At 62.7% G+C, this 96,140-nt stretch carries 85 protein-coding genes; 58 read left to right on the top strand and 27 right to left on the bottom strand.

The genetic code is table 11. The annotated features are described in order from the left end of the window. Positions 1-260: hypothetical protein (locus tag AC54AF_RS16750; RefSeq protein WP_496637455.1), on the top strand; the 260-nt coding region annotated here is incomplete at its 5' end. Here the strand turns inward: AC54AF_RS16750 and AC54AF_RS16745 are convergent. Further along, positions 238-810, bottom strand: a complete 573-nt coding sequence (locus tag AC54AF_RS16745; protein WP_496637454.1) for an acyloxyacyl hydrolase — start codon at positions 808-810, stop codon at positions 238-240. The genes AC54AF_RS16750 and AC54AF_RS16745 overlap by 23 nt on opposite strands. 102 nt (positions 811-912) lie before the next feature. Between AC54AF_RS16745 and AC54AF_RS16740 the strand changes: the two genes are divergently transcribed. After that, positions 913-1,797 (top strand): NAD(P)-dependent oxidoreductase, encoded by an 885-nt coding sequence (locus AC54AF_RS16740; RefSeq protein WP_496637456.1) that lies wholly within the window; start codon positions 913-915, stop codon positions 1,795-1,797. Position 1,798: 1 nt separating this feature from the next. On the opposite strand, the gene AC54AF_RS16735 is transcribed toward AC54AF_RS16740, so the two are convergent. Beyond that, positions 1,799-2,992 carry a M20 aminoacylase family protein gene (locus AC54AF_RS16735; protein WP_496637453.1) on the bottom strand — a complete coding sequence of 398 codons (1,194 nt, stop codon included), beginning with the start codon at positions 2,990-2,992 and terminating at the stop codon, positions 1,799-1,801. A 206-nt stretch (positions 2,993-3,198) separates the two neighbouring features. On the opposite strand from AC54AF_RS16735, the gene AC54AF_RS16730 reads away from it, so the two are divergent. The 4 genes from AC54AF_RS16730 to AC54AF_RS16715 all read left to right on the top strand — a co-directional run bounded on the left by AC54AF_RS16730 (position 3,199) and on the right by AC54AF_RS16715 (position 10,034). After that, on the top strand, positions 3,199-5,274 hold the full coding sequence (locus AC54AF_RS16730) for a molybdopterin-containing oxidoreductase family protein (RefSeq protein WP_496637452.1): 2,076 nt from the start codon (positions 3,199-3,201) through the stop codon (positions 5,272-5,274). 2 nt (positions 5,275-5,276) lie between these two features. Then, a complete protein-coding gene (locus tag AC54AF_RS16725; protein ID WP_496637451.1) occupies positions 5,277-6,332 on the top strand; it encodes an aminopeptidase in 1,056 nt (351 codons plus the stop codon). A 276-nt stretch (positions 6,333-6,608) separates the two neighbouring features. Next, positions 6,609-8,291, top strand: a complete 1,683-nt coding sequence (locus AC54AF_RS16720; RefSeq protein ID WP_131690055.1) for a long-chain-fatty-acid--CoA ligase — start codon at positions 6,609-6,611, stop codon at positions 8,289-8,291. A gap of 60 nt (positions 8,292-8,351) precedes the next feature. Then, the gene (locus AC54AF_RS16715; RefSeq protein ID WP_131690054.1) at positions 8,352-10,034 is read left to right on the top strand and encodes a long-chain-fatty-acid--CoA ligase; all 1,683 of its coding nucleotides are present in this window, start codon (positions 8,352-8,354) and stop codon (positions 10,032-10,034) included. 3 nt (positions 10,035-10,037) lie between these two features. Here the strand turns inward: AC54AF_RS16715 and AC54AF_RS16710 are convergent, their stop codons facing one another. Together AC54AF_RS16710 and AC54AF_RS16705 are read right to left on the bottom strand one after the other, a co-directional pair. Continuing rightward, positions 10,038-11,627, bottom strand: a complete 1,590-nt coding sequence (locus AC54AF_RS16710; protein WP_496637450.1) for an alkaline phosphatase D family protein — start codon at positions 11,625-11,627, stop codon at positions 10,038-10,040. A 21-nt stretch (positions 11,628-11,648) separates the two neighbouring features. Continuing rightward, positions 11,649-12,014 (bottom strand): acyl-CoA thioesterase, encoded by a 366-nt coding sequence (locus tag AC54AF_RS16705; RefSeq protein WP_223278886.1) that lies wholly within the window; start codon positions 12,012-12,014, stop codon positions 11,649-11,651. A gap of 136 nt (positions 12,015-12,150) precedes the next feature. Between AC54AF_RS16705 and AC54AF_RS16700 the strand changes: the two genes are divergently transcribed. The 11 genes from AC54AF_RS16700 (at position 12,151) to AC54AF_RS16650 (ending at position 22,505) form a co-directional block, all read left to right on the top strand. Then, positions 12,151-14,001: an ABCB family ABC transporter ATP-binding protein/permease gene (locus tag AC54AF_RS16700; protein ID WP_496637449.1), complete on the top strand. Its 1,851-nt coding sequence runs from the start codon at positions 12,151-12,153 to the stop codon at positions 13,999-14,001. A gap of 195 nt (positions 14,002-14,196) precedes the next feature. Next, entirely contained in the window at positions 14,197-15,153 is a 957-nt protein-coding gene (locus tag AC54AF_RS16695) for an amino acid ABC transporter substrate-binding protein (RefSeq protein ID WP_496637448.1), read from the top strand. 94 nt (positions 15,154-15,247) lie between these two features. Continuing rightward, the gene (locus tag AC54AF_RS16690; RefSeq protein WP_496637447.1) at positions 15,248-15,997 is read left to right on the top strand and encodes an amino acid ABC transporter permease; all 750 of its coding nucleotides are present in this window, start codon (positions 15,248-15,250) and stop codon (positions 15,995-15,997) included. Position 15,998: 1 nt separating this feature from the next. Further along, the gene (locus AC54AF_RS16685) at positions 15,999-16,691 is read left to right on the top strand and encodes an amino acid ABC transporter permease (protein ID WP_496637446.1); all 693 of its coding nucleotides are present in this window, start codon (positions 15,999-16,001) and stop codon (positions 16,689-16,691) included. Between the two features lie 18 nt (positions 16,692-16,709). After that, the gene (locus tag AC54AF_RS16680; protein ID WP_496637445.1) at positions 16,710-17,435 is read left to right on the top strand and encodes an amino acid ABC transporter ATP-binding protein; all 726 of its coding nucleotides are present in this window, start codon (positions 16,710-16,712) and stop codon (positions 17,433-17,435) included. A gap of 199 nt (positions 17,436-17,634) precedes the next feature. Then, positions 17,635-18,699 (top strand): dihydroorotase, encoded by a 1,065-nt coding sequence (pyrC, locus tag AC54AF_RS16675; RefSeq protein ID WP_496637444.1) that lies wholly within the window; start codon positions 17,635-17,637, stop codon positions 18,697-18,699. A gap of 7 nt (positions 18,700-18,706) precedes the next feature. Then, complete coding sequence (locus AC54AF_RS16670) at positions 18,707-19,525, top strand: DUF3025 domain-containing protein (protein ID WP_496637443.1); 819 nt, start codon at positions 18,707-18,709, stop codon at positions 19,523-19,525. 1 nt (position 19,526) lies between these two features. Beyond that, positions 19,527-20,516, top strand: coding sequence for a Gfo/Idh/MocA family protein (locus AC54AF_RS16665; protein WP_496637442.1), 990 nt, complete (start codon positions 19,527-19,529; stop codon positions 20,514-20,516). A gap of 11 nt (positions 20,517-20,527) precedes the next feature. Further along, entirely contained in the window at positions 20,528-21,742 is a 1,215-nt protein-coding gene (locus tag AC54AF_RS16660; RefSeq protein WP_496637441.1) for an MFS transporter, read from the top strand. Continuing rightward, positions 21,742-21,867: a hypothetical protein gene (locus AC54AF_RS16655; protein ID WP_256608852.1), complete on the top strand. Its 126-nt coding sequence runs from the start codon at positions 21,742-21,744 to the stop codon at positions 21,865-21,867. The genes AC54AF_RS16660 and AC54AF_RS16655 overlap by 1 nt, the downstream gene beginning before the upstream one ends. A 146-nt stretch (positions 21,868-22,013) precedes the next feature. Beyond that, complete coding sequence (locus tag AC54AF_RS16650; protein WP_496637440.1) at positions 22,014-22,505, top strand: REP-associated tyrosine transposase; 492 nt, start codon at positions 22,014-22,016, stop codon at positions 22,503-22,505. 74 nt (positions 22,506-22,579) lie between these two features. Here AC54AF_RS16650 and recG read toward each other — a convergent pair whose 3' ends face one another. Beyond that, positions 22,580-24,682, bottom strand: a complete 2,103-nt coding sequence (gene recG / locus AC54AF_RS16645; RefSeq protein ID WP_496637439.1) for an ATP-dependent DNA helicase RecG — start codon at positions 24,680-24,682, stop codon at positions 22,580-22,582. Positions 24,683-24,860: 178 nt separating this feature from the next. On the opposite strand from recG, the gene queA reads away from it, so the two are divergent. The 8 genes from queA (at position 24,861) to AC54AF_RS16605 (ending at position 32,885) form a co-directional block, all read left to right on the top strand. Next, positions 24,861-25,916 (top strand): tRNA preQ1(34) S-adenosylmethionine ribosyltransferase-isomerase QueA, encoded by a 1,056-nt coding sequence (gene queA, locus AC54AF_RS16640; protein ID WP_496637438.1) that lies wholly within the window; start codon positions 24,861-24,863, stop codon positions 25,914-25,916. Between the two features lie 2 nt (positions 25,917-25,918). Continuing rightward, entirely contained in the window at positions 25,919-27,058 is a 1,140-nt protein-coding gene (tgt, locus tag AC54AF_RS16635; RefSeq protein ID WP_496637437.1) for a tRNA guanosine(34) transglycosylase Tgt, read from the top strand. A 196-nt stretch (positions 27,059-27,254) separates the two neighbouring features. Next, the gene (gene yajC / locus AC54AF_RS16630) at positions 27,255-27,587 is read left to right on the top strand and encodes a preprotein translocase subunit YajC (protein ID WP_496637436.1); all 333 of its coding nucleotides are present in this window, start codon (positions 27,255-27,257) and stop codon (positions 27,585-27,587) included. A gap of 97 nt (positions 27,588-27,684) precedes the next feature. Continuing rightward, on the top strand, positions 27,685-29,550 hold the full coding sequence (gene secD, locus AC54AF_RS16625) for a protein translocase subunit SecD (protein WP_496637435.1): 1,866 nt from the start codon (positions 27,685-27,687) through the stop codon (positions 29,548-29,550). Between the two features lie 90 nt (positions 29,551-29,640). Next, on the top strand, positions 29,641-30,663 hold the full coding sequence (secF, locus tag AC54AF_RS16620; protein WP_131688472.1) for a protein translocase subunit SecF: 1,023 nt from the start codon (positions 29,641-29,643) through the stop codon (positions 30,661-30,663). Positions 30,664-30,736: 73 nt separating this feature from the next. Next, complete coding sequence (locus AC54AF_RS16615) at positions 30,737-31,486, top strand: hypothetical protein (protein ID WP_496637434.1); 750 nt, start codon at positions 30,737-30,739, stop codon at positions 31,484-31,486. Continuing rightward, positions 31,483-32,184, top strand: a complete 702-nt coding sequence (locus AC54AF_RS16610; RefSeq protein WP_496637433.1) for a helix-turn-helix transcriptional regulator — start codon at positions 31,483-31,485, stop codon at positions 32,182-32,184. The genes AC54AF_RS16615 and AC54AF_RS16610 overlap by 4 nt, the downstream gene beginning before the upstream one ends. A gap of 74 nt (positions 32,185-32,258) precedes the next feature. Beyond that, on the top strand, positions 32,259-32,885 hold the full coding sequence (locus AC54AF_RS16605) for a glutathione S-transferase family protein (protein WP_496637432.1): 627 nt from the start codon (positions 32,259-32,261) through the stop codon (positions 32,883-32,885). Positions 32,886-33,063: 178 nt separating this feature from the next. On the opposite strand, the gene AC54AF_RS16600 is transcribed toward AC54AF_RS16605, so the two are convergent. The 3 genes from AC54AF_RS16600 to AC54AF_RS16590 all read right to left on the bottom strand — a co-directional run bounded on the left by AC54AF_RS16600 (position 33,064) and on the right by AC54AF_RS16590 (position 34,824). Continuing rightward, entirely contained in the window at positions 33,064-33,909 is an 846-nt protein-coding gene (locus AC54AF_RS16600) for an HDOD domain-containing protein (RefSeq protein ID WP_131688469.1), read from the bottom strand. 150 nt (positions 33,910-34,059) lie between these two features. Beyond that, a complete protein-coding gene (locus AC54AF_RS16595) occupies positions 34,060-34,344 on the bottom strand; it encodes a hypothetical protein (RefSeq protein WP_131688468.1) in 285 nt (94 codons plus the stop codon). Between the two features lie 45 nt (positions 34,345-34,389). Next, on the bottom strand, positions 34,390-34,824 hold the full coding sequence (locus tag AC54AF_RS16590) for a MarR family winged helix-turn-helix transcriptional regulator (RefSeq protein WP_496637431.1): 435 nt from the start codon (positions 34,822-34,824) through the stop codon (positions 34,390-34,392). Positions 34,825-34,955: 131 nt separating this feature from the next. Here AC54AF_RS16590 and AC54AF_RS16585 point away from each other — a divergent pair, with 131 nt between their 5' ends. The 9 genes from AC54AF_RS16585 (at position 34,956) to AC54AF_RS16545 (ending at position 48,859) form a co-directional block, all read left to right on the top strand. Continuing rightward, the gene (locus tag AC54AF_RS16585; protein ID WP_496637430.1) at positions 34,956-35,900 is read left to right on the top strand and encodes a GlxA family transcriptional regulator; all 945 of its coding nucleotides are present in this window, start codon (positions 34,956-34,958) and stop codon (positions 35,898-35,900) included. Between the two features lie 140 nt (positions 35,901-36,040). Beyond that, the gene (gene astC, locus AC54AF_RS16580) at positions 36,041-37,282 is read left to right on the top strand and encodes an acetylornithine/succinylornithine family transaminase (protein ID WP_496637429.1); all 1,242 of its coding nucleotides are present in this window, start codon (positions 36,041-36,043) and stop codon (positions 37,280-37,282) included. 107 nt (positions 37,283-37,389) lie between these two features. Continuing rightward, positions 37,390-38,421: an arginine N-succinyltransferase gene (locus AC54AF_RS16575; RefSeq protein WP_496637428.1), complete on the top strand. Its 1,032-nt coding sequence runs from the start codon at positions 37,390-37,392 to the stop codon at positions 38,419-38,421. A 13-nt stretch (positions 38,422-38,434) separates the two neighbouring features. Further along, positions 38,435-39,487: an arginine N-succinyltransferase gene (astA, locus tag AC54AF_RS16570; RefSeq protein ID WP_496637427.1), complete on the top strand. Its 1,053-nt coding sequence runs from the start codon at positions 38,435-38,437 to the stop codon at positions 39,485-39,487. After that, complete coding sequence (gene astD / locus AC54AF_RS16565) at positions 39,480-40,970, top strand: succinylglutamate-semialdehyde dehydrogenase (protein WP_496637426.1); 1,491 nt, start codon at positions 39,480-39,482, stop codon at positions 40,968-40,970. The genes astA and astD overlap by 8 nt, the downstream gene beginning before the upstream one ends. Positions 40,971-40,979: 9 nt before the next feature. Beyond that, complete coding sequence (gene astB, locus AC54AF_RS16560) at positions 40,980-42,320, top strand: N-succinylarginine dihydrolase (protein WP_496637425.1); 1,341 nt, start codon at positions 40,980-40,982, stop codon at positions 42,318-42,320. 154 nt (positions 42,321-42,474) lie between these two features. Beyond that, the gene (locus AC54AF_RS16555; RefSeq protein ID WP_496637424.1) at positions 42,475-47,202 is read left to right on the top strand and encodes an NAD-glutamate dehydrogenase domain-containing protein; all 4,728 of its coding nucleotides are present in this window, start codon (positions 42,475-42,477) and stop codon (positions 47,200-47,202) included. Next, positions 47,202-48,215: a succinylglutamate desuccinylase gene (locus AC54AF_RS16550; RefSeq protein ID WP_496637423.1), complete on the top strand. Its 1,014-nt coding sequence runs from the start codon at positions 47,202-47,204 to the stop codon at positions 48,213-48,215. The genes AC54AF_RS16555 and AC54AF_RS16550 overlap by 1 nt, the downstream gene beginning before the upstream one ends. 134 nt (positions 48,216-48,349) lie before the next feature. Further along, positions 48,350-48,859 carry a DUF1993 family protein gene (locus AC54AF_RS16545; protein WP_131688459.1) on the top strand — a complete coding sequence of 170 codons (510 nt, stop codon included), beginning with the start codon at positions 48,350-48,352 and terminating at the stop codon, positions 48,857-48,859. Positions 48,860-48,865: 6 nt separating this feature from the next. Here AC54AF_RS16545 and AC54AF_RS16540 read toward each other — a convergent pair whose 3' ends face one another. Next, positions 48,866-49,411, bottom strand: coding sequence for a glycine zipper 2TM domain-containing protein (locus tag AC54AF_RS16540; RefSeq protein WP_496637422.1), 546 nt, complete (start codon positions 49,409-49,411; stop codon positions 48,866-48,868). A 160-nt stretch (positions 49,412-49,571) separates the two neighbouring features. On the opposite strand from AC54AF_RS16540, the gene AC54AF_RS16535 reads away from it, so the two are divergent. The 6 genes from AC54AF_RS16535 to AC54AF_RS16510 all read left to right on the top strand — a co-directional run bounded on the left by AC54AF_RS16535 (position 49,572) and on the right by AC54AF_RS16510 (position 58,580). Continuing rightward, a complete protein-coding gene (locus AC54AF_RS16535) occupies positions 49,572-50,684 on the top strand; it encodes an NADH:flavin oxidoreductase/NADH oxidase (RefSeq protein ID WP_496637421.1) in 1,113 nt (370 codons plus the stop codon). A 152-nt stretch (positions 50,685-50,836) separates the two neighbouring features. Beyond that, positions 50,837-52,420: an ATP-binding cassette domain-containing protein gene (locus AC54AF_RS16530; RefSeq protein WP_496637420.1), complete on the top strand. Its 1,584-nt coding sequence runs from the start codon at positions 50,837-50,839 to the stop codon at positions 52,418-52,420. Positions 52,421-52,674: 254 nt separating this feature from the next. Beyond that, entirely contained in the window at positions 52,675-53,133 is a 459-nt protein-coding gene (locus tag AC54AF_RS16525; RefSeq protein WP_496637419.1) for a RidA family protein, read from the top strand. Between the two features lie 116 nt (positions 53,134-53,249). Then, on the top strand, positions 53,250-54,680 hold the full coding sequence (locus AC54AF_RS16520) for an amino acid permease (RefSeq protein WP_496637418.1): 1,431 nt from the start codon (positions 53,250-53,252) through the stop codon (positions 54,678-54,680). Between the two features lie 410 nt (positions 54,681-55,090). Beyond that, on the top strand, positions 55,091-56,563 hold the full coding sequence (locus AC54AF_RS16515) for an amino acid permease (RefSeq protein WP_131688453.1): 1,473 nt from the start codon (positions 55,091-55,093) through the stop codon (positions 56,561-56,563). A gap of 67 nt (positions 56,564-56,630) precedes the next feature. Continuing rightward, on the top strand, positions 56,631-58,580 hold the full coding sequence (locus tag AC54AF_RS16510; RefSeq protein WP_496637417.1) for a S9 family peptidase: 1,950 nt from the start codon (positions 56,631-56,633) through the stop codon (positions 58,578-58,580). A 128-nt stretch (positions 58,581-58,708) separates the two neighbouring features. On the opposite strand, the gene AC54AF_RS16505 is transcribed toward AC54AF_RS16510, so the two are convergent. Then, the gene (locus AC54AF_RS16505; protein ID WP_496637416.1) at positions 58,709-60,862 is read right to left on the bottom strand and encodes an FUSC family protein; all 2,154 of its coding nucleotides are present in this window, start codon (positions 60,860-60,862) and stop codon (positions 58,709-58,711) included. A 90-nt stretch (positions 60,863-60,952) separates the two neighbouring features. Next, entirely contained in the window at positions 60,953-62,641 is a 1,689-nt protein-coding gene (locus tag AC54AF_RS16500; protein WP_496637415.1) for a M14 family zinc carboxypeptidase, read from the bottom strand. Positions 62,642-62,791: 150 nt separating this feature from the next. Here AC54AF_RS16500 and AC54AF_RS16495 point away from each other — a divergent pair, with 150 nt between their 5' ends. Continuing rightward, positions 62,792-63,370, top strand: a complete 579-nt coding sequence (locus AC54AF_RS16495) for a hypothetical protein (RefSeq protein WP_496637414.1) — start codon at positions 62,792-62,794, stop codon at positions 63,368-63,370. A gap of 68 nt (positions 63,371-63,438) precedes the next feature. On the opposite strand, the gene AC54AF_RS16490 is transcribed toward AC54AF_RS16495, so the two are convergent. The 6 genes from AC54AF_RS16490 to purB all read right to left on the bottom strand — a co-directional run bounded on the left by AC54AF_RS16490 (position 63,439) and on the right by purB (position 69,624). After that, entirely contained in the window at positions 63,439-65,592 is a 2,154-nt protein-coding gene (locus tag AC54AF_RS16490) for a S46 family peptidase (protein WP_496637413.1), read from the bottom strand. Positions 65,593-65,898: 306 nt separating this feature from the next. Next, on the bottom strand, positions 65,899-66,168 hold the full coding sequence (locus tag AC54AF_RS16485) for a GlsB/YeaQ/YmgE family stress response membrane protein (protein ID WP_496637412.1): 270 nt from the start codon (positions 66,166-66,168) through the stop codon (positions 65,899-65,901). 165 nt (positions 66,169-66,333) lie between these two features. Next, on the bottom strand, positions 66,334-66,909 hold the full coding sequence (locus tag AC54AF_RS16480; protein ID WP_496637411.1) for a YceI family protein: 576 nt from the start codon (positions 66,907-66,909) through the stop codon (positions 66,334-66,336). A gap of 36 nt (positions 66,910-66,945) precedes the next feature. After that, positions 66,946-67,500 carry a YceI family protein gene (locus AC54AF_RS16475; protein WP_496637410.1) on the bottom strand — a complete coding sequence of 185 codons (555 nt, stop codon included), beginning with the start codon at positions 67,498-67,500 and terminating at the stop codon, positions 66,946-66,948. A 34-nt stretch (positions 67,501-67,534) separates the two neighbouring features. Beyond that, positions 67,535-68,059 carry a cytochrome b gene (locus AC54AF_RS16470; RefSeq protein WP_496637409.1) on the bottom strand — a complete coding sequence of 175 codons (525 nt, stop codon included), beginning with the start codon at positions 68,057-68,059 and terminating at the stop codon, positions 67,535-67,537. A 185-nt stretch (positions 68,060-68,244) separates the two neighbouring features. After that, the gene (purB, locus tag AC54AF_RS16465) at positions 68,245-69,624 is read right to left on the bottom strand and encodes an adenylosuccinate lyase (RefSeq protein ID WP_496637408.1); all 1,380 of its coding nucleotides are present in this window, start codon (positions 69,622-69,624) and stop codon (positions 68,245-68,247) included. 277 nt (positions 69,625-69,901) lie between these two features. Between purB and AC54AF_RS16460 the strand changes: the two genes are divergently transcribed. Both AC54AF_RS16460 and AC54AF_RS16455 read left to right on the top strand, forming a co-directional pair. Next, complete coding sequence (locus AC54AF_RS16460; protein WP_131386932.1) at positions 69,902-70,516, top strand: glutathione S-transferase N-terminal domain-containing protein; 615 nt, start codon at positions 69,902-69,904, stop codon at positions 70,514-70,516. 7 nt (positions 70,517-70,523) lie between these two features. Further along, entirely contained in the window at positions 70,524-71,552 is a 1,029-nt protein-coding gene (locus AC54AF_RS16455) for a LacI family DNA-binding transcriptional regulator (protein ID WP_496637407.1), read from the top strand. 40 nt (positions 71,553-71,592) lie between these two features. Here AC54AF_RS16455 and AC54AF_RS16450 read toward each other — a convergent pair whose 3' ends face one another. Beyond that, the gene (locus AC54AF_RS16450) at positions 71,593-71,715 is read right to left on the bottom strand and encodes a hypothetical protein (protein WP_496637406.1); all 123 of its coding nucleotides are present in this window, start codon (positions 71,713-71,715) and stop codon (positions 71,593-71,595) included. A gap of 149 nt (positions 71,716-71,864) precedes the next feature. On the opposite strand from AC54AF_RS16450, the gene AC54AF_RS16445 reads away from it, so the two are divergent. The 3 genes from AC54AF_RS16445 to AC54AF_RS16435 are packed head-to-tail and all read left to right on the top strand — an operon-like array spanning position 71,865 to position 77,362. Continuing rightward, a complete protein-coding gene (locus AC54AF_RS16445; protein WP_496637405.1) occupies positions 71,865-74,159 on the top strand; it encodes a TonB-dependent receptor in 2,295 nt (764 codons plus the stop codon). A 15-nt stretch (positions 74,160-74,174) separates the two neighbouring features. Continuing rightward, the gene (locus AC54AF_RS16440; protein WP_496637404.1) at positions 74,175-76,037 is read left to right on the top strand and encodes an alpha-amylase family glycosyl hydrolase; all 1,863 of its coding nucleotides are present in this window, start codon (positions 74,175-74,177) and stop codon (positions 76,035-76,037) included. Continuing rightward, a complete protein-coding gene (locus tag AC54AF_RS16435; RefSeq protein ID WP_496637403.1) occupies positions 76,034-77,362 on the top strand; it encodes an MFS transporter in 1,329 nt (442 codons plus the stop codon). Before AC54AF_RS16440 ends, AC54AF_RS16435 begins: the two co-directional genes overlap by 4 nt. Positions 77,363-77,417: 55 nt before the next feature. Here AC54AF_RS16435 and bfr read toward each other — a convergent pair whose 3' ends face one another. Then, entirely contained in the window at positions 77,418-77,894 is a 477-nt protein-coding gene (gene bfr / locus AC54AF_RS16430) for a bacterioferritin (protein WP_034745609.1), read from the bottom strand. 249 nt (positions 77,895-78,143) lie between these two features. Between bfr and AC54AF_RS16425 the strand changes: the two genes are divergently transcribed. Both AC54AF_RS16425 and AC54AF_RS16420 read left to right on the top strand, forming a co-directional pair. Then, entirely contained in the window at positions 78,144-78,311 is a 168-nt protein-coding gene (locus AC54AF_RS16425; protein WP_496637402.1) for a hypothetical protein, read from the top strand. A gap of 4 nt (positions 78,312-78,315) precedes the next feature. Further along, on the top strand, positions 78,316-78,996 hold the full coding sequence (locus AC54AF_RS16420; RefSeq protein WP_070281800.1) for a Fe2+-dependent dioxygenase: 681 nt from the start codon (positions 78,316-78,318) through the stop codon (positions 78,994-78,996). Positions 78,997-79,260: 264 nt separating this feature from the next. Here the strand turns inward: AC54AF_RS16420 and AC54AF_RS16415 are convergent, their stop codons facing one another. Continuing rightward, positions 79,261-79,962 (bottom strand): energy transducer TonB, encoded by a 702-nt coding sequence (locus tag AC54AF_RS16415; protein ID WP_496637401.1) that lies wholly within the window; start codon positions 79,960-79,962, stop codon positions 79,261-79,263. Between the two features lie 17 nt (positions 79,963-79,979). Beyond that, on the bottom strand, positions 79,980-80,195 hold the full coding sequence (locus AC54AF_RS16410; RefSeq protein WP_131387646.1) for a (2Fe-2S)-binding protein: 216 nt from the start codon (positions 80,193-80,195) through the stop codon (positions 79,980-79,982). Positions 80,196-80,607: 412 nt separating this feature from the next. On the opposite strand from AC54AF_RS16410, the gene AC54AF_RS16405 reads away from it, so the two are divergent. From AC54AF_RS16405 to AC54AF_RS16390, 4 genes are all read left to right on the top strand, one after another. Further along, the gene (locus AC54AF_RS16405; protein WP_496637400.1) at positions 80,608-80,892 is read left to right on the top strand and encodes a FeoA family protein; all 285 of its coding nucleotides are present in this window, start codon (positions 80,608-80,610) and stop codon (positions 80,890-80,892) included. A gap of 2 nt (positions 80,893-80,894) precedes the next feature. Continuing rightward, positions 80,895-82,796 (top strand): ferrous iron transporter B, encoded by a 1,902-nt coding sequence (gene feoB, locus AC54AF_RS16400; RefSeq protein WP_496637399.1) that lies wholly within the window; start codon positions 80,895-80,897, stop codon positions 82,794-82,796. A 9-nt stretch (positions 82,797-82,805) separates the two neighbouring features. Then, the gene (locus AC54AF_RS16395) at positions 82,806-83,081 is read left to right on the top strand and encodes a DUF6587 family protein (RefSeq protein WP_496637398.1); all 276 of its coding nucleotides are present in this window, start codon (positions 82,806-82,808) and stop codon (positions 83,079-83,081) included. A gap of 64 nt (positions 83,082-83,145) precedes the next feature. Continuing rightward, the gene (locus tag AC54AF_RS16390; protein ID WP_496637397.1) at positions 83,146-83,307 is read left to right on the top strand and encodes a hypothetical protein; all 162 of its coding nucleotides are present in this window, start codon (positions 83,146-83,148) and stop codon (positions 83,305-83,307) included. Positions 83,308-83,352: 45 nt separating this feature from the next. Here the strand turns inward: AC54AF_RS16390 and nagZ are convergent, their stop codons facing one another. From nagZ to AC54AF_RS16370, 4 genes are all read right to left on the bottom strand, one after another. Then, positions 83,353-84,894 carry a beta-N-acetylhexosaminidase gene (nagZ, locus tag AC54AF_RS16385; protein ID WP_496637396.1) on the bottom strand — a complete coding sequence of 514 codons (1,542 nt, stop codon included), beginning with the start codon at positions 84,892-84,894 and terminating at the stop codon, positions 83,353-83,355. A 180-nt stretch (positions 84,895-85,074) separates the two neighbouring features. Further along, the gene (locus tag AC54AF_RS16380) at positions 85,075-86,685 is read right to left on the bottom strand and encodes an FMN-binding glutamate synthase family protein (RefSeq protein WP_496637395.1); all 1,611 of its coding nucleotides are present in this window, start codon (positions 86,683-86,685) and stop codon (positions 85,075-85,077) included. A 103-nt stretch (positions 86,686-86,788) separates the two neighbouring features. After that, on the bottom strand, positions 86,789-87,799 hold the full coding sequence (locus AC54AF_RS16375; protein ID WP_496637394.1) for a M48 family metallopeptidase: 1,011 nt from the start codon (positions 87,797-87,799) through the stop codon (positions 86,789-86,791). Between the two features lie 2 nt (positions 87,800-87,801). Further along, positions 87,802-88,854, bottom strand: a complete 1,053-nt coding sequence (locus AC54AF_RS16370) for a YjgN family protein (RefSeq protein ID WP_496637393.1) — start codon at positions 88,852-88,854, stop codon at positions 87,802-87,804. A 164-nt stretch (positions 88,855-89,018) separates the two neighbouring features. On the opposite strand from AC54AF_RS16370, the gene AC54AF_RS16365 reads away from it, so the two are divergent. From AC54AF_RS16365 to AC54AF_RS16355, 3 genes are all read left to right on the top strand, one after another. Next, on the top strand, positions 89,019-89,690 hold the full coding sequence (locus AC54AF_RS16365; protein ID WP_496637392.1) for a glutathione S-transferase: 672 nt from the start codon (positions 89,019-89,021) through the stop codon (positions 89,688-89,690). 71 nt (positions 89,691-89,761) lie between these two features. After that, positions 89,762-90,535, top strand: coding sequence for a 5'-3' exonuclease H3TH domain-containing protein (locus AC54AF_RS16360; protein ID WP_131688431.1), 774 nt, complete (start codon positions 89,762-89,764; stop codon positions 90,533-90,535). Between the two features lie 38 nt (positions 90,536-90,573). Further along, a complete protein-coding gene (locus AC54AF_RS16355; RefSeq protein WP_152250886.1) occupies positions 90,574-90,981 on the top strand; it encodes a response regulator in 408 nt (135 codons plus the stop codon). Positions 90,982-91,079: 98 nt separating this feature from the next. Here the strand turns inward: AC54AF_RS16355 and mnmA are convergent, their stop codons facing one another. Both mnmA and AC54AF_RS16345 read right to left on the bottom strand, forming a co-directional pair. Then, the gene (gene mnmA, locus AC54AF_RS16350) at positions 91,080-92,195 is read right to left on the bottom strand and encodes a tRNA 2-thiouridine(34) synthase MnmA (RefSeq protein WP_496637391.1); all 1,116 of its coding nucleotides are present in this window, start codon (positions 92,193-92,195) and stop codon (positions 91,080-91,082) included. Between the two features lie 31 nt (positions 92,196-92,226). Continuing rightward, positions 92,227-92,706, bottom strand: a complete 480-nt coding sequence (locus tag AC54AF_RS16345) for an NUDIX hydrolase (protein ID WP_010401817.1) — start codon at positions 92,704-92,706, stop codon at positions 92,227-92,229. A gap of 412 nt (positions 92,707-93,118) precedes the next feature. Here AC54AF_RS16345 and AC54AF_RS16340 point away from each other — a divergent pair, with 412 nt between their 5' ends. Genes AC54AF_RS16340 through AC54AF_RS16330 form a run of 3 tightly spaced genes read left to right on the top strand, consistent with a single transcriptional unit; the run spans position 93,119 to position 96,033 of the window. After that, a complete protein-coding gene (locus AC54AF_RS16340; protein ID WP_496637390.1) occupies positions 93,119-94,231 on the top strand; it encodes a Re/Si-specific NAD(P)(+) transhydrogenase subunit alpha in 1,113 nt (370 codons plus the stop codon). A gap of 24 nt (positions 94,232-94,255) precedes the next feature. Continuing rightward, positions 94,256-94,570, top strand: coding sequence for an NAD(P) transhydrogenase subunit alpha part 2 (locus AC54AF_RS16335; protein WP_034778841.1), 315 nt, complete (start codon positions 94,256-94,258; stop codon positions 94,568-94,570). Between the two features lie 8 nt (positions 94,571-94,578). Continuing rightward, a complete protein-coding gene (locus AC54AF_RS16330) occupies positions 94,579-96,033 on the top strand; it encodes an NAD(P)(+) transhydrogenase (Re/Si-specific) subunit beta (protein ID WP_131688485.1) in 1,455 nt (484 codons plus the stop codon). Positions 96,034-96,140 lie beyond the last annotated feature (107 nt).

The following is a 96,140-nucleotide window of genomic DNA, read 5'->3' as shown; positions in this document are numbered from 1 at the left end:
TATTCGCAGTAAGAGAAAAACCCCGCCAGCAATGGTGGGGTTTTTTTTCGTCTGGATATTTGCCGGGGCCTGGGGTCAGTCACTTCGTGATCGGGATGTGCCCCACTGGGGCGCATCCCCCCGCCTCGGGCGTTGGCGCCGACTCTTGCGTGAGCGGCATCGACGGTCTGACCCCGCCTGTTCAGGAGGCGAAAAAAAGGCAGCGCTATGCGCTGCCTTTGTCATTTATCAAGCCCATTAAAAGTGATAAGCAACTTTGATGTTCATGTAATTGACGCCGCTATTCGGTTTCTTGTAGCCGCCGTTCGAGAAATGCTGGATCTTCGCCGCGACTTCCCACTTGTTATTGAAGATATAGCCGACGCCGATATGGTCGCCGAACTGGAAGTGGGTCGACAGGCGGTCATCGTCGTTGTTGTACAGTTTCGACAGCATGTGCACGCCGATGCCGGCTTCCGCATAAAAACCCAGCTTATTCGTATTTTCAAAACGGAACACGGGGGTAAAGCCCAGGTCCCACAGTTTTTGATGCTGGCCAGGGACATTCTGATAGCTCTTGGCATCCCAGCCGCCAATGCTGGCATCCCAGTAACCGCTCAGCTGCGTACCATTCGATACGAACCAGGCTTTATCCCAGTTCGAGGTCACGCCGGCGCGTACCATTTGTACCTTCACGCCCTTGGCATATTCACCGTAGACGGAGTCGATCAGTTTGTCGTCGGCGGCAAAGCCGGCGTTGGCCGCCATCAGCGCGGCAATGGCGGCGATGGATTTGAGGAGATTCTTCTTGAAGAACATAGAGACTTTCATCGTAAAATTGGCCGATAGGCTATTGTTGTACAGGCATCTTGCTTTGCATGCCGCTCTCGCCACTTGTTGATCTCAGGGGTTCAATTGACATTCTCTACAAAAATCGCATTTCTCGGTATCGGTCTGATGGGGGATCCGATGGTCCGGTGCCTGCTACGCGCTGGATATTCTGTCACAATTTGGAATCGCACGCATAGCAAGGCCCAAGTCCTGCGTGCAGCAGGGGCGCAGCCCGTCGTTTCCTTGGCTGAGGCGGTCAATGGTGCTGATGTGGTCATCTCGATGCTGGAAGCCGGCCCCATCGTGAAGCAGGTGCTGCAAGAGGCGCTGCCGGCCATGCCAGCTGGCGCGATGTGGATCGATATGAGCTCCACCAAGCAATCGGAAGCCCAGCAATTTCATGCGATCTTGCACGCTGCAGGCCATGCCTTCATCGATGCGCCCGTGTCGGGCGGCGTCGGCGGAGCGCAGGCGGGTACCTTGGCCATCATGGCCGGCGCCAGCGCCAGTGATTATGCGCGTGTTGAGGCGATTCTGTCGGCCATGGGCCGTCCGACCCTGGTGGGACCGGCCGGCAGTGGCCAGGTCGCCAAGTTGTGTAATCAACTGATCGTCGGCGCCACCCTGAATATCGTGGCCGAGGCGCTGTTGCTGGCCCAGGCGGCCGGCGCCGATGCGAGCGCCGTGCGGGCCGCGATCCGCGGTGGTTTTGCCGAGAGCAAGATTTTAGAGGTGCATGGCCAGCGCATGCTGGAGCGCAATTTTGTTGCTGGTGGCCAGGTGAAAAGCCAGATCAAGGATTTGCACAATATCCTCGCGGCGGCCCAGGCCGCCCATATCACCTTGCCGGTGACGCAACTGGTGACGCAGCGCTATGAAACCCTCGCCACTAGCCACCCGACGGCCGATCACGCCGCCGCCTTGCTGGCCCTGGAAGCGTTGAATCCGGGGCAGCGCCTGGGTACTGAAGCGGATAAATTGAGCTGATTCAAGCGATGGGCAGGCTCGCTTCGGCCAGCCTGACCCAGAAACTGGCGCCGATGGGCAGCAGCTTGTCGTTGAAGTCGTAGCTGCCATTGTGCAAGACGCACGGACCCAGGCCGTGGCCGCCATCGCGGTGCTCGCCATCGCCATTACCGATGAAAATATAGCAGCCGGCCTTTTCCTGCAGGAAGAAAGCAAAGTCTTCCGCGCCCATGGTCGGCTCGACATTCGCGTTGACCTTGTCGGCGCCCACCACGCTTTTCATGACTTCGACGGCAAACGCCGTTTCTTTCGCGTGGTTGACCAGCGGCGGATAGTTGCGCTTGAAGTGAAAGTCGACTTCGGCGCCAAAGGCGGCGGCCGTGTGCACGGCGATGTCGCGCATGCGCTCTTCGATCAGGTCCAGCACGGGCGTGGTGAAGGTGCGCACAGTGCCGACCAGGCTGGCGTCATCGGAAATCACATTGGTGGCGCTGCCCGCATGGATCTGCGTGATCGACAGCACGGCCGTGTCGAGCGGACTCTTGTTGCGCGTGATGACGGTTTGCCAGCTTTGCGCGATTTGCACGGCCACCATGACGGGGTCGATGCCCTTGTGGGGCTGGGCCGCATGCGCGCCCTTGCCCTTGACGGTGACGTGGAATTCATTGCTGGAGGCCATCATCGGGCCTTCCACCACGCTCAGGGTGCCTGCTTCGGCGCCTGGCCAGTTGTGCATGCCGTAGATGGCATCCATGGGAAAGCGCGTAAACAAGCCGTCTTCGATCATTTCGCGCGCGCCCGCGCCGCCTTCTTCCGCTGGCTGGAAGACCAGATATACGGTGCCGTCGAAATGGCGGTGCTGCGCCAGGTAATGGGCGGCGCCCAGCAGCATGGCCGTGTGGCCGTCGTGGCCGCAGGCGTGCATCTTGCCCGGGTGGCGCGAGGCATGCTCGAAGGTATTCATTTCCTGCATCGGCAAGGCATCCATGTCGGCGCGCAGGCCGATGGCGCGTGTCGAAGTGCCATTTTTGATGATGCCGACCACGCCAGTGTGGCCCAGGCCGCGTACCACGGGGATGCCCCATTGCGTCAGTTTGGCGGCGACCACGTCCGAGGTGCGCTGTTCTTCGTAGCACAGCTCGGGATGCGCGTGCAGGTCGCGGCGGATACCTTGCAGCTCGGATTGAAACGCCAAGATCGGATCAACTAGTTTCATGGGACTCTCCTGTGGATGCTGGCGCGCAGCAATGTATGGCGCGCCGGACCGCGCTTGTTTGATCAAAAACAGGCGCGGCTAATAGTGCATTGTAGCCCTTGTTTGCCGGGTAAATCCAGCGTACGGACGTGCTTGCCATGGCGCCAACAGCAAGCGCGCGGAATGGTTTACAGTATCGCCTTCCCCCAACGTTTTTGGATTGCCCCATGACTACCACCCAAGTGCGCGCCGCCTGCCCGCTCGATTGCCCCGATACCTGCGCCTTGCTGGTCACCGTGACCGATGGCGTGGCCACCGCCGTCAAGGGCGATCCCGACCACCCGACCACGGCTGGCGTGCTGTGCACGAAGGTGTCGCGCTTCACGGAACGCACCTACCATGCGGACCGGCTGCTGCATCCGCTGCGTCGCGTGGGCAAGAAGGGGGAAGGCAAGTTTGAACGCATCAGCTGGGAAGAAGCATTGCAGGCTATCGCCGCCCGCTTGAAACCGATCGCAGCGCGCGATCCGCAGGCAATCTTGCCGTACAGCTACTGCGGTACCATGGGCCTGGTGCAGGGCGAGTCGATGTCCTCGCGTTTCTTCAACCAGCTGGGCGCTTCCCTGCTGGACCGCACCATTTGCGCGTCGGCCGGCGCCACGGGCTACCGCTACACGGTGGGCGCCAGCATCGGCACGGACATGGAGCAGTTCCAGAACGCGAAATTGATCATTATCTGGGGCGGCAACCCGATCGCCTCGAACCTGCACTTCTGGATGCGGGCGCAAGAGGCCAAGCGCAACGGCGCCACCCTGATCGCCATCGACCCGTATCGTTCGCTGACGGCGGAAAAATGCCACCAGCATGTCGCCTTGCTGCCGGGTACCGATGCGGCCCTGGCGCTGGGCTTGATGCATGTCTTGATCACCGAAGACCTGGTCGACCAGGACTATATCGCGCGCTACACCGTCGGCTATGCTGAACTGAAACAGCGGGCCCTGGAATGGCCGCCAGAGCGCGTGGCCGAAGTGTGCGGCATCACGGCCACGGAAGTCGTGGAACTGGCGCGCCTGTACGGCCAGGCATGCCGCTGTGGCGAGGGCGCCGCCATCCGTGCCAACTATGGCGTGCAGCGCGTGCATGGCGGCGGCATGGCTGTGCGCAACATCGCCTGCCTGCCCGCGCTGACGGGGGCCTGGCGCCATCCGGCCGGCGGCATGCAGCTGTCGAGCTCGGGTTCCTTCCCCGTCAACCGCAAGGCTCTGCAGCGCCCCGATTTATTGAAAGGCACGCCGCGCACCATCAACATGAGCACCATTGGCGATGATCTATTGAAAGAAAGTTCCGCCGAGTTCGGCCCGCAAGTGGAAGCCGTGATCGTCTACAACTCGAATCCCCTGGCGGTGGCGCCCGATTCCTCGAAAGTGGCGCAGGGTTTTGCCCGCGAGGATTTGTTTACGGTCGTGCTCGAACACTTCCAGACCGATACCGTCGATTATGCCGACATCGTGCTGCCCGCCACGACGCAGCTGGAACACGTCGATGCGCATTCCACCTATGGCCACCTGTACATGATGGCGAACAACGCGGCCGTGGCGCCGCTGGGCGAAGCAAAGGCGAATACGGAAATCTTCCGCCTGCTGGCGCAGCACATGGGCTTTGATGATCCATGCTTTCAGGAAAGCGACGATGCGCTGGCGGCCAAGGCATTCGATGCGACGGATGCGCGCGCCGTGCATTTTGACTGGGAATCGCTGAAACGCACGGGCTGGCAAAAGCTCACTATGGCCGAGGCGCCATTTACCGAAGGCGGTTTCCCCACGCCATCGGGCAAGTGCGAGTTTTACTCCAGCGCCATGGCGCAGGCGGGGCTCGATCCCTTGCCGACGTATATCGCGCCGCACGAATCGCGCGCCAGCAATCCCGCGCTGGCGACCCGTTATCCGCTGGCCATGATCTCGCCGCCGGCGCGCAACTTCCTCAATTCCACCTTTGTGAACGTGAAAAGCTTGCGCGCGGCCGAAGGCGAGCCGCACCTCGATATCCATCCCGATGACTGCGCCGCGCGCGGCATCGCAGCCGGCGACATGGTGCGCATCTTCAACGACCGCGGCAGTTTTATGGCCAAGGCCAGGGTGACGGACAAGGCGAGACGGGGCCTGGTGGTGGGCTTGTCCGTGTGGTGGAAGAAACTCGCCAGCGACGGCAAGAACGCCAATGAAGTGACGAGCCAGCGCCTGACCGACATGGGCCGCGCGCCGACCTTCTACGATACGCTGGTCGAAGTGGAAAAGGCTGCCTGAATATGGCCCTGGCGCGCTGGCCCACCCGCTTGCTGGTCGGCACGGTGTGCCTGCTGCTGGGCGGCTGCACGCAGCTGCGCTACTACACGCAAGCGGCGCAGGGGCAATATGCCTTGTGGTCCGGCGCGCGGCCCATCGGTGACTGGCTCGATGACCCGGCCACGGAGCCGCGCCTGAAAGTACGCCTGGCCAAGGCGCAGCACATCCGCCGCTTTGCCGTCAGCGAGCTGGACTTGCCAGACAATGGCAGCTACAAGCGTTACGCCTCCCTGCGGCGTCCGTTTGTGCTGTGGAACGTGGTGGCCACGCCGGAATTGTCGCTGCAGCCGCTGCAATGGTGTTTCCCCATCGCCGGCTGCGTCAATTACCGCGGTTACTATGACAAGGCAGAGGCGCTCGCGTATGCCAACGAGTTGCGGGCCCAGCATTACGACGTGCAGGTGGGCGGCGTGCCCGCGTATTCCACCCTGGGCTGGTTCGACGACCCCCTGTTGTCGACTTTTATTCACTACAACGATGCGGAACTGGCGCGCCTGATCTTTCATGAACTGGCGCACCAGGTGGTGTACGTGCCCGGTGATTCGGCCTTCAACGAGTCATTTGCCAGTGCCGTGGAAGAGGCGGGCGTGCAGCGCTGGCTGGCGCGCGAGGGCAATGACGCGATGCGCGCCGCGTACGCGCAATATGCGGCGCGGCGCCAGGATTTCCTCGCCCTGCTGCTGAAATACCGGGGTGAACTGGAGGCCGTGTATGCAAGCGATGCCAGCGAGGCGGACAAGCGGTCGCGCAAGGCGCAGGTGTTTGCTGCATTGCAAGACGCGTATCGGGTATTGAAGACAAACTGGGGTGGTTTTGCCGGTTACGACCGCTGGTTCGAGCAGCCATTGAGCAATGCGCACCTCGCTTCCGTGTCTACCTACAATGAATTTTTGCCTGCCTTCAGAAAATTGCTGGAAGAAAAAAAGAACTTTCGTGCTTTTTATGCTGCAGTGCACACAATGGCCCAGATCAAGAAGCCTGAGCGCAGGCAGGCGCTGGAACAATTGTCCAGCCCGTGACCCGTAAAGATTGTCCCGTACGCCGAGCCAGACGATCCTGCAACAGTGTATTTGCCATGCTGCATTGCAGCATAAAATACCCCTAGAGTTGCCGCTCCAATACTGTTGAAAGCGCTTGCATGGAAGCCCGGCGCCCGATAGCATCGCATTAGTAGCATAGAGCAATTGCTCGTCAGAATGCTCAAACTGACTGCAGGACAACAGAATCCGCAGCAATGATCCGCGCCGGCAGGGTGCGCCGGCCCCCCCACGATTATTCGAGACAAGAGGCACAGGATGGACAAAATTTGGCTGAAGTCGTACCCTCCCGGCGTACCTGCCGACATTAATCCTGATCAATATCGTTCGCTGGTGCATTTGCTGGAAGAAGCGTTTCAAAAATATGCGGACCGCAATGCCTATGTCTGCATGGACAAATTTCTCACCTATGCCGAACTCGACACTTATTCGCGCCAGCTGGGTGCCTGGCTGCAAAGCCGTGGCCTGAAGAAGGGCGCCCGGGTTGCCCTGATGATGCCGAACGTGCTGCAGTATCCGGTGGCCATTGCCGCCGTGCTGCGCGCCGGCTACACGGTGGTCAACGTCAACCCCTTGTATACGCCGCGCGAACTCGAGCATCAGCTCAACGATTCGGGCAGCGAAGCCATCATCGTGCTGGAAAACTTTGCCCATACGCTCGAGCAAGTGCTGGGCAAGACGGCTGTCAAGCACATCGTCGTCGCCAGCATGGGCGAGATGTTGGGTGGCTTGAAGGGCATGATCGTCAATTTTGTCGTGCGTAACGTCAAGAAGATGGTGCCCGCGTATTCCTTGCCGAACGCCATGCGTTTCAAGCAGGCGCTGGCGCTGGGCAGCCGCATGAAGCTCACGCCTGTCGAGCTGGGCATCAACGACGCTGCCTTCCTGCAATACACGGGCGGCACGACGGGCGTGTCGAAAGGCGCGACCTTGAGCCACCGCAATGTGATCGCGAATGTGCTGCAGAGCGAAGCGTGGTCGGGCGCGGCGCTTGACCAGAACAGCCGCGAGCAGTTGATCATCGTCTGTGCCTTGCCGCTGTACCATATCTTCGCCCTGACGGCGTGCGCCATGTGGGGCACGCGCGTGGGCGCCCTGAATATCCTGATCCCGAATCCGCGCGATATCCCGGGCCTGATCAAGGAACTGGGCAAGTACAAGTTTAACTTGTTGCCAGCGGTCAATACGCTGTATAACGCGTTGGTCAATCACCCCGATTTCGCCAGGCTCGATTTCTCGGGCTTGAAGATCGCCAATGGCGGCGGCATGGCGGTGCAGCAAGCCGTCAACGACAAGTGGCTGCAGGCGACGGGCGTGTCCATCATCGAAGGTTATGGCCTGTCGGAAACGTCACCTGTCGCCACTTGCAACCGCGCCGACAGCACGGCGTTTTCGGGCACCATCGGCTTGCCGATTCCGTCGACCGAGATCGCCATTCTCGACGATGACGGCAAGGAAGTGCCGCTGGGGCAGACGGGCGAGATCGCCATCCGCGGCCCGCAAGTGATGACAGGCTACTGGAACCGTCCCGATGAGACGGCCAAGGTCATGACACAAGACGGCTACTTTAAATCCGGCGACGTGGGCATCATGGACGAGCGCGGCTACGTGAAGATCGTTGACCGCAAGAAAGACATGATTCTCGTCTCCGGCTTCAATGTGTATCCGAACGAAGTCGAAGCCGTCATCGCGGCCCATCCGGGCGTGCTCGAGTGCGCCTGCGTAGGCGTGCCGGACGAACACTCGGGCGAGGCCGTGAAAGTGTTTGTCGTGCGCAAGGATCCTAACCTGACCCAGGCAGTGCTGGCCGCGTATTGCAAGGAACAATTCACGGGCTACAAGCGGCCGAAATACATCGAGTTCCGCGATGAACTGCCGAAGACCAACGTCGGCAAGATTTTGCGTCGCGCCCTGCGTGACGAAACGAAGAAAGCAGCATAAACAGTGCAGGGGGCGCGTCAAGGCCGCGCCCCCTTTTATACAGATAAAGATGAGGCATAGATGGACAAGATTTGGTTGAAGTCGTACCCGGACAGCGTTCCCGCAGAGATTGATTGCACGCAATACCGTTCCGTGACGCATTTGCTGGAAGAGTCGTTCCAGAAATATGCGGACCGCAACGCTTTCGTGTGCATGGATAAATTTCTCACCTACCGCGAGCTCGACAAGCTGTCGCTGCAGATGGGGGCCTGGCTGCAAAGCCGTGGCCTGAAGAAGGGCGCGCGCGTGGCGATCATGCTGCCGAACGTGCTGCAGTATCCGGTGGCCATGGCGGCGATCCTGCGCGCCGGCTACACCGTGGTCAATGTCAACCCGCTGTACACGCCGCGTGAATTGCAGCACCAGCTGATCGATTCGGGCAGCGAAGCGATCATCGTGCTGGAAAATTTCGCCACCACGGTGGAGCAGGTGCTGCCGCATACCCAGGTCAAGCATGTGATCGTCGCCACTATGGGCGACTTGCTCGGTGGCTTGAAGGGGACGATTGTCAACTTCGTCGTGCGCAAGATCAAGAAAATGGTGCCCGCGTTTTCCTTGCCGGGCGCCATCAGCTTCAACAAGATGCTGGCCGAGGGTTCCCGTTTGACACTCACGCCGGTGCAGCAGGGGCATGACGATATCGTCTTCCTGCAATACACGGGCGGCACGACGGGCGTGTCGAAGGGCGCGATGCTGTTGCACCGTAATGTGATCGCCAACGTATTGCAAAACGAGGCGTGGATGTCGCCCGTGATGACGCCTGAAATGCGCGCTACCTCGATGGGATTCATGTGCGCTTTGCCCCTGTATCACATCTATTCGCTGACGGTCAGCGCCCTGATGGGCATGCGCCTGGGCGGCATGAGCGTGCTGATTCCCAACCCGCGCGACATCCCCGGCTTCGTCAAGGAATTGTCCAAGCACAAGATCGTCGTTTTCCCGGCCGTCAACACTTTATATAACGCGCTGCTGAACAATGCCGACTTCGCCAAGCTCGATTTCTCCAGCTACAAGGTGTGCAATGGCGGCGGCATGGCCTTGCAGCGCAACGTGGCCGAACGCTGGCTGAAACTGACGGGCTGTCCGCTGATCGAAGGCTATGGCATGTCGGAAACGTCGCCTGTGGTGACGGGCAACCGCGTCGATATCACGGAATTTACGGGCACCATCGGCTTGCCTTTCCCCTCGACGGAAGTGGCGATCCTGAACGACGATGGCGTGGAAGTGCCGCTGGGCGAGCCGGGCGAGATCGCCGTGCGCGGCCCGCAAGTGATGGCCGGCTACTGGCAGCGTCCGGACGAGACGGCCAAGTCGATGACTGCCGACGGCTACTTCAAGACCGGCGACGTGGGCGTGATGGATGAGCGTGGCTACGTAAAAATCGTCGACCGCAAGAAAGACATGATCATCGTTTCCGGCTTCAATGTGTATCCGAACGAGGTGGAAGACGTGGTCGCTTCGTGCCCGGGCGTATTGGAATGCGCGTGCATCGGCGTGCCGGATGCCAACGCGGGAGAAGCCGTGAAAGTGTTTGTCGTGCGCAAGGATCCAAACTTGACGGTGGAACAGATCCGCGAGCACTGCAAACATGAACTGACGGCCTACAAGAAACCGAAATACATCGAGTTCCGCGATGAATTGCCGAAGACCAATGTCGGCAAGATCTTGCGCCGTCAATTGCGCGACGAAAAGAAGGTTGCTTAAGCGTTAGCTCTGCAAGCCAGCCTTGCCGTCCCGGACGACAAAGCTGGCCAGTGTCGCGATGGCAGACGTGCTGTCGCGCACGTTCTCCAGGCCCTGGAACAGGGTCGTGGTTTTCTCCGGCGTGATCTCCATCAACATATAGCCGCGCTTGTCGCTGCGTCCGTAGCGGATGTGCGGGTTCATCGTCACGTATTGTTCCGTGCGCGCCTGCGGGCGGGAACTCGACGTGATCGACGTGCCGCAAAACTCGGTCGCTAGCACGGGGTTATCCTTGCCGGTGGGACGCATGGCGTTGCGGCTCAGTTCTGTGGCATAAAAAGTATGCACGTCGCCCGACAGCACCAGCGGGTTGCTGGCCTTGCTGCTGCGCAAGGCGTCGAGCAGGTGCTGGCGCGCCAGCGGATAGCCATCCCAGCCATCGGTCCAGATGCGTTCGTCGCCTGGCCGCAGGATGGGCACCTGGCTCGATTGCGCCATCAGGGTTTGCTGGGCCAGGATATTCCAGCGTGCGGGAGAATCATCGAGACCGGCTTGCAGCCAGCGCTGCTGTTCCTCGCCCAGCATCGTGCGCTGCGGTTTCAGCAGGTCGGGGCAGTTGCGCGTGGTGACGGAATTGGAGCCGCCGCGGCCCGGCCTGGCGCACGCGTGATAGGCGCGGTATTGCCGGTCGTCCAGCACGTGGAAGCGCGCCAGCCGGCCCCAGTCATAGCGCTGGTAGATGCGCATGTCGACAAAACCCCTTCTGCCCAGCGGTAGCAAACGCAGCGGCATGTGCTCATAGAACGCCTGGTAGGCGGCCGCACGGCGCTGCAGGAACGTCGGCGTGAGCAACTCGTCGCGGTCGTTGCCGTAATCGTTGGCCACTTCATGGTCATCCCAGGTGACGATCCACGGCGCGGCCAGGTGTGCGCCCTGCAAATCCTGGTCGCTCTTGTATTGCGCATAGCGGGCGCGGTACTCGTCCAGGCTAAAGCTTTCATGCGTGCGCACGGCCCGGCCCGGGTGCTGCAGCTGGTATGGTCCCCACTCATAAATGTAATCGCCGAGAAAGGCCACCAGGTCGGGCGCGGCCGTGGCGATGTGCCGGTGCGCCGCATACGCGCCGAATTCCCAGTGCTGGCACGAGGCGACGGCCAGTTTCAGCGAGGCAGGCATGGAGCCGGACTCGGGCGCCGTGCGCGTGCGGCCCACGGGGCTGACGGCGTCGCCAAAGATAAAACGGTACCAGTACCAGCGCCCGGGCGCCAGGCCCGCCACGTCCACATGCACGCTGTGCGCGAGGGCGGGCGTGGCCGTGGCTTGTCCCTTGGCGGCGATGCGGCGAAAAGCCTCGTCTTCGGCCACTTCCCAGCGCACGTTCAGGGCGATGGCGGGCGTGGCGGCGGCATGCAGCGGGTCGTGGCAGATGCGCGTCCACAGCACCACCGCATCTGGTAACGGTGAACCGGAAGCGACACCGAGCGCAAACGGATAGCCCGCGCCATTCAAGCGCGTGGCGGCGCGCGCGCCCGAGCCGGACAGCACGCTGCCGGCGGCGACCAGCGCCGTGATGCGCGCAGCGCTGTGCAGGAAGATGCGGCGCTGCTCATCCATGGTGTGGAATTATTGCGACAATCAAGACGACAATAAGGTCTCGATCGGCGGCACCTTGCGCGGCTTGCGGTCGGAGTCCGTCGCCACGTAGATCAGCGTGGCTTCCGTGACTTTCACGATGCACGCCTGCAGGCGGTTGCGCTCGGCATACACCTCGACATTGACGGTGATCGAGGTATTGCCGACCTTGACGATGTCGGCGTAGAAGGAGAGCAGATCGCCGACGAAGACGGGGTTTTTGAAGACGAAGGAGTTGACGGCGATGGTGGCGACACGGCCGTTGGCGCGCCGCGTGGCCGGCAGGGAACCGGCGATATCGACCTGCGCCATGATCCAGCCGCCGAACACGTCGCCGTACACATTGGCGTCGGACGGCGCGGGCATCATGCGCAATTCCGGCATTTTTCCGGCGGGCAGGCCGGAGGCGAGGCAGTTGTCGGGACGGTCGGGGGAGGTGCTCATCTTTTATTCTCATGAAAGGCTACAATTGCCCCGATTGAACCATAAAAAGCCGACCTTCGCCATGCGCCGTTCCCAGACTCCCCCTCCGCCCCGCTCGCCAGCCTCCGCCAGCCACAGCGATTTCGCCACCATCAAGACCTTGCTGCCGTATCTGTGGGTCTACAAATGGCGCGTGCTGCTGGCGCTGCTATGCCTGGTGGGTGCCAAGCTGGCCAACGTGGGCGTGCCCCTGATCCTGAAAAAACTCGTCGACGCCATGACGATCACGGCGGCGCACCCGCAAGCGCTGCTGGTGCTGCCGGTCGGCTTGCTGGTGGCCTACGGCCTGCTGCGCCTGTCGACCACCTTGTTCACGGAGTTGCGCGAGTTCCTGTTCGCCCGGGTCACGCAGCGGGCCGTGCGCACCATCGCGCTGCAAGTGTTCCGCCACCTGCATGCGCTGTCCCTGCGCTTTCATTTGAACCGCCAGACGGGCGGCATGACGCGCGACATCGAACGGGGCACGCGCAGCGTCGGTTCGCTCATTTCCTATACCTTGTTCAACATCTTGCCGACCCTGGTGGAAATCACCCTCGTGCTCGGCTATCTGGTCTTGCATTACGACATCTGGTTTACCGTCATCACGGCGGTGGCACTGGTGTCGTACATCGCGTTTACCGTGCTGGTGACGAACTGGCGCACGCATTTCCGCCGCACCATGAATGATCTCGACTCGAAGGCGAATACCAAGGCCATCGATTCGCTGATCAACTATGAAACCGTGAAATATTTCGGCAACGAGGATTACGAGGCGAAGCGCTACGACGAAGGCTTGCAGCGCTATGAATCGGCGGCCGTGAAATCGCAGACTTCGCTGTCCCTGCTCAATACGGGCCAGTCCTTGATCATCGCCACGGCCGTGACATTGATACTCTGGCGCGCCACGGTGGGCGTGATCGCCGGCAGCATGACCCTGGGCGACCTGGTGCTGGTGAACGCCTTCATGATCCAGCTGTACATTCCGCTCAATTTCCTGGGCGTCATCTACCGCGAAATCAAGCAAAGCCTGGCCGACATGGAACGCCTGTTTTCCTTGCTGAACGAAAACCGCGAAATCGCCGATACGCCGGCCGCCCAGCCGCTCGTCACGCGCGGCGCGGCCGTGCGTTTCCAGCATGTGGATTTCAGCTACGAAGCCAAGCGGCAAATCCTGTTCGACGTCGATTTCCAGATCCCCGCCGGCACCACGACGGCCGTGGTGGGCCACAGTGGCTCGGGCAAGTCGACCCTGTCGCGCTTGCTGTTCCGCTTTTACGAAGTCGATGGCGGCAGCATCACCATCGATGGTCAGGACTTGCGGGCCATCACGCAGGATTCGCTGCGCGCGGCCATCGGCATCGTGCCGCAGGACACGGTCTTGTTCAACGACAGCATCGAATACAACATCGCCTACGGCAAGCCGGGCGCCAGCAAGGACGCCATCGTGGCGGCGGCCAAGGCCGCATCGATCCATGATTTTATTGAAAGCTTGCCAGATGGCTACAACTCCATGGTGGGTGAGCGGGGCTTGAAACTGTCGGGCGGCGAAAAGCAGCGCGTGGCCATCGCCCGTACCTTGCTGAAAGACCCGGCCATCCTGATCTTCGATGAAGCGACGTCGGCGCTCGACTCGAAGGCCGAGCAGGCGATCCAGGCGCAGCTGAAAGAGATCGCCAAGAACCGCACCACCCTGGTCATTGCGCACCGCCTGTCGACGGTGGCCGACGCCCAGCAAATCCTGGTGCTCGACCATGGCCGCATCGTCGAGCGGGGCACGCATCCGCAACTACTGGCCGCGAATGGCCTGTACGCGCAGATGTGGCAACGCCAGCAGGCGAATATGGACGATGAGGCGCAAGAGGACGAGTTGGCGGGGCTGGCGCCGGCAAAATAAATCGGGAAGGGGAAATCAGTAGGAAAAATGCTACAGCCGCGCTGATTCAGGCGCGCGCATAGCGCCTATTTGAGGACAATCGCAGAAAACGGCTAGTCCAGCGCTGAAAATGAAATAAAATTAATTCCATTGGTGGCGTTTGCACCACAGTTGTTTCGTTCGGAGTCCATCCGGTTTGTCCGCCCAGGAGAATTTATGAAATTGACCAAAATCATCGCCACGCTGCTCAGCGTCGGTGTCATCAGCAGCATGTCGCCAGTCCAGGCTCAGGAATTGACCGGCACCTTGGCCAAGATCAAGAAAGCCGGTTCCGTCACCCTCGGTGTGCGCGACGGCTCCGTGCCCTTCTCCTATCTCGATGACAAACAGCAATACCAGGGTTATTCGATCGACCTGTGCATGAAAGTCGTCACGGCACTGCAAAAGCACCTGGGCTTGAGCGAACTGAAAGTGGTGATGAGCCCCGTGACGTCGGCCAACCGCATCCCGCTGATGGCCAACGGCACCATCGACCTCGAATGCGGCTCGACGACGAACAACCTGGAGCGCCAGCAGCAGGTGGCATTCGCCCCCACCATGTTCGTCATCGGCAACCGCATCCTGGCGAAAAAATCCTCGAACATCAAGACCCTGGAAGACTTGCGCGGCAAGACGCTGGTCGCCACGGCCGGCACGTCGACCATCAAGCAGATGACGATCCTGAACAAGGAAAAAAACCTGGGCATGAATATCGCCGTCGGCAAGGATCATCCTGAATCGTTCCTGATGCTGGAAACGGGCCGCGCAGTGGCCGAAGCCAACGACGATATCCTGCTGGCGTCGCAGGTGGCCAATTCGAAAAATCCGAACGACTACGAAATCACCAAGGATGCGCTGTCGGTCGAGCCGTACGGCATCATGCTGCGCAAGAACGATCCAGCTTTCAAGAAAGTGGTCGACGAAGCCCTGATCCGCCTGTACAAGAGCGATGACATCAACCGCATTTACGCGAAATGGTTTACCTCGCCAATTCCGCCGAAAAACATCAACCTGAAATTCCCGATGCCGCCGCAATTGAAGGCCGTGTTCATGAATCCGACCGACTCGGGTGACCCGGCTGCGTATGCGGCCGTGCCCGAAGCGCAGAAGACCTCGGACAAACGGAAAAAGTAAAGACTGCGTAACAAACCGGGGGGCGCAAGCCTCCCGTTTCAATTGCGGGACGGGCGCCTGGCCGCTGTCCCTGGGCTGCATGGGAAGGATGATCATGAATTACAACTGGAATTGGCGCATTTTCTGGGAGATTTCTCCCGATGGCGTGGGCACGTATATGGACACTTTGTGGTCCGGCCTGGTCTGGACCCTGGCCACGGCCGGTACGGCGTGGATCATGGCATTGATATTGGGTCTGGTGATCGGCACCGTCCGCACCCTGCCGAACAAATGGCTGGTGGGCGTGGCCAATGCCTACGTCGAATTGTTCCGCAACGTGCCGCTGCTGGTGCAGATGTTCCTCTGGTATTTCGTCATGCCGGAACTGCTGCCGCCGGACCTGGGCGCCTGGGTCAAGTCGCTGCCGAATGCGCCGTTCGTCACTGCCGTGCTGTGCCTGGGATTCTTTACTTCCTCGCGCGTGGCCGTGCAGGTAACGACAGGCATCGAGGCACTGCCGCGCGGGCAGAAACTGGCCGGCACGGCGCTGGGCCTGACCCTGCCGCAAACCTACCGCTTCATCTTGCTGCCGATGGCCGCGCGTGTCATCATGCCGCCGCTGACCAGCGAATTTTTGAACATCATCAAGAACAGTTCCGTGGCGCTGACCATCGGCCTGATCGAACTGACGGCCAGCGCGCGCGCCATCCAGGAATTCTCGTTCCAGGTATTCGAAGCGTTTTCAGCCGCCACCATCATCTATGTCGTCGTCAACCTGCTGGTGGTGGTGCTGATGCACCTGATCGAAAAAAAGGTCGCCATCCCGGGCTTCATCGTCGCCGGCGCCAAGACGGGAGGACATTGATATGTTCGGCAATTTCGACTTCGATGTCATCTCCCGCTCGTGGGTCTACCTGTTCCAGACCGGCATGGTGTTCACCCTGAAACTGACGGCGCTGTCCATGGTGGGCGGCATCGTGCTGGGCACCCTGCTGGCGCTGATGCGCCTGTCCGGCAATCGCCTCATTTCGGGCGTGGCGTCGAGCTACGTCAACCTGATACGCTCGATCCCGCTGGTGCTGGTGATCTTCTGGTTCTACTTCCTGGTGCCGTACATCGCTGCCTGGATCATCGGCGCGGAAGAACCCGTGAAAGTGGGCGCGTTTTCCTCCGCGCTGATCACCTTCATCATGTTCGAGGCGGCCTACTATTGCGAGATCATGCGCAGCGGCATACAGTCGATCCCGCGCGGCCAGGTGTGGGCAGGCCAGGCGCTGGGCATGAACTACCGGCAGACCATGGGCAGCATCGTGCTGCCTCAGGCCTTCCGCAACATGATTCCCGTGCTGCTGACGCAAACCATCGTGCTGTTCCAGGATGTCTCGCTCGTGTACGTGCTGTCGATCCCCGATTTCGTCGGCGCCGCCTCGAAGATCGCCCAGCGCGACGGCCGCCTGGTGGAGATGTACGTGTTTGTCGCCGTCGTGTATTTCGTGCTGTGCTATGCCTTGTCGTTCCTGGTAAAACGCCTGCAGAAACGCGTCGCCATCATTCGCTAACCGAAAAGAAAGAACAAGATGATTGAACTCAATAATGTCAGCAAATGGTATGGCCAGTTCCAGGTGCTGACCGACTGCACCACCAAGGTTGCCAAGGGTGACGTGATGGTCATTTGCGGCCCGTCCGGCTCCGGCAAGTCGACCCTGATCAAGACCGTCAACGGCCTCGAGCCGATACAGCAGGGGCAGATCATCGTCGACGGCATCAGCGTCAACGACCCGAAGACGAATTTGTCGAAACTGCGCGCGCGCATCGGCATGGTGTTCCAGAATTTCGAGCTGTTCCCGCACCTGTCGATCCGCGAAAACCTCACCATCGGCCAGATCAAGGTGCTGGGGCGCAGCGCCGACGAAGCCAATGCCAAGGGCTTGCAATACCTGGACCGCGTCGGCTTGCTGTCGCAGCAGGATAAATTTCCCGGCCAGCTGTCGGGCGGCCAGCAGCAGCGCGTGGCAATCGCCCGCGCGCTGTCGATGGACCCGATCGCCATGCTGTTCGACGAGCCGACATCGGCGCTCGACCCGGAGATGATCAACGAAGTGCTCGACGTGATGGTGGGCCTGGCGCAGGAAGGCATGACGATGATGGTCGTCACCCACGAAATGGGCTTTGCAAAAAGAGTCGCCAACCGCATCGTCTTCATGGACCAGGGCAAGATCATCGAAGATTGCAGCAAGGATGACTTCTTCAACACGACGCGCTCGGACCGCGCGCGCGATTTCCTCGCCAAGATCATCCATTAATTTTCAGCGCGCGCGCAGGAGCTGACGGCCAGGGTGGCTGCACCCTGATTCGCGTGCACTCCTGATATTGAAAACGGCCAGTGCATACTGGCCGTTTGATCGTTCCGGCAGCGAGCGTGCACGGGTGTCCTGGCCGGCGGGCCGGCCCTGCGGCTGGTAAAATGGCAGCATCCGCAATGACCGCCTGAGAGCAGCCGCCATGTCCACACTCGATCACACCCCGACCGCCGTCCCATCTTCCATCACCATCACCCGTCCTGACGACTGGCATTTGCATCTGCGCGATGGCGCCGTCATGGCCAGCGTGCTGCCGCACAGCGCGCGCCAGTTCGGCCGCGCCATCGTCATGCCGAACCTGAAGCCGCCTGTCACCACCACGGCCGATGCCAGCGCCTACCGCGAGCGCATCCTGGCTGCCGTGCCCGAAGGCGTGAACTTCGATCCGCTGATGGTGCTGTACCTGACGAACAACACCTCGCCCGACGAAATCCGCCGCGCGCAGGATAGCGGCATTGTGCAAGCCGTGAAACTGTATCCGGCCGGCGCCACGACGAACTCCGACCTGGGCGTGACGGATTTGAAGAACTGCTACAAGGTGCTCGAAGTGATGCAGGAAGTGGGCATGCCCTTCCTCGTGCACGGCGAAGTGACGGACCCGGAAATCGACATTTTCGACCGCGAAGCCGTCTTCATCGAGCGCGTGATGCGTCCGCTGCGCAGCGCCTTCCCGGCCCTGTCGGTGGTGTTCGAACACATCACCACCAAGGATGCGGCGCAGTACGTGGCTGAAGCGGAAGGCCCGATCGCCGCTACCATCACGGCGCATCATCTGCTGTACAACCGCAACGAAATCTTCAAGGGCGGCATCCGCCCCCATTACTACTGTCTGCCCATCCTCAAGCGCGAAGAGCACCGTCTGGCCCTGATGACGGCCGCCGCCAGCGGCGACGAGCGTTTCTTCCTCGGAACCGACTCGGCGCCGCACGCGCAGGGCGCCAAGGAAATGGCCTGCGGCTGCGCCGGCTGCTACACGGCCCTGCACGCGATGGAAATGTATGCGGAAGCGTTCGAGCGGGCCGGCGCGCTCGATAAACTGGAAGCGTTCGCCAGCTTCCACGGCCCGGCCTTCTACGGCGTGCCGCGCAACACGGACAGCATCACCCTGATGCGCGAAAGCTGGACCTTGCCAGCCTCGCTGCCGCTGGGCGACAGCCACGTGATTCCGCTCAACGCGGGCGAGCAGATCAACTGGAAAATGGTGTAATCACGCCATGCTGCCATCGATAGACTGGACCCGCCCCTGGTTTGCCACGGTGCTGCCGGCGCGACGGCAGCTGGACCTGCAGCGCGACACCGTGATCAATGCGCTGAACGGGCGGGCGCGGGCGCTGGACTTGCGCAATCCCTCCGGCTTGCCGCTGGCCTTCGTGCCGCAAGCGGATCTGCCCGAAGGTGTCGCCTACGAGGCGTTCATCGGCGCGACGGGCGGCGTGCCGACGCGCGACAATCTGCACGATTTTTTCAACGCGCTCGTGTGGCTCACCTTCCCCCGCATCAAGCGGCAATTGAACGCGCTGCAGGCGGCGCAGATCGCGCTGTCCGGCGTCGGCAAATCGCGTGGTCCCGCGCGCGATGGCGCGACGATTTTCGATGAGAATTCCGCCTTGCTGGTGCTGCGCGACAGCGATGCGGGGCGCGCGCTGGAGGCGGCCTTGCGCGGGCATGACTGGCGCAGCGCCTTCATTGCGCAGCGCGACAAGTTTGGCGCCGGCGGCGACGCCGAAATCTGGCTGTTCGGCCACGCGCTGATGGAAAAACTGGTGGCGCCGCGCAAGGCCATCACGGCGCACACGCGCGTGATCTTCGCGGGCGACGCCTATTTCACCCTGGACGATGCGGCACGGCGCGCCTGGCTCGACGAGCGGGTGGCGCAGGACCTGGCCCGGCAAGGCCTTTCCACGGCAGACTTCACGCCGCTGCCCGTGCTCGGTTTGCCCGGCTGGTGCGAAGGCCAGAACGACGATTTTTACAATGATGCGGCGGTGTTCCGCCCGAAGCGCAAGGAAGCTGGCGCAGAAAGAGATCAATAGCATGGAAAATACCGTCCGTTGGGGTATCCTCGGCACCGGCAAGATCGCCCGCGCGATGGCCCATGGTTTGCGCGATGCGCCCGGTGCGCAACTGGTGGCGGTTGCCTCGCGCAGCAGCGCCGGCGCGCAGGCGTTCGGCGCCGAATTCGGCATCGAACACTGCCACGGCTCTTACCAGGCGCTGGCCATGGACCCCGACGTGGACGTGATCTACATCGCCACGCCGCACACCTTGCATGCGGAAAATGCCCTGATGTGCCTGGCCGCAGGCAAGCACGTCGTGTGCGAAAAACCGTTCACCATGAACGCGCGCGAAGCGCAGGCCGTGGTGGACATGGCGCGCGAGCAAAAACTGTTTCTGATGGAAGCCATGTGGAGCCGTTTCCTGCCCGCCGTGCAGGAAGCCAAACGCATCGTCGCCAGCGGCGAAATCGGCGTGCTGCAGCAGGTGCAGGCCGATATCGGCTTTGTCGCCAATTTCCCGCCCGAGCACCGCATGTTCAATCCCGCACTCGGCGGCGGCGCACTGCTCGACGTGGGCATCTATCCGCTGTCGATGGCGGCCTTCTTCCTCGGCCCCGTATCGCAGGTGCAGGCGCTGGCCGAGCTGGGCGCCACCGGCGTCGATGAGCAGGTGGTGTTTTCGCTGCTGCACACGGGCGGAGGCACCTCGTCCTGCGCCTGCAGCCTGCGCGCGCTGACACCGACGGAAATGACCATATCCGGCAGCCTGGGGCGCGTCCGCCTGCCCAACCGTTTTTACAAGCCCGACCACCTGATCGTCGAAGCGATGGATCGCGAACGCCGCGTCGTCGCCGTGCCGCACCTGGGCAATGGCTACGCGCACGAGGCGATCGAAGCGATGCGCTGCATCCGCGCCGGCCTGCTGGAAAGCCCCGTCATGCCGCACGCCGACAGCGTGGCGCTGATGCACAACCTTGACACCATGCGCGGCCAGATTGGCCTCGTCTACCAAGCCGACCAGGCGTAAGCAGGAATCCCATGACATTGCACTCCTCCCGTCCCAGCCTGAAAACCGTCCTCATCGCCAGCGGCGTCGTCCTGACCCTGGCGATGGGCGTGCGCCACGGCCTGGGCTTCTGGATGCAGCCGATCTCGCAAGCGAATGGCTGGACGCGCGAAACGTATTCGCTGGCGCTGGCCATGCAAAACCTGATGTGGGGCGTCTTCGGCCCGTTCGCCGGCATGGCGGCCGACCGTTTCGGCACCATGCGCGTCGTCATCGTCGGCGCCATCAGCTACATGGCGGGTCTGGTGTGGATGGCGCTCGTCACGCAGCCCACCCTGTTCATCGTCGGGTCCGGCATCTTTATCGGCCTGGCGCTGGCCTGCACGGCCTTCGGCGCCATCAGCGGCATCATCGGCCGCAGCGCGCCGCCCGAGCAGCGCTCCTGGGCCTTCGGCATCTCGTCGGCGGCCGGCTCGTTCGGCCAGTTCCTCATGATGCCGGTCGAGCAGCAACTGATTTCCGCCGTGGGCTGGCAAAACGCCTTTTATGTGCTGGCCGCGCTGGTGCTGCTGGCCATGATCCCGATGGCCTTTTATTTGCGCGAGCCACCCGTCTCGCACGCCAGCGGCCCGCAGCAAAGCGTTGGCGCCGCCTTCAGCGAAGCCATCGCCAGCCGCTCGTTCTGGCTGCTGCTGGCAGGGTATTTTGTCTGCGGTTTCCAGCTGGTCTTCATCGGCGTGCACTTGCCGGCCTACCTGAAGGACCAGGGCCTGCTGAATCCGAACGTCGCCGTCACGGCGCTGGCGCTGATCGGCCTGTTCAACATCGTCGGCTCCTACTACGCGGGCAAACTCGGTGGCAAGATCGCCAAGCGCTACCTGCTGTCGGCCATCTATGTGACGCGCGCCGTGGTCATCACCGTGTTCCTGCTGGCGCCATTGTCGGCCTGGTCCGTGTACCTGTTCGCCGCCGGCATGGGCGTGCTGTGGCTGTCGACCGTGCCGCTGACGAACGGCATCATCGCTGGCATCTTCGGCGTGAAGCACCTGTCGATGCTGGCCGGGATGGTGTTCTTCTCGCATCAGGTGGGCAGTTTCCTCGGCGCCTGGCTGGGTGGCTATCTGTACGAACACCAGGGCAGTTACCACATCGTGTGGATGATCACCATCGGCTTGGGGCTCATGGCCGCGCTGATCAACCTGCCTATCGACGAGCGCGCCGTCAAGCGCGTGGCGGTGGCGGCATAATGGGCAGCTGGCGCACATGGCTATGGCGCCTGGCTGGCGCGGCGCTGCTGGCCATCGTCTTCCTGGCCTATCTGCGGCCGGACTTCATGCTCGACCTGGCGAACCGCTTCTGGATGTGCATGTAGGCTGCGCGGGCGCAAGGTAGTTTGCGAACAGTTGGATTACGCTGGAAGTCGGATTAGGCCGCAGGCCGTAATCCGACATCACCCGAAAATAAACAATACCGACGGCGTCTGGGCCGCAGGCCGTAATCCGACAATACCCTGAAATCATGCGATACCGACGCGCATACCAGCCAGGCGGCAGCTTCTTCTTCACGGTGGTGACGTCACGCCGCCGGTCCGTTTTTGCATCAGCAACAGTTGTAGACCTGGTGCGGGACGCTTTCCGCGCCGTGCCCCATAAAAAGCCATTCGCTATCGACGCTATCGTCATCCTGCCTGATCACCTGCATTGCATCTGGACACTGCCTGAAGGCGATGCCGATTTCATGACGCGCTGGCGCTTGATCAAGACATGGTTCAGCAAGCACAGCAATCTTAAAAATGTCTGGCAGCAGCGGTATTGGGAGCATGTCTTGCGCGATGAGCGCGACTTCGCCAACCATGTCGATTACATCCATTACAACCCTGTCAAACATGGTTTGGTGGGCAAAGTCATCGATTGGCCGTATTCCAGTTTTCACCGGTATGTAAGGCAGGGACGGTATGCCGCCGATTGGGGCGGGGACGGTGTGGAGGTGGCGGATGTTGGGCGGGAGTGAGGAGCGCTAGCAAGGTTGTCGGATTAGCGCACAGCGCGTAATCCGACAACACCCTGAAGCATGCAATACCAGATTTACACCTTCAGGAATTCCTCTTTCCCACCGAGCCAGCGCGCCAGATGCGCTTCCACGGTAGCTGCGGCGGCGGCCGTGGTGGCGTGCAGCAGGTCGTGCGCCACGTCGCGCGCCTGATCGACCAGCCATTGATCCGTTTCCAGGTCGGCGAAGCGCAGCATGGCCTGGCCGGACTGGCGCGCGCCGAGGAACTCGCCGGGACCGCGGATTTCCAGGTCGCGGCGGGCAATTTCAAAACCGTCCGTCGTTTCGCGCATGGTCATCAGGCGCTGGCGCGCCACGCCGCCCAAGGGGCCCTGGTACAGCAGCAGGCAGACGCTGGCGGCCGTGCCACGGCCCACGCGGCCGCGCAACTGGTGCAGCTGCGACAAGCCGAAGCGCTCGGCATGCTCGATCACCATCAGCGAAGCGTTCGGCACGTCGACGCCCACCTCGATGACGGTGGTGGCCACCAGCACGTGGATATGGCCGGCGATGAAGGCGTCCATCACTTCCTGCTTTTCCGCCGGTTTCAAGCGGCCGTGCACGAGGCCCACCTGCAGCGCGGGCAGGGCTTCGGCCAGCATCATGTAGGTATCGGTTGCCGTCTGCAGCTGCAGCGCTTCCGATTCCTCGATCAGCGGACAGACCCAGTACACTTGCCGGCCTTCCAGCGCGGCCGCATACACGCGGGCGATGACTTCGTCGCGCCGGTTCTGGTCGATGGCGCGCGTGACGATGGGGCTGCGGCCGGGCGGCAGCTCGTCGATCACGGACACTTCCAGGTCGGCGTAATACGTCATGGCCAGGGTGCGCGGGATCGGCGTGGCCGACATCATCAGCTGGTGCGGCACGGCCGCGCTGTCGCCCTTGTTGCGCAGGGTCAGGCGCTGGCCCACGCCGAAGCGGTGCTGCTCGTCGACGATCACCAGGCCCAGTTTGGCAAACAGCACGTTATCCTGGATCAGCGCATGCGTGCCGATCACCAGCTGCGCTTCGCCCGATTCGATCAGGGCCAGCGCCGCCGTCTTTTCCTTTTTCTTCAGGCTCCCCGTCAGCCACGCCACCTTGACGCCCAAGGGCTCCATCCAGGCGGCGATCTTGCGGAAATGCTGCTCGGCCAGAATCTCCGTGGGGGCCATCAGCGCCGCCTGGTAGCCGCTGTCGATGGCCTGTGTGGCCGACAGGGCGGCGACGACCGTCTTGCCGCTGCCGACGTCGCCCTGCAGCAAGCGCTGCATCGGATACGGCTGGCGCAGGTCGGCGCGGATTTCCTCGAGCACGCGCGCCTGCGCGCCCGTCAGCTTGAAGGGCAGGGCGGCGCCGAAGGCTTTCGATAAAGTCCCGATAATGGGCAACGAGGCGGCGCCTTTCGAGCGGCGCGCGCGCTGGGCGCGTTTCAGCGACAGCTGCTGCGCCAGCAGCTCATCGAACTTCATGCGTACCCAGGCCGGGTGCGAGCGGTCCATCAGCGCGCTTTCATCGATGTCCTGCGGCGGATAGTGCAGCAGGTGCACGGCGGCGCGGAACGGCGACAGCTGCATCTCGCGCAGCAGCTGGTCCGGCAAGGTGTCCTGCCAGTCGATGCGGCGCATGGCGTCGGCGATTTCGCGCCGCAGCACGTGCTGCGACAGGCCTTCGCCGGACGGGTACACAGGCGTCAGGGCCGTGGGCAGCGGTGCGCCCTCGTTGACCACTTTATACGTCGGGTGCACCATCTCGGCGCCGAAAAAACCGTGTTTCAGTTCGGCGCGCGCGCGCACGCGCGTGCCTTCGGCCAGCTGCTTGACCTGGCTGCCGTAGAAATTCATGAAACGCAGCAGCAAATTGCCCGTTTCGTCGGCGATCGTCACCAGCAGCTGCTTGCGCGGCTTGAAATTGACTTCGCACTTGGTGACGACCCCCTCGACTTGCCACGACTCGCCGCCGCGCAGGCAGGCGTCGCGTATCGTGTAGACCTTGGTCTCGTCCTCGTAGCGCATCGGCAGGTGCAGCACCAGATCCATATCCGTGCGCAAGCCCAGTTTGGCCAGCCGGCTTTCCGTGCTGACCACTTTTTTGGCGGCTTTCGGCTTCGCGGCCGGCTTGGCTGTGGGAGGAAGATCGGGCTTGGGTTCGGACATATCGGAGATTTTTGTGCCGCTAGCGTAAAATAGAGGGTTGTCCGGCACACCCTGTGCGTACCGCAGTCGTAAATTGTTGCGGCGGATTATTGTAATGCCTGTATAGGCGCACAGTATAGTGCCAGATGTTCCATTGCGCACTCCTAATCATTTTTGACGTACTTTTGAAGCAAAACGCATGTATTCGCTTTCCGATTTCGATTTTAATTTGCCGCAAGAAAACATTGCGCAAACTCCGTTGGCCGAGCGCAGCGCCTCGCGCCTGTTGCATCTGGACGGCGATACCCTCGTCGACCGCCAGTTCGCCGACATCGTCGGGCAGCTAGCCGCGGGCGACCTGCTGGTGATGAACGATACGCGCGTGCTCAAGGCGCGCTTCTTCGGCGTCAAGGAAAGCGGCGGCAAGATCGAGGCGCTGGTCGAGCGCGTGCTCGACGAGCGCACCGTGCTGGCCCAGGTGCGCGCCTCGAAGTCGCCGCCGCCCGGCTGCCGCATCCGCCTGGCCGACGCCTTTGACGTGACGGTCGGCCAGCGCGCCGGCGAATTTTTTACCTTGCATTTCGAGGCCGACGTATTCGAGCTGATCGAGGCGCATGGCCGGCTGCCGCTGCCGCCCTACATCGAGCACGATGCGGACGCATTCGACGAGACGCGCTACCAGACTGTCTTCAACAAGGTGCCGGGCGCCGTCGCCGCGCCGACGGCCGGCCTGCATTTCGACCAGGCCTTGCTCGACCAGTTGAAGGCGAAGGGCGTCAACTTCGCCTATGTGACCCTGCACGTGGGCGCGGGCACCTTCCAGCCCGTGCGCACGGAAGTGCTGGCAGAGCACAAGATGCATACCGAGTGGTACACCATGCCGCAGGACACCGTCGACGCCGTGCGCGCCGCCCAACTTGCCGGGCGCGACGTGGTCGCCGTCGGCACGACCAGCCTGCGCGCGCTGGAATCGGCCTCGCAAAGCGGCCAGCTGGTGGCGGGCAGCGCCGATACGGCCCTGTTCATCACGCCCGGCTATGCCTTCAAGACGGTGACGCGTTTGATCACCAACTTCCATTTGCCGAAGTCGACCCTGCTGATGCTGGTGTCGGCCTTTGCCGGCTATGAACCGATCCGCAGCGCCTACGCGCACGCGATCGCGCAGAACTACCGTTTCTTCAGCTATGGCGATGCGATGCTGCTCACCACGCAATCGCGCGCTGCGCTGAACCTTGATACTCCCGTGAAAGACTGACCATGCTGGAATTTACATTACTCAAGACCGACACGAGCGGCCAGACCAAGGCACGCCGCGGCACCTTGAAACTCAACCATGGCGTCGTGCAGACGCCGATCTTCATGCCAGTGGGCACTTACGGCACTGTCAAGGCGATGTCGCCGCTGGAACTGAACGAGATCGACGCGCAGATCATTTTGGGCAACACGTTTCACTTGTGGTTGCGCCCTGGCAACACGGTCATGGAAAAATTCGGCGGCTTGCACGGTTTCATGGGCTGGAACAAGCCGATTTTGACGGATTCCGGCGGCTTCCAGGTGTTTTCGCTGGGCGCCATGCGCAAGATCACGGAAGAGGGCGTGCATTTCAATTCGCCCATCAACGGCGATAAACTGTTCCTCTCGCCGGAAGTGTCGATGCAGGTGCAGCGCGTCCTGAATTCCGACATCGTGATGCAGTTCGACGAATGCACGCCGTACGAAATCGAAGGCCGCCCGGCCACCATCGAGGAAGCGGCCAAGTCCATGCGCATGTCCTTGCGCTGGGCGCAGCGTTCGAAGGACGAGTTCCACCGCGGCGAAAACCCGAATGCGCTGTTCGGCATCGTGCAGGGCGGCATGTTCGAAATGCTGCGCGACGAGTCCCTGGCCAAGCTGGAAGAGATCGATTTCCCCGGCATCGCCATCGGCGGCCTGTCCGTCGGCGAGCCGAAGGAAGACATGATGCGCATGCTGGCCCACGTGGGCCCGCGCCTGCCGGCCAACAAGCCGCATTACCTGATGGGCGTGGGCACGCCGGAAGACCTGGTGGCGGGCGTGTCGAACGGCATCGACATGTTCGATTGCGTCATGCCGACGCGTAACGCCCGCAATGGCTGGCTGTTTACCCGTTTTGGCGATATCAAGATCAAGAACGCCAAATACAAGGAAGACCAGGCGCCGCTGGACGAGACGTGCAGCTGCTACGCCTGCCGCAATTTTTCGCGCGCGTATCTGCACCATTTGCACCGCTCCAAGGAAATCCTCGGCGCGCGCCTCAATACCATCCATAACCTGCATTATTATCTGGACTTGATGCGCCAGATGCGCGAGGCGCTGGACGAAGACCGTTTCCACGCGTTTACCCTGCAATTCCATGCGGAACGGGCACGCGGAACTTAAGAAAAGCTTAGCTTGCGCTCTGGCGGCAGCCGGGCCGGAAGTTTTGTGTATTGGTGCTTGGACTGGGGCGATAAAGCATTGCATAATGCTTTTTTAGCCCCATTTAAAGTTGCCATGGCTGCAATTCGGGTTATGACGTATAGCCAATGCTAGAATACAGCGCTATTTTTTCAAACTGATTAGAACTGGAGTCACCGTGTTTTTCATTTCCAACGCTTATGCGCAAGCCCCAACCGAATCCCTCGGCCTCGGCGGCAACCTGACCAGCTTCTTGCCGCTGGTATTGATGTTCGTGGTCATGTATTTCCTGATGATCCGCCCACAGCAAAAACGCGCCAAAGAACAACGGGCGATGATGGACGCGCTGGCCAAGGGTGACGAAGTCGTCACCGCCGGCGGCATGCTGGGCCGTGTTGTCAAGGTAGTGGACGCTTACGTCACCATCGAAGTGGCGACCGGCACCGAAGTCACGGTGCAAAAGAGCGCCATCACCACCCTGCTGCCTAAAGGTACCCTGAAGGCACTGTAATTCCTCGCTGTCATTGCTTCGGCAATGATAGACCCGGGGCGGCTATCGGCCGCCCCTCGCGACGCCTCCGACGCTCAACACTGAACGCTGAATCACTATGAATCGCTATCCTGCCTGGAAATACATCATCATCGTCGTCGCCTTATTGCTGGGCGCACTCTACACGGCGCCCAATTATTTCGGTGAATCACCGGCGCTGCAAGTAACCAGCGGCAAGTCGACCGTCAAAGTGACGGGTGATCTGATGACGCAAGTCGAGCAAGTATTGACGAAAGAAAACGTCAAGTCGGAAGGCGTCACCATGGATGGCGCCGGCAATCTCGCCTCCGTGCGCGTGCGTTTCGCCGATCCCGATACCCAGTTCAAGGCAAAACTGGTGCTGGAAAAGGACTTGAATACGGATGCCAGCGACCCTGCTTACATCGTGACGGTCAATCTGCAAGCCAATACGCCGATGTGGATGCAAAAATTGCATGCCTTGCCCATGTACCTGGGCCTGGATTTGCGCGGTGGCGTGCACTTCCTCATGCAGGTCGATGCGAAAGCCGTACTGAACAAGAAAGTCCAGGGCGTCCAGTCCGCCGCGCGTAGCGTGTTGCGCGACAAGAATATCCGCCATGCCGGCATCGAGCGCGTGGGCGACAGCGTGCAGATCAACTTCCGTGACGCCGATACGCGCCTGAAGGCAAAGAATGTGTTGTTCGACCAGATGACGGAGCTGGCGTTCGCCGATGCGGGCGAAGGCAGCGACCTGAAACTGAACATCACCCTGAAACCGGCGGCCCTGAAGGCGACCATCGATGAAGGCGTGAAACAGAATATCTCCACCCTGTCCAAGCGCGTCAACGAGCTGGGCGTGGCCGAGCCGCTGATCCAGCAGCAAGGTCCTGACCGCATCGTGGTGCAACTGCCGGGCGTGCAGGACGTGGCCCGCGCGAAAGCCATCATCGGCCGCACGGCGACCCTGGAAGTGCGCCTAGTCGATGAAAGCATCGTGCCTGGCACCGAACTGTCGAGCGCCATCCCGTTCAACTCGGAACTGTTTACGGTTGGCAAGGGCGTCCCTGTCGTGTTGGCGAAAGACGTGATCCTGACGGGCGACTATATTTCCAGCGCCACGGCCAGCTTCGACCAGAACCAGCAGGCGGCCGTGTCGATCGACCTGAACGGCGACGGCGGCCGCAAGATGCGCGAAGCGACGCGCGAACGCGTGGGCAAGCGCATGGCCATCGTGCTGTTTGAAAAGGGCAAGCCGGAAGTGCTGTCGGTGGCCACCATCCAGCAGGAACTCGGCTCGCGCTTCCAGATCACCGGCATGGGCGGCGCGGAAAACGCGAATGAACTGGCGCTGCTGCTGCGCTCGGGTGCCCTGTCCGCACCGATGACCGTCATCGAAGAACGCACGATCGGACCGCAACTGGGCGCAGAAAACATCGCCAAGGGCTTCCACTCGACCTTGTATGGCTTCATCGCCATCGCCATCTTCATGATCGCCTACTATATGCTGTTCGGCGCCTTCAGCGTGCTGGCCCTGGCCGCTAACTTGCTGTTGCTGATCGCTTTGCTGTCGATGATCCAGGTGACGTTGACCTTGCCCGGTATCGCCGCTATCGCGCTGGCGCTGGGTATGGCGATTGACGCCAACGTGCTGATCAATGAACGTATCCGCGAAGAGCTGCGCGCCGGCAATACGCCGCAAGCGGCGATCGCTGCCGGTTTCGATCGCGCCTGGGCCACGATTCTCGATTCGAACGTGACCACCCTGATCGTCGGCCTGGCGCTGCTGGCCTTCGGCAGCGGCCCGGTGCGCGGCTTCGCTGTTGTGCATTGCCTGGGCATTCTGACCTCGATGTTCTCCTCCGTGTTCGTGTCGCGCGGCGTGGTCAACCTCTGGTATGGCCGCAAGAAAAAGCTGGCGACCTTGTCGATCGGCACGGTGTGGGTGCCGGGCACCAGCAAATAAGCGACGGCCCAGCCTTACCCAATAGCGTCAACAGCGATAGCGTCCGGTGGCCCAGCCGCCGGACGCACAGAATAGAACTCAGAGGATTTCATGGAATTTTTCCGGATCAAAAAAGATATTCCCTTCATGCGCCATGCGTTGATTTTCAACGTGATTTCGGCGGTGACCTTCCTTGCCGCCGTCTTCTTCCTGTTCCACAAGGGCTTGCACCTGTCCGTGGAATTCAAGGGCGGCACCTTGATGGAGGTCAAATACCCCAAGGCGGCCAACCTTGAAGGCATACGCGGCACCCTGATCAAGATGGGCTACGAAGAACCTGGCGTGACCAGCTTCGATACGGCGCGCGACGTGATGATCCGTCTGCCGGTGGAAAATGGCGTCAGCGCCGCCAATACGTCGCAGCGCGTGTTTGACGCCTTGTGCAAGGCCGAGCAGGGCACGACCAAGGGTATCGATACCGTCACCGACAAGGGTGAACACGTCATCAAGAGCGCGTGCATGGACGCTGCCGGCAGCGAAGCGGTCGTCTTGCAGAAAGTCGAATTCGTCGGCCCGCAAGTGGGCGAGGAACTGGCGCAGAACGGCTTAAACGCGCTGGTGATGGTGATTATCGGCGTGATGATCTACCTGGCCATCCGCTTCGAGTGGAAATACGCTGTCTCGGCCATTATCGCCAACTTGCATGACGTGGTGATCATCCTGGGTTTCTTCGCCTTCTTCCAGTGGGAATTCTCGCTGACGGTACTGGCGGCCATCCTGGCGGTGCTCGGTTATTCCGTCAACGAATCGGTGGTGATCTTTGACCGTATCCGCGAGAACTTCCGCAAGCAGCGCAAGGCTTCCGTGCATGAAGTGATCGACAGCGCGATCACCAGCACCATTTCGCGTACCATCATCACCCACGGTTCCACGCAGATGATGGTGCTGTCGATGCTGGTCTTCGGCGGGCAGACCCTGCACCACTTCGCACTGGCGCTGACCATCGGTATCTGCTTCGGTATTTACTCGTCCGTGTTCGTCGCGGCCTCGATCGCCATGTGGCTGGGCGTCAAGCGCGAAGACTTGATCAAGCCGGTCAAGGAAAAAGACGAAACCGACGGCGCCGTGGTGTAAGCGCAGGTTTTTTGCAGCTCGAATGAAGAACGATCACCGTTTGCGGTGGTCGTTTTTTTTATGGCGGATGACGATGAAGCGTTTGATAGTGATGGGCATCATGGCGTGCATTGGCGCGCTGGCCAGTGCCGCAGAATTGCGCCGTGTGGCCAGCGATACCATCGCCCTGCGCGGCCCGATTGCCGAGGGCGACGTGGACAAGCTGCGGCTGCTGGCCGCGCCGGGTCTGACGCTGTTGCGCGTGAATAGCGACGGTGGCGACCCGAAGGCAGCGATGCAGCTGGGGCGCTATCTGCGCCAGCAGCAATGGCGTCTCGCCATCGACACGGTGTGCGCGGGCAGCTGCGCCCTGTATGTCTTCCCGGCCGCGCGGCGCAAGCACATTCCGGCCGGCGCCGTGCTGGCGCTGCAGGAATCGGCGTTCCTGCGCGCGCAGGCGGGCCCGGAGCGCATGCGCCGCAGCCTGGTCGAGACGGGCGTGCCGGCCGATGAGCTTGACCGCGAAACGGCGGCGCTGGCAGCCCAATTGGCAGACACGGCGGCGCTGGAAGCGGCCTTTGCCGCGGAGCTGGGCATTGCCCCCGCCTTTTACCGCGATTTTCCGCAAGTGGCGGCGCAGGCCGATAGCGTGCGCCAGCGCTTTCCCGACCAGGAGGCGGCCATCTACTGGTGGCCCGCCGCAGGCCGCTTGCAGCGCTGCTACGGCATCGCCGGCGTGCAAGAGGGGCCGCGCGCGGCGCGCCTGGCGCCCGACGGCTATCTGTACGTGCCGGCCCTGTCGGCCCTGGTGATGGGCGACCAGGCTTTGCAGGCCTGCCCATGAGCCGCAGCGGCCGGCTCTTCCTGCTGATGGACGCCATGCGCGCCAGGCGCGTGCCCGTCACGGCGGCCCAGCTGGCGCAGCAGCTGGGCGTCTCCGAACGCACGATTTACCGCGATATCCAGACCCTGGCCGAACTGGGCGCCCCCCTGCAGGGCGAGGCCGGCATCGGCTATGTGCTGCGCCGTGGCGCCTTCTTGCCGCCCCTGATGTTTGGCGCCGATGAACTGGAAGCGCTGGTGCTGGGCGCGCGCTGGGTGCGCCGCCAGGGCGATGCGGGCCTGGCGCAGGCGGCCAGCAATGCCCTGGCGAAGATCGCGGCAGCCTCACCGCGCGACTTGCGCGACAGCATGGCCGAGACCAGCTTGTGGGTGCCGCTGGGGCGCCCCGCCGATGGCACGCAGCCGGCCGACCGTTACGTGCAGCCGGTGCGCGAGGCGATCCGCTACGAACAGAAACTCACGCTCGCCTATCAGGATGAGCATGGCAGCGCCACCTCGCGCACGGTGTGGCCGTTCGCCCTGGCTTTTTTTGAAGGCAAGCGCCTGCTGGCCGCCTGGTGCGAGCTGCGCGGCGATTACCGGCATTTCCGCATCGACCGCATCGCCAGCGTGCAGCAGCATGAGGAGCGCTACCCCGCGCGCCGCCATGTGCTGTTGGATGCCTGGCGCAAGATGCATGATATTGATCCGGAATCCTGAGATGCGCTCCTGACAAAAACTGTCAGTGACGGCGACTACGATGGTGGCTTCCTCACTCACCGGAGTTACGCACCATGCGCCTGTACCACCACCCCATGTCCTCGAATGCCCGCCGTGCCCTGATGACGGCGATCCATCTCGGCTTGCCCCTGGAACTGGCCGAAGTCGACCTGATGAATGCGGACGACCGCCGCCGCCTGGTCGAGTTCAATCCAAACGGCAAGGTGCCCGTGCTGGCCGATGGCGCTTTCCTGCTGTGGGAATCGTGCGCCATCATGCAATACCTGGCCGAGCAGGTGCCGGGCCAGACGATTTATCCGCAGGCGCCGCAGGCCCGCGCCGACGTCAACCGCTGGCTGTTCTGGGCCGCGCAGCACTTCGCGCCCGCCATCAGCGTGCTGGCCTGGGAACGGGCCTGGAAGGGCATGACGGGCAATGGTCCGGCGGACCCGCTGGAAGAGGCGCGCGGCGAGCGCGACCTGCACGAGTGCGCCGTGGTGCTGGACGCGCATCTGGCGCAGCGCGACTGGCTCAGCGGAGACGCTCTGACCCTGGCCGATTTCGCCGTGGCCGCGCCGCTGATGTACAGCGAGGCCGTGCGGCTGCCGTTGGCGCAATACCAAAATATTCAGGCGTGGTTCGCCCGCGTGCGGCAGCTGCGCGCCTGGCAGGAAACGGACGTGCAGCTGTTGCCGGGATAATCTGCGCGCTAAGTGTGCCAGCGCACGGAGCGGGCGCGGCGCACCACATAAGATAGGGCTGTCTCTTTCAGGACATCCCTAGCTTTGGACTTGACCCGCTTTCGAGCGGGTTTTTTTTGTCGGCGTGATTGGCGCCCGGTGTTGACAGTGAACGCCCGCATCCGGTGCTTGGAGCATATTAATGCACGAGCACTTTCAGCAACGACTGCACTTCATCGTCCGATTCTTCCATGATGCTCGACAGGGTCGCATCGCCGATCACGCAGTCGATGCTGCCGGCGGCGCGGGCGGCCCGCACGGCGATGGCGGCCGGGCTTTCGTTGAGGGGCGACGAGACGGGCGCCAGGTCATTCGCCAGCAGCAGGGTGTCGCCCAGCGACTCTGGCGGGATGGCGCGCAGGCCTACCCACAGTGCATCGATGGCGCCCATCACCGCTTCCGGCACCTTCAATTTGGTCAGGACGCCATGGCCGATGGCCTGTTCGCCATGTTCGACCCAGTCTTCCGGCTCGCCGTCGAGGATGCCGGGGAATTCGGCCGCGCGCGACAGCAGATAGAACCCGCCCACTTCATGCATGATGCCGGCAAACAGGGCCGTATCGGGGTCAACCCTGGTGACGCGGCGGGCCAGGACTTGCGACAGGGCTGCCACGTGAGCCGTATGCTCCCACAGCTGGTTGGCCTTCGCTTGCAGCACGGGATCGGTGATGGTGCTGCCCAGCTGGCGCACGATCAGCGATGCCACCACCGACTGCAGGGTACGCACGCCGAGCCGCTGCACGGCATTGCGCACGCTGGTGATTTCATTGCCGGAGCGGTTGAACGCGGCAGAATTGGCGATGGCCACCGTGCGCGCGGCCAGCAGCGGGTCTGCCTGCACCAGCTTGGCGGCGGCCTCGATATGGCAGTCGGGATCGGCCAGCGCCTCTTGCAGCTTGAGCGAAGCGTCCACATTGGCAGGAAAGGTCAGCTCGCCACGAGCGGCTTGTGCGGCGATGCTTTTAAAGGCGTCGAGTCTGTTCATTGAAAAAATTATACTCGCAATATTTCCGTACGGAACTTTTTAACCGTGATCTTTTCGCAAACAGCTTGGCAAAAGGCAAGCAAAGCCCCGTAAACGGAAAAAGGCATGCCACTGAATCAGCGGCATGCCCTTTGTGATCTACGAGCGTTATCAGTCTGTTTCGCTGAAGATCGCGTCGCAGCCTTCAACCAGCTCATCGCTGTCTTCCAGCTCATCCGTCAAGCCCAGGTCGAAGAGTTCCTCGACGGCATTCATGAAGCTGTTGTGCTTGGTGGCGCCGATCAGGCGGTAGATTTCGCCGTCTTCATTGCGCACGCCGATGATCAGTTTTTCCTGGCGCACCAGTTCCGGCGTGCTGGCGTTGAGCAGCAGGTTGCCGATGATGTGTTTATCGAAATGAGCGGGCTTTTTGCCTTCGAGCAGTGAGGTTTTCAACTTGGTTTCCTTTGTCTTGTTTGAATGTCTGTGCTTGGTGAATGGTCAGCCGTGGCCGTTGGCGATGGCGTGCTTCAAGCCCGCCAGGGTGGTTTCCAACCGCATGAAATCGTCTTCGGTATAGCCGTCGAACAGGCGCTGGCCCTGCCTTGTCAGCTTGGGGAACACGTCATGGAACACCCGTTCGCCCTCGCAGCTCAGGCGCACGTAATAGGAACGCTTGTCGCGTGGACAACGTTCGCGTATCACCAGCCCCTTCTGTTCCAGCCGGTCTACCACGCCCGTCAAGGTACCCTTGGTAATCAGGGTTTTCTGCCCCAGTTCCTTGTAGGACATGCCGCAGGTGTTGCCGAGCGTGGCAATGATGTCGAATTGCGCATGCGTCAAGCCGTACTGGCGAACAAAGTCGCTAGAAAACCGCTCGAAGCCTTGCATGCATTCGGCCAGCAGCCGGATACTTTTTAAATATCGTTCACCCATGGCAGTGATTATATCCTTCCGCTCCGCTTTTTTCCGCCGCGCCAGGATGCGCCCTTGCATGCGGGTCTCAATGGGGCGGAAGTCCGGTATCATGTGGGCAACTCAGCCCTTGCCCCTGGCCCGCCTCGCCGATGTCCTTCGCTAATCTTTCCCGTATCGGCCTCGACAAACCGCTGCGTTTGCTGCTGGTCCATGCCGGCGATGCCGAGTCGATCACCTGGGCCGGCCTGGTGCAGCCGCTGCGCCTGTGCGCGCGGGCGCTGGGACCGGACTCCCTGCAACTGGACGTGCGCACGCCGGAACAGGTGGCCGCGCAGGGCGGCAACTGGCATATCGCGCTGCTGGTGGCCGACGAAACGCAGGCGCCGCTGCGCGCCGAGCTGTGCCGGGCAGTGATCGAGCGCTGCCGTTCGGCCCCATTCTGGGGCGGTGTGGGCGCGGCCGTGCTGTGGCTGGCCGGCGCGGGCGTCATGGATGGCGTGCGTATCGCCTTGCCGTGGGCCCTGTACGCGGATGCGGAAGCGAAGGCGGAACGGGCCATTCTGACGCCGCACCTGTTCGACATCGACGGCCCGCACATCACCTGTTGCGGCGGCGCTGCCAGCATCGACTTTTCGCTGACCCTGATCGAAACCATCTTTGGCGCCGACGTGCAGGCGCTCGTCAAGGAAGCGCTGTGCGTGGACAAGGTGCGCGGCAAGGAAGAGCGCCAGAGGGTGGCCCTGCAGGCGCGTTTCGGCGTGCTGCAGCCCAAGCTGTCCGAGGCGGTGACCTTGATGGAAGCCAATATCGAGGAGCCGCTGTCGACGGACGACATCGCCAGCCTGGTGGGCCTGTCGCGGCGCCAGCTCGAGCGGCTGTTCAAGCAATACCTGGGCAGCCTGCCGTCGCGCTACTACCTGGAGCTGCGCCTGCAGCGCTCACGACAATTGTTGCTCGACACACACTATTCCATCGTGCAAGTTGGCCTGATGTGCGGCTTTTCTTCCGGCTCGCACTTTTCCACGGCGTTTGGCACCCTGTTTGGCAATACCCCGCGCGAAGAGCGACAAAGAAAGCTCATGCCCCCAGCTTGATCAAGGCAAGTCCGGCTGTGATGAATTGTGAAAATCCTTGTCGCAGATTCAAAAGAGTTTTAGCATCCCGCTTTTTATAATGCAGTACACACGTAGCTGTCGTAGCTGCGGAGTACCTAACATATTGATGGGGAAATGCTATGAATGCCAAGCTTGATTCGACCGTAACGGCTCGTCCAGTTACCCGGGAAACCTTTGACCAGGTCCTCGTTCCTACCTACGCCCCTGCCGCCATGGTGCCCGTGCGCGGTTCCGGACTGGATCTGTGGGACCAGTCGGGCAAGCATTACCTCGATTTCACCTCCGGCATCGCCGTCAACAGCCTGGGCCACTGCCATCCGGCCCTGGTCGACGTGCTGACCAAGCAAATCAATAATTTGTGGCATTTGGGCAACGGCTACACCAACGAGCCTGTCCTGCGCCTGGCGCTGGCCCTGACGGAAGCGACCTTCGCCGACCGCGCCTTCTTCTGCAACTCGGGCGCGGAAGCCAACGAAGCGGCCCTGAAACTGGCGCGCAAGTACGCCCACACCAAGTTCGGCGCGCACAAGTCGCGCATCATCTCGTGCTTCAGCTCCTTCCACGGCCGCACCCTGTTTACCGTCTCCGTCGGCGGCCAGGCCAAGTACACGGAAGGCTTCGAGCCGCTGCCACCGTCGATCGACCACATTGCCTACAACGACATCGAAGCGGCGCGCGCCGCCATCGGCGATGACGTGTGCGCCGTGATCGTCGAACCGGTACAAGGCGAAGGCGGCGTGGTGCCGGGCAATCCGGAGTTCCTCAAGGAACTGCGCGCCCTGTGCGACAAGACCGGCGCCCTGTTGATTTTCGACGAAGTCCAGTGCGGCATGGGCCGCACTGGCGCGTTGTTCGCGTACATGGGCTACGGCGTCACGCCGGACATCCTGACGGCCGCCAAGGCGCTGGGCAACGGCTACCCGATCGGCGCCATGCTGACCACCAATGAACTGGCGCAGACCCTGGCCGTCGGCACCCACGGCACCACCTACGGCGGCAATCCGCTGGCCGCCACCGTTGCCTTGAAAGTATTGGAAACGATCAACACGCCGGCGTTCCTGGCCCGTGTGAAAGAAGCGAGCGTCAACACCATCGCCATGCTGCAAGGCTTGATCACGGATTATCCGCAAGTGTTCTCCGTGGTGCGCGGCAGCGGTTTGCTGCTGGGCCTGGTCGTCAGCGAAGCCTACAAGGGCCGCGCGAAGGACATCCAGAAGGCGGCCGAAGCGCAAGGCTTGATGGTGCTGATCGCCGGCATGGACGTGGTGCGCCTGGCGCCGGCCCTGATCGTCTCGGACGAACAGATCGCCGAAGCGGGCCGTCTGCTGCGCGCCGCCATCGACGGCATGCTGAAAGCCTGAGGCTAGCCTCGCTCCCTGTTTGATCACCGGCCCGCCGCTTTGCTGCGGGCCGGCTTGGTTCTACCCGGGTTTTCAGCCCATGTATCGTCAGCATTGAAGGAGTACCCATGTATGTTGTCCGTCCGGTAGAAATTGCGGATATTGCAGCCCTCGAAGCGCTGGCCGCAGTAACCATGCCGGGTGTCCATACCCTGCCGAAGACGCGCGAGAAAATCGCCGCCTCCGTCGAGCGCTCCATCGCCTCGTTTGCCGCCCATGTCGACATCCCCAGCGAAGAGTCGTATCTCTTCGTGCTTGAATCCCTGCCCGACAAGAGCATCGCCGGCACGGCCGCCATCTTCGCCTCGGCCGGCTCGAACGGCACCTATTTTTCCTTTCGCAACGACGTCATCCAGCAAGTCTCGCGCGACCTGAACATCAGCCACAGCGTGCATGCGCTGACCCTGTGTTCCGAGCTGACGGCGTATTCGCAGCTGTCCGGCTTCTACGTGCGCAACATGGAGCAGGCGGGCCTGGAAGCGGCCCTGCTGTCGCGCGCGCGGCTGCTGTTCGCCGTGCTGGCGCCGCACCGTTTCGGCGACCGTTTCTTCGTGCCGCTGGCCGGCATCACGGACGCCAACGGCCAGTCGCCATTCTGGGATGCGCTGGGCCGCAAGTTCTTCCAGATGGATTTCCTCGATGCCGAAAAAGTCATTGGCGGCGCGCGCAACCGCACCCTGATCGTCGAGCTGATGCCGCACTACCCCGTGTACGTGCCGCTGCTGCCGGGCGACGCGCAGGCGGCCATGGGCCAGATCCACCCGAGCGGCGAACTGGCGTTCAATTTGCTGACGGAAGAAGGCTTTGAAGCCGACGATTACATCGACATCTTCGATGGCGGCCCCATTTTGCAGGCGCACAAGCATGCGCTGCGCTCGTTTACGGGCTCGCTCACGCGCCGCGTCGTCGCCGGCGTCACGCCCAGCCGCACGGGCCTGAAAGTGCACTACGCGGTCGCGTCGGGCGCGGAGCGCAACTTCCGCGCCGTCACCTTTACCTGCGATGCGCTCGAAGCGCAGGATACCGTCGGCTTGCCGCCCGAGTTGCTCGACGCGCTTGCCGTGGCCGAAGGCGACAGCGTCATTTGCGTGCGCATCTAACCGAGAGAACATTATGCTAGTAGTACGCGCCATCAACGCTTCTGACCTGGACGCCCTGTACGGCCTGGCCAGCCAGGTCGGCACCGGCATGACCACCCTCAAGCCGGACATGAAAATGCTGGGCGACCGCCTGGCCATCGCCTGTGCTTCGTTCGCCGAAACCATCCCGCCCGAAAAGCGTGACTACATGTTCGTCATGGAGGATACCGACACGGGCCGCCTGGCCGGCGTGTGCGCCATCAAGGGCGCCGTGGGCCTGGAAGAACCGTTCTATAACTACCGCATCGGCACCCTGGTCCATTCGAGCCGCGAGCTCGACGTGTTTACGCGCATGGAAACCTTGTACCTGTCGAACGACCTGACGGGCAGCACGGAACTGTGCTCGCTGTTTTTGCACCCCGACTACCGCAGCGGCAACAATGGCAAGCTGCTGTCGAAAAGCCGCTTCCTGTTCATCGCCCAATTCCCGCACCTGTTCACGGAAAAGCTGATCGCCGAAATGCGCGGCTACCAGGCGCCGGATGGCAGCTCGCCGTTCTATGAAGGCCTGGGCCGCCACTTCTTCAAGATGGATTTCCACCACGTCGACGACCTGACGAGCCTGGGCAAGAAATCCTTCATCGCCGAACTGATGCCGCGCCAGCCCATGTACGTGGCCTACCTGCCTGACGAGGCGCAGGAAGTCATCGGCAAGGTGCATCTGAGCACGGCGCCCGCGCGCCGCCTGCTGGAACAGGAAGGCTTGCACTTCGAAGGCTATGTCGACATTTTCGACGCCGGTCCCGTGCTGCAGGCGCGCGTGTCCGAGTTGCGCGCCATGCGCGACAGCATGCCGGCCGTGCTCGACGCCGACGCTGCGCCTGAAGTGGGCGGTGACCTTGCCCAGGCCGAGCCTTACCTGGTGTCGAACACCGACCTGAAAGATTTCCGCATGATCGTCACCAGCGCCAATCCGCACGGCGGCAAGATCGCGCTCGATGACGATGAACTGCATCTGCTGCGCTGCCATCACGGCGACACCGTGCGCACCTTGTCACTCAACCCGAGGAAGCATCCCCATGTCTAACGTATTTAATTCGTCTACCGCAGCATCGAACTTCATCAACGGCGCCTGGCTGCCGGGTACGGGCCGCGAACTGGCCACCATCGACCCGTCGAACGGCAAGCAGACCTGGGCCAGCCTGGAAGCGACTGAACACGAAGTCGAACAGGCGTGCCAGTCCGCTCGCGCCGCCTTTGAAGCGTGGGCCGAGACGCCCGTCGAGGAACGCATCGCCATCTGCGTGCGCTTTCGCGAACTGCTGAAGGAGCATGCGGAAGCGCTGGCGCTGCTGATCTCGGAAGAAGTGGGCAAACCGCTGTGGGAGTCGCGCACGGAAGTGGCCACCATGGCCAACAAGATCGATATCTCGGTGCAGTCCTACCACGCGCGCACGGGCATCACGCAAAGCAAGATCGCCGACGGCGACGCCGTGCTGCGCCACCGCCCGCATGGCGTGTTCGGCGTCTTCGGCCCGTACAATTTTCCCGGCCACCTGCCGAATGGCCACATCGTGCCGGCCCTGATCGCCGGTAACACCATCGTCTTCAAGCCCAGCGAATATGCGCCGCGCACGGCCATCAAGACCGTGCAGCTGTGGCAGCAGGCGGGCTTGCCGAATGGCGTCGTCAACCTCGTCAACGGCGGGCGCGACACGGGCGTGGCGCTGGGCGCCAATCCACACCTCGATGGCGTGCTGTTTACGGGCTCCTGCCAGACGGGCATCAGCCTGCACCGCCAGTTCGGCGGCCAGCCGGGCAAGATGCTGGCGCTGGAAATGGGCGGCAACAACGCCCTCGTCGTGTGGGATGTGAAGGACGTGGACGCGGCCGTGCACCACGCGATCTTCTCCGCCTTCGTCTCGGCCGGCCAGCGCTGCACCTGCGCGCGCCGCCTGGTGGTGCAGGACAACGCCGCCGGCGCAGCGTTTGTGGCGCGCCTGGTGGAAGTGGCCGCGAAACTGGGCATCGGCGCCTCCGACGCGCAGCCGCAGCCGTTCATGGGCCCGGTGGTGTCGAGCGCCGTAGCCGCGCGCCTGGTGCAGGCGCAGGCGGACATGGCCGCCAAGGGCGGCACCACGCTGCTGCAGATGCGCCAGTTGAATCCCGAGGCGGGCTTTGTCACGGCCGGCATCGTCGACGTCACCAACGCTCCCGGCATCCCCGACGAAGAGTGGTTCGGCCCGTTGCTGCAGGTGATCCGCGTGGCCGATTTCGATGCGGCCCTGAAGGTCGCCAACGCCACCGAATTTGGTCTCGCCGCAGCGCTGCTGTCGGACGATCCGGCCCTGTGGCAAACCTTCCAGGTACGCGCGCGCGCCGGCATCATCAACTGGAACCGTCCGACCACGGGCGCGGCCAGCACGGCGCCGTTCGGCGGCATCGGCAAGTCGGGCAACCACCGTCCAAGCGCCTATTACGCGGCCGATTACTGCGCCTATCCGGTCGCCTCGATCGAGAACAGCGCGCTGGAAATGCCGGCCAAGCTGTCGCCCGGCCTGAATTTTTAAGGAATCCTCATGCACAGCACGCGCGAATACAATTTTGACGGCCTGGTCGGGCCATCGCATAACTATGCCGGACTGTCGTTCGGCAACGTGGCCTCGTTCAGCAATGTGAAAAGCGCTTCGAATCCGAAGCAGGCCGCCTTGCAGGGCCTGGCCAAGATGCGCGCGCTGGCCGCGCGCGGCTTTGCGCAAGCTTTGCTGCCACCGCAGGACCGGCCCAATTTCCGCCTGCTGCGCTCCATCGGATTCACGGGCACGGACGCCGAAGTGCTGGCGCGCGCCTACAAGGAGTCGCCCGTCATCCTGGCCTGCGCGTATTCCGCCTCGCCCATGTGGACGGCGAATGCCGCCACGGTCAGTCCGTCGGCCGACACGCAGGACGGCCGTGTGCATTTCACGGCCGCCAACCTGAATAACAAGCTGCACCGCGCCTTCGAGCACGCGCAGTCGGCGCGCAGCCTGCGTGCCATTTTCAGCGACGACCAGCACTTCGCCGTGCATGAGGCGCTGCCGTCGACGCCCGCCTTTGGCGACGAGGGCGCGGCCAACCATACGCGTCTGGGCGCGCACCACGGCGCGCCATCGGTCGAGATGTTCGTGTATGGTCGGGTGGAGTTCGATCCATCGGCGCCGTCGCCGAAGCGCTATCCCGCGCGCCAGACCCTGGAAGCGTCGCAAGCCGTGGCGCGCCTGCATGGCCTCGATGCGAAACGCACCGTGTACGTGCAGCAGAACCCGGAGGTGATCGACCAGGGTGTGTTCCATAACGACGTCATCGCTGTTGGCAATGGCAATGTGCTGTTCTATCACGAGCAGGCGTTTGCCGATGAAGAGGAAAGCCTGTCGCAGCTGCGCCGCGCCGTCGCCGCCACGGGCGCGCAACTGGACGCGCTGCGCGTGGACACGGGCCAGGTGCCTATCGCGGACGCCGTCAGCAGCTATCTGTTCAACAGCCAGTTGCTGACGAAAGACGGCGGCAAGATGGCGCTGGTGATACCGCAGGAATGCCAGGAAAACCGCGCCGTGTCGCGCTACCTGGAAGGCCTGGTGGCCAGCGGTGGATCCATCGATGAACTGATTCATTTCGACCTGCGCCAGAGCATGCGCAACGGCGGCGGGCCCGCCTGCCTGCGTTTGCGCGTGGCCCTGACGCAAACCGAAGCGCGCGCCATGCACCAGGGCGTGATCATGACGGAAACGCTGTACCATCGGCTGGTGCAGTGGGTGGAGAAGCACTACCGCGACCATCTGGAGCCGGGCGACCTGGCCGACCCGCAGCTGGCGCTGGAAGTGCATGCGGCGCTTGAAGAATTGACGATCATCCTCAACTTACCAGGATTGTACGACTTGTAGGCGATAGAAAATACACAGAAAAAAATCCGAGACAGACTATCCGTAGCACAGACAGAATTGGACGGGCGACCCCCGTCTCTTGACACCGCTGCCGCCCAGCCACAAGCCCGAACGACAGCGTTGGACATTCACATTACCGTAATGGAGATGCAAGATGAATCACACGCCACAAGATTTGCGTACACAAACGCTGGAGCTGATTAACGCGGCTGGCAATGCGGGCAAGGCGGCAGCGCCTGTCGTGCAGCTGGTGCAGGCATGGCTCGACTCGCTCGACGCCGAAGACCTGGCCGATATCGCGCCCGACAGCCTGGCGCCCGTGCTGGTCGACGGCTTCACGCAAGCGGCCAAGCGCACAGGCAGCGGCTGCCAGATCGCCACCCTGCGTTATGCGGATGGCCGTGGCGGCATGGCGAGCGCCTTGCTGATCCTGAACGAAGACATGCCTTACCTGGTCGACTCCATCGTCATGGCCATGCGCCGCCAGCACCTGGCCGTGCGCGGCGTGATGAACACCGTGCTGCCCGTGCGCCGCGCCGCTGACGGCAGCGTCGAAGCGGTGCGCCAGCCGGGCGACCCGCTTGAATCGTATGTGCTGGTGCTGCTCGACGAAGAGCTGGCGCCGGAAGCCCTGGCCGCGCTGGTCGCCGCCATCGACATGGTCGCGCGTGACGCCTCTGTCGTGCGCCGCGATGCCGCTGCCATGAGCGAGCGCCTGGCCAGCGTCGCCACGGCCGCATCGCAGCATGGCGAAGAAGGCGCGGAAGTGGCCGCCTTCCTGGAGTGGGCCCGCAGCGGCGGCTTTGAAATGTTCGGCTACGCCTACTACCGCGTCAAGCCGGGCGTGCGTGAACTCGAACGCGACATCCCCAGCCGCGTCGGCGTGCTGCAGGATACGGCGCACCTGGTCTACGGCACCTGCCTGGCGAATATCCCGGGCGATTTCGACACGCTGGCCAAGCGCGACTCGGCGCTGTCCATCGTCAAGGCCGACGTGGCAGGCACTTTGCACCGCGACCAGCAGCTCGACTTCATCGGCGTGCGCGACATGGATGCGCAAGGCGCGATCCTGGGCGAGCATTGCTTCGTCGGCCTGTTCACCCGCGCCGGCAACTCCACCCCGCTGGCGGCGCTGCCGTTTGCGCGCGGCCGCGTGGCCAAGGTACTGAGCCTGGCCGGCGTGCGCCAGCAAGGCTTCCGTGCCGAGAAATTCCGCGAAATCCTCGAATCCCTGCCGCGCACCGAAGCGCTGGAAGCGGACCTCGATTGGCTGGCGCAAGTGTGCGGCGCCGTCGTCTCGCTGTACAAGCAGCCGCGCACCAAGGTCTTCGCGCGCCGCGACGTGTACGCGCGCCACCTGAACGTGCTGGTCTACCTGCCACGCGAGCGCTATAGCGCCAGCGTGGCATCGAGCCTGGCAAAGGCCCTGCAAGCCAGTTCCGGCGCCACGCATGTGAGCACGCAGACCCTGGTGGCCGACGGCCCGCTGGCACGCGTCTACCTGATCGCGCACGCCGCGCGCTATCCGCTGGACCTGGAAACGGATATCGAACAGCCGCTGCTGGGCGTGCTCGATGGCTGGCATAACGGCTTTGCCGCCGTGGCCGACGCCGTGCCCGACGTGGCCCTGCGCACCAGCCTGCGCAAACTCTGCGCTACTTTACCGCTCGATTACGTGGCCGCCACCGCGCCGGCCGTCGCCTTCCGCGACCTCGACACCATCCTGCGCAACACCGATCCATCGCAGGTGGCCGTGCGCATCGAGACGGGTGTTGTGACCACCATCCGCCTGTACTCGGCCAACAAGGTGCCGCCGCTGTCGACCATCCTGCCGGCCCTGCACAATGCGGGCGTGGCCATCGACCGCGAACAGGCGTATTCGGTTTCGCTGTCCGACGGCACGCGCTATTTCATCACCAGCCTGACGGTCGATGCCGCCAGCGCGGCAAAACTGGCGCAGCCATCCGTCGTCGCCGTGGCGCAGGAATTGTTTGCCGCCCTGTTCAACGATACGGCCGAAGATGGCCGCCTGAACGGCCTGGTCATCGAAGGCGGTTTGTCGACGCGCGAAGTGCAATTGGTGCGCGCCTATACCAGCTACTGGCGCCAGGCGGGTAGCCGCTTCTCGGTGCGCTACATTGCCGAAAGCCTGCGCAAGCAGCCGGCCCAGGTCAAAGCCCTGGTTGATGCTTTCCTGCAGCGCTTCGATCCTTCGCAGTCCGACGCGCAGCATGCGGCCGCCCTGGAGGCAATCGCCGCCATCAAGGCCGGCCTGCCGTCCGTGAACCATGCGGACACCGAGGAAATCCTCGGTGCGCTGGCCGACCTGATGGCCGCCACCCTGCGCACCAGCTACTTCCAGAACAATCAACAAGGCGACAAGATCATCTTCAAATTCGACACCAGCAGCCTGGCGCTGGTGCCGGAACCGCGTCCTTACCGCGAGATTTTCGTCTTCTCGCGCCGCTTTGAAGGCGTGCACCTGCGCGGCGGCCCTGTCGCCCGTGGCGGCTTGCGCTGGTCCGACCGCATGGAAGACTACCGCACCGAAGTGCTGGGCCTCGTCAAGGCGCAGATGGTCAAAAATGCCGTCATCGTGCCGGCCGGCGCGAAGGGCGGTTTCGTCTGCAAGATGATGCCGAAGGACGCCGTGCGTGAAACCATCGCGGCCGAAGGCGAAGCCGTGTACCGCCTGTTCATTTCCAGCCTGCTGGAAGTGACGGACAACCGCTCGCTGGGCAATATCGTCCCGCCGGTCGATACCGTGTGCTTTGACGACGCCGATCCGTATCTGGTGGTGGCTGCCGACAAGGGCACGGCCACGTTCTCGGACATCGCCAACGGCATCGCCGTGCAGCGCGGCTTCTGGCTGGGCGACGCGTTTGCCTCGGGCGGCTCGAACGGCTACGACCACAAGAAACTGGGCATCACCGCCAAGGGCGCCTTCGAAGCCGTGAAGCGCCACTTCTATGAAATGGACCACGACCTCAATACCACGCCGATCACCATGGTCGGCGTGGGCGACATGTCGGGCGACGTGTTTGGCAACGGCGTACTGCTGTCGCGGCAGCTGAAACTGGTGGCCGCCTTCGACCACCGCCACATCTTCCTCGACCCGACACCGGACGTCGCCGTGTCGTTCGACGAACGCGCGCGCCTGTTCGCCTTGCCGCGCTCCTCGTGGGACGACTACAACAAGGAGCTGATCTCGGCTGGCGGCGGCGTGTATCCGCGTTCAAGCCGCATGATCGAGCTGTCGCCGCAAATCCGCGCCGCGCTCGATATCGCAGAAACCTCGCTGGCACCGGAAGAACTGATGCACCGCATCCTGAAGTCGCCCGTGGACCTGTTCTACAACGGCGGTATCGGCACCTATATCAAGGCTTCCAGCGAGACCCATGCCCAGGTGAAGGACCGCGCGAATGACCATATCCGCGTCAGCGGCAATGAGCTGCGCGTGAAGGTCGTGGCCGAAGGGGGGAATTTGGGTGCGACGCAGGCAGGCCGCATCGAGTTCGCGCTGGCGGGCGGACGTATCTTCACCGATGCGATCGACAACTCGGCCGGCGTGGATTGCTCGGACCATGAAGTGAACGTGAAAATCTGGCTGGATGTGGAAGTCAATGCGGGCAAACTGACGGAAGCGGAGCGCAACCGCGAGCTGTATGCGATGACGAACGACGTCGAGCGCCTGGTCTTGCGCGACAACACGCAGCAGACGCATTTGCTGGTGCGCGAGTTGCAGGCGCAAAGCGAAAGCGCCGTGCAGGATGGCTATGCCGCGCTGATCGCCAGCCTGGAAGAAGAGGGCGCCCTGTCGCGCGAACTGGAGCAGCTGCCGTCGGTGGCCGAACTGGCGCGCCGCAAGAGCGACGGTCGTGGCTTGACCACGCCGGAACTGGCGGTGGTGATCGCCAACGTCAAGAACCGCTTCAAGCGCATCCTGTCCGCGCTGCCGTTGACGGATGAAACGTGGGCCGAACCGGTGTTGAAACCGTACTTCCCGTCGCTGCTGGTGGAAACCCGTTCGGCGCTCGACCACCCGCTGGCCAACGCCATCCTGGCGACCGTGCTGGCCAATGAAGTGATCAACCGCTGCGGCCCGCTGATGATCCGCAACCTGGCGGTGGAACATGGCGTGGACGAGTCCAGCGTGATCCTGGCCTGGGGCCAGGCCTGGGTGGCCTTGAACCTGGCGCCCGTGTTCGACGCGCTCGATGCCGATGCGCTGACGGTGCCGCGTGACGTGTCGATCAAGGTCGACGCGCAAACGCGCGTGCTGCAGCAAACGATGATTGCCGGCGTCTTGTCGGTGCCGGCCGAGCAGTTGCGCGGCGCCGGCCTGGCCGAACTGACGCGTTTGTTTGGCGCGGAATCGAAGCGCGAGCTGCTGCAAGCGGTCGGCATCAAGTCGGAAGCGGCGCTGGTGCCCGGCCTGACGCCGGCCTTCGTGCAGGCGTGGGATGCGGTCGACGCGCTGGAAGTCGTTGCCGGCTTCCTGTTCCCGGCCTTGTCCGTGCCGCGTCCTGCGGCGATGGACCTGGCCGCCTTCCTGCAAGTGGGCCTGGCCCTGCGCAGCCAGGCGGGCATCGACACGCTGGAGCGTGGCCTGAAGCTGGCCGCGCAAGGCAAGTCGCAGGAGCAGTTGCGCAACTACGCGCAGCAGGCGCTGCGCCGCACGCAACAGCGCTTGCTGACGCAGGTGCTGGCGCGTGCCGAGCAAGGCAATGCGGGCCAGGCCGTCGATGCGGTGACGGGCGCGCTGGGCCTGTCGGCGTATGTGGCGGCGACGGAACTGGAGCAAGCCATGCTGGACGTGTGGACCTTGTCGGAAGCCGTGAATAAAATCACGGTGAAATCCACAGCGGAAGCGGCGGTGTAATGACGCAAGAAGTACGACAAGTTGGACACGGCGTTGGCGGCTTGCCGCCAGCCGTGCAGGCGCTGGCGCAGGCCGATTTCAGCGGCGTGGCGCAGTTGTTCGCCAACGCCGGTTTCACGGTGGCCTTGCCGGCGCCCGGCATGCTGCAAGTTGTCAAGCCGGGAGAAGGGCGCGCCAGCGTGGCCGTCTCGGTGGGCGTGCATGGCGACGAGACGGGGCCGATCGAAGTGCTGGCGCATCTGCTCGACGCGCTGTCGCGCGACGCGTCGGCGCTGGCCGTCGACCTGCTCGTCTGCGTGGGCAATGTCGATGCGATCCGGGCTGGCAAGCGTTTCATCGACGCCGACCTGAATCGCATGTTCCGTCCCGTGCGGGGGAGCCTGGCGCAAGCGGCGGAAAGCGCGCGCGCCGATGAAATGATCGCTGCCACGTCAGCGTTCTTTGAAGTGGCGGGCCCCGTGCGCTGGCACCTGGATTTGCACACGGCCATCCGGCCTTCCGTGTATCCCACGTTTGCCATCGTGCCGGACCTGGTTGCTGACGATGCCAAGGCGCAGCTGATAGCCTGGCTGGGCCAGGCGGCCATCGGCGCCATCATCATGAACCCGCAATCGGCCGGCACGTATAGTTACTATTCGGCCGAGCATTTCGGCGCGGCTGCCAGCACGGTGGAACTGGGCCGCGTGGGCACCCTGGGACAGAACGATTTGTCGCTGTTCGACGACGTGTCGCGGGCGCTGGACGGCCTGCTGCGCGGCTTGCCTGCACTAGCCGTCAAGGCCGCGCCGCACGTGTTCAAGGTGGCGCAGGAAATCATCAAGCACAGCGATGAATTCCGCATGGCGTTCGACCGCAGCACGCAGAATTTCACCTCCCTGCCGCAGCATGCCGTGATCGCCAGTGATGGCGACCATGTCTATACGGTGCGGCACGCGGAAGAGCTGGTGGTGTTTCCGAACCCGGACGTGCGCGTGGGCTTGCGCGCGGGGTTGATGGTGGTGCGCGTGTCCTGATTTTCCAGCCACGCACAGTGTCAGGCGCCAGCCGGGGAAACCCGCCTGGCGCTTTTTTTCGCCTGGCATCTGGTGCGCACCCGCAGGCGGCGCCTCGGGTACACTGGCTCATCGTTCACTATCAGGAGTTTCCCATGTCCGTGTCCATGTATCAGGCAACCATTCCCGTCTTCATCCGCGGCTTGCGGGTCGTCTCGGCCCTGCTGGAAAAAGCGCAAGCGCATGTGGAGGAAGATGGCATCGTGCCCGAGATTTTACTGGGCGCGCAGCTGGCGCCCGACATGCTGGACTTGACGGCGCAGGTGCAGCGCGCCAGCGATACATCGAAGATGTCGGTCGAGCGCCTGAGCGGCGTGCCGGCGCCGAAGTTCGAGGATGACGAAGCGTCGTTCGAGCAGCTGCAGGAGCGCATCGCCAGCACCATCGCCTACATCGACAGCGTGAATGCGGGCCAGATGGCGGGCAGCGCGCAGAAGGAAGTGGTGCTGAACTGGACTGACGAAGGGAAAAAATTCTCGGGCGACGATTACCTGCTCAGCTTTGCCTTGCCAAACTTCTATTTTCACGTCTCCATGGTCCACGCCATCTTGAGAAACAATGGCGTGGCCGTGGGCAAGCTTGACTATCTGGGACCGTACGACTGATATTGATTATCGCTGCGGTTGCTGGACCTGGTTCTGCACCGCATTGCCCAGCATGCCGCCGCCGATCACGCCGGCCACCGTCGCCAGCGCCTTGCCGCGGCCGCCACCGACCTGGTTGCCGATCAAGCCGCCGATGACGGCGCCCGTGCCGATGCCCACGTAGTTCGGCTGTGCCGGTGCATGTACTGGCTGCGGCTGGCGTGCGGGTTCGCGGTAGGCGGTGTCACGGTAGCCATCGTCATTGTAGGCTGGGCGCGGCTGCGCCACTTGCGTGTGATGCACGACGCGCTTGTGCACGACAGGCGCCGGGGCTGGTGCCGGGGCGGCTTGCGCGACGACAGGCGCGGCCACCGGTGCAGCCAGGGCATTGGTGCCGGCCGGCGTCATGGCGGCCACATCGGCAGGGATGGCGGGCGTGGCCGGCACATTCGCCCGCGAATTGGGCAGGATGCCGGCGATGGACGCCGCGCCCACCAGGCACAGGACGGTCACGGAAATGGCGGCGCCGGCCATCAAGGGGTGGATGCGGCTGGCGGTAGTCGTCGTGTTCATGTGTTCTCCTGAGGTGGTACTGCGGGTATTGTTGATGTGTCCAGATTAGCGGTCGCACCTGTCCAAGGCTAGCCCTTGCGCTGTATCAAACGTAAGCAGGTGTAAGCCGCGCTTTGCAAAGCGCAGTAGAATCGGTGCTTCCCCTTTTCCGGAGTCCGTCATGAGCCAGCTATTCACGCCGTATGCACTGGGGCCGCTGCAGGTGGCCAACCGCATCGCCATCGCGCCCATGTGCCAGTATTCGGCCGACAACGGCAACGCCACCGACTGGCACATGATCCACCTGGGTCACCTGGCGCTGTCCGGCGCGGGCTTGTTGATGACGGAAGCGACGGCCGTCTCGCCCGAGGGACGCATCTCGGCCGAAGACCTGGGCCTGTGGTCGGACGCGAATCAAGCTGCGCTGGCCAACGTGGTGCAGGCGATCCGCCGCCACGCTCCGATTCCGCTGGTGGTGCAGCTGGGCCATGCGGGACGCAAGGCGTCGAGCCGCGCGCCCTGGCAGGGCGGTGCCTGCGTGCACCTGGCCGACGGGGGCTGGCAAACGGTGGCGCCATCGGCCATCGCCCACGCGCCCGGCGAAACCGTGCCGATCGCCCTCGACGAGATGGGGCTGCTGCAAATCAAGGGCGCCTTTGTCGCGGCCGCCCAGCGCGTGCATGCGCTCGGCATCGAGGGCATCGAATTGCATGCGGCGCACGGCTATCTGCTGCACCAGTTCCTCTCGCCCCTGTCGAATCAGCGCACCGATGCGTATGGCGGCAGCTTGGACAACCGCATGCGCTTTCCGCTGGAAGTCTATGAAGCCGTGCGCGCTGCCGTGCCCGCCAGCGTGGCCGTGGGCGTGCGCATTTCCGCCACCGACTGGGTCGAAGGCGGCTGGGAAATCGAGCAAAGCGTGCGTTTCGCGCAGGAACTCAAGCAGCTGGGCGCCGACTTCATCCACGTCTCCAGCGGCGGCATTTCGCCGCAGCAGCAGATTCCCGTGGGCCCCGGCTATCAGGTGGCGTTTGCCGAACGCATCAAGCGCGACAGCGGCTTGCCCACCATCAGCGTGGGCTTGATCACGGATGCGCAGCAGGCCGAAGACATCATCGCCAATGGCCAGTCCGACATGGTGGCGCTGGCGCGCGCCATCCTGTTCGATCCGCGCTGGCCCTGGCATGCGGCGGCCCAGCTGGGCGCGCAAGTGCAGGCGCCGCCGCAGTACTGGCGTTCGCAGCCGCGCGAATTCAAGAACCTGTTCGGCGACACGACGCTGGGGCAGCGCTGACAAGCCTGCTCTGCTACACTGGCGCTTCTTCCCCATTTCTCCAGGACGCTTCGACATGCGCCATTGATACTGCCGTGCTGTGCACGGCCTCGCCCATCCCGCCACAGCGCCTTGCGCCGCGCGGGTTCGCCAGCCTTGCTCAAGGAGTATCCATGCCTGCATTACTACAACTCGACCGTCTTTCCTTTGTGCTGCCAGATGGCCGCACCCTGTTTTCCGATTTGCAATTTTCTTTTGCCCCGCAACGTATCGGCCTCGTCGGCGATAACGGCGTCGGCAAGAGCGTGTTGGCGCGCCTGCTGGCGGGCCAGGCGCAGCCGTCTTCCGGCACCGTGCGCCGCGATGGCAGCGTGCATTACGTGGCACAGGAACTCGATCCGCAGCGCTATTCCAGCGTGGCGGCGCTGGCCGGCATGGCAGCTTTGCTGGCGGCGCTGGCGCGCATCGCCGAAGGCAGCGTCGATGAAGCCGATTACGCCCAGGTGGGCGAACGCTGGGATGCGCCCGCCCGCCTGCGCCAGGCGCTCGATGCGCTCGGTTTGTGCCATGTCGATGCCGATACGCCAACGGCTAGCCTGAGCGGTGGCGAGCGCCAGCGCATCGCCCTGCAAGGCGCCTGGCTGTCGCAGGCGGACTGGCTGGTGCTCGATGAACCGAGCAACCATCTCGATGCGCAGCAGCGCGCCCGCCTGGTGGCGCAGATGGGACGCTGGCCGGGCGGCTTGCTGCTCGTCAGCCATGACCGCAGCTTGCTGGAACACGTGGATGCCATCGCCGAGCTGTCGCCGCAGGGCTTGCGCAGCTATGGCGGCAATTACCCGATGTATGCGCAGCAGCGCGCGCTGGAGCAGGCCGGCTTTACGGCGGCCCTGCAGGCGGAAAAAGCCGGCGCCAGGCGCGAACAGCGCGAAGCGCAGCAACATGCCGAGCGCCAGCAGCGTCGTGTCGGACGTGGCGAGCGTGAGGGGCGCGAAGGCAACCAAAGCAAGCTGCTGCTCGACGCGCGCAAAGAGAAAAGCCAGGATAGCCAGGGCAAGCTGCGCCTGCGCGCGCAAGAGGCGCAGCAGGCGCGCCAGCAAAGGGTGATGGACGCCAGCGCCCGTTGCGCGCCCGAGATGGAACGTCTGCTGCTGGTGCCCGAGAGCGCCGTGCCGAACGGCAAGTTGCTGCTGGAACTGCGCGAACTGGTCTTGCCGCATGGCCAGACGCAAGCGATCAACGTGGTACTGAACGGGCCGCGCCGCCTGGCCGTGACGGGAAACAATGGCAGCGGCAAGTCGACCCTGCTGCGCGTGATCGCCGGACAACTGGCGCCCGCCAGCGGCGCGCTGCGCTGCCACGCGCAGGTGGCCTGGCTGGACCAGCATGCGGGACTGCAAGACGGCGAGTGGAGTGCCGTGCAGCGCTTGCAGGAACGCAATAGCACGATGCCGGAAGGCGAGCTGCGCACGCGGCTGGCGCTGCTGGGCATTGCCGGCGCGCGCGCGACCATGCCTAGCCGTTTGCTCAGCGGGGGCGAGCGCATGAAGGTGGCGCTGGCAGCCGAACTGTATGCGCAGGCGCCGCCGCAACTGCTGCTGCTCGACGAACCCGACAATCATCTGGACCTGGCCAGCCTGCAGGCGCTCGAGCAGATGCTGCTGCAATATCAGGGGGCGTTACTTGTGGTTTCGCACGATCAGGCATTTTTGCAGGCGATAAACCTTGACCCGCAGGGCTTGACATTGCAAAAATAACAATTGAATGAAAAAAGTCACGCTCGATGCCTGTAGAGCATGCTTCATGAACCGATGCTGAATTTTGTTTGATTGTCGGTATAATCCACTGAATAACCGGGCCTATTTGTGAACTAAAACTGCCGGTTCACCAATATGATGACGTTTAATCTGGCACTGTTGTCGGTCACTGCCGCGCTGCCAGGGCGTCATCCTGCGTGCCCTGCCGTGCATGAATTTTGGTTTCGCTTATATTGTTTTCTTGGAGAAATAGCATGTCGTTTTACGAAAAACTCAAAGCCCTCAACATCGAACTGCCAGTCGTTGCCGCGCCAGCTGCCGCCTACGTAATGCATGCCCGCACGGGCAACACCGTCTTCCTGTCCGGCCACCTGGCCAAGAAGGATGGCAAGGTCTGGGTTGGCCAACTGGGCAAGGACGTTACGACGGAAGAAGGCAAGATCGCGGCGCGCGGCATCGCCATCGAACTGATTGCCACCCTGCAAGACGCCTGCGGCGGCGACTTGAACAAGGTCAAGCGTATCGTCAAGGTCATGAGCCTGGTCAACTCGACCTCTGAATTCACGGAACAGCACCTGGTGACCAATGGCGCCTCGGAACTGTTCGTCGAAATCTTCGGCGACAGCGGCAAGCATGCCCGCTCCGCCTTTGGCGTGGCGCAAATCCCGCTGGGCGCTTGCGTCGAGATCGAGCTGATCGCCGAACTGGCCTGATCATCTGAGCATGCCGGCGCTTGCCGCCGGCTCGCCTTTTCCTCCTTTCCAGCAAGAGCGGAACCGCCATTGGGGTGGAGGGATTGGTGTATTCAAGAAAAAAACGGAGACACGTAATGAAAACGAGTGAACAAGGCTTGCACCGCGGCCTGGGCGAGCGGCAGATCCGCCTGATGGCGCTGGGCGCCGCGATTGGCGTGGGCCTGTTTTTGGGGTCCGGCAACGCGATCAAGATGGCCGGTCCCGGCATCATGCTGTCGTACATCATCGGTGGCGCGGTCATCTTCATGATCATGCGCGCGCTGGGCGAAATGGCCGTGCACAATCCCGTGGCCGGCTCGTTCAGCCGCTACGCCCAGGATTACCTGGGACCCCTGCAAGGCTATCTGACGGGCTGGAACTACTGGTTCCTGTGGCTGGTCACGTGCGTAGCGGAAATCACCGCCGTCGCCATCTACATGGGCATCTGGTTCCCCGACACGCCGCGCTGGATCTGGGCCCTGGCGGCCTTGGGTTCCATGGGCGCGATCAATCTGCTGGCCGTGAAAGCCTACGGCGAGTTCGAGTTCTGGTTCGCCCTGATCAAGGTCGTCACCATCATCCTGATGATCATCGGCGGCGCCGGCATGATCATCTTCGGTTTTGGCAACGACGGCGTGGCCATCGGCATCTCGAATCTGTGGACGCATGGCGGTTTCTTCCCGAATGGCGCGCAAGGCGTGCTGATGTCGCTGCAGATGGTGATGTTTGCCTACCTTGGCGTGGAAATGATCGGCCTGACGGCTGGCGAAGCGGCGAACCCGAAGAAATCGATTCCCGACGCTATCAATTCCGTGTTCTGGCGCATCCTGATTTTCTATGTCGGCGCGCTGTTTGTCATCCTGTCGATCTACCCATGGAATGAAATCGGCACCACCGGCAGCCCGTTCGTGATGACGTTCGAACGCCTGGGCATCAAGACGGCCGCCGGCATCATCAACTTCGTCGTGCTGACGGCAGCCTTGTCGTCGTGCAATGGCGGCATCTTCAGCACGGGCCGCATGCTGTACAACCTGGCGCTGCAAGGCCAGGCGCCCAAGGCGTTTGCGGAAACCACGGCCAGCGGCGTGCCGCGCCGCGCCATCCTGGTGTCCGTGTTTGCCCTGCTGCTGGGCGTGCTGCTGAACTACCTGGTGCCGGAAAAAGTGTTCATCTGGGTCACCTCGATCTCCACCTTCGGCGCCGTCTGGACCTGGGGCGTGATCCTGGTCACGCAGATTCAGTTCCGCAAGACCTTGACGCCGCTGGAAATCAAGAACCTGGCCTTCCGCATGCCGTTTGCACCGTATGGTTCCTGGATTTCGCTGGCGTTCCTGGCGCTGGTGATCGGTTTGATGGCGTATTTCCCCGATACGCGCATCGCCCTGATGGTGGGACCAGCCTGGCTGATCCTGCTGACAGTGCTGTACTACGTGCTGGGTCTGGCGCCGAAAGACCGGCGCGACGACGTGCCGCAAGGCTACGAAGCGGGCTGGTCGCCGGCCGATGCGCCAAGCGTGAAGAAGTAAACCAGCTAGTTGAGCTGAGCGAAAAGCGCGCCCCTGCTCCTGCAGCGGCGCGCTTTTTCTTTCAAAGAAGCAATTTCTTCTTCGCCAGCACTCCTGCGGCTTTGCCGGCGCACGCCTGGCGTTGTTTCCTTGCATCAAACTTCTGTCTAGCTGAGCCGATGAAAGCCCTATAATCGCTTAGTTTTGAAAATGGACGCGATCTTTCCGGTTTTTTCCAGGTAGGGCCGGAGCGCTATTTGTTTTTACCCGTCATGTTCCGAACAACACCTGACAAAACCGTAGCGAGCGGATGCGAGTCGTGGCTAAGAAGCGCAGCTGTGCGAATGCACAGTGAGCATCGCAGGCCGCGAATCGCGACGCGCAGTAGGTTTTTGCAGGTGTTGAAGTACATGCCTCATAAAGGAATGTTAGTGAGCCAAACCCTGGTCCAGAAAATTTGCCGCACCAAGCCGATCGATACCACGGTCGAATATGGTGAAGGCCTCAGCAGCAGTGGCTTGAGCCGGTCCATCGGCCTGTTTTCCCTCACCATGATCGGCGTCGGCGCCACCATCGGCACGGGCATTTTCTTTACCATGGTCGAAGCCGTCCCCAAGGCGGGCCCATCGGTCGTCCTGTCTTTCCTGATCGCCGCCATCACGGCCGGTTTGACAGCCTTGTGCTATGCGGAATTGTCGTTCCGCATACCCGCCTCCGGCTCCTCATATTCGTTTGCCTATGCCACCGTGGGCGAGTTTCTTGCCTTCATCATGGCCGCCTGCCTGCTGCTCGAATACGGGTTGGCGGGCAGTGCCGTGGCCATTGGCTGGTCGTCCTACCTGAACAATTTCCTGGAAAACGCGTTTGGCTGGCACATCCCCGAGATGCTGCGCACGCCGATGATCGTTTCTGGCCCGCATGGCATGGAGTTTCATGCCGGCCACATCAACTTGCCGCCGATCTTTTTGATCTGCATGTGCGGCTTCCTGCTGCTGCGCGGCGCCAAGGAATCGGCCCTGATGAATGCCATCATGGTCATCATCAAGCTGGCGATCCTCGTGTTTTTCATCGTCATCGCGTTTTCCGGATTTAACGCCGACAATTTCTTCCCTTTCTTTAATAGCGATAACAGCAAGGGCTTTGCCGGCATGACGGGCGTCACAGCGGCGGCCGGTACCGTCTTCTTCTCCTTCATCGGCCTCGATACGGTGGCGACGGCGGGCGACGAAGTGAAAAATCCCACGCGCAATGTGCCGCGCGGCATCCTTGGCGCCTTGCTCATCGTCACCGTGTTTTACCTGCTGGTGGCCGTGGCGGCCCTCGGCGCGCAACAGGCGAAATTGTTCGAAGGCCAGGAAGCGGGCCTGGCGGTGATCCTGCAAAACGTCACGGGCAAGACCTGGCCCGCACTGGTGCTGTCGGCCGGCGCCGTCATTTCCGTCTTCAGCGTGACCCTGGTGACGATCTACGGCCAGACGCGCATCCTGTTTGCCGTCAGCCGCGACGGCCTGATCCCGAAGTCGTTCCAGAAGATCCATCCGCGCACTCTGGTGCCGGTCAGCAATACCATCATCGTCTGCCTGGTGGTGGCCGTGGTGGCTGGCTCCGTCGATGCCACTTACCTGTGGGACATGGTCAGCATCGGCACCTTGACGGCCTTCATGGTGGTCTCGATCGCCGTGCCCGTGCTGCGCCACAAGCAGGGCGCCAACCGCATCGAAGGCTTCAGCGTGCCGTTCGGGCCGTACGTGATTCCAGGACTCAGCATTATGGCTTGCCTGTATATCATGCGCGATTTGCCGCATACGACGTTTGTCGTGTTCAGCGTGTGGATGGCGGTGACGGTGGCCATTTATTTCTTGTACAGCATGCGGCATTCGCACTTGGGCAAGCAGGCCCGCTGATGCAGTCTGTTCCATCTCAAACCGCCGCGCTTGCCGGCGGTTTTTTTTATTCTTAACCGGAATTTACATGATGAAAATAACTGATCTGGCCGCCTGCGGCTTGCTGGCAAGCAGTCTTCTTGGCATCACGGCGCAGGCCGCTCCTGCAACCGAGCCGGCATTGCGTGATTTCCGTGCCGTCGCCCTGTCGGCGAATGGCCAGCGCATCGCCGCCATCGAATCGAGCAAGGTGGGCCAGCAGCCGCAGCGCCCGCATGCAGTTATCGTCGTGCGCGACGCCGCCAACGGCGCCATCGTGCAGCAATTCGATCCGTGTGCCGTATGCTCCTACGACAAGCCCACCTGGTCGCCGGACGGCAGGCAGCTGGCCTTTGTTGGCTACGACGCCAAGGCAGGCATGGCGCATCTGTACCTGGCTACGATGACACAGACGCAAACGCGGGTGTTGACCAGTATCAAAGGCGTGGCCAGCACGGCGCGCTGGTCGCCGGATGGCAAGCAGCTGGCCGTGCTGGCCACGGTGGGCGCGCGCAAGCTGGCCGGCGCCGTGGAAGCGGGTGTGCGCCAGGTAGGCGAAGTGGGCAGCGAAGACGATGCCCAGCGCATTGCCGTTGTGCCTGCCAGTGGCGGCGAAGCGCGTCTGCTGTCGCCGACCGACACCTATGTGTATGAATACAGCTGGACGCCCGATGGCCGCGGCTTTGTCGCCACCAGCGCGCAAGGCAATGGCGACAGCAACTGGTGGGTCGCCAAGCTCAGCCATGTCGATGCGGCCACGGGCGCCCTGCGCGTGATCGCATCACCGGCCATGCAGTTGAACCTGCCTTCCGTCTCGCCGGACGGCAAGACAGTGGTCTTCATCGGCGGCCTGATGAGCGACTTCGGCTCCATCGGCGGCGATCTTTACACCGTACCGCTGGCCGGCGGCACGCCGCGCAATCTGACACAAGACTACCGCGGCACCTTCAATGGCGCCGTCTGGCGCGGCACCGGCTTGCTGGCGACCGCACTGATCGATTCGCAGCTGGCGCTGGTGCCCGTCGATGCGCAAAGCGGTCCCGGCCAACCTGTGCTGCTCGGAGAACTGAGCAGCAGCGGCAGCGATGGCCGTCTGTCGTTCAGCGCCGATGGCCGGCAAGCGGCCGCCACGCAGGAAGATTTTACGCACGCCAGCTATCTGGTGGCGGGACCGGTGGGCCAGCTGAAAAAGATCACGCGCGACAATGACGGCTTTGCGCCGCAGCTGACGGTGCGGAACGTGGGCTGGAACAACGAGCAATACAAGGTGCAAGGCTGGCTGCTGGGGCCGTTGAAGACGGATGCAGGCAAGCGCTATCCGATGATCGTCAACGTGCATGGCGGCCCAGGCGCGGCCGCCTCGCCCCGTTACGTGGCAGCGGGCACCGTGATCGAGGAATTGACGCAAAAGGGCTATTTCGTCTTCCTGCCCAATCCGCGCGGCAGCTTTGGCCAGGGCCAGGCATTTACGCGCGCCAACATGGCGGACTTTGGCGGCGGCGACTGGCGCGACATCCTGGCCGGCATCGATGCGGTGGAAAAAGTGGCGCCCGTGGACGGCCAGCGCCTGGGCCTGATCGGCCATTCGTATGGCGGCTTCATGACCATGTGGGGCGTCACCCACAGCGACCGCTTCAAGGCGGCCGTGGCGGGCGCGGGCGTGTCGAACTGGATCAGTTATTACGGCCAGAACGGCATCAACCAGTGGATGATCCCGTTCTTTGGCGCCTCCGCGTATGACAAGCCCGAAGTCTACCGCCGTGCCTCGCCCATCGAATCGATCAAGGCGGCCAAGACGCCCACCCTGATCTATGTGGGCGAGCGCGATGTGGAAACGCCGGCCGCCCAGTCGCTGGAATTCTGGCACGGCTTGCGCGCCATGGGCGTGCCGTCCAGCCTGTTCATCTACGACGGCGAAGGCCATTCCTTCCGTAAGCCCGAGCACCAGCGCGACTTGCAGAAGCGCACTATCGGCTGGTTCGAGCGTTATTTGAAGTAGTTATTGGCGGCCTGCCGTAGGCAGGCTAGCCTGGATAAAGCGGCTGACAAAATGTTCAGGGCTAGGCGCCGTGCCGAAGGCAGTACGAATGTACGACGAGGCGCGGCAACAACGCCATGGACTTTTTGTCAGGCGCGTGGCGAGACGATATGCACGATCGCCGCGCTATGCACCACGATCTTGTCGGCATCTGCCTGTAACAGGCGGATGCGCCTTTTGACCAGCGGCCAGCCCGACCAGGCCACGTCGCTGACGGGCGGCGCTGCAGGGGCGGCCAGCGGGGCGCTGATGGTGGCCTTGTTGTCGAGCTGTTCCAGCGCGCGCGACAGGGTCAGGCACACTTGCGTATGGCTGTGGCTGAGCAAGGCATTGACGGGCGCGACAGGCAGCTGGCTGGCGTGGCGCCCGAGGATCGAGCGCAGCGCCGCCACGTGGGCCACCAATAAGTAATTTTGCACGATGAACAGGTTGATGTCTTCCACGGCCCGCTGCTTGCTGGCCGGTTCGTCGAGCATGCGCACGAGTGCCGAGCTGAGCGCGGCCAGGCTGTCCATCAAACGCTTGCGCTCGATGCGGTAGGCGAAGTCATCGAAACATTTCCCCTGCAGCAGCGCGAAGCTGGCCTGCATATAGCTCAAGTTTACATTCAGTACCTGGCGCACGAGGCGCGGCAGGCTCTGGTATTCCCAGTTGGCCAGCACGAAGCTGAACACGGTGGCCACCGCGGCGCCGATCAGGGTATCGATCAGGCGCTCACTGACCAGGTTCGGGTTGCTGGGTGCCACCAGATGCATTTGCAGCAAGATCATCAGGCTGACAGCAATGGCCGTGTAGCGGTAGCGCAAATAGATGAAGGTGGGCGTGGCCACGATGGAGAGGAACAGGATGGCCATCAGCACGATATTGCTGTGCACGAAGCGGATCACGATGGCCGTCACCACGCAGCCGATGATGGTGCCGATGATGCGGTCGGCGCGGCGCTGGCGCGTCATGCTGAAGGTGGGGCGCAGGATGATGACGATGGTGAGCACGATCCAGTAGCTGTGCGCGGCGTACGGCAGCCAGTGGCCAATCAGCAATCCCACGGAAATGGCCATCGATACGCGCAGCGCGAAGCGGAACACGGGCGAATCCAGGCGCAAATTAGACAGCAGGGTTTTCAGTTCGTATTTCTGCTGCGACAAAAACGGCGCCATGTCCGCGCCGCTCCAGAACGGCACGTCGGCGTAGACTGTTTGCGTGGCCAGGTGCAGCTCGCTGATCATCTTCAGAATCGCGCGGATCTTGTTGCGCTGCGCACGCAGGGTGGCCAGCGCTTCTTGCGTGTTGTCTCCCTTCGCCTGCAGGCGGGCAATCTCCGCTTCGATATCGGCCCACTCCTTGTCATAGCTGATCTGCGCGTACGAGGCGCGCTTGCGCGTGACGGCGTAGGCCACGGCTTCAATATCGCGCGCCGCCTTGTAAGCGAGGTCGTGCAAGGATTTCAACACGTCGGAGTCGGCCAGGTGCTGGCGCAGCAGCGCGTAATCCGTGTGCGTCGAGAGTATCAGTTCGTATAAATCCAGCATGCACACATGCACCTGCACGACGATGGCATCCTTGCTGTTCTTGTGGCTGCGCAAGATCAAGTCGCGCGACGCCTGCTGGCGGTCGGCCAGGATGCTTTGATGGCGCACCAGCTTGTTGAACTGCTCCGTCAGGTTGAAACGCGTGTCGTAGAAATCGGCCTTGATATCGATGTAGGCGGCCAGCTCGAACAGGGCCTCGGCCAGCACTTGCTGCTTGATGCGGTGGCGCAAGACCCAGGCGATGACCATGGCGTAGGCCAGATAGATGAGGCCACCGAGCATGAACAGGCCCGCGTGGTGGAACGATTGCTGCCACGTCATCTGATGCTCCATCGACATGGTCATGATGAACAGGGCGGCCAGTTGCAAGGGCATGGATTTTTTGCCGTACACGACCATCATGCTGGCGAGAAAACTCACGAGGACGAGCACCGTCATCAACAGCCACTGCACGGGTCCGCACAGGCTGATCAATAAAGTGACGGCGCTGCACAGCAGCACCGAGGCCAGCATTTCATTGAACTTGTGGCGCAGCGGGCTGGGCATGTCCATCAGGGTCGTGCACAGGGCGCCGATACACACCGTCATGGCGGTGGCGCTGTCGCTGATTTCCTGGACCAGCAAGGCCAGGCCGACGAGCCCGATGGCCACGCGCAAGCCCAGGTAAAAATAATGGCTGTAAATAAAGGTGCGCAGGTTCAGTGCGTAGTGCATGGGATTACCTTGTGGGCAGGGCACAGAAAGAGGCGCCGCACCGGGATCTCCGATGCGGCGCCAGGATGTTGCAGTCGCTACAGCCTTGATTTACATCAGGGCGATCACTGGATAGCGCCGCCATTCCGGCTCGGCAAAGCGCTGGCAGTGTGCAAAAATGAAGTCCAGTACGGCTTCCTGATTGCTCAGCAGGGCCGGATTGGCCGCTTTCCAGTCGGCAAACTTGGCCGCCAGCGCCGGCTCATCGCGCAGCAGCTCGGACGCCATGTCTTCGAACACGTAATCGGAAAACGCTTCCTTCTTTTCCAGCACGCTGTTGAAGAAGCCCCAGCGGAAGAAGCTGTCGTGCGCCTGCGGTTCCAGGGTTTCCACGGCATAACGCGCGTTGTCCTGGTCCAGGCTGATCACATAATCGCCCGCCTGCATGGTGAATTCGCCCGTGCGCGCTTCCAGCTCCACGGTGTCGTGGAACATGTGGCCTTCGTAGGCCGCGGCGCGCGTGCCGACACTGGTGATGTGGTAGTAGCGTGCCGTTAAGGTCTGTTCGGTGGTGATACGGTGCATTTCGACGCCGTTCCAGCGCAGGCGCTCGATCACTTCGCGCCAGGCTTGCGGCACGATGTAGGCTTTCGGTGCGGCCACGGTGACGTCTGCATCGAAGCGGTTGTAGTAGGCGATATCGCGTTCCCACGGCTGCGAGCGGTCGTAGGACAGGCGCTGGTAGTCGCCCAGGATACTAGGCGTGTACTGCGCCGCATAGCCCTTGAAGGGGAAGGTCGACGGCTGCTCTTCGTTCATGGCCCAGTGGATCGGCCACTCGGCTTGCGTGCGTCCGGCCGCCTTGGCCTGCGCGCGCAGTTGCTTGATCTGTTCGCCATGTTCGATGGTAAACGCCATGGTGATGTCGAGCAGGGCGCGCATGGAAGCGTAGCGGTCGGCAAACGGTTTCAACATATGCGTTTCCGGCATGAAACCGATGACGTGATGCAGGGCCGCGAAACCGGTCGAGAAACGGGGCACTTCGAGGAATTCGGCAATGCCGTGGTCGGGGCTGTCCTTGACGGGGTTCACGTACGGGCAGGTAGGCCAGCCAGCGCTTTCCATCTGCGCAAAGATGTGCGGCAGCATGGTGTCTTGCAGGAAGGGGCCCAGGCCGTTGCCCAGCTTATCCGTCTGCGTGTGGATCAGGGTCATCGTGTACGGGTAGTCGGCGCCGTTCGACGTGTGCGTGTCGACCATCACGTCCGGGTCCCAGCTGGCCAGCAGGCGGTTGAACACTTGCGCGTTCAGGCTGTCGCACTTGATGAAGTCGCGGTTCAAGTCCAGGTGGCGGCTATTGCCGCGGAAACCGAATTGCTCCGGGCCATCCTGGTTCACGCGCGACGTGTTGGAGCGGTTCAGGCTGCCATCGACGTTGTAGATCGGAATGAACAGCAGCACGGTGCTGCCCAGCGCCGCCAGGCGCTCCGGCTGCGTGCAGAGGTCGCGCACGATGGCCATGCAGGCGTCGATGCCTTCCGGTTCGCCCGGATGGATGCCGTTATTGTTGAAGAACACGGTGCGGCCCGCGCGCTTGATTTGCTCGCGGTCGAACACGCCGTCCCCGCTGACGACGCCAGCGTGGATGGGCACGCCCGAGTCGGACAGGCCGATCTGTTCGAAGTGCAGCACCTGCGGATAGCGTGCGGCGAGATCTTGATAGAAGGTGATGCATTCCAGCCAGGTCGTGGTCTGGTTGTGGTTACCGAGTTCGTAGGTCGTGCGCAAGTCTGGTGGCATAGCGGTCTGAGTCTGGGAGGGGGAAGGCGCGCTGGGTAAGTACGCCCGCTAGGGGCCAATTGTAGCACCGGCGCTCCTGCCTTGAGGCGCCGCAGGGACTGGCGGCAATACTTGTGTTATGAATACGTTTCACGCGCGAGGGGAGGCGGCATGGGCAAGGCAGTGATGGCAGCGCTGGCGGCGCTGGCGTGGTGGGCTTGCCTGGCGGCGCAGGCGGCGCCGCTGCGCTTGCCGGCGGACAAGGGACCGGTGGCGCAGGGCGGGTCCGTCACGGCTAGCGCGCAGGGGGCCCTGATACGCTACCGCGGCTGGTTGCTGGCCGTCGATGGCGCCGTGCCGGAAGAACGGCCTGACATCGTGCTGACGTCGGCCGATGCGCGCCACGCGCCGCAGTTGCGGATCGCTTCCACGCAGCGCAGTTTGTCCCTGTGGTCAGCTTGCGAGCTCGTCAAGGGAAGCGCGCGCCTGCGCATCACGGCGCTGCCGGGGCCGGATGACATGCCCGCGCTGCTGCTGGACTTTGGCGATGGCGACTACCGCATCGTGATTCCCGCCGCGCCCATAGCCCCGCAAGGCTATCCGCTGCTGGCGCAGCGCTTTCCCGGCGCCGACCTGGCCTTGCTGTTGCAGGATGGCCGGAGGGTCATGCTGCCGCTGGGAAGTGGTCGCGTACAGGTGTTTGGCGCGGAGCAAGCCGTGCCTTACCGCTTTGCCAAAGTAAAACGCTAGACGAAAAAAAGCCACTCCCGCAGGAGTGGCTCAGGCTAAAGCGCCCGTTGCCGGGTTATTGCTTCTTGTTATTCAGCGCCCATTTCTTTCAGCAGGTTGTCTGCGTGGTCGATGTGTTTCATGTTCCACAGCATGTAGCGCAGGTCAACCTGGATCGAACGGGTGTTGGCCTTGTTGTAATCCCAATCGGAAATGATCGAGTCCAGCGTGCCGTCGAAGGCCAGGCCGATGAATTCGCCTTTGGCGTTCAGGGCTGCCGAACCGGAGTTGCCGCCGGTGATGTCCAGGGTGGCCAGGTAGTCGACCGGCACGGTTTTCAGCTTCGGATCGACGAATTTACCGAAGTCCTTGGCTTTGATCGCGGCCAGTTGGTTTGCCGGTGCGTTGAATTCGCCCTGGCCCGTTGCCTTGGCGGCGACGCCATTGACGGTGGTGAAGGCAGTCCAGGTGGTGCCGTCGGCGCCATGGTCACGGCCGGCCACTTTGCCGAAGGTCACGCGCAAGGTGCTGTTGGCATCAGGGTAGACGGCTTGGCCCTTGCTCTTCATGAAGGCGATCTTTGCTTTCATGTAGTTGGCGTAGGCTTGCTGGATCTTGCCTGCCAGTTCTTCGTCTTCCGCTTCGTTTTTCAGCGAATCGGGATACATGGCGACGGCGGCCTGGATGAAGCTGTCCTTGCTGGCCTGGAATTCGGCTGGCGTGCGTTTCAGCCATGCTGCGCGCTCGGCCTTGTCGGCCAGCTTGCTGCCCGCATACAGTTTGTCCAGGGCGGCGGACAGGTCGGCTGGCGACATGCCATCCTTGATGCCGATGGCGGCGTCGAAGCTGGCGCGGCGTTGGGCGGCCGGTTGCGCGGCGTACTTGGTCAGGCTGTTCAGTACCAGCGCCTTGTCGACTTTTTCATCGTAGGTGCGTTCGACCGAGGTGATGCCCGCTTCCAGGCGCGGCAAATCGCGCGTCTGGTAGCCGGACTTGCGTTCCGTATCGGCCTTGGTGCCTTCGTTCGACAGGCGGTACAGGCTGCGTGCCGTGTTCAGCAGGCGTGGCTGTGCGTAGCTGAGGAAGAAATCGCGCTTGGTGTCGGCATCGCGCTCGGCGATCAGCTTTTCCACTTGCTCGATGTCGCCGGCAAATTCGGCCTTGCGTGCAGGATTGGCGTTGACCCACGCTTTCAGGGCGTCGTGTTCCGTCGTCTTGCGCGCCAGGAAGTCGCTGCCGGCGTACGAGTCCAGCATGCCTTGGCGGTTCTTGTAGTAATTGTTCACGCCAGCGACCTGACCCGCGTACTTCAGGGCAACATCCTTGTTGTCACGGGTTTCGCGCGCGATGATAGCCAGGGTTTCGCCCGATGCTTTCACGAAGGCCGGGTAGTTCCAGTCGAACGTGTACGCCACTTCCGATGGCAGGCGGTGACGGTTGGTGCGGCCAGGGTAGCCCAGGACCATCACGAAATCGCCCTCTTTCAAGCCATCCTTGGCCAGTTTCAGCACGTGTTTTGGTTGGTAAGGCACGTTGTCCTTGCTGAAGTCGGCAGCTTTGCCGTCGCGGCTGACATAGGCGCGGTAGAAACCGTAGTCGCCCGTGTGGCGTGGCCACATCCAGTTGTCGGTGTCGCCGCCGAATTTACCCACGCCCGCTGGTGGCGCGTGTACCAGGCGCACGTCGCGGATTTCCAGTTGCTTGATCAGGTAGAACTCCAGGCCGCCGTAGTAGGCCGACACGGTGCAGCGGAAACCGGCTTCTTTTTCGCATTCGGCGACCAGTTTCTTCTGATTTTTCTCGATCGCGTCGATGCGAGCCTTGCCTTGCAGCTTGGCCACGTCGGCGGTGATGATCTTGTCGCTGACATTGGTCACAGCCGAGGTGACGAAGATGCGGCTGCCTGGGGCGGCCGGCAATTCTTCAGCGAAGGTCTTGGCCAGGAAACCGTTGGCCAGCAAATCGCGCTCCTTGGTCGAATTGACCGCCACGCTGTTGTAGACGCAATGGTGGTTGGTGGCAACCAGGCCTTGTGGCGAGACAAACGAGGCCGAGCAACCGCCCAGGCTGACGATGGCGCCCATCGGGAACTCGGTCAGTTTGGTCAGGGTGGTCGGATCGAGTTTCAGTCCGGCCGCTTTCAGTTCCTTGGCTACTTGTGGCAGCTGTTGGGGCATCCACATGCCTTCGTCGGCGTGTGCGAAGTTGCTCAGGATGGCGAGCGCGATGAGAGATTTTTTCATTCGAGTTCTGTTCTTTTACATTGTAGGGAAGTCGGAATCAGCGGAGTACCCGCTGATTGTGCAGCGGGCGACCTAGAGTATCCGTATCGGACTCGTACTAGTCAATCACATTTTCCGGGCAGCATGTTCGCATGTGCTTGCTTGAATGGCATGGTTTTGGGCGGCGTAGGGGATGAAACCGGCTGCCAATGCGCATTTTTCCCTGCGAAGGCTGTGGTATTGTCCATACAATTGTTCTGGCAGCAATGAAAAATGGCCGGGCGCTTGCGCGGACCGGCCACTTGCTCTGCGCTGCTTTTTGCCTGCTTAGCGTATTTTGCCGCGGCGCAAAAGATTCACGATGCCCAGCAGGATCACGGCGCCCAGGAACGAGACCAGCAGCGAAGCCAGGCTGAAATTGTCGCTATTGATGGTGCCCGTGCCGAACAGGGGCGCCAGCAGCCAGCCGCCCAGGAAGGCCCCCACGATGCCGACGATGATATTGAGGAAGATGCCTTGTTGTGCATCCGTTTTCATGACCATGCTGGCCAGCCAGCCGATGACGCCGCCAATAACGATCCAGATAATGAAATTCATGTAGTCCTCCGCGCGATGGGTGAGTAGGGTGCCATGTCAGAACAACATCATGCCGATGGATAGTGATGCCGCACGATAGAAAAGTCCAGCGGATTTGCGCTGCGCATGCAAAAGCCCGCCTGGCTGCGGGCAGCGAGGCGGGCTTGTCATGCGGCAAGGCCGTGTTTAGTCGGCCTTGATGGCTTCCACCTGGATGGCCAGCTTGACTTCCGGCGAGAATGCCGGCATGCCGTAGTTCAGGCCAAAGTCGCTGCGCTTGAATTCCGCCGTGGCATCGGCGCCGCACACTTCGCGCTTGTAGCGCGGGTGCATGATGCACTTGAATTTGCTCACGTTCAGCTTGACGGGCTTGGTCACGCCCAGCAGGGTCAGTTCGCCATCGACTTCCACCAGCTGCTCGCCGTTGAACTTGAACGATGTGCTCTTGTAGGTGATCTGCGGGAATTTCTCGACGTTGAACATGTCCGCTTTTTTCGCGTGCGTGTTCATGGCGTCGAGGCCGAAATCGATCGAATCGGCATCGATGACGAGGTCCAGGCTGCCCTTCTTGGCGGCGCGGTCCAGGGTCACGGTTCCCTTGGTCTTGTTGAATTTGCCGCGCCAGACGGACATGCCCATGTGATCGGCTTCAAAGCTGGGGAAAGTGTGCGTCGGGTCGAGGTTGTAGGTGTCGGTAGCGGCCATGGCCGAACCCGCGCCGGCGGCTGCCAGCACGGCGATCATCAAGTGCTTGAATTTCATTGAGTTCCTAGAGTTAAACAACGAGAAATAAAACGATTATTGGGCGGCAACGTGGAATTTAATCGTGACCTCGTCGGCGACCATGCTCGTGTCTTTCCACTCGCCTTCGCCGATGTTGTAGGTCAGGCGCTTGATCGGCAGGGCGCCGTCGAACGCATATTTGCCGCCATCGGCTTTCACCGCCAGGGGGAAGGTCACGTCGGTGGTCTTGCCTTTGATGCTCAGCTTGCCGCTGACCGTCAGCTTGCCGGCGCCGGCGGCCTTGATGCTGCTCGAGACAAAGGTGGCTTTCGGGAACTGGGCCGAGTTGAACCATTCTTTCTTGGCCACTTCCTTGTTGTACTCGGGGTCGCCGATATCGATGCTGGCCGTGTCGATTTCCACCGACGCTTTCGAGGCGTCCGGCGTGGCCGGGTTGTAATCGATGGCGATATTGAATTTCTTGAACTTCGCTTCCACGGGCACGTTCATTTGCTTGAACACGGCCGACACGCTGGTTTTGGCGGGATCGACTTTCAGCAGGGTGGCGGCGGTGGCGGCCACGGACAGCCCCAGCAGGGAAGCGAGGACGAGGCGTTGGGTGTTTTTCATCTTATTTTTCCTGTGTTTCAGTGAGCAAGGGACGTTAAGGCAGCATGCGCTTGAGTACGCCGTCGCGGTCGATGAACTGGTGCTTCAGCGCCGCCAGCACATGGGCGGCCACGGCGGCGGCCATCGTCATGTTCAGAACATAATGAATCTCTTTTAAAAGTGGCTTAAGTTCCGGGTTCGGCGCCATGATGACGGGCAGCTGGAACAGGCCCAGGTAGACCACGGGCACGCCGGCGGCCAGCGTGTACAGGTAGCCGGAGACGGGCACGGCGAAGATCAGGATATACAGCAGCACGTGCATGGCGTCGGCCGCCTTCTTTTGCCACGCAACCATGCTGGCCGGGTGCGGTGGCGGTACGTTCGCCTTGCGCCACAGCAGGCGGATGGCGGCGATGGCCAGCACGGTCACGCCCAGCCATTTATGCCAGGAAAAATATTTGAGCTTGGTGGGCGTCAGGCCGGGAATATCGGTCATGACCAGGCCCATGATGAAGGCGCTGATGATCAGCAGGGCGGTCAGCCAGTGCAGGATGATGGCGGTGATGGTGTAGCGTTGCATCGACGGCTTTCTTGAAAGTAGTACGTATTAGGACTAATTCGGCCTAATATACCAAAGAAAAGCAAATTGCGCTGCGTGCTGCAGATTCTACAAGAAAGATTGCCGGAAAAACCGCGGGGCGGGCAGCATTTGTGTGCTGGCCGCCCCGCAGGAGTGGGATAGCATGATCCCCGTGTGGAAACTGCTTAGATGGCTTTGGCCAATTGCGCCGCGATACCGATGTAGTTGCCTGGCGTCATGGTCAAGAGCACGTCCTTGGCATCCTGCGGAATGGCCAGGCCATTGACGAAGGTTTGCAGCGCTTCTTTCGAGATGCCTTTGCCGCGCGTCAGCTCTTTCAGCTGCTCGTACGGATTTTCGATGCCATAGCGGCGCATCACGGTTTGTACGGGCTCGGCCAGCACTTCCCACGTCGCGTCCAAGTCTTGCGCCAGGCGCGCGTGGTTCACTTCCAGCTTGTTCAGGCCGCGCAGGCAGCTGTCATAGGCCAGCAGGGTGTAGCCCAGGCCTACGCCGATATTGCGCAGCACGGTCGAATCGGTCAGGTCGCGCTGCATGCGCGAGACGGGCAGCTTTTCCGACAGGTGTTTCAGCATGGCGTTGGCCAGGCCCAGGTTGCCTTCCGAGTTTTCGAAGTCGATCGGGTTGACCTTGTGCGGCATGGTCGACGAACCGATTTCGCCCGCTTTCAGTTTTTGCTTGAAGTAGCCCAGCGAGACATACGTCCAGATGTCGCGGTTCAGGTCCAGCAGAATCGTATTGGCGCGCGCGAAGGCGTCGAACAGTTCGGCCATGTAGTCGTGCGGCTCGATCTGGATGGTGTACGGATTGAACACCAGGCCCAGGCGCTGTTCGATGACGGCCTGCGAGAATGCCGGCCAGTCGAAGCCGGGGTAGGCCGACAGGTGGGCGTTGTAGTTGCCGACGGCGCCATTCATCTTGCCGAGGATTTCCACTTGCTCGATGCGTTTCACGGCGCGCTGCAAGCGGGCCACGACGTTGGCAAATTCCTTGCCCAGGGTGGTCGGGCTGGCCGTCTGGCCGTGCGTGCGCGACAGCATCGGCACGTCGGCGTTGTCGTGCGCGATCTGCGTGAGCTTGGTCACCAGGCCGTTCAATGCTGGCAGCATCACGCCATCGCGCGCGGCTTTCAGCATCATGCCGTGCGAGGTGTTGTTGATGTCTTCCGAGGTGCAGGCGAAATGGATGAATTCCGATGCCGCCACCAGTTCCGGCACGTCCGCCACTTGTTCCTTCAGCCAGTATTCGACGGCCTTGACGTCATGGTTGGTGACCGCTTCGATGGCCTTGATGCGGGCCGCGTCGGCTTCCGAAAAGTCGGCCGCCATCTTGTCGAGCAGGGCGCTCGCTTCTGCCGAGAATGGCTTGATTTCAGCGAAACCGGCTTGCGACAGCGCTTGCAGCCAGGAGATTTCCACTTTCACGCGGTGGTGCATGAAACCGGCTTCGGACAGGATCGGGCGCAGCAGATCGGTCTTGCTGGCGTAGCGGCCATCGAGCGGAGACAGGGCCGACAGCGTGGAATACGGAGGTGTAGAAGTCATGAGAGCGGACGCAAGTTAAAGAAACGGTTGGCGTGTGGCGCGCGGGGAGGGCAGGCCTATTGCAATACAGCAACAATGACGGCGCCACAGTAAAGGGCGATTTTACCACCGCTGGCCGCTTGCCAGCCGTCCGTGGGCCGCCGGCGCACCGCAATCTGGCCGAATTGGTCCCCGATGCGGCGTGCCTGCCACACCCGAGCGACCGTCGGGCGCGTGCTGCCAAATACGGCTGGCGCCGATGCTATACTGCTTGCTGCTCCTTTACCTTAAAGTACCTATGAAACTGATCGGTTCCCTCGCCAGCCCGTATGTCCGCAAAGCCCGTATCGTGCTGGCGGAAAAAAAGCTCGACTATGTCTTCGAGCTGGAAAACGTGTGGGTGCCGGAAACCCGCATCGCCCAGGCCAATCCGCTGGGCAAGGTGCCTTGCCTGGTGATGGAGGATGGCAGCACCTTGATCGATTCGAAAGTCATCGTCGAATACCTCGACACGCTCACGCCCGTGTGCAAGCTGCTGCCGGCTGGCGGCAATGGCCGCGAGCGGGCCGATATCAAGAACTGGGAAGCGCTGGCCGACGGCATCCTCGACGCGGGCGTGCTGGTGCGCCTGGAGCGCACGCAGCGCCCGCCCGAGCAGCAAAGCGCGGCCTGGATCGCGCGCCAGCTCGACAAAATCACGCTGGGCCTGGCGGCGCTGGAAGCACGCCTGGGCGAGAGCGCGTATTGCGCCGGCAAGAACTACACGCTGGCCGACGTGGCCGTGGGCTGCGCCCTGGGCTGGCTCAGCTTCCGCTTCCCGGAGATCGACTGGCGCGCGGAGCATCCGGCGCTGGCGCGCCTGTTCGACAAACTGTCCGAGCGGCCTTCGTTCAAGGACACCGCGCCGCAGTGAGCGCACCATGACCGGTACTGATTCGAAGGCGCAGCAACGCCTGCAGATGGCCGATATTGCGCGCCTGGCCGGCGTGTCCACGTCCACCGTGTCGCGCGCGCTGAGCGGCAGTTCGCTGGTCAACGAAGAGACGCGCGCGCGCGTCATCGCGCTGGCCCGTTCGCTCAAGTATTCCATCAATATCGGCGCGCAGAACCTGCGCCTGAAACAGAACCGCACGGTGGGCGTGGTGGTGCCGTATGACGCGGCTACGCGCCAGCACCTGTCCGATCCCTTCTTCCTCAGCATGCTGGGCAGCCTGGCCGATGCGCTGACGGAGCAGGGCTTCGACATGCTCATTTCGCGCGTAGATGCCGAAACGCTCGATGCGGCCGCCCAGTCCTTCGATAGCGGCCGCGTGATCGGCATCATCCTGATCGGCCAGTGGCGCCACCATGAACAACTGAACCAGCTGGCCGCGCGCCAGGTGCCCATCGTCGTGTGGGGCGCGCAATTGCCGCAGCAGCTGTATTGCACTGTCGGCGGCGACAACGTCGCCGGCGGCAGGCTGGCCACGCAACACTTGCTGGCGGCGGGGCGCACGCGCATCGCCTTCTTTGGCGACGCCAAGCTGCCCGAAGTGGCGCAGCGCCACCAGGGCTATGCGCAGGCGCTGGCCGCGCAGGGCCTGGCGCCGGACCCGCAACTGTATGTGGCCGGCTCCTTCCTGCCGCAGGGGGGCGCGACGGACGTGCAGGAACTGCTGGACCGCCAATTGCCGTTTGACGCCATCTTTGCCTGCAGCGACCTGCTGGCCATGAGCGCCATCAGCGCCCTGCGCGCGCGCGGCGTGGCCGTGCCGGAGCAGGTGGCCGTGGTCGGCTACGACGATATCGAACTGGCCGCGTATTTCCATCCGCCTTTGACCACCGTGCGCCAGCCGATCCGCGCCGCCGGGCGCGCGCTGGTGGCCTCGCTGCTGGCGCTGGTCGATGGCGCGCCTGCGCCATCGCAGCAATTGCCAACCGAGCTGATCGTGCGTGACTCGGGCTGCTGAGGCGGGCATTGTCTAACGGCTGCAACCGATTGCAATAATTTCAAATTTTTCCCTTCATTTCCATGCTGCATAGCAGCATGGAAAACCCTGTTATCGCATCAAACCCCGCCTGTTCCCCTCTTTCCTGCTCGTAGCGTTCTCCTAAAAACAACATAAATTCCATGTTGCACTGCTCGATTGCAATCGATTGCAATAAATTCTTATTCGTTGAATAATGACGTACCGGCTCAGCCCGCGCGCCACGGCATGCAGCGGCCAGGACTCATAACAAGCGGATACCTCGATGTATCGGCATACAACACTGGAGACAAGATGAAGACACGTACTGCTCAACGCGGCTGCATGGCCGCCGCCGTCGCCCTGGCCCTGCTGCAATGGGGCGCCGCCCAGGCGCAATCGGCCAGCGACACCGCCAGCGCCGCTCCCGCCGATGGCCTGAACATGGAACGCATCGTGGTCACGGGCACCACCGGCGGCACGTCCAAAATGAAATCGAGCAATTCCGTCAGCAGCATGGAGCTCGACACCATCCTGCACAGCGCGCCCACCAGCGCCGCCGAAGTCCTGCGCTCGGTACCCGGCTTGCGCGCCGAATCCTCGGGCGGCGAAGGCAATGCCAACATCACCGTGCGCGGCCTGCCCATTTCCGCCGGTGGCGCGCGCTATGTGCAGATCCAGGAAGACGGCTTGCCGGTGCTGCAGTTCGGCGACTTCAATTTCACCACGCCCGACAGCTTCGTCAAGATCGATTCCACGCTCGACCACCTGGAAGTGGTGCGCGGCGGTTCGGCCTCCACCCTGGCCACCAACTCGCCGGGCGGCATCATCAATTTCATCAGCAAGAACGGCATCGAGAAGGGCGGCAGCGTGGCCATCAGCCGCGGCCTGGGCTATGACCAGACAAGGGTCGACTTCGACTATGGCGCGCCCATTTCGGAGCGCACGCGCTTCTTCATCGGCGGCTCCTGGCGCACGGGCGAAGGCATCCGCCACAGTGGCGTCAATAGCGAAAAGGGCGGCCAGATCCGCGGCAATGTCACGCATGAATTCGACAGCGGCTTCGTGCGCCTGTCGTTCAAGCACCTTGACGACCAGTCGCCCACGGCCCTGCCGGTACCGGTCAGCGTGCGCAATGGCCGCATCACGGAAATCGCCGGCATCGACCCGCGCAAGGCCAGTTTCTATTCGCCGTACTGGGTGCCCGACATGGTGCTGAACAAGGATAACCAGCGCGTGGCCACCCGCGTCAACGACGGCTTGCACGTCACAAGCGATACCGTCGGCCTGGAAGCCTCGTTCAAGCTGGGGCAGGGCTGGAGCGTGAGCGAAAACTTCCGCTATGCCGACAATGGGGGCCGCTTCATCGGCGTCTTCCCGTCGAATAATGGCAGCGACGGCAGCTATGTGTTTGCCAGCGGCCCGAATCGGGGCCAGCCGTACACGGGCCGCGCGTTTTCCGCCGTGGTGTTCAATACCTCGATCGATGACGCCAGCAATACCCTGAGCGACACCAAGCTGGCCAAGACGTTTGTTCTGGGCAGCGGCAAGCTGACCACCACGGCCGGCCTGTACCTGTCGCAGCAAAAGCTGGGCCTGACCTGGAACTTCAATGAATACCTGATGCAGGCCACGGGCGACCAGCCGGCGCTGCTGCAGACGGCCAGCGGCACGCCCGGTTACATCGGCCCCGCTTTCGGCGCCTGCTGCTCGCGCGCCGTCGACATGGAATACCGCACGACCTCGCCCTACCTGAACCTGGCCTGGGAAAGCGGCGCGCTGAACCTCGACGGCGGCTTGCGGCGCGACCGCCAGCACGCCAGCGGCACGGCCAATATCGCCACCGGCGCGCAAGCGTATCTGCCGTCGACGGTGCAGCAGGTCGACTACACCCTGGGCCACACGTCATACTCGCTGGGCGCGAACTACAAGCTGCAAGCCAACCTGGCCGTGTTTGCCCGCGTCAGCGAAGGCGTGGCCTTCAATGCCGACCGCATCCTGTTCGGCACGCCGCTCGATGGCAGCGTGCCCGTGGCGATGAACACCGTGCGCCAGCTCGAAGGCGGCGTGAAATGGCGGCAAGGCCCCCTGAGCACCTTCGTCACCGTATTCCAGGCCAAGACCAAGGAAAGCAATTACGAGGCGACCACGCAGCTGCGCACGGCCAACAGCTATGAAGCCAAGGGCGTGGAACTGGAAGCGGCCTACAGCGCCGGCGACTTCCGCATCAATGGCGGATTGACCTTCACGGATGCCGAGATCACGGGCACGGCGCCAGCCGACGTGGCGCTGATCGGCAATACGCCGCGGCGCCAGGCGCGCGTCGTGTACCAGCTCGCGCCCACCTATGAATGGGGGAAGGCCACCCTGGGCGCCAGCCTGGTCGGCACGGGCAAGTCGTGGGGCGACGATGCGCACACGATCACCTTGCCCGCCTACCAGGTGCTCAATGCCTTCGTCAATTATCAGCTGACGCCGCAAATGCAGGTGGCGCTGACGGCGAACAATCTGCTCAACAAGATCGGCTATACGGAAGTCGAGGGCGATGGCCATGCGGCCCGCTCGATCACGGGGCGCGCCGTCAAGGTCAGCCTGAAGTACGCATTTTAAGCAAGGATAGGATTCATGATGTCGATACGCAGCCCTTTGGCGCGCCTGCTGGCGCCGCTCCCCACGCACTTGCGCGACGATGCGGCGCGCCGCTACGCGCGCCAGGAGGCGGTCTTGCTCGACCGCCTGGGCAGCCTGTATGGCCAGCGGCCGGACTTCCTGCCCTGGCTGGGCGACCTGATGGAAAGCGTGGGACGGCTGTACGCGGCGCGCGCACCGGCGCTGCTGCGGCAGGATGCCAAGCGCGAAGCGCAGCCGGATTGGTTTGCCAGCCAGTCCATGCTGGGCTACAGCGCGTATGTGCAGCGCTTCGGCGGCAGCCTGCAAGGCGTGGCCGAACGCATTGCCCACCTGCGTGAACTGGGCGTGACGTATCTGCACTTGCTGCCGTTTTTGCGTGCGCGTGCCGGCGAAAGCGATGGCGGCTTTGCCGTCGCCAGCTTCGACGAAGTCGACCCCGCGCTGGGCAGCAATGCCGACTTGCTGGCGTTGACGTCGCAGCTGCGCGCGGCCGGCATCAGCCTGTGCTCGGACCTGATCCTCAACCACGTGGCCGACGACCATGCGTGGGCGCTGGGCGCCAAGGCCGGCGATCCGCTGCTGCGCGATTTCTTCCACACCTATCCCGACCGCGTGCAGCCGGACCGCTATGAGCAGACCGTGGGCCAGGTATTCCCGCAGGCGGCGCCCGGCAATTTCACCTTCGTGCCAGAGCTCCAGCGCTGGGTCTGGACCACGTTTTATCCGTATCAGTGGGACTTGAACTACGCCAATCCGGCCGTCTTCGCGGCCATGGCTGGCGCCATGCTGGGCCTGGCCAACAAGGGTATCGAGGTGTTCCGCCTCGATTCGACGGCCTTCCTATGGAAGCGCGAAGGCACGGACTGCATGAACCAGCCCGAAGCCCACAGCCTGCTGCAAGCCTTACGGGCGATTGCCGCCATCGTCGCGCCGGGCGTGCTGCTCAAGGCCGAAGCCATCGTGCCGACGCCCAAGCTGCCTGCCTACTTTGGCAGCGATGCGGCGCCCGAATGCCATATCGCCTATCACAGCAGCCTGATGGCCGCCGGCTGGGGCGCGCTGGCGGAGGAAAGCACGGACTTGCTGCAGCAGGTGATCGCCGCCACGCCGCCGCTGCCGCCGGCCGCAAGCTGGCTCAGTTATGTGCGCTGCCACGACGACATCGGCTGGAACGTGCTGCTCAATGAAGCGGGCGCGGACGGGCCGGCGCGCCTGGCGCGCATCGCCCACTTCTTTGCCGGTGCCCCCGGCAGCTATGCGCGCGGCGCCGCCTTCCAGAGCAGCAGCGCCGACAAGGCGCATGGCAGCAACGGCATGGCCGCCTCGCTGGCCGGCCTGGAAAGCGCCGTCACGGTGCAGGAGCAGGAATATGCATTGCGGCGCCTGCTGCTGCTGCATGGCCTGGCCTTGAGCTTTGGCGCCTTGCCGGTGCTGTACATGGGTGATGAACTGGGCATGACCAACGATCACAGCTACACGCAGCGGGCCGACCGGGCGATGGACAGCCGCTGGCTGCAGCGTCCCGCGTTCGACGACAGCCTGCTGGCATGGCGCCACGATGGCGTGAGCGCCAGCGGCCGGCTGTACCTGGCGCTGCGCCAGCTGATCGACGCGCGCGGACGCTTGCCGGCCTTGGCCGCCGCTGCGCCGCGCAGCGTGCTGCCCGCCGACACGCCGGCCGTGCTGGCGCTGCTGCGCGGCGACGCGTTTCTCAACCTGAGCAATTTCAGCGGCGCCAGCCAGCGTTTCACTTTGCCCGCAGGCGAATGGCGCAACAGCCTCGATGGCAGCGTGCTGGCCGGCACCGTGGGCCTGCAGCCATGGCATATGCTGTGGCTGGAAAGGGAACAGTCATGAGCGAGGCCAGCGCGCACCGTCCGCATCTGTCGTTCTGGCAGATCGTCAACATGAATGTCGGATTTTTCGGCATCCAGTTCAGCTTTGGACTGCAGCAGAGCAGCATGAGCCCCATCTACAAATACCTGGGCGCCGATGAAGCGAGCCTGCCGTACCTGTGGCTGGCCGGTCCCATGACGGGGCTGCTCGTGCAACCGCTGATCGGCGCCATGAGCGACCGCACGGTGACGCGCTGGGGGCGCCGCACGCCGTACTTCCTGATCGGCGCCATCCTGTGCAGCCTGGGCCTGCTGGCCATGCCGTTCAGTCCCACCCTGTGGATGGCCGCCAGCCTGCTGTGGATACTCGACGCGGCCAACAACGTGACGATGGAGCCGTACCGCGCCTTTGTCAGCGATAAGCTCGACAAGAAGCAGCACTCGCTGGGTTTTCTCACGCAAAGCGCGTTTACGGGGCTGGGGCAAACGCTGGCCTACCTGACGCCATCGCTGCTGGTCATGCTGGGCATGAACAAGGATGCCGTCAATGGCAGCCATATCCCGCACATCGTCATCGCCGCCTTCCTGATCGGCGCCGTGTTCTCGCTCGCCTCGGTGCTGTGGACGCTGAAGACGACGCCGGAAAACCCGCTCACGGCCAGCGAGCTGGCAGCCATCCGCAGCCGCCCGCCGGGCTGGCGCCACACGCTGGCCGATATCGGCGCGGCCTTGCGCGACATGCCGCCGACGATGAAGCAGCTGGCCCTCGTCAACCTGTTCCAGTGGTATGCCCTGTTCTGCTACTGGCAGTACATTGCCCTGTCGCTGGCGGCGACCCTGTTCCACACGACGGACCCCGCCTCGCAAGGCTTTCGCGACGCGGGCCTGCTGAACGGGCAGGTGGGCGCCTTCTACAATTTCGTCGCCTTTGTCGCCGCCTTTGCGCTGGTGCCCTTCACGCGCCGCTTCGGCCCCAAGCGCATGCACAGCCTGTGCCTGTGCGCAGCCGGCGTGGGCATGCTGAGCATCCCGCTGATCCACAGCCCGGCGCTGCTGTTGCTGCCCATGCTGGGCGTGGGCCTGGCCTGGGCCAGCATCATGGGCAATCCCTACATCATGCTGGCCGGCTGCATTCCGCCCGAGCGCACGGGCGTCTACATGGGCATCTTCAACATGTTCATCGTCATCCCGATGATCATCCAGATCTTTACCTTACCGCTGTATTACCGCAGCTGGCTGGGCGGCAATCCGGAAAACGTCATCCGGCTGGCCGGCGCCCTGCTGCTGTGCGCGGCGGTGGCGGTGCTGTTCGTCAAGCTGCGCCCGCCGCAGACCACAAAGACTTGAGGACGGACGTAAAAAAACCGGCTCTGCCGGTTTTTTTATCTGCCTCGAAGAGAAATTACTCTTCAATCGCCATCTGGCTTTGCAGGTAGTTCTGGATGCCGACTTTGGCGATCAGGTCGATCTGCGTTTCGAGCCAGTCGATATGCTCTTCCGTGTCTTCCAGGATCATCAGGAACAGGTCGCGCGAGACGTAGTCGCCCGCTTTTTCGCTGATGGCGATGCCTTCCTTGACGGTGGCGTGCGCGGCGCGTTCCAGCTTCAAGTCGCATTCCAGCATTTCCGGCGTGTTCTCGCCGATCAGCAGCTTGTGCAGCGCTTGCAGGTTCGGCAGGCCGTCGAGCATCAGGATGCGGTCGATCAGCTTGTCGGCGTGTTTCATTTCGCCGATCGATTCTTCGTATTCCTTCTTGCCCAGCTTCTCCAGGCCCCAGTGCTTGTACATGCGCGCATGCAGGAAGTACTGGTTGATGGCCGACAGTTCGTTGGTGAGCTGTGCGTTGAGCATGCGGATGACTTCTTTATCGCCCTTCATGGGATTCCTTTGTTCTGTTTCGCGTTCGATGATGAAACCGCAGGCTGCTGGCGTTCACTGCCGGGTGGCGCAAGGCTGCCTGGTGGCGCGCAGGTTGCCGGTTTCGCTATGCCCGCATGATAGCGCAAAATATGGGCGTTTTTTGCTGAAAAACGGTGTTTTTCCGTCTTTTTAACGTAAATATCGTGCGAATAAAACCCATTCTCAAATGGATCGCCACATTTTTCCGTTTTTTATTTGTTAAGGAAAATGCAGGCCATTCTCATTCGCGTTCCCGGTGCTATTTTGCTGCCGCTGGCGCGCGCGCGTGGCCGTGCTGAAAAGCAGGGAAATGTTGAGCCGTTCTTGCTTTTGTGTCTTCTTGGCCGCTGCCCGCGATGCGATAATCAGGCAGCGATGTTTATTGAAAAAGGATAGCAAGATGATGCTGCATATACCCGGCGTGCTGACGCCGGAACAGGTCACGCATTTTCGCCAGCGCCTGGCGCAGACGGACTGGGTCGATGGGCGCGCCAGCGTCGGGGCGCAAGGCGCGCAAGTCAAGCGCAACCGCCAGTTGGCCGAGGGCTCGCCGCTGGCGCTGGAGCTGGGCGAGATCGTCAGCCGCGCGCTGATGGCCAATCCCCTGTTCTTTGCCGCCGTGCTGCCGCTGCGTATACTGCCGCCATTCTTCAACAGCTATGCGGGCGGCGAGCACTATGGCCTGCATATCGACGGCGCCATCCGCACGCCGAAAAACGGCATGCAGTCGATGCGGGCCGACGTCTCCTCGACCGTGTTCCTGAGCGAGCCGGACGAGTACGAAGGCGGCGAGCTGGTGGTGGTCGATGCGTATGGCACGCATGAAGTGAAACTGCCGGCCGGCGACGTGATCGTGTACCCGTCGAGCAGCGTGCACCAGGTGCTGCCCGTCACCAGCGGTGAGCGCATCTGCTCCTTCCTGTGGACGCAAAGCATGGTGCGCGAGGACTGGAAGCGCAGCATGCTGTTCGAGCTCGATCAGAACATCCAGAGCGTGCGCGCAGAGCATGGCGATTCGCCCGCGACGGTGGGCTTGACGGGGCATTATCACAACCTGCTGCGGATGTGGGCGGAGATGTAGAAAGGGGGCGGATCCTGCGGGTCCGATCCCAGTTTTTTTAGGGTTAAAAAGAGAATACGGTTTTTTGCATGTTCTAACCCCAGACCTGAACGGCTGGGGTCAGACCCAAAGGGTCTGACCCCAAAAAAAAAGTCTGCCTGGCCCGGGGATGTAGGCTGGCAGACGGAAACAAGCAAATCGCTTGACGAAAATGGGCGCAAAAAAGCAAGCAGGCACACGGTGCGATGCTTGCGGGCTGGCAGCGGCGCGCAGGCCGCCGGAAGGCTAGCTCAGTTGGAAGGTCAGTGGCACGAGCACGTACACGGGGACGGGCTTGCCGTTTTCGATCATCGGCTTGAACAGCGCGCGCTGCGCGGCCTGGCGGCCTGCTTCATCGAGGTTGCTGTAGCCGGTCGATTTCTGGATCAGGATTTGCTCGGGCAAGCCCTTTTCATTGATCAGGATGCGCAACACCACGGTGCCGGACTCGCCGAGGCGGCGCGACAGATTCGGGTAGACCAGTTGCGGCGCCTTGATGTATTCGACGCTGCTGACGGTGCGCGGCGCCGATGGCGCCGGTGGTGTCGGCGACGGTGCCGCGGGCGCCGTTGGCGCGGCGGTGGCGACAGGCGCCGCTTCGGCGCGCGTCGGCTGCGGCGGCGTGATCGTCGGTTCGCTCGGCGCCACGGCGATCAGCGGCAGCGGCGGGATCACGGCGCGCGGCACGGGCGCGCTCAATTCCACGGTTTTCGGTACGGACGGCGCCGGCGGCTTGGGCGGCGCCGGCGGGGCGATGATGCTGATGGTGGTGATGGTCGGCATGGCCGCCGTGACGACGCGGCTCAACAGGCCGCTCTGGATGGCGTAAAAGCCGGCGATATGCAGGACGACGATGGCCATCAGCGGCGCGAATTTGTTGCGCTTCTTGTCGAAGTCGGCAAATTGCGGCACGGCCTGCACCGTTACGGGCGGGGGCATCATCGTCATGGCGTGTATCGCTTTCTTTAGTTTGTCAGTACAGCTCGCATCAATACGGTTTCTTGCAGCACCACCGTGGCGTTCAGGTGATCGTTCAGCACTTCCCGCGCGCAGGTGTGGCATTTGCCGCAGCAGGTGGCCACGCCCAGGTCGCGGCGCAGTTCGGCCATGCTGGACAGGCCAAGATCGACGGCTTGACGGATTTCACGATCAGATATGTTGTTGCAGACACATACAATCATTGATACACCTTCTGGCTGGAGGATGAACAGACACTAGTGCTGGGAAGCATTGTTGCTAGTGTTTTAATGAGAATCATTATCATTACGTTTCATTGTCGCGCAAAGTGCAGGACAATGCAAGCGATTTTGATCAAGTGTGCGGCCCTTGGCGGCCTGGCGCTGCAGCTTGATCTGCGATTCGCGCGCATGACGCAGCCCTTGATGGGGGCGGCTCTCCGGGCTAAATAAAAACTATTCGCATTCATGTTTATAATGCTGGTATTGTCTCGGACGGTCGCCGTCTGGACAGATGGAATGGCCGCTTGTCGGTAATGCGCAACAGTGGCGTTTTACCTCACAAACCTGGGAGCAGTGCAAGGTGCCCCGCGCCGCAGCCTGTATCAGGTGTTCTTAATTTGAACGGAATTTGCTCATGACTCTAGTTCCACCCTTGATGACGCTCGATGCGCTGGCAGTCGGCCAGAGCGGCACGGTGTTGCATATCACGCCCCACGCGGCAGGACAGACGGAGGACGGCGTCGACCTGGCCCGCCGCCTGATGGAGCTGGGATTCGTTCCCGGCGAACGACTGCGCATGCTCAAGCGCGGCATTCCCGGTGGCGATCCGCTGGCCATCAAGGTGGGCAATGCCACGTTCGCACTGCGCCGCTTCGAAGCGGCGCTGATTACGATTCAACCGCTGCTTCAACCGGAATGACCATGGGTGCTGTCGAAACTATCGCCGATGCGGGCGTGCACAAGCCGCCGCATCCGCCACAAATTGCCTTGCTGGGCAATCCGAATTGCGGCAAGACCGCCCTGTTCAACCGTTTGACGGGCGCGCGCCAGAAAGTGGCGAACTACGCCGGCGTGACCATCGAGCGCAAGGAAGGCCATTTCACTTCGCCCGCCGGCAAACCCGTGCGCGTGCTCGATCTGCCGGGCGCCTACAGCCTGTCGGCCACCACGCCCGATGAAGCCATCACGCGCGACGTGGTGGGCGGCCTGCGCCAGGGTGACCCGCGTCCGGATGCCATCATCTGCGTCGTCGACGCCACCAACCTGCGCCTGAATCTGCGCCTGGTACTGGAAGTCAAGCGCCTGGGCCTGCCCATGCTGCTGGCGCTGAACATGACGGACGTGGCGCGCAAGCGCGGCATGCTGATCGACACGGCCAGGCTGTCGCAGGAACTTGGCATGCCCGTGGTGGAAACCGTGGCGGTGCAGCACGATGGCGAAAAAGCCCTGCTGAACGCCATCGATGCCATGCTGCCGCTGCCGGCCGTGGACGCGAAACCGCTGGCGGCCATCGATGCCGTCAGCGTCGAAGAGACCCAGCGCGAAGTGCGCCGCATCCTGGCCGTCGTCAGCAACGACACGCGCGACAGTGGCAACCTGACGGAGAAAATCGACGACGTGGTGCTGCACCCCGTGTTCGGCCCCATCATCCTGGCCGTGCTGATGTTCCTGATCTTCCAGGCCGTGTTTGCCTGGGCCGCCACGCCGATGGAAATGATCACCGATGGCGTGGGCCACCTGGGCGCCGTGCTGACGGCGAACATGCCGGACGGCCACCTGAAAAGCCTGCTGGTGGAAGGCATCATCGGCGGCGTCGGCAGCGTGCTGGTGTTCCTGCCGCAGATCCTGATCCTGTTCTTCTTTATCCTGGCGCTGGAAGACTGCGGCTACCTGCCGCGCGCGGCCTTCCTGCTGGACCGCCTGATGGGCGGCGTGGGCCTGTCCGGCCGCGCCTTCATCCCGCTGCTGTCGAGCTTTGCCTGCGCCATCCCTGGCGTGATGGCGGCGCGCACCATCCAGAACCCGCGCGACCGCCTGGTCACCATCATGATCGCGCCGCTGATGACGTGTTCGGCGCGCCTGCCCGTGTATGCGCTGATCATCGCCGCCTTCATCCCGGAACGCCAGGTATGGGGCTACCTGAGCCTGCAAGGCCTGGTGCTGTTCGTGCTGTACTTCGCCGGCATCATCTCGGCCATGGCCGTGGCCTGGGTCATGAAGCGCGGCATGGGCGTGCGCGGCAACCAGCCGCTGATGCTGGAACTGCCGGCCTATCACTGGCCGCATCTGCGCAATCTGGCCGTCAGCCTGTGGGAGCGCGCGAAGATCTTCCTCACGCGCGTCGGTACCATCATCCTGAGCCTGATGATCATTCTGTGGTTCCTCAGCACCTTCCCCGGCCCGCCTGACAACGCGATCCATCCGCCGATCTACTACAGCCTGGCCGGCATCCTGGGCCGCGGCCTGGAAGTGATTTTCGCGCCGATCGGTTTCAACTGGCAGATCTGCATCGCGCTGGTGCCGGGCATGGCGGCGCGCGAAGTGGCCGTCGGCGCCCTGGGCACCGTGTACGCCCTGTCGCAAACGGGCGACGCGCTGGCCACCACCCTGGAGCCGCTGATCGCCCATTCGTGGTCGATGGCCACCGCGCTGTCGCTGCTGGCCTGGTATGTGTTTGCGCCGCAGTGCCTGTCGACCCTCTCCGTGGTGAAACGCGAGACGGGCGGCTGGCGCTATCCGCTGCTGATGGCCGGCTACATGTTCGCCCTGGCGTATGCCGCTTCGTTCATCACGTACCGCATCGCCCTGATGCTGGGCGCTTAGGAGAAAATCATGTGGCAAACCCTCATCGTCGCCCTGATCGTCGCAGCCGCGCTGCTGCATTTTTCGACCAAGTACCTGCCGGCGGGCGTGCGCCGCGCCATTGTGCGTGGCCTGGTGCGCTGCGGCCTCGATGAGGCAAAGCTGTCGGCCTTCTTCAGGGTGGCGCCGGGCTGCGGCAGCGGTTGCGGTTCCTGCGGCTCCTGCGACAGCCCGCCGCCGCCGTCAAACACGCCGCCAGCCGACGGCAGCAGCAAGCGCGTGATCCTGATGCAGGTGCAGCGCTAATTTCAGTGTAGCCATGGGCGCGCCCGTGGGCTACACTGGGTTTTCCGCATGGCAAGGAGTGGCAATGGCGATACTGTTGATCTTCATGTTTTTGTTTGCGGTCGCCACCTGGCTGCTGGCCAGCCGGCGCGGCCGCCACGGGGGACTCTGGTTCTGCATCGGCCTGTTCCTCGGGCCCTTTGCCTTGCTGGCGGTGGCGGCCTTGCCGCCTGTCACGCGGCCTTGAACGAAAAAACCCGCAGCTGCGGGTTTTTTTACGCCGGTACTGCGCCTAGGCCTTGCCCGCCAGTTTTTCCACCACCGGCACCAGCGCAGCCGGGCGGCAGCCGAAGGCGGCCAGGCGGCCTTGCGCGTGTGGCGCCAGGTCCAGGTCGTAGGGCAGGCGGCCCGCCACCAGCCACAGTCTATCGTGCGGCAGGGCCTCGACCAGGCGGCGCTGTCCGTCGACGAACATGGCGTTATACGTTTGCAGCACGATCTGCTGCGCGCCATGCGCAAAGGCGATGGCCTCGTTGACCTCGTCGTCCAGCGCCTCGGCCGACAAGGCGTACTCGCGCACGTCCAGGCCCGCTTCGAGCAGCGCCGGCAGCATCGAGCTGCGCGCTTCCTTGTTGCGGCCCAGCGCCACTTCGTCGATTTCGCTGCGCGAGCGCACTTCCACCGTCAGCAGGGTCACGGGCAGGCTGGGGTCGAGCGGGCGGTAGTCGCCCTGCACGCGCAAGGCGGCTTTTTGCAGCAGCTGCGACAGGGCCATGGCGGCCGGCTGCATCAGCGCCGGTGGCGTCAGCGGGCGCGCGCGCCAGTCGCGCACGGCGCGGTTGCGCTTGAGTTCAGCCACGCGCGCGCAAGCGGCATCGATGCGCGAGAGCGCAATGTCGCCCCGCTCCACGGCGGCGATGACGGCGTCGATGGCGGCCGTCTGCTGCGCTTCGCGGTGCGAGATGAGGACGATGTCGGCGCCCGCCTGCAAGGTGGCGATGGCGCCCTGGGCGATGCCGATGCCTTCGGCGATGGCCGCCATTTCCAGGCAATCGGTAATGACCACGCCCTGGTATTTCAACTCGCCGCGCAGCAGGTCCGTCAGCACGCCTTTCGACAGGGTGGCCGGCACGCTGGTATCGGCTTCGAAGGCGGGGAAGACCACGTGCGCCGTCATGATGGCGTCCACGCCGCCGGCGATGGCCGCGCGGAAGGGCGCCAGTTCCACGGCGCGCAGGCGTTCCTTGTCGTGCGGCACCAGCGCCATGGCGTAGTGTGTGTCGGTGGCCGTGTCGCCGTGGCCGGGGAAGTGCTTGGCGGTGACGGCCATGCCGCTGGCGCGCTGGCCGCGCATGGCTGCCATGCCGTAATCGATGACGGTGGCGGCATCCTCGCCATACGCGCGCACGCCGATGACGGGGTTGTTGCGGTTGTTGTTCACGTCCAGCACGGGCGCCAGCAGCAGGTTGATGCCCACCTGGCGCATCTCATCGCCGCTGATCTGGTTCATGCGTTCGCAATCGTCGATGGAGCCGGCCGCCTGGAAGGCCATCGCGGCTGGAATCGGCGTGACGCCCTGCTCGATGCGCATCACCATGCCGCCTTCCTGGTCGATGGAGATCAGCAGCGGAATGTCTGACACTTCCGCATTGATTTCCTGCAGTTCGCGGCACAGGGCTGACACTTGCGTGGGCGTATGCACGTTGCGGCGGAACAGGATCACGCCGCCCACCTTCTTTTCGCGTATCAAGGTCTTGATATGCTCGTCCGCCTGCAGGGCGTCGAAGCCCACCATGAACAACTGTCCTACTTTCTCGCGCAAACCCTGCTCCATGCTGCAACTCCTCCGGTATGTATTGTGACGACGGCATACGTATTCTGGCACCGTGGTGGCGCATCGTGGCGGTCACCGGAAAGCTGCCTTGGTTTTGTACTTGTTTTGGTATTGTATTGGATTTGGATTTTTGCGCAAGTGGTTATTAAGTGGTATTGCTCCACTTGCGCAACGCCGGCTTCAATCCAGGCGCTGGAATGATGCCGATTGCGCCTTCGGCCAGTACAGGCCGAACACGGGCGGCAGTTGCGGCAGCTGGCTCGGGTCGAGCAACTGGCCCGCGTCCAGGAAGGGCAGCAGGGCCGAGGCCAGTTTGACCTGGTTCGGCGAGATGCGCCGCACCAGGTGGTGCGGGCGCAGTTCCTGCGGATGCGCCAGGCCGGCTGCGGCGATCAGTTCGGCCAGCGCCTTCATGGTGTTCTGGTGGAAGTGCGCCACGCGGGCGATCTTGTCGGAGACCACCAGCGCGCGCTGGCGCTGCGGGTCCTGCGTGGCCACGCCCGTGGGGCAGCGGTCCGTGTGGCAGCTTTGCGACTGGATGCAGCCCAGCGCGAACATGAAGCCGCGCGCCGAATTGCACCAGTCGGCGCCCAGCGCCAGCAGGCGGGCAATGTCGAAGGCCGTGATGATCTTGCCCGAGCAGCCGATCTTGATGCGCTCGCGCAGGTTGGCGCCCACCAGGGTGTTATGCACGAGCACCAGCGCTTCCTGCAGCGGCGTGCCCACGTGGTCCGTGAATTCCAGGGGGGCGGCACCCGTGCCCCCTTCGCTGCCGTCGACGACGATGAAGTCGGGCGTGATGCCCGTTTCCAGCATGGCCTTGACGATGGCGAAAAACTCCCACGGGTGGCCGATGGCCAGCTTGAAGCCGGTCGGCTTGCCGCCGGAGAGCGTGCGCAGGCGGTCGATAAAGTGCAGCATTTCCAGTGGCGTGGAAAAGGCGCTGTGCGCGGCTGGCGAGACGCAGTCCTGGCCCACCATCACGCCGCGCGTGGTGGCGATCTCGATCGTCACTTTTGGCCCTGGCAGCACGCCGCCGTGGCCCGGCTTGGCGCCCTGGGACATTTTCAGCTCGATCATTTTTACCTGCTCCGAACTGGCGTTGGCGATGAAGCGCTCCTCGGAAAACGTGCCGTCCTGGTTGCGGCAGCCGAAGTAGCCGGAGCCGATTTCCCATACCAGGTCGCCGCCGTTTTCGCGGTGGTAGGGGCTGATGCTGCCTTCGCCCGTGTCGTGCATGAAGCCGCCGCTGCGCGCGCCGCCGTTCAGGGCCAGGATTGCGTTGGCCGACAGGGCGCCAAAGCTCATCGCCGAGATATTGAAGACGCTGGCCGAATACGGTTTGGCGCGCTGGCAGTCCGGATGGTTGCCGATGTCGATGCGGAAATCGTGGCCCGTGACCTTGGCGGGGGCGATGGAGTGGTTGATCCATTCGTAGCCCGCTGCATACACGTCGATCTGGGTGCCGAACGGGCGCTTGTCCGTCTGCTCCTTGGCGCGCTGGTAGACGATGCTGCGCTGGCTGCGCGAGAACGGCGTCGCCTCGCTGTCGCTTTCCAGGAAATACTGGCGGATTTCGGGGCGGATGCTCTCAAAAAAGAAGCGGAAGTGCGCGAGGATGGGATAGTTGCGGCGCAGGGCGCGCTTGGTTTGCAGCAGGTCGCTGATGCCGACCAGGGTCAGCGCACCGGCCAGCAGGGGCAGCCAGTAATGATCGTAGTAAAACAGGGACAGGACAAAGATGGCGGCCGTCGCAATGAAGGTCAGGTAGCGAAATGATACTAGGTGCATGGGCACTCCGGTGAAGTCAGACTGATAAAGCCGAGTCTACCTTTGATTCGCGGAACGTGCTGGTGGGAAAGAGTGCGGCGCCCGGAGGCGCCGCGTGAGGTGCTTAGCGCTGTGCGGCGCGGATGCGGGCTATGCGTTCGGCGCTGGCCGGATGGCTCGACAGATACGGCGTGCCCTCGTCCAGCTTGCCCAGGGCGACAAACACTTGCGCCAGGTGTTCCAGCGCAATGCCGTTCTGGCGCAGCATGGCAATCGCGTAGTCGTCCGCGTCGCGCTCGACGTCGCGCGAATACTTCAAGTCCAGCAGCAGCGGCGGCAGGGTCGCCACCACCGTCGAGACGTCGCCGAACAGCAGCGCGGCGCCGGCGCCCACGGCCGAGGTCTGGATGATGCGCCGCGTCAGGTGGCGCTGCTGCAAATGTCCCAGCTCATGCGCCAGTACGCCCATGATGGCCTGGTCGTCCGGCAGCAATGCGATCATTTCGTCCGTCAGCACGATGTCGCCGGACGGCAGGGCAAACGCGTTCGGGCCGATCTTGCTCTTGCGGAAAACGATGCGGTGCACGGGCGTGCTGTCGCCGGGCGTGGCCAGGCGCGCGAACTGGGCGCGCAAGGCCTGCTGGCGCCCGCCATCGAGCTGGCTGGGTGCGAATACATGGCGGTCCAGCATGTCGAGCACGCCCTGGCCCAGCTGCCGTTCGACCGACTGCGGCACGGCATACGCGATGCCCTTGGCCGCCAGCGGCAGCAGGTATTGATAGCTGAGCCACAGGGCCACGATGGTGGCGACGGTGGCCAGCAGGGCGCCGCGCCAGCTTTGCTGCAGCCGCACCACCCAGCCGTCGCGGTGGCCCGTGTCGTGCAGCATGTCGTTGAAGGCCGCCTGATCGGCGATCTCCAGGTAGGCGCCGTCGGGAAAACTGACCTTGCGCACGGCGTGGCTGCTGCGTTCGGATACATGCAGCTCGCCCAGCGGGCAGCTGCGCTCGATGTCGCCGGCCAGCACGGCCACGCCATCGCGCACGGACAGCGTCACGTGGTACAGGCGCGAACTCTGGCCGTCGAAATAGCGGCCAGCCAGAGGCGCGTGGCTGGCTTGCGTGTTGGCGTTCATGCTTACAGCGACAGGTCGAAGTCCAGCAGGTCGACCATGCCTTCACCCGTGGCCGACACTTGCTGGCCCGTGGCGGCGACAAACTCGTCCAGGCTGCCATGCACCAGCATCGAGGTCGCTTCCAGGCGGTACTTCAGCCAGCGCACATGGGCGAATGGCGTAAACAGGCCCAGGGTGACGACGATGCCCAGCAGATTGCTCAGCATGACGAAGGTGGTACGGCCCCATGTCAGCTGCGACTGGAACTGGTGCTGCTGCAAGCGCGTATGGTTCCAGATCAGGTTCTGGATCATGGTCAGGAACAGCGGCAGCACGGTGAACGCCCACAGGTACAAGGCGCCGATGGCAAACAGCAGGCTGCCAACCTTGGTGCTGTCATTCGCATTCGCCGCAAACGAGGCGAACACGCTGCCGAAGACGACGAAAATCAGGACCAGCAAACCGCCCAGCAGCAGCGCGAAGAACAGCAGATAGGTTTTGTAGAAGCTGCCGACCGTGGCGTCAAAGCTGAAATGGGTGGCGCCGAAACGGCTTTGCGTGTGCTGGAAGCGCTTCAGGCGCTGGTGCAGGAACGGCGTCATCAGGCCGCCCGTGAAGGTATTCAGGATGGGCAGCCACAGGAAGTATTTGTAGGCTTCCCTGGCGCTGCCGTCAAAGCCGAAGCGGATGCCGCGGTAGCTGGTGTTGTACAGCTTGAATTGCAGGCTTTTCCAGACCAGCCACGGCAGGACGGCGGCCAGCAGCACGAACATCAGCAGGCCGACGATGGGCGAAACCTGGAAGGCGATGTTGTAGCCGGCGATCAGCACGACGGCCGCGATGCGGCCCTTCAGGATGGCCACGGCGTTGCCATGGTATTCGAAGCTGCCGCCCGCCAGGTGGGTGCTCGAATAGAAATAACGGTTGCGGCGCACCTTGGCCCAGGCCGAGTAAATGCCTAGGGTGACGATGCTCAGCAGCAGGTTGACGATCCAGATACGGAAGTATTCGCTGCCGGTGGCGCTGAAGGTGATGGCTTCGCGTTGGGGGCTGGGGTTGTTGACATCGACATGCACGTGGAAATTCCTTACTTATTGGAAACAAAACAAGATAAGGGAAGATTGAAAAGTTATCAATTGAAACTACTGTTTTTCGCAATTTTTTCGTCAATCCGCTGGCGCCGACCCGATCCGGCCGTCCCGGCTATACTGGAACTCAACCATCGCCTAACGGGAAAACCATGATCGTCGTCCACCATCTGAACAATTCGCGTTCGCAGCGCGTGCTCTGGCTGCTCGAGGAACTGGGCCTCGACTACGAGGTCAAGCGCTACCAGCGCGACCCGACAACCATGCTGGCGCCCGCCTCGCTGAAGGCCGTGCATCCGCTGGGCAAGTCGCCCGTGATCACGGATGGCGCCAACACGATTGCCGAATCGGGCGCCATCATCGATTATCTGGTCGAGCGCTACGGCAATGGCCGCTTGATCCCGGCGGCGGGCACGCCGGAGAAGCTGCGCTGGACCTACTGGCTGCATTTCGCGGAAGGCTCGGCCATGCCGCCGCTGCTGATGAAGCTGGTGTTCGACAAGGTCGAATCGTCGCCGATGCCGTTTTTCGTCAAGCCGATTGCGCGCGGCATCGCCAACAAGGTCAAGAGCAGCTTCATCATGCCCAATATCCACAGCCAGCTGGCCTATATGGAAGCGGAGCTGGAGAGCACCAAATGGTTTGCCGGCAATGAATTCACGGCGGCCGACATCCAGATGAGCTTTCCGCTGGAAGCGGCGGCCATGCGCGGCGGGCTCGATGAGCGTTTGCCGAAGCTGACGGCGTTCCTGCAGCGCATCCACGCGCGGCCCGCCTACCAGCGCGCGCTGGAACGGGGCGGGCCCTACGATTTCGCCAAATAAGGGGCATGCAAGGCCGATGTGCGGGGAACCATACGGTAAAATGCCCGATTCAACCAGTATCCACTTACCGCATGGCCAGACTCCTCGCTATCGACGGCTTGAATATCGTACGCCGCGTCTACGAAGCCAGTCCTGAACCCGATTCCGACCTGAAGGCGGAGATCGCGCTGCGCCATGCGCTGTCGTCGTTCCGCACCCTCATCAACGACCACGAGCCGACGCACATCCTGCCGGCCTTTGATTTCGGCGGCCCGACCTGGCGCCACGCCCTGTATGCCGGTTACCGCGAAGGGCGTCAGCCCATGCCGCAGGTGCTGCGCGACGCCTTGCCCGGCTTTTACGCCACCCTGGCCGGCTTCGGCATGCACGTGGTGAGCATTCCCGAGGTCGAGGCCGACGACGTGATCGGCACGGCCGTCATGCGCTGGCTGCACGAGGGGCGCGGCGCGGCCGTCATCGCCACCACCGACAAGGATTTGCACGGCCTGATCGCGCACGGCGCGCTGGTATGGGATCACTTCAAGGGGGTCTGGCACGACCATGCCTGGGTCGAGAAAAAGTTCGGCGTGCCGCCGGAACTGCTGCCCGACCTGCTGGCGCTGATGGGCGACGTCACCGACAGCATCCCCGGCGTGTCGAAGATCGGCCTGAAGACGGGCGCGAAACTGTTGCGCGCTTACGGCAATATCGACGCCGTGATGGCCGGGGCGGGGATTTTGCCCGGTGCGCTGGGCGAAAGCCTGCGAAAAGAGCGGGAAATACTGTATCTTTCAAGAAAGTTAGTTGCGCTCAAAACGGATGTCACGTTGGGCGTGACCTGGAACAAGCTCGTGTGGGAAAAATAGAGCCAGGCAAGAACAATCAAGCAAGGGAAGTAATCATGATGTTAAAGACAGTCCTGATCGATAGCAGCGCCGTGGCGCGCGGCCTGCTGAACACGGTCCTGACCGATGGCGGCTACGATGTCTGCGGGCAGACGCATACCAGCGCGCTGGGGTTGGCGCTGCTGGTCAAGCACCATCCGCATTTCGTGTGCATCGCGCGCGAGCAGGTGGAAGATGGGAGCAATGTGGTGCAAACCATCCGCGCCCAGTATCCGAAGACGCTCATTTTCATGGTCTCGGGCGGCATCGACGCCGCCTCGCTGCAGGCGGCCCACGCCATGGGCGTGTCGGGCTTCATCGTGAAACCCTTCATGGCCGACACGGTCCTGAAAACCGTGCGCAATACCGTCATTGCGATGGTGCGCAAGCAGCAGCAAGCCTTGGCCGCCGCTCAGAAGGACGCCTGATTAAATCTACTGCGCGTCGCGATTTGAGGCCGGCGAGCCTCACTGCCGCTCGCTACGATTTTCTCAGGCGTTGATACTGAACTTTACGCATACAATTGTTACAGCACCCCGGTTGAACTGGCGATAATCCCGCCGCCCAGGCACACGTCGCCGTCGTACAGCACGGCCGACTGGCCGGGCGTGACGGCCCATTGCGCCTGGTCGAAAGCCAGGGAGAAGTTCTCCACACCATCGGGCAGCAGCTGGCACGCCACGTCGGCCTGGCGGTAGCGCGTCTTGGCGGACAGGGCGCCCGCTTGCGGCGCGCTGCCGGCGACCCAGCTGGCCTGGTCGGCGCTCAAGGCCGGTGACAGCAGCCACGGGTGGTCATGGCCCTGCACCACCCACAGGGTATTGTTGGCGATATCCTTGCGCGCCACATACCAGGCGTCGCTGCTGCCATCCGCATTCTGGTACGACTTCACGCCGCCGATGCCGATGCCCTTGCGCTGGCCCAGCGTATAAAAACTCAGTCCCACGTGTTCGCCCACCGTCTTGCCGTCGGCCGTCTTCATCGGGCCCGGCTTGTAGGACAGGTAGCGGTTCAAAAATTCGCGGAACGGGCGTTCGCCGATAAAACAGATGCCCGTCGAATCTTTCTTTTGCGCGTTCGGCAGGGCCAGCTGTTCGGCGATCTTGCGCACTTGCGTCTTCGGGATTTCACCGAGCGGAAACAGCGTCTTGGACAGTTGCGCCTGGTTCAAACGGTGCAGGAAGTAACTTTGGTCCTTGCTGGCGTCGACGGCTTTCAGCAGTTCGTAGCGGCCGGCATCGGTGGGCGCCTGGCGCACGCGCGCGTAGTGGCCGGTGGCGATCAGGTCGGCGCCCAGGGTCATGGCGTGGTCGAGGAAGGCCTTGAACTTGATTTCGGCGTTGCACAGCACGTCCGGGTTCGGCGTGCGGCCAGCCTGGTATTCGCGCAGGAAATCGGCGAACACGCGGTCCTTGTATTCGGAGGCGAAATTGACGGCTTCGATATCGACGCCGATGACGTCGGCCACGCTGGCCGCGTCGATCCAGTCCTGGCGCGTGGAGCAGTATTCCGAATCGTCGTCATCTTCCCAGTTTTTCATGAACAGGCCGATGACTTCATAGCCTTGTTCCTTCAGCATCCATGCCGCGACCGAGGAATCGACCCCGCCCGACATGCCGATAACGACTTTCTTCTTGCTCATCTTGCTTTCCAGTTACTTTTAGATAATGTTGCTATGCGCTATTGAAAACGGACGCATGCGTGTGCAGCAGGGCCAGCGGCGCGCGCCGGCCAGCCAGGTATTCGTCCACGCACTGCAGCACCAGCGGGCTGCGATGGCGTTCCTGGCACGCCGCCAGCTCGTCGCGCGTCATCCACAGGGTGCGGATGATGCCTTCGTCCAGCGGGCGGTCATGCTCGGCGCCGGCCGTGCCGCAAAAGGTGAAGCGCAAGTAGGTCACGTCCTCGCCCGTGCGCAGTGACTGATAGCGCGACATGTACATGCCGACCAGTGCCGTAGGAATGAAATCGTAAGCCGCTTCTTCCAGCGTTTCGCGGATCACCGCCTGCTCCAGCGACTCGAACGGATCGAGGTGGCCGGCCGGCTGATTCAGCTTGATGCCTTCGCTGGTCTCTTCTTCAATCAGTAAAAACAGGCCGTCGCGCTCGACGATGGCGGCAACGGTGACAGAGGGTTTCCAGATTCTCGGCATGATTCCATCCTTGAAAGAGCCGACATTTTATCTTGTTCTGCGCGCGCGGTTTGAACCCGGCCTTCTGTTGCGCGGACATATTGATAAATGACAACGTTTTAGCAAATAGCGGTGGGAGGTACTTACGTCTTTCCCGGGGAGCGCACTAGCATGGGGGCTAAGTCGGCATGATGGCAGGAAACGCCCGCTAATATAGGCTTTCCCTGTGGTCAAAACAAGCGCACACGCAGGCTCGACTGTGGTGAGATTGACACACCTTTCCCACAATATGGTCGCCGCGCCGCATGGTGAAACGAATACGGGGATGGGGGTGAAATTAGTGTCGTACAACTAAAAGTTGCTGGTTCACAAACGTTTAACGCGCTGCTTTCCGTGTTAGATTCTAGTCAGTTTATCAATTAGCGGAGGCATCATGAGGATAGGCATACCGGCCGAAACACGGCCTGGTGAAACGCGGGTGGCAGCCACGCCCGAGACAGTCAAGAAGCTGGCAGCCAAGCATCAAGTCGTCGTGCAGTCGGGAGCGGGCTTGCAAGCCTCGATTCCCGACGATGCGTATGCCGCCGCCGGCGCGCAGATTGGCAGCGCCCAGGAAGCCTATGGCTGCGCCATCGTGCTCAAGGTGCGCGCGCCCGATGCCGGTGAACGGGCCTTGATGGCCAGCGGCACGGTGCTGATCGGCATGTTGAACCCGTTTGACGCGGACAATATCGCCGCCATGGCCACGGCCGGCCTGTCCGCCTTCGCCCTGGAAGCCGTGCCGCGCATCACGCGTGCGCAGTCGATGGACGTGCTGTCGTCGCAGGCGAACATCGCCGGCTACAAGGCCGTGCTGGTGGCGGCGAATACCTACCAGCGCTTCATGCCGATGCTGATGACGGCGGCCGGCACCGTCAAGGCGGCCCGCGTGCTGATCATGGGCGTGGGCGTGGCCGGCTTGCAGGCGATCGCCACGGCCAAGCGCCTGGGCGCCGTGATCGAAGCGTCCGACGTGCGCCCGCCCGTCAAGGAACAGGTGGAGTCCCTGGGCGCCAAGTTCCTCGACGTGCCTTTCCTCACGGACGAAGAAAAGGAAATCGCCAAGGGCTCGGGCGGCTATGCGCGGGCCATGCCGGCCGACTGGATGCGGCGCCAGGCCGAGCTGGTGCATGAACGGGCGAAACTGGCCGACATCATCATCACCACGGCCCTGATCCCCGGCCGCGCCGCGCCCGTCCTCATTTCCGAAGAGACGGTGAAAGCCATGAAACCGGGCTCCGTCATCGTCGACCTGGCCGTGGAGCAGGGCGGCAACTGCCCCCTGTCCGAGCTGGGCAAAACGGTCGTCAAGCACGGCGTGTACATCGTGGGCGAGCCGAACCTGGCGACCCTGGTGGCGGCCGATGCCTCGGCCCTGTATGCGCGCAATGTGCTGGACTTCTTAAAGCTCATCATCGACAAGGACGACCAATTGCTGATCGACCGCGAGGATGAAATCATCAAGGCCAGCCTGGTCTGTGCAGGCAGTGAAATCTTACGTAAATAACGCGGCGCCGGAGAGAACAACATCATGGAAATCAGTCACACCATCATTAACCTGATCATCTTCGTGCTGGCCATTTATGTCGGCTACCACGTTGTCTGGACCGTCACGCCGGCGCTGCACACGCCGCTGATGGCCGTCACCAATGCCATTTCCGCCATCATCATCGTCGGCGCCATGCTGGCGGCAGGCCTGACGCAAGGCCCGCTGGCGCAGGCGGCCGGCACCCTGGCCGTGGCCCTGGCCGCCGTCAACGTGTTTGGCGGCTTCCTCGTCACGCAGCGCATGCTCGAGATGTTCCGTAAAAAAGAACCGAAGGCCAAGCAAGGAGCAAAAGAATGAGTCATGCCATGAGCTTCGTCACCATGAACCTGGTGACGATGATGTACCTGATCGCCTCGGTGTGCTTCATCCAGGCCTTGAAAGGCCTGTCGTCGCCCTCGACGGCGCGCCGCGGCAATGCCTTCGGCATGAGCGGCATGGCCATTGCCGCCGTCACCACCGTGGCGCTGATCCTGAAACTGCAGGAACAGCAAACGGGCGGCATGGGCCTGACCCTCGTCATCATCGGCATCGTCACGGGCGGCGCCATCGGCGCCTACCTGGCGAAAACCGTGGAAATGACGAAGATGCCGGAACTGGTGGCAGCCATGCATTCGCTGATCGGCCTGGCGGCCGTGTGCATCGCCGTGGCGGCCGTGTCGGAACCGTGGGCCTTCAATATCGCCAAACAGGGCGAGGCGCTGCCCATCGGTAACCGCTTCGAACTGTTCATCGGCACCTTCGTCGGCGCCATCACCTTCTCCGGTTCGGTGATCGCCTTCGGCAAGCTGTCGGGCAAATACAAGTTCCGCCTGTTCCAGGGCGCGCCCGTCAGCTTCCAGGGCCAGCACATGCTCAACCTGGTGCTGGCGCTGGTGATGATCGCGCTGGGCCTGGTGTTCTGCTTCGCCGACGGGGTTGAGCCGGCCTGGACGCCGTTTATCGTCATGGCCGTCATCGCCTTTGCGCTGGGCGTGCTGATCATCATCCCCATCGGTGGCGCCGACATGCCGGTGGTGGTGTCGATGCTCAACAGTTACTCCGGCTGGGCCGCAGCCGGCATCGGTTTTTCGCTGAATAACTCGATGCTGATCATCGCCGGTTCGCTCGTGGGCTCGTCGGGCGCGATCCTGTCGTACATCATGTGCAAGGCCATGAACCGCTCGTTCTTCAACGTCATCCTCGGTGGCTTCGGCGGCGCTGCGCCGGCGGCAGGCGTGGCCGGCGCGCAGGAACAGCGTCCCGTGAAATCGGGTTCGGCCGACGATGCCGCCTTCATCATGGGCAATGCGGAAACCGTCATCATCGTGCCCGGCTACGGCCTGGCCGTGGCGCGCGCGCAGCACTCGTTGAAAGAACTGGTGGAAAAGCTCACGCACAAGGGTGTCACCGTCAAGTATGCGATCCACCCGGTGGCGGGGCGCATGCCGGGCCACATGAACGTGCTGCTGGCCGAGGCGGAAGTGCCGTACGACCAGGTCTTCGAGATGGAAGACATCAACGGCGAATTCGGCCAGACCGATGTGGTGCTGGTGCTGGGCGCGAACGACGTGGTCAACCCGGCGGCGAAGGACCCGGCATCGCCGATCGCCGGCATGCCGATTCTGGAAGCCTACAAGGCCAAGAGCATCATCGTCAACAAGCGCTCGATGGCTTCCGGCTATGCGGGCCTGGACAATGAACTGTTCTACCAGCCGAACACGATGATGGTGTTTGGCGACGCCAAGAAGGTGATCGAGGATATGCTCAAGGCAGTTGAGTAAGGCAATGCCTTGCGCAACTGAAGATGGCCCGCCTTGCGCGGGCCATTTTTTATGGGTGCGCCCAGCATGGGCGCACTCCTGTGGGTGAAAGTCCCGCCGTAAGCTGA

The sequence above is a fragment of the Janthinobacterium sp. JF4 genome, from assembly GCF_059617925.1.
Note: the sequence above shows the minus strand (reverse complement) of the source record. Positions and strands in the feature narration are given on the sequence as shown.

What these genes read in the sequence shown, in the direction of transcription:
- AC54AF_RS16705 (WP_223278886.1), bottom strand. Translation starts at nt 12,014, where the DNA reads ATGATGCCCGCGCCGTCCGACGCCAATGTGTACGGCGACGTGTTCGGC.
- AC54AF_RS16365 (WP_496637392.1), top strand. Translation starts at nt 89,019, where the DNA reads ATGATCGTCGTCCACCATCTGAACAATTCGCGTTCGCAGCGCGTGCTC.
- AC54AF_RS16650 (WP_496637440.1), top strand. Translation starts at nt 22,014, where the DNA reads ATGCGATACCGACGCGCATACCAGCCAGGCGGCAGCTTCTTCTTCACG.
- queA (WP_496637438.1), top strand. Translation starts at nt 24,861, where the DNA reads ATGTATTCGCTTTCCGATTTCGATTTTAATTTGCCGCAAGAAAACATT.
- AC54AF_RS16550 (WP_496637423.1), top strand. Translation starts at nt 47,202, where the DNA reads ATGACGCAAGAAGTACGACAAGTTGGACACGGCGTTGGCGGCTTGCCG.
- AC54AF_RS16730 (WP_496637452.1), top strand. Translation starts at nt 3,199, where the DNA reads ATGACTACCACCCAAGTGCGCGCCGCCTGCCCGCTCGATTGCCCCGAT.
- AC54AF_RS16615 (WP_496637434.1), top strand. Translation starts at nt 30,737, where the DNA reads ATGAAGCGTTTGATAGTGATGGGCATCATGGCGTGCATTGGCGCGCTG.
- AC54AF_RS16395 (WP_496637398.1), top strand. Translation starts at nt 82,806, where the DNA reads ATGTGGCAAACCCTCATCGTCGCCCTGATCGTCGCAGCCGCGCTGCTG.
- AC54AF_RS16555 (WP_496637424.1), top strand. Translation starts at nt 42,475, where the DNA reads ATGAATCACACGCCACAAGATTTGCGTACACAAACGCTGGAGCTGATT.
- AC54AF_RS16525 (WP_496637419.1), top strand. Translation starts at nt 52,675, where the DNA reads ATGTCGTTTTACGAAAAACTCAAAGCCCTCAACATCGAACTGCCAGTC.
- AC54AF_RS16745 (WP_496637454.1), bottom strand. Translation starts at nt 810, where the DNA reads ATGAAAGTCTCTATGTTCTTCAAGAAGAATCTCCTCAAATCCATCGCC.
- AC54AF_RS16585 (WP_496637430.1), top strand. Translation starts at nt 34,956, where the DNA reads ATGTCCTTCGCTAATCTTTCCCGTATCGGCCTCGACAAACCGCTGCGT.
- AC54AF_RS16415 (WP_496637401.1), bottom strand. Translation starts at nt 79,962, where the DNA reads ATGACGATGATGCCCCCGCCCGTAACGGTGCAGGCCGTGCCGCAATTT.
- AC54AF_RS16475 (WP_496637410.1), bottom strand. Translation starts at nt 67,500, where the DNA reads ATGAAAAACACCCAACGCCTCGTCCTCGCTTCCCTGCTGGGGCTGTCC.
- astA (WP_496637427.1), top strand. Translation starts at nt 38,435, where the DNA reads ATGCTAGTAGTACGCGCCATCAACGCTTCTGACCTGGACGCCCTGTAC.
- AC54AF_RS16710 (WP_496637450.1), bottom strand. Translation starts at nt 11,627, where the DNA reads ATGGATGAGCAGCGCCGCATCTTCCTGCACAGCGCTGCGCGCATCACG.
- mnmA (WP_496637391.1), bottom strand. Translation starts at nt 92,195, where the DNA reads ATGAGCAAGAAGAAAGTCGTTATCGGCATGTCGGGCGGGGTCGATTCC.
- AC54AF_RS16420 (WP_070281800.1), top strand. Translation starts at nt 78,316, where the DNA reads ATGATGCTGCATATACCCGGCGTGCTGACGCCGGAACAGGTCACGCAT.
- AC54AF_RS16665 (WP_496637442.1), top strand. Translation starts at nt 19,527, where the DNA reads ATGGAAAATACCGTCCGTTGGGGTATCCTCGGCACCGGCAAGATCGCC.
- bfr (WP_034745609.1), bottom strand. Translation starts at nt 77,894, where the DNA reads ATGAAGGGCGATAAAGAAGTCATCCGCATGCTCAACGCACAGCTCACC.
- AC54AF_RS16455 (WP_496637407.1), top strand. Translation starts at nt 70,524, where the DNA reads ATGACCGGTACTGATTCGAAGGCGCAGCAACGCCTGCAGATGGCCGAT.
- AC54AF_RS16540 (WP_496637422.1), bottom strand. Translation starts at nt 49,411, where the DNA reads ATGAACACGACGACTACCGCCAGCCGCATCCACCCCTTGATGGCCGGC.
- AC54AF_RS16680 (WP_496637445.1), top strand. Translation starts at nt 16,710, where the DNA reads ATGATTGAACTCAATAATGTCAGCAAATGGTATGGCCAGTTCCAGGTG.
- AC54AF_RS16440 (WP_496637404.1), top strand. Translation starts at nt 74,175, where the DNA reads ATGATGTCGATACGCAGCCCTTTGGCGCGCCTGCTGGCGCCGCTCCCC.
- pyrC (WP_496637444.1), top strand. Translation starts at nt 17,635, where the DNA reads ATGTCCACACTCGATCACACCCCGACCGCCGTCCCATCTTCCATCACC.
- AC54AF_RS16470 (WP_496637409.1), bottom strand. Translation starts at nt 68,059, where the DNA reads ATGCAACGCTACACCATCACCGCCATCATCCTGCACTGGCTGACCGCC.
- AC54AF_RS16695 (WP_496637448.1), top strand. Translation starts at nt 14,197, where the DNA reads ATGAAATTGACCAAAATCATCGCCACGCTGCTCAGCGTCGGTGTCATC.
- AC54AF_RS16720 (WP_131690055.1), top strand. Translation starts at nt 6,609, where the DNA reads ATGGACAAAATTTGGCTGAAGTCGTACCCTCCCGGCGTACCTGCCGAC.
- astD (WP_496637426.1), top strand. Translation starts at nt 39,480, where the DNA reads ATGTCTAACGTATTTAATTCGTCTACCGCAGCATCGAACTTCATCAAC.
- AC54AF_RS16605 (WP_496637432.1), top strand. Translation starts at nt 32,259, where the DNA reads ATGCGCCTGTACCACCACCCCATGTCCTCGAATGCCCGCCGTGCCCTG.
- astB (WP_496637425.1), top strand. Translation starts at nt 40,980, where the DNA reads ATGCACAGCACGCGCGAATACAATTTTGACGGCCTGGTCGGGCCATCG.
- AC54AF_RS16575 (WP_496637428.1), top strand. Translation starts at nt 37,390, where the DNA reads ATGTATGTTGTCCGTCCGGTAGAAATTGCGGATATTGCAGCCCTCGAA.
- AC54AF_RS16685 (WP_496637446.1), top strand. Translation starts at nt 15,999, where the DNA reads ATGTTCGGCAATTTCGACTTCGATGTCATCTCCCGCTCGTGGGTCTAC.
- recG (WP_496637439.1), bottom strand. Translation starts at nt 24,682, where the DNA reads ATGTCCGAACCCAAGCCCGATCTTCCTCCCACAGCCAAGCCGGCCGCG.
- purB (WP_496637408.1), bottom strand. Translation starts at nt 69,624, where the DNA reads ATGACTTCTACACCTCCGTATTCCACGCTGTCGGCCCTGTCTCCGCTC.
- AC54AF_RS16530 (WP_496637420.1), top strand. Translation starts at nt 50,837, where the DNA reads ATGCCTGCATTACTACAACTCGACCGTCTTTCCTTTGTGCTGCCAGAT.
- AC54AF_RS16355 (WP_152250886.1), top strand. Translation starts at nt 90,574, where the DNA reads ATGTTAAAGACAGTCCTGATCGATAGCAGCGCCGTGGCGCGCGGCCTG.
- AC54AF_RS16700 (WP_496637449.1), top strand. Translation starts at nt 12,151, where the DNA reads ATGCGCCGTTCCCAGACTCCCCCTCCGCCCCGCTCGCCAGCCTCCGCC.
- secF (WP_131688472.1), top strand. Translation starts at nt 29,641, where the DNA reads ATGGAATTTTTCCGGATCAAAAAAGATATTCCCTTCATGCGCCATGCG.
- AC54AF_RS16600 (WP_131688469.1), bottom strand. Translation starts at nt 33,909, where the DNA reads ATGAACAGACTCGACGCCTTTAAAAGCATCGCCGCACAAGCCGCTCGT.
- AC54AF_RS16660 (WP_496637441.1), top strand. Translation starts at nt 20,528, where the DNA reads ATGACATTGCACTCCTCCCGTCCCAGCCTGAAAACCGTCCTCATCGCC.
- AC54AF_RS16335 (WP_034778841.1), top strand. Translation starts at nt 94,256, where the DNA reads ATGGAAATCAGTCACACCATCATTAACCTGATCATCTTCGTGCTGGCC.
- feoB (WP_496637399.1), top strand. Translation starts at nt 80,895, where the DNA reads ATGGGTGCTGTCGAAACTATCGCCGATGCGGGCGTGCACAAGCCGCCG.
- AC54AF_RS16330 (WP_131688485.1), top strand. Translation starts at nt 94,579, where the DNA reads ATGAGCTTCGTCACCATGAACCTGGTGACGATGATGTACCTGATCGCC.
- AC54AF_RS16460 (WP_131386932.1), top strand. Translation starts at nt 69,902, where the DNA reads ATGAAACTGATCGGTTCCCTCGCCAGCCCGTATGTCCGCAAAGCCCGT.
- tgt (WP_496637437.1), top strand. Translation starts at nt 25,919, where the DNA reads ATGCTGGAATTTACATTACTCAAGACCGACACGAGCGGCCAGACCAAG.
- AC54AF_RS16500 (WP_496637415.1), bottom strand. Translation starts at nt 62,641, where the DNA reads ATGCCACCAGACTTGCGCACGACCTACGAACTCGGTAACCACAACCAG.
- AC54AF_RS16610 (WP_496637433.1), top strand. Translation starts at nt 31,483, where the DNA reads ATGAGCCGCAGCGGCCGGCTCTTCCTGCTGATGGACGCCATGCGCGCC.
- AC54AF_RS16345 (WP_010401817.1), bottom strand. Translation starts at nt 92,706, where the DNA reads ATGCCGAGAATCTGGAAACCCTCTGTCACCGTTGCCGCCATCGTCGAG.
- AC54AF_RS16405 (WP_496637400.1), top strand. Translation starts at nt 80,608, where the DNA reads ATGACTCTAGTTCCACCCTTGATGACGCTCGATGCGCTGGCAGTCGGC.
- AC54AF_RS16410 (WP_131387646.1), bottom strand. Translation starts at nt 80,195, where the DNA reads ATGATTGTATGTGTCTGCAACAACATATCTGATCGTGAAATCCGTCAA.
- AC54AF_RS16485 (WP_496637412.1), bottom strand. Translation starts at nt 66,168, where the DNA reads ATGAATTTCATTATCTGGATCGTTATTGGCGGCGTCATCGGCTGGCTG.
- AC54AF_RS16715 (WP_131690054.1), top strand. Translation starts at nt 8,352, where the DNA reads ATGGACAAGATTTGGTTGAAGTCGTACCCGGACAGCGTTCCCGCAGAG.
- AC54AF_RS16725 (WP_496637451.1), top strand. Translation starts at nt 5,277, where the DNA reads ATGGCCCTGGCGCGCTGGCCCACCCGCTTGCTGGTCGGCACGGTGTGC.
- AC54AF_RS16690 (WP_496637447.1), top strand. Translation starts at nt 15,248, where the DNA reads ATGAATTACAACTGGAATTGGCGCATTTTCTGGGAGATTTCTCCCGAT.
- AC54AF_RS16480 (WP_496637411.1), bottom strand. Translation starts at nt 66,909, where the DNA reads ATGAAATTCAAGCACTTGATGATCGCCGTGCTGGCAGCCGCCGGCGCG.
- AC54AF_RS16425 (WP_496637402.1), top strand. Translation starts at nt 78,144, where the DNA reads ATGCAGGCCATTCTCATTCGCGTTCCCGGTGCTATTTTGCTGCCGCTG.
- AC54AF_RS16535 (WP_496637421.1), top strand. Translation starts at nt 49,572, where the DNA reads ATGAGCCAGCTATTCACGCCGTATGCACTGGGGCCGCTGCAGGTGGCC.
- AC54AF_RS16510 (WP_496637417.1), top strand. Translation starts at nt 56,631, where the DNA reads ATGATGAAAATAACTGATCTGGCCGCCTGCGGCTTGCTGGCAAGCAGT.
- AC54AF_RS16390 (WP_496637397.1), top strand. Translation starts at nt 83,146, where the DNA reads ATGGCGATACTGTTGATCTTCATGTTTTTGTTTGCGGTCGCCACCTGG.
- AC54AF_RS16380 (WP_496637395.1), bottom strand. Translation starts at nt 86,685, where the DNA reads ATGCACCTAGTATCATTTCGCTACCTGACCTTCATTGCGACGGCCGCC.
- secD (WP_496637435.1), top strand. Translation starts at nt 27,685, where the DNA reads ATGAATCGCTATCCTGCCTGGAAATACATCATCATCGTCGTCGCCTTA.
- AC54AF_RS16590 (WP_496637431.1), bottom strand. Translation starts at nt 34,824, where the DNA reads ATGGGTGAACGATATTTAAAAAGTATCCGGCTGCTGGCCGAATGCATG.
- AC54AF_RS16490 (WP_496637413.1), bottom strand. Translation starts at nt 65,592, where the DNA reads ATGAAAAAATCTCTCATCGCGCTCGCCATCCTGAGCAACTTCGCACAC.
- AC54AF_RS16360 (WP_131688431.1), top strand. Translation starts at nt 89,762, where the DNA reads ATGGCCAGACTCCTCGCTATCGACGGCTTGAATATCGTACGCCGCGTC.
- AC54AF_RS16445 (WP_496637405.1), top strand. Translation starts at nt 71,865, where the DNA reads ATGAAGACACGTACTGCTCAACGCGGCTGCATGGCCGCCGCCGTCGCC.
- AC54AF_RS16505 (WP_496637416.1), bottom strand. Translation starts at nt 60,862, where the DNA reads ATGCACTACGCACTGAACCTGCGCACCTTTATTTACAGCCATTATTTT.
- AC54AF_RS16435 (WP_496637403.1), top strand. Translation starts at nt 76,034, where the DNA reads ATGAGCGAGGCCAGCGCGCACCGTCCGCATCTGTCGTTCTGGCAGATC.
- AC54AF_RS16495 (WP_496637414.1), top strand. Translation starts at nt 62,792, where the DNA reads ATGGGCAAGGCAGTGATGGCAGCGCTGGCGGCGCTGGCGTGGTGGGCT.
- AC54AF_RS16375 (WP_496637394.1), bottom strand. Translation starts at nt 87,799, where the DNA reads ATGAACGCCAACACGCAAGCCAGCCACGCGCCTCTGGCTGGCCGCTAT.
- nagZ (WP_496637396.1), bottom strand. Translation starts at nt 84,894, where the DNA reads ATGGAGCAGGGTTTGCGCGAGAAAGTAGGACAGTTGTTCATGGTGGGC.
- AC54AF_RS16735 (WP_496637453.1), bottom strand. Translation starts at nt 2,992, where the DNA reads ATGAAACTAGTTGATCCGATCTTGGCGTTTCAATCCGAGCTGCAAGGT.
- AC54AF_RS16450 (WP_496637406.1), bottom strand. Translation starts at nt 71,715, where the DNA reads ATGGAATTTATGTTGTTTTTAGGAGAACGCTACGAGCAGGAAAGAGGG.
- AC54AF_RS16340 (WP_496637390.1), top strand. Translation starts at nt 93,119, where the DNA reads ATGAGGATAGGCATACCGGCCGAAACACGGCCTGGTGAAACGCGGGTG.
- AC54AF_RS16520 (WP_496637418.1), top strand. Translation starts at nt 53,250, where the DNA reads ATGAAAACGAGTGAACAAGGCTTGCACCGCGGCCTGGGCGAGCGGCAG.
- AC54AF_RS16655 (WP_256608852.1), top strand. Translation starts at nt 21,742, where the DNA reads ATGGGCAGCTGGCGCACATGGCTATGGCGCCTGGCTGGCGCGGCGCTG.
- AC54AF_RS16545 (WP_131688459.1), top strand. Translation starts at nt 48,350, where the DNA reads ATGTCCGTGTCCATGTATCAGGCAACCATTCCCGTCTTCATCCGCGGC.
- AC54AF_RS16670 (WP_496637443.1), top strand. Translation starts at nt 18,707, where the DNA reads ATGCTGCCATCGATAGACTGGACCCGCCCCTGGTTTGCCACGGTGCTG.
- astC (WP_496637429.1), top strand. Translation starts at nt 36,041, where the DNA reads ATGAATGCCAAGCTTGATTCGACCGTAACGGCTCGTCCAGTTACCCGG.